Consider the following 112,113-nt stretch of genomic DNA (forward strand, 5'->3'; position numbering starts at 1 on the left):
CCGGGCCCATGCCGTAGTCTTGCAGGTAACGGTAGCCGTCTTTGTTCACCAGAATGCCACCTTCGCCGCGGCAGCCCTCGGTCATCAGGATGCCGGAACCGGGCAGGCCGGTCGGGTGATACTGCACGAACTCCATGTCGCGCAGCGGTACGCCGTGGTGGAACGCCATGCCCATGCCGTCGCCGGTGACGATGCCGCCGTTGGTGTTGTAGCGATAAACGCGCCCGGCGCCGCCGGTGGCCATCACCACCGCGTTGGCGCGGATCTGCACGCGGGTGCCTTCCATCATGTTGAGCGCCACCAGGCCGCGCGCCTGACCGTTATCCACCAGGATATCCAGCACGAAGTGCTCGTCGAAGCGTTGGATCTGCGGGTATTTCAGCGAGGTCTGGAACAGGGTGTGCAGCATGTGGAAGCCGGTCTTGTCGGCGGCGAACCAGGTGCGTTCGATCTTCATGCCGCCGAAGCGCCGCACGTTGACCGAACCGTCCGGTTTGCGGCTCCACGGGCAGCCCCACTGCTCAAGCTGGGTCATCTCGCGCGGGCACTGATGCACGAAGTGATCGACCACGTCCTGCTCGCACAGCCAGTCGCCGCCGGCGACGGTGTCGTGGAAGTGATAGTCGAAGGTATCGTGATCCTGGGTGACGGCGGCGGAGCCCCCCTCGGCGGCGACCGTGTGGCTGCGCATCGGGTAGACCTTAGAGATCAGCGCGATTTTCAGTTGGGGATTGGCTTCCGCTGCGGCTATTGCTGCACGTAAACCAGCGCCCCCGGCCCCAATAATGGCAAGATCGGCGTTAAAGGTTTGCACTGCATTCCTCCAATGTTCTTATCAAGAACGGCAAGTTAAATATCTATGCTTAAAATTTAGCGAACTCTTCGGGTGCTAACTAATTGAACCGATTAATGTTGCTTAAAGGTTAAGGATAGATATCTCCCACCAATAATGGGGAATTAACTATACCTAAAGTTAAGTAGTGGAAATTTGATGTGATCGATTGTTTTGTCGATTAACGCTCGCTCAACAGGCCTGTCTGCCTTTTCGCGTGTTCGGCGTGCTTTACCCTTTTTAACGCGCTTTTGCCGCCTATTTATCGGAAATTGGCGTTATCGCCGGTTGCGCATCGTGAAGAATTTGTTTGGCTGCAAGGATGCGAGTAGACTGCATCCCCTGTTTGATTTCGGAGTTAATTACCATGAGCGAAACGGCAAGCTGGCAGCCTAGTGCACCCATCGCCAATTTGTTGAAACGCGCAGCGATTCTGGCTGAGATCCGGCGTTTCTTCGCCGATCGTGGCGTGCTGGAAGTTGAGACGCCCACCATGAGCCAGGCGACGGTCACCGACGTTCACCTGTTCCCGTTCGAAACGCGTTTCGTCGGGCCGGGGGCGGCGGAAGGCCTGACGCTATACATGATGACCAGCCCGGAATATCACATGAAGCGCCTGCTGGCGGCGGGCAGCGGCCCGATCTACCAAATGGGGCGCAGCTTCCGCAATGAAGAAGCCGGGCGGCACCATAACCCCGAATTCACCATGCTGGAGTGGTACCGTCCGCACTACGACATGTACCGCCTGATGAATGAGGTGGACGATCTGCTGCAACAGGTGCTGGACTGCGAGAGCGCGGAGACTCTGTCCTATCAGCAGGCGTTCCTGCGCCATCTGGACATCGATCCGCTGTCGGCGGAGAAGGCGCAGCTGCGCGAAGCGGCGGCCAAACTCGATCTGAGCAACATCGCCGATACCGAAGAAGATCGCGATACGCTGCTGCAGCTGCTGTTCACCGTGGGGGTGGAGCCGCATATCGGCCGTGAAAAACCGGCGTTCGTGTACCACTTCCCGGCCAGCCAGGCGGCGTTGGCGGAGATCAGCACCGAAGACCACCGCGTGGCGGAGCGTTTCGAGGTGTACTTCAAGGGCATTGAGCTGGCGAACGGTTTCCGCGAGCTGACCGACGGCCGTGAACAACAGCAGCGCTTCGAGCAGGACAACCGCAAACGCGCGGAGCGCGGCCTGCCGCAGCAACCGATCGACTACAACCTGTTGGCGGCGTTGCAACACGGCATGCCGGAGTGTTCCGGCGTGGCGCTGGGCGTGGATCGTCTGGTGATGCTGGCGCTGGGCGCCGAGAGCCTGAGCGACGTACTGGCCTTCCCGGTTGGGATCGCCTGACGTTTCAGGCGGTAAGAAAAGCAAAAGGGTCGGCATTTGCCGGCCCTTTTTTTATCGCGAGAAACGCTTACAGCCCCCCGGCGTCGCGCTTGGTGTTCGGCGCCGGCGTGGACGGCGGCGTGCGGCCGTTGTTGGTCAGTCGCGACAGCGTCTCGGTACGTACCTGGAATGGCGGGTACGGCAGCGTGATGCCGTGCTCGCGGTAGCCCGCCAGGATCAGCTGGTGGATCTCATGGCGCAGCGGCATACGGTGGCCCATCTCGGCGGCGTAAATACGCATCTCGAAGATCTGAATGCCTTGCTGCAGATCGACCAGATAGACCTCCGGCGCCGGGTTATCCAGCACCAGCGCGCAGCGCTCGGCGGCGTTCATCAGGATCTTGGTCACTTCTTCGCTGTTGGCCTCGCCCGGCGCTGGTACGGTCAGCACCACACGGGTCAGGGTGTCGGATAGCGACCAGTTGACGAACTGCTCGGTGATGAACGCTTTGTTCGGCACGATGATCTCTTTGCGGTCCCAGTCCGAGATGGTGGTGGCGCGGGTATTGATCTTGGTGACGGTGCCGGTCAGGTTGCGGATCGTCACGGTGTCGCCGATGCGGATCGGTTTCTCGAACAGGATGATCAAGCCGGAGATGAAGTTGGAGAAGATCTCCTGCATGCCGAAGCCCAACCCCAGACTGAGCGCGGTAACCACCCACTGCAGTTTCGACCATTCGATGCCGATCCAGGCGAAGCTGAGCACCGCGCCGAACAGCAGCAGCAGGTACTTGGTGATGGTGGTGATGGCGTAGCCGGTGCCCGGCGACAGATCGAGGTGCTGCAATACCGCCAGCTCCAGCAGCGCCGGCAGGTTGCGCACCAGCTGCATGGTGATGATCAACACCAGAATGGCAATCAGAACCGCGCCGAGGGTGATCGGATGGGCGGTTTCCACGCCGTTCACCGTCGAGGTCACGTCCCACAGCGAGATGTTTTCCAGGAAGGCGAACGCGGAGTGGATCTCCGACCACAGCACGATCACCGACACCAGTGCGATCAGCGTCAGGATCGAACGCACCAGCCGCAGCGACTGGGCGCTGATGGTGTCCAGATCGAAATCCGAATCGTCCGGATCGATGGATCCTTCGGTGCTGTTCGGGGTGTGCGAAGTTTCGTCTTCGCCGCGGGCACGCTGTGCCAGGATGTCGGCACGGCGCTGTTTGGCGCGATCGAAGGCGATGCGCCGCCGTTGGATCAGCATCCAACGGCGGATGATGTGGTAGACGACCAGCAGCAGGAACCAGATCGCCACCGAGGTTTCCAGACGCGCCAACAGCGCCTGCGCGGTGGTGAGGTAACCGACGGTCGACGCCAGCGCCGCCAGCAGCGGCGCCGACAGCAGCAGCCCCCAGAAGGCGCTGTTGAGCATGTTGTCGCCGGAGCCGTTTTTATCCAGATACAGCGGAATGCCGGCGCGTTTCAGGCTGTGGGTGACCAGCGCCAGCGCCAGACACAGCAGGATGAAGCACAGCCGCCCCAGGGTGTTGGCGAACTCACGTTCTTTCAGGCTATCGAAGGTGATCAGCGCCATGATCAGCGGCACGATCAGCCAGATCGACATCTTGTAGTAGCGCATGGCGCGCGAAACCTGCTTCGCCGGCCAGCGGAAGTGCACGATGAACAGCCCCTGCGGGTGGGCGAAGGCGGCGCAGATCATACAGATCCACAGGATCGGCAGCGTGGCGGTTACCCCTTTGCCGATCGCTTCCGCCACTGGGTAGTTCCAGGCGCTTTGCAGGCCGTAGCCGAGCGCGGCCCACAGTACCGGCAGAGGCAGCGCCACCAGAATCGACCAGAACACGGTGCGCACCGTCAGGAAGAATTCATCCTGCGTCACCTTGCCGACGCGGCTGCTGGCGCGCTCGAGGAAGGCGTGATAGTGCTTGCGCGAGCTGATGCTGAAAATCACCAGCAGCAGGGCGCCGAAGATCGGGATCAGCGTTTCGCGGCTGGTCACCATCATCATGAAGGCGCCGCCGAGCTGCGACAGCGTGTCCAGCGACAGGACGCGTGTCAGATCGTGCGCCACGTTGAGCGGGTAGGAGAAGTTGATCGGATTGACGTCCGGTACCCAGAACAGGTAGCGGTGGGTGGCGTCGCGAATTTCGTTCAACGCTTCGATCAGCTGGGTGTTGGCCACCTTCAGCTTGGTCAACTCGAGGATTTGGGTGTCGCACCCGGACAACAACGAGTTGAGCAGCTCGCGCTGGGTGCGCAGCTGGGCATCGACGATGCGTTGCTCCTGGTTGGTCAGCGCGCTGCCGTCGTCGCGTTTGAATTCGCGCTGCGACAGTTTTTCCAGCTGATTTTCAAACTGCAGGCGCTGCACGCGCAGCTGAGCCATGTCGCCGTCCAGCTGTTGCGGCTTGGGCATTTCCGGCAGTGTCGCCACCTGGGCGCGCAGGGTTTCCCCCAGCGCCGACGACGAACCGAGCCACTGGGCCTGCTCGATGATGGTGCTCAGCGCCTGGCGCACTTGCAGCGTCTGCGCCGCCGCCTGCCGCTGCTGCGATGAAATCAGATCCATGCGCTGCGCCTGGCTGTTCAGCGCGGCGGACAGTTCGCGGTTGATCTGCAGCTGCTGGCTGATGCTTTTTGGCAAATCGCCGTTCTGCTCGGCCAACTGCTCGGTTTTTTCCAGCGCCAGCTCCGCTTCGCGTTGGCGTTGGGCGTTGAGGTTGTTGCGCAGCGCCTGCAGCTGAACGTCTATTTTCTCGTGGCGCTTTTTATAGACCTCGGCGCGCATGCGCGCCAGCTCCTGACGGTTGTTGGCCGACAGCTGCGCCAGTTCCAGTTCGTCCACTTTGGCTTTGCGCGCCGCGGCTTCGGCCTGCAGCAGGGCCAGGGCGGCCTGCGCATACGGCGTGGTCGGGTTGGCGGGCTGCGCCTGCAGGCGGCGCTGCACTTCCGTCAGCGCACGGCGGGCGTCGGTCTGCTGCTGCGGCAACTGGCCGAGCGAATCGCTGATCTCCCGCGTGCGATCCTGTTCTTGCTGTAGCAGTCGCGCCTGTTCCAGCAGCAGGCTGCTGGTTTGCAGGATCTGCTGTTCCAGCTCGGCGGCCGGCAAATCGTCGCCGTTAGGCAGGATCTTGTTGCTTTCCAGCACCAGCTGACGGCGCAGCTCCTGCGTCATCTTCGGAAAATCGTCGATCACCCTCTGATACTGCTCGGAGCGAGTCTGCGACTCTTTGCGCTCCGTCAGCCAGTTGAGGGCGCTTTGCAGCGCCTCGGTGGTTTCCGCCTGATTCGGCGCGTTTTTGCTGCTTTCCGCCTGCTTCAGCTCCTGTTTGAGCTGGCTCTCGGTCGGCACGGGGGCGGCCAGCGCCGGTTGCCACAGCAGGCAACCGAGCAAAAGCGTGATGAAAAGGCGCACGGCGTCGATTCCTTTAGAGCGGGGTCTGTGGCGTTTCAGCGGCGGCCGGGATTTCGGCGAAGGCTTCACCCATGCGGGTGACGGTGCCGTTATGCAGCTGCGGCGCAAACTGCACGCTGCCTGCGGTAAACAGGTTGATCACCGTGGAGCCGAGTTTGAAACGGCCCATCTCGGCGCCTTTTTCCATCGCGATGGCGCCTTCTTCACCGGCGGCTGGGTAGGTCCAGCGCTTGATGATGCCTTCGCGCGGCGGCGTGACGGTGCCGGCCCAGACGGTTTCGATGCTGCCGACGATGGTGGCGCCGACCAGGATTTGCACCATCGGCCCAATGTCGGTGTCGAATACGCAGATCACACGCTCGTTGCGCGCGAACAGATTAGGCACGTTGGCGGCGGTGAGCGGGTTGACCGAGAACAGATCGCCCGGCACATAGATCATTTCGCGCAGCACGCCGGCGCACGGCATGTGTACGCGGTGATAGTCGCGCGGCGCCAGATAGGTGGTGGCGAACAGGCCGTTGCGGAACGGCTCGGCCAACAGATAGTTGCCGGCCAGCAGCGCTTCGAGGCTGTAGTGGTGGCCTTTGGCCTGGAAGATTTGATCCTCGCGGATCGGGCCGAGCTGGCTGATGGCGCCATCGGCGGGCAGCGCCAGCCAGTTGGCGTCGGCGACGATCGGGCGCGCGCCGTCGCGCAGCGGGCGCACGAAGAAATCGTTGAAGGTGGCGTAAGACGCCAGGTCCGGATTTTGCGCTTCCTGCATGTCCACGCGGTAGTAGCGGGCGAAGGTTTTGACCACCAGTTGGGTCAGCCAGCCGGCCCGTTTGTCGGCGCCCCAGCCCGCCAGGCGGGTCAGCGCCAGCTTCGGCAGCCAATATTGCAGTTTAATCTTGATGCTATCCAGCACGTTAACCTCGTGAATCAGGGTAAAGGGCGCGCATTGTAACGAGGGCTCCGCCGTCGTCAATGCCCGCTCGTCAGTGTCAGTCTGCGGCGTCCGTGAAGTTCTTGCGAACCTTCACCTGCGCCATGCTTTCCAGAATGCGGTGGTAGTTGTCGAACCGCTCTTGCGCGATATCGCCTTTCTCCATCGCCGCGCGAATGGCGCAGCCGGGATCGGTATCGTGGCGGCAGTCGCGGAATTTGCAACCGCCTAAATAATCACGGAATTCGACAAAGCCGCGGGTGATTTGTTCCGGCTCCAGGTGCCACAGGCCAAACTCGCGCACTCCCGGGGAGTCGATCACGTCGCCGCCGTGCTGGAAATGGTACAGCCGCGCGGCGGTGGTGGTATGTTGCCCGAGGCCCGAGACGTCGGAAACCTGATTTACCAGAATTTGCTCTTCAGACGGCGGCAGCAGCGCGTTCAGCAAGCTGGACTTGCCGACCCCGGACTGACCGGCGAAGATGCTGATACGCCCGGCCAGCGCCTGTTCGAACTCCGCCATGCCTTCCCGCGTTTGGCTGGAGACTTCCAGCACCCGGTAGCCAATCTTGCGATAGATATCCATCATGCCGTCGACCAGCTTGCGCGCTTCGGCGTCCAGCAGGTCAATTTTGTTGAGCACGATCAGCGGCTCGACTTCGAGCGTTTCGCAGGCCACCAGATAACGGTCGATGATGTTCAGCGACAGCTCGGGCAGGATCGCCGACACGATGACGATCTGATTGATATTGGCGGCGATCGGCTTCACGCCGTCGTAGAAGTCCGGGCGCGTCAGCACCGAGGTGCGTTCGTGCACCGCTTCCACAATGCCTTTTACCCCTTCATGGGCACCCAGACCGGGGCGCCATACCACGCGATCGCCGGTGACCAGCGAACGCAGCGTGCGGCGGATGTTGCAGCGGTGCTGAGTGCCATCCGGCGCCTCAACGTCGGCGTGCATGCCGAAACGGCTGATGACGACGCCTTCCTGCGGCTCGCCCAGTTGGGAATCATCAGGTTCCGGTTTGTTGTCAGCGCGCTTCAGACGGCGCTGATGGTTCGCCTGCACGCGGCGTTGCTGACCTTTGGACAGTTTGTTCTTACTCACTGCGCCTCACTTGAATCGGTTTTATACCTTTACGTATACGCACAGCCGCGGCGGGGGACTTGCCCCGGGCGCAGCCTTGAACCCGTCAGGGTATATGTCGCCCATGGCGACCAAAAAGACTATGATACACGCTATTTTATATTAAATAACCGTTGTTAGCCGCCGGCTGCGGCGTGTCGCCATCGGCGGCGGCCGTCGTCTCGTCCGTACAGCGTTTTTCTCTCGGCTTTTAGGCAGGAAACATCATGACAGCAAACGAAAATAACCTGATTTGGATCGATTTGGAGATGACCGGGCTGGATCCCGAGCGTGACCGCATTATCGAGATCGCCACGCTGGTCACCGACGCCAATCTGAACATCCTGGCGGAAGGGCCGGTGATCGCCGTGCACCAATCCGACGAGCAGCTGGCCTTGATGGACGAGTGGAACGTGCGCACCCATACCGGCAGCGGGCTGGTGGAGCGGGTGAAAGCCAGTCGGCAGGACGATCGCGCCGCCGAGCTGGAAACCATCGCCTTCCTGCAGCAATGGGTGCCGGCCGGCAAATCGCCGATCTGCGGCAACAGCGTGGGCCAGGATCGCCGTTTCTTGTTCCGCTACATGCCGGAGCTGGAGGCCTACTTCCATTACCGCTACCTGGACGTCAGCACGCTGAAGGAACTGGCGCGCCGTTGGAAGCCGGAAATTCTCGGCGGCTTTAAGAAGCAGGGCACCCATCAGGCGCTGGATGACATCCGCGAATCGGTGGCCGAACTGGCTTATTACCGCGAACATTTCATTCAGCTTTAAGGCGATGGCGGCCTCTGCGGGGAAAAAACGCCGTTTTTAGGCGCTTAATTCGCCAATCTGGCGCTTTAATCGGCAATCAAACAAAAATCGCGTTTTTTTGCTTTCAGGGGCTTGCGACAAAAAGGATTTCTCGTATAATGCGCACCCCGTACCGATGAAGAATTTCGTAAAGTTCCACCATCGATACGCCGGGCGGGAATAGCTCAGTTGGTAGAGCACGACCTTGCCAAGGTCGGGGTCGCGAGTTCGAGTCTCGTTTCCCGCTCCAAATTCAACAATGTCGCGATGCGGCATGATGAATAAATAAAGCAGTATCAAGCAGTACCTATGCGACGCGGGAATAGCTCAGTTGGTAGAGCGCAACCTTGCCAAGGTTGAGGTCGCGAGTTCGAGCCTCGTTTCCCGCTCCAAAAATTCAAAGGTCACGCCAGTGTTTGGTGACCGGATGCCAAAAGCATCTCAATGCGGGAATAGCTCAGTTGGTAGAGCACGACCTTGCCAAGGTCGGGGTCGCGAGTTCGAGTCTCGTTTCCCGCTCCAATTTTCTCTTCGTTTCAAACTCAAATCCAACGCCTTATCCGGCGCGGGTTTTTGTCCTGTTTTACACACCTGCTAAAAACGTTGTGAACAGAGTTATCCACAGCCTCTGTACATAAACCCACCAGCCTGAAAAATCAACGTCATACAAATTAAATATTTATACATTTGATTTATAAGCTTATTTATTTATCCCAAAACGTTATGCCGATCACTTGCTCTTTTTGTTGCAGTTGAAAGACAACGTGTTTTTATTTTTATGCACAAATCCACAGAGTGAGATTTCGGGCGATACGCCCGCGCGGCGCACCCCGTCAGGCATCCCTTGGCAAACCTTTTTCCACAGCCCGTATCAACCGTTTTTTCTGCGCCGTTTGCACCTCGATGCCCTGCGCTTCACGGCGAGCGAGCTGTTGCGCCAGCGCCCAGTGGATATGTTCGTCCAGCATGGCGTCTTGGCCCAAGCGCGTGCGCAGCGCGAGCACGATGCTGTCCTCATAAGGTGCATTGCCCAGCGCCACGGCGATATTGCGCAGCCAGCGCAGGTGACCGATGCGGCGTATCGCCGAGCCTTCGGTGATGCGCAGGAATTTTTCTTCCGTCCAACTGAACAGATCGATCAGCTGCGGCGCATGCAACGCGGCGCGCGGGCTGAAATCGTCTTCGTCGGTGAGTTGTGAAAAGCGGTTCCACGGGCAGATCAGCTGGCAGTCGTCGCAGCCGTAGATACGGTTGCCGAGCAGCGGCCGGAATTCCTCCGGGATCGCGCCTTCCAGCTCGATGGTCAGGTAGGAAATGCAGCGCCGGGCATCGACGGTGTAGGGCGCGACGATGGCCCCGGTCGGGCAAGTGGTGATGCAGGCGACGCAGCGGCCGCACTGCTCTTCCTGCGGCTGATCCACCGGCAGCGGCAGGTCGATCAGCAGTTCGCCGAGGAAAAACCAGGATCCGGCTTCGCGGTTAAGAATTAGTGAGTGTTTACCAACCCAGCCGATGCCCGCCTTGGCGGCCAGCGCGCGCTCCATGACCGGCGCCGAGTCGACAAAGGGGCGGAAATTTAGTTCGCCGCAGTAGGCCTGGATCTGATCGCCCAACTTTTTCAGGCGCTGACGCAACAGCTTGTGATAATCGCGCCCCAGCGCATAGCGGCTGACGTAGCCCAATTGCGGGTTCTGCAGGGTGCTGGCGAATGCCGCCTTGGCCGGCAGGTAGTTCATGCGTACGCTGATCACCCGCAGCGTGCCCGGCAACAGCTCGTGGGGGCGCGCGCGCAGCATGCCGTGGCGCGCCATCCACTCCATCTCGCCGTGGTACTGTTTGTCGAGCCAGGCCTGCAACTTCGGCTCTTCCAGGCTGAGATCGGTATCGCAGATGCCAACCTGCTGGAATCCTAGCGATTGCCCCCATTGCTTGATATGTTGGGCGAGTTGATGGAGATCGAGGGGGTGCGTCATGACGGGCCACAGTGAAAAAGCATACGCCGACAGTTTATCACACTCTGTCTGGCCTGCGGATTGGATCCGTCGTTCGGAACCTGCGGCGGCGGCCTCGCTCGGTCTTTCTCTTTACGATTTAATGCTGCGCGCCGGTCAGGCGGCCTACGTACTGGCGCGCGGCACTTATCCCTGCTGCAACCACTGGCTGGTGCTCTGTGGCCACGGCAACAACGGCGGCGACGGCTATGTGGTGGCGCGTTTGGCGAAGGCGGCGGGCGTGCAGGTGACGGTGATCGCCTGTGAAGGCGCACGCCCTTTGCCGCCGGAGGCCGCAGCGGCCCGCGAGGCCTGGCTGGCCGCCGGCGGCGATATTCTGCCGGCGAACAGCCGCTGGCCGGCGTCCGTCTCTCTTATTATCGACGGTCTGTTAGGCACCGGCCTCGCCAGCGTGCCGCGCGCGCCTTTTGATGCGCTGATTGAGGCCGCCAACCGCCATTCGGCGCCGGTGGTGGCGCTCGATATCCCGTCCGGGCTGCTGGCGGAAAGCGGCGCGGCGCCGGGCGCGGTTGTACGTGCCGCGCACACCGTCACATTTATCGGCCTCAAGCCGGGGTTGCTGACCGGCCAGGCGCGCGACTGGGTCGGGCAACTTCATCAGGATACGCTAGGCTTATCGGATTGGCTGGCGAAGCAACCGGTGCAGATTCAGCGGCTTACCGCCGAGGCGTTGCCGCGCTGGCTGCATCCGCGGCGCCCCTGCGCCCATAAGGGCGAACATGGTCGTCTGCTGCTGGTGGGCGGCGACCGCGGATTCGGCGGCGCCATTCGCATGGCGGCGGAAGCGGCGCTGCGCAGCGGGGCTGGATTGGTGCGAGTGCTTACTCACATTGAGCACGTCGCGCCGCTGCTGGCGGCCAGGCCGGAGTTGATGGTGCAGGCGCTGGACGAGACGACTTTGCGGCAGGCGATGCAATGGGCGGACGTGCTGGTGATTGGCCCGGGGCTGGGGCAGGCTGAGTGGGGCAAAAACGCCTTGAACGTGCTGCAAACCAGCGATAAACCGGCCTTGTGGGATGCCGATGCGCTGAACTTGCTGGCATTAAATCCCGAGAAACGGCAGAATCGCGTGATGACTCCGCATCCCGGAGAGGCGGCGCGGCTGTTGAGCTGCAGCAGTGCCGACATCGAAAGTGATCGCTTACTTGCCGTGCGTAACCTGACGGCGCGCTACGGCGGCGTGGCGGTGCTGAAAGGCGCCGGCACGCTGATCGCCGATGAGCAGGGCCAGATGGCGATCGCCGACGTCGGCAACGCCGGCATGGCCTCCGGCGGCATGGGCGATGTGCTGTCGGGCATCATCGGCGGTTTGCTGGCGCAAAAGCTCTCGCTGTATGATGCCGCCTGTGCGGGCTGCGTCGTACACGGTGCGGCCGGCGATCGCGTAGCGGAAAGACAAGGAACAAGAGGCATGTTGGCGACCGATTTACTGCCGGACATCCTTCATTTCGTTAACCCTGAGTGGGCAAAATAGACTTTATCGAATGAAAGAACTCGTTTTACCTCTGCCGGACGAGGCAGCGACTGTCGCTTTGGGTACCACTTTGGCCAAGGCCTGCGATCGCGCCAGCGTCATCTATCTCTACGGCGACCTGGGCGCCGGTAAAACCACCTTCAGCCGTGGCTTCCTGCAGGCGTTGGGGCATCAGGGCAATGTCAAAAGCCCGACCTACACGCTGGTGGAGCCCTATGCCTTGCAGCCCTTGGCGGTATATCACTTCGATCTGTATCGCCTGGCCGATCCGGAAGAGCTTGAATTTATGGGCATTCGCGATTACTTCGCGCAAGACGCCATCTGCCTGGTCGAATGGCCGCAGCAGGGCACCGGCGTGCTGCCGGAGCCGGATCTGGCGCTGCACCTCAGCTATCAGGGCGAGGGACGAGAGGCGAAGATCGAGGCGATTTCTGCTTACGGCAGCCAGCTGTTAGACCGTATTCATGGATCACAGGGATGATGCTGCAATGACGCATGCGTTGAAAAAATTTGCGGTCATCATGCTGATCGCCGTGCTGGGGCCGCTCGGCGCGTTGAACGCGCTGGCGGCGTCCTCGCTGTCCGATATCAAAGTGTCCAACGCCCAGCGCGAAGCGACGGTGTCGGTGAGCTTCAATGGCCCGCCGGACTACGCGTTTTTCCCGCTGCACGGCCCGGAGCGCGTGGTGCTGGACGTCAACCAGAAAGGCAAGGTCGGCGGGCTGCCGCTCAATTTCAGCGGCCAAAACCTGGTGAAAAGCATTCGCTCCAGCGCGCCGAAAGACGCTCAGAGCGTGCGTCTGGTGTTTGATCTGACTCAGCGCGCCAAAACCCGCGTCTCCACCCGCCAGAACGGCGGCGTGCACACCGTGGTATTCACCCTTACGGCCGAAGGCGGCGCCAATACCGTGGCGCGTAAAGCGCCGGTCCAAACGCCTGCGCCGGTCGCCGTCAGCCAACCGCCGCGTCAGGCGCCGGTCGCGGTGCGTGAAGCGCCGGAGCCGCCGCTGCGCAAAGCGCCGACGGGATCGAATCCCTTTACCAATAAACAGAGCGTAGTCGCGGGCACCGCCACTGAGGTGACGCCGCGCAGCAGCCGTGTTTCCGCCGGTTCCGGCGATCGGGTGGTGGTGGCGATCGACGCCGGCCACGGCGGCCAGGATCCGGGCGCCATCGGCCCGAGCGGGTTGAAGGAGAAGAATGTCACTATCGCCATCGCGCGTCGCCTGCAGGCGATGCTGGACGCCGATCCGCAGTTCAAGCCGGTGCTGACGCGTAACGGCGACTATTTTATTTCGGTGATGGGGCGTTCCGACGTTGCGCGTAAACAGGGCGCCAACGTACTGGTCTCCATCCACGCCGACGCCGCGCCAAACCGCAGCGCCAGCGGGGCTTCCGTTTGGGTGCTGTCCAATCGCCGCGCCAACAGCGAAATGGCCGGCTGGCTCGAACAGCATGAGAAGCAGTCCGAGCTGCTCGGCGGTGCCGGCGACTTGCTGGCCAACAGCCAGGCCGACCCTTATCTGAGCCAGGCGGTGCTGGATCTGCAGTTCGGCCACTCGCAGCGCGTTGGCTACGATGTGGCGGTGAAGGTGCTGCAGCAGCTGCAGAGCGTCGGATCGTTGCATAAACGCCGGCCGGAACACGCCAGCCTGGGCGTGCTGCGTTCGCCGGATATTCCATCGCTGCTGGTGGAAACAGGATTTATCAGTAATAGCACGGAGGAGCGGCTGCTGGGCAGTAGCGCGTATCAGGAGAAGATTGCCAAGGCCATTCATAACGGCCTGCGCAGCTACTTCCTGGCGCATCCGCTGCAAGCCGACCCAAAGGTGGAAAACCGACCGCTGGACGTCGCAGCGGCGGTTAACACCTCAACACCAGACGTGCGCCAGCCTGAGCCTATCGTCAACTCGGCCGGCGCGAGCCGCAGCGTAAGCGGCAAGACCCAGATCCACGTGGTTAAACGGGCGGAGACGCTTTCCGGCATCGCCGACAGCTACGGCACGACCATGGCGGCGCTGCGGGATCTGAACAAACTGAAGAAAGACGGCGTGTGGGTCGGGCAACGCCTGAAGGTGCCGGCGGGGAAAACCGCCGCCGTCACCGCCGTCGCCAAAGCGAAAACGCCGGCGAAGAAGCCGTCTAAACATAAAGTGGCCCGTGGGGACACGCTGTCCTCTATCGCTTCTCGTTATGGGGTCAGCGTCGGCGATCTGAAACGGGTCAATAATCTGAAGTCGGACGTCGCGCCGTTGGATCGGACGCTGACCATTCCGCAGGCCTAGCGCCACCGCTACAGGAGTCAGAATGCCTATCCAGGTGTTACCGCCACAGCTCGCCAACCAGATCGCCGCCGGAGAGGTGGTCGAACGCCCCGCGTCGGTCGTCAAAGAGCTGGTGGAAAACAGCCTGGACGCCGGTGCGACGCGCATCGATATCGATATCGAACGCGGCGGCGCCAAGCTGATCCGCATTCGCGACAACGGCTGCGGTATCGGCAAGGACGATCTGGCGCTGGCGCTGGCGCGGCACGCCACCAGTAAAATCAGCACGCTCGACGACCTGGAGGCGATCGTCAGCCTCGGTTTTCGCGGCGAAGCGCTGGCCAGCATTAGCTCGGTTTCCCGTTTGACCCTGACGTCGCGCACCGCAGACCAGAGCGAAGCGTGGCAAGCCTATGCCGAAGGGCGCGAACAGGCGGTGACGATCAAACCCGCTGCGCACCCGGTCGGCAGCACGCTGGAAGTGCTGGATTTGTTTTACAACACGCCGGCGCGCCGCAAGTTCATGCGCACCGAGAAAACCGAATTCGGCCATATCGATGAAGTGGTGCGGCGCATCGCGCTGGCGCGCTTCGATGTGGCGATCAACCTTAGCCATAACGGCAAACTGATCCGCCAATATCGGGCGGCGAAGGAAGAAAGCCAGCACGAGCGCCGTTTGGGCAGCATCTGCGGCCCGGCGTTTTTGCAGCATGCGCTGAACATCGACTGGCAGCATGGCGATCTGAACATCCGCGGTTGGGTGGCGGATCCGGACGGGGCGCGCCAGCTGGGTGAAATGCAGTATTGCTACGTCAACAGCCGCATGATGCGCGATCGCTTGATCAACCACGCCATTCGTCAGGCCTATCAGGATCAGCTGAAAGACGATCAGCAGCCCGCTTACGTGTTGTATCTGGAGGTGGATCCGCACCAGGTGGACGTCAACGTTCATCCCGCCAAGCACGAGGTGCGTTTCCATCAGGCGCGGCTGGTGCACGATTTTATCTACCAGGCGGTGACCACGGTGCTGCAACAGGCCGGGCAGACGCCGTCGCTGCCGCTGGCGGAAACGCCTGACGAGGCGCCTGCGCCGGTCTGGCAGCAGGAAAACCGCGTCGCCGCCGGCGGCAACCATTTTTCTCAGCCTGCGCCGCGTCGCGAAACGCCGCCACCGGCCGGCGCTGCCCGCGAGCGCCCCCCCCAGCAGGGCTGGCAAACGGCGGGCGGTTACCAGAAACGCGAAGGCGAGCTGTATGGCAAACTGATGCGGCCTGCCGCCGAGCCGCAGGCTGAGGCCGCGCCGGAAGCCCCGAGTCGGCCGCCGCTGTTCCCGTCGGTGAAAGCCGCCGTGGAAACGCCGTTGGCGAGCGGGCAACACAGCTTTGGCCGGGTGCTGATGATCCATCCGCCGTGCTACGCACTGATTGAACAGCGTCAGCAGCCGGCGTTGCTCAACCTGACGGTGGCCGAGCGCTGGCTGCGCCAGGCGCAGCTCAATCCGCCGACGGAAGGGCTGCGGCCGCAGCCGCTGCTGATCCCAGTCAAGCTGACGTTGGACAAGAACGAAGCGGCGGCCATCGCGCGGCATCAGGCGCTGCTGACGATGATGGGGCTGGATTTGCAGACGGATCACGGCCGTGTGACGTTGCGCGCAGTGCCTTTACCATTACGCCAACAAAATTTACAAAAACTGATACCCGAACTGTTAGGCTATCTGGCCGAGCATCAGGAGATGTCGCCCGCGGTGTTGGCCACCTGGCTCGCTCGCCATCTCGGCAGTGAACATGAACAGTGGAACACCTCGCAAGCGATACAATTGCTGACCGACGTTGAACGACTTTGCCCGCAGCTGGTCAAATCGCCACCGAGCGGACTTTTACAACCTGTTGATTTACAGGCCGCACTGGCGGCCCTCAAGCATGACTAACACTGAAATGACATCACGTCCCCCGGCTATTTTCATTATGGGGCCGACCGCCTCGGGCAAGACCGCGCTGGCGATCGCGCTGCGCGAGCGCCTGCCGGTGGAACTGATCAGCGTCGATTCCGCGCTGATTTATCGCGGCATGGATATCGGCACCGCCAAGCCGAGCGCCGAAGAATTGGCGCAGGCGCCGCATCGGCTGATCGATATTCGCGATCCCGCTGAAGCTTACTCGGCTGCGGAGTTCCGCGCCGATGCGCTGAAAGAGATGGCCGACATCACCGCCGCCGGCCGTATTCCGCTGTTGGTGGGCGGCACCATGTTGTATTTCAAGGCGTTGCTGGAAGGATTGTCGCCGTTGCCGTCCGCCGATCCCGCGGTGCGCGAGCGCATCGAACGGCAAGCGGCGGAGCAGGGCTGGGAGGCGCTGCACCGTCAGTTACAGGCGATCGATCCGGTCGCGGCAGTGAGAATTCATCCGAATGATCCGCAGAGACTGTCCAGAGCACTGGAAGTTTTTTTTATTTCGGGTAAAACTTTAACGGAACTGACTAAAATTTCGGGTGAATCGTTACCGTATCAAGTTCACCAATTTGCGATAGCGCCGACCAGCCGTGAGTTGATCCATCAACGCATCGAGCTGCGGTACCATCAAATGTTGGCGGCGGGTTTTGAGACGGAAGCGCGTGCACTTTTCGCACGGGGTGATTTGCATACGGACTTGCCCTCCATTCGCTGTGTCGGTTACCGCCAGATGTGGTCATACTTGTCTGGTGAAATTAGTTACGATGAGATGGTTTATCGTGGTATTTGCGCAACACGTCAGTTGGCTAAACGCCAGATGACCTGGTTACGGGGTTGGGAGTCGGTCCATTGGTTGGACAGTGAAAAGCCGGGAGAGGCTTTGGACTCGGTGACACAGGTTGTTAGTGCATAGGTTGGGTGATTGTGTACAATTGCTGAGTATTCAGCGCGCAAATTTTTTACGTCGTTTATTTTAGAGCCGACAGGTTCTTAGTTACAAACAACAAGCAAATAAGGAAAAGATAGAATGGCTAAGGGGCAACCTTTGCAAGATCCGTTCCTGAACGCATTGCGTCGTGAACGTGTTCCGGTTTCTATTTATTTGGTGAATGGTATTAAGCTGCAAGGCCAGATTGAGTCTTTTGACCAGTTTGTCATCCTGTTGAAGAACACGGTTAGCCAGATGGTGTACAAGCACGCTATCTCTACCGTTGTCCCGTCACGCCCGGTCTCGCATCACAGCAACAATCCGAGCGGCGGTTCAAGCAACTATCACCATGGTAACAATCCGTCTGCGCAGCAACAGCCGCAGCAGGAAAGCGATGACGCTGAATAAAGCGCGTTGCAAGTCAACCATGACGGGGAGCATAAGCAGCCGCGTGCTGTTTATGTCCCCCAAACTCACGGTGAGTGTCCGTTTGAGAGGTTGCACGCTTGTTTGACCGTTATGAAGCCGGTGAGCAGGCCGTACTGGTTCATATCTATTTCTCGCAAGACAAAGATACGGAAGACCTCAGCGAGTTCGAATCGCTGGTCTCCTCAGCCGGTGTCGAAGCTTTGCAAGTGGTGACTGGTAGCCGCAAAGCCCCGCATCCGAAGTACTTTGTCGGCGAAGGAAAGGCCGAAGAAATTGCAGATGCGGTGAAAGCCAGCGGCGCGTCTGTTGTCCTGTTTGATCATTCCCTTTCCCCGGCGCAGGAAAGAAACCTCGAGCGCCTGTGCGAATGCCGGGTGATCGATCGCACCGGGCTGATTTTAGACATTTTCGCCCAGCGTGCCCGCACCCATGAAGGTAAGCTGCAGGTGGAGCTGGCGCAGCTGCGTCACATCGCCACGCGTCTGGTACGCGGCTGGACGCACCTGGAGCGGCAAAAAGGGGGGATAGGCCTGCGCGGGCCGGGGGAAACCCAGCTTGAGACCGACCGTCGCCTGTTACGCGATCGTATCAGCTTGATTCTGCGCCGCCTGGAGCGGGTAGAGAAGCAGCGTGAACAAGGCCGACGCGCGCGAACCCGCGCCGATGTGCCGACCGTATCGCTGGTGGGCTATACCAACGCCGGCAAATCCACCCTGTTTAACCGAATAACGTCTGCCGAGGTGTATGCGGCGGACCAGCTATTTGCCACCCTGGATCCTACGTTGCGGCGCATTGGCGTGCCGGACGTGGGGGATACCGTGTTGGCGGATACCGTAGGCTTTATCCGGCACCTGCCGCACGATCTGGTGGCCGCCTTCAAGGCGACGCTGCAGGAGACGCGCCAGGCCTCTTTGCTGCTGCACGTCATCGACGCGGCGGATCCGCGCGTCGACGAGAACATCGACGCGGTGAACACCGTGCTGGCGGAGATAGACTCGGATGAAATCCCTACACTGTTAGTGATGAACAAAATAGATATGCTGGACGATTTTGTGCCGCGTATCGACCGCAACGATGAAAACCTGCCGATCCGGGTGTGGCTGTCCGCCGCCAGCGGAGAGGGTATTCCGTTGCTGTATCAGGCGTTGACGGAGCGCTTATCGGGGGAGATCGCGCATTACGAATTGCGCTTACCGCCACGGGCAGGCCGTCTTCGCAGCCGTTTTTACCAGCTTCAGGCGATTGAAAAAGAGTGGAACGAAGAGGACGGCAGCATTGGCGTGGTGGTGCGAATGCCGATCGTCGAATGGCGTCGTCTCTGCAAGCAAGAACAGGACCTGATTGACTTTATCGTATGATCATATCCTGTTACATTTATGCTTCGCGAAAGCCTGAAGTACCCAATCACAGAATATGGAGCTAAAACATGGCGTGGAATCAGCCCGGTAATAACGGACAGGACCGCGACCCGTGGGGGAGCAGCAATAACAATGGCGGCAACTCTGGCGGTAACAACAAAGGCGGTCGTGATCAAGGGCCACCTGATTTGGATGATATCTTCCGCAAACTGAGCAAGAAATTGAGCGGTTTTGGCGGGGGCAAAGGCTCCAACAGCAATAGCGGCGGCACCGGGGCCTCCGGCCCGGGCTTCAGCGGCCGCATTATCGGTATCGCGGCGGTTGCCGTGGTGGTGATCTGGGCCGCCAGCGGCTTCTACACCATCAAGGAAGCCGAGCGCGGTGTCGTGACGCGTTTCGGTAAGTTCAGCCATCTGGTGCAGCCGGGTCTGAACTGGAAGCCGACCTTCATCGACGACGTGCGTCCGGTGAACGTAGAATCCGTGCGTGAGCTGGCGGCGTCCGGCGTGATGCTGACCTCCGATGAAAACGTGGTGCGCGTGGAAATGAACGTGCAGTACCGCGTGACCAACCCGGAAGCGTATCTGTTCAGCGTCGTCAATGCCGACGACAGCCTGAGCCAGGCGACCGACAGCGCCCTGCGCGGCGTGATCGGCAAATACTCGATGGATCGCATCCTGACCGAAGGCCGTACCGTGGTGCGTAACGATACGCAGCGCATGCTGGAAGAGACCATTCGTCCTTACAACATGGGCATCACGCTGCTGGACGTCAACTTCCAGGCGGCGCGTCCGCCGGAAGAGGTGAAGGCGTCGTTCGACGATGCGATCGCCGCGCGTGAGAACGAGCAGCAATACATCCGTGAAGCGGAAGCTTACGCCAACGAAGTTCAGCCGCGTGCGAACGGCCAGGCGCAGCGTCTGCTGGAAGACGCCAAGGCTTATAAAGACCGCACCGTCCTGGAAGCTCAGGGTGAGGTGGCGCGCTTTGCCAAGCTGTTGCCGGAATACAAGTCCGCACCGCAGATCACCCGCGAGCGTCTGTATATCGAAACCATGGAAAAAGTGCTGGGCCATACCCGTAAGGTGTTGGTGAGCGACAAAGGCAACAACCTGATGGTGCTGCCGCTGGATCAGATGCTGCGCGGCCAAGGCGCGGCGACGGAGAGCGGCAACAAGGATACCAGCCTGATTCGCCTCAATCCGAATCCAGCGCCGGCTGCCAACAGCAGCACCCCGCGCACCAGCAGCGGATCGGTTATGGATCAGCGCCGGGCGAATGCGCAGCGTGACGACACCACTCGCGTAGGGAGAGAGTAATCAATGCGTAAGTCTTTTGTAGTTATTGTCCTCGCGGTGCTGGTGGTGCTGTACGCTTCGCTGTTCGTGGTGCAGGAAGGCCAGCGCGGCATCGTGCTGCGCTTCGGCAAAGTACTGCGCGACGGCGAAAACAAGCCGCTGGTGTATGCGCCGGGTCTGCACCTCAAGATCCCGTTCATTGAGACCGTGAAGAACCTGGATGCGCGTATCCAGACCATGGACAACCAGGCCGATCGCTTCGTGACCAGCGAGAAGAAAGACCTGATCGTTGACTCCTATCTGAAGTGGCGCATCAGCGACTTCAGCCGCTACTATCTGGCGACCGGCGGCGGCGACGTCTCCCAGGCCGAAGTGCTGCTGAAGCGTAAGTTCAGCGACCGTCTGCGTTCCGAAATCGGCCGTCTGGACGTGAAAGACATCGTGACCGACTCGCGCGGCAAGCTGATGTCTGACGTGCGTGACGCGCTGAACACCGGCACCGTGGGTGACGGCGAAGAAGTGGCGACCACCGAAGCCGATGACGCTATCGCCTCTGCGGCGGCGCGCGTTGAGCGGGAAACCACCGGCAAACAGCCGCAGGTGAACCCGAACAGCATGGCGGCGTTGGGCATCGAAGTGATCGACGTGCGTATCAAGCAGATCAACCTGCCGGCCGAAGTCTCCGACGCCATCTACCAGCGTATGCGCGCCGAGCGTGAAGCGGTAGCCCGTCGCCTGCGCTCGCAGGGCCAGGAAGAAGCCGAGAAACTGCGCGCCAGCGCGGACTACGAAGTGACCCGTACCCTGGCGGAAGCCGAGCGTCAGGCGCGCATCACCCGTGGTGAAGGCGATGCTGAAGCAGCCAAGCTGTTCGCCAACGCGTTCAGCCAGGATCCGGACTTCTATGCCTTTATCCGCAGCCTGCGTGCCTATGAAGCCAGCTTCAAGGACAACCAGGACGTGCTGGTACTGAGCCCGGACAGCGATTTCTTCCGCTACATGAAGTCGCCTGATACCCTGCGCAAATAAGCGCGGCAGGCAATCTGATCGAGGGCCCGTTTTCGCGGGCCCTTTCTCGTTTTTGGGGGATGCATGAATTCAACGATTTGGCTGGCGCTCGGGCTGGTCCTGGTGCTGGAAGGACTGGGGCCGATGCTGTTTCCGCAGGCCTGGCGCAAAATGATTGTGGCGATGTCGCAGCTGCCGGACGCGACGCTGCGGCGATTTGGCGGTGGAATAGTGGTTGCGGGCTGCGTGATCTACTACATGTTGAGCGGCCGCACGGGTCTTTAAAGTCTAGCCCAAAATTTATGCAATCGTATGCTAAAAGTGCTGAAAATCGAAAATTACGGTGGTAGAATCCATTTTTAAGCAATCGGTGATTTTGAAAAATGGGTAAGAACGTCGTCGTACTGGGCACCCAATGGGGTGACGAAGGTAAAGGCAAGGTTGTAGACCTGCTGACTGAACGGGCTCAATATGTTGTGCGCTACCAAGGTGGCCATAACGCTGGCCACACTCTGGTAATCAACGGTGAAAAAACCGTTCTTCATTTAATTCCTTCAGGTATTCTGCGTGAAAACGTCACCAGCATCATCGGCAACGGTGTTGTTCTGGCGCCGGACGCATTGATGAAAGAAATGGGTGAACTCGAAGCGCGTGGCATCCCGGTACGCGAACGTCTGTTACTCTCTGAAGCTTGCCCGTTGATCCTGCCTTACCACGTTGCGTTGGATAACGCGCGTGAGAAAGCGCGCGGCGCGAAAGCGATCGGCACCACCGGTCGCGGCATCGGCCCGGCTTACGAAGATAAAGTGGCTCGTCGCGGTCTGCGCGTCGGCGATCTGTTCAACAAAGAAACCTTCGCCGTTAAGCTGAAAGAGATCGTCGATTACCACAACTTCCAACTGGTCAACTACTACAAAGTTGAAGCCGTCGATTATCAGGCGACGCTGGACTACGTGCTGTCTATCGCCGATATCCTGACCGCGATGGTGGTTGACGTTTCCGAACTGCTGGACGGCGCGCGCAAGCGTGGCGATCTGATCATGTTCGAAGGCGCTCAGGGTACCCTGCTGGATATCGACCACGGTACTTACCCGTATGTGACCTCTTCCAACACCACCGCCGGCGGCGTGGCTACCGGTTCCGGCATCGGCCCGCGTTATGTGGACTACGTGCTGGGCATCGTGAAAGCCTACTCCACTCGCGTGGGTGCAGGCCCGTTCCCAACCGAACTGTTCGATGAAACCGGCGAGTACCTGTGCAAGCAGGGTAACGAGTTCGGCGCCACCACCGGCCGTCGTCGTCGTACCGGTTGGCTGGACGCGGTAGCGGTGCGTCGCGCGGTGCAGATCAACTCCCTGTCTGGCTTCTGCCTGACCAAACTGGACGTCCTGGACGGCCTGAAAGAAGTGAAGATCTGCGTGGGTTACCGCATGCCGGACGGCCGTGAAGTGGACACCACTCCGCTGGCGGCTGAAGGCTGGGAAGGCATTGAGCCTATCTACGAAACCATGCCGGGCTGGAGCGAAACCACCTTTGGCGTGAAAGAGCACAGCAAGCTGCCTCAAGCTGCGCTGAACTACATCAAGCGCATCGAAGAAGTGACCGGCGTACCGGTAGACATCATCTCTACCGGCCCGGATCGCAGCGAAACCATGATCCTGCGCGACCCGTTCGACGCATAATCAGGCTTTGCGGCACTAAACAAACCGGGCGCGTCCCGGTTTGTTTTTATCCTGACTCCCTCCGATTGCGGTTTCACGTCAAAAAATCCTTTCATAAACCCGCCTTAGGGCGCGGGATTCGCTAAATAATTAGCGACGAACTCTCCGGCTGGTTTATTATCCAATGAGTAATCTTTTGAATAGCGCCGAAAAGCGGCGTATCAGACGGGTAAAGTCATACCCAGAGGTAAGATGTGCAGTTAACAAGTTTTACTGATTATGGTCTGCGGGCGTTGATCTACATGGCCTCGTTGCCGCAGGACAAGATGACCAGTATCTCGGAAGTGACCGAGGTGTATGGCGTGTCTCGCAACCATATGGTGAAGATCATCAATCAGTTGAGCCGGGTCGGTTTTGTCACGGCGGTGCGCGGCAAGCATGGCGGCATCCGTTTGGGCAAACCGGCCGAGAGCATTCGCCTCGGCGATGTCGTGCGGGCGCTGGAGCCGCTTGCGCTGGTTAACTGCAGCAGCGAGTTTTGCCACATCACCCCTGCCTGCCGATTGAAGCAGGTGCTCCAACAGGGCGTACAGAATTTCCTTGAAGAGCTGGATAAGCATACGTTGGCCGACATGGTCGAAGACAATCCGCCGCTCTACAAGCTATTGCTTGTCGAATAAAACGACGTTGAGAAGACAAGGCTCAACGTCATCCTGCTGATGACAACGGAGGAACCGCAATGTCACAAGATCCATTCCTGGAACGAGAAGCAGAAAAATACGAATCTCCCATCCCCAGCCGTGAATATATCCTGGCCCATTTGGCGAAACGAGAAACGCCGGCCAGCCGCGAAGAACTGGGCAACGAATTGGGCCTCAGCGGCGAAGAACAGCTGGAAGCGCTGCGCCGCCGCCTGCGCGCCATGGAGCGCGATGGCCAGTTAGTGTTTACCCGCCGCCAGTGCTACGCGCTGCCGGAGCGTTTGGACCTGCTGCGCGGCACGGTGATCGGCCATCGCGACGGCTACGGCTTCCTGCGCGTTGAAGGCAGCAAAGACGATCTCTATCTGTCCGCCGAACAGATGAAAATGGCGATCCACGGTGACGTGGTGCTGGCGCAGGCGCTGGGCGCGGATCGCAAAGGGCGTCGCGAAGCGCGCATCGTGCGCGTGCTGGTGCCGAAAACCAGCCAGATCGTCGGCCGCTTCTTCATGGATGCCGGTACCGGCTTCGTGGTGCCGGACGACAGCCGTCTGAGCTTCGATATTCTGATCCCGGCGGACAGCGTCAGCGGCGCGCGCATGGGGTACATGGTGGTGGTGGAGCTGACTCAGCGCCCAACCCGCCGCACCAAAGCGGTCGGCAAGATCGTCGAGATCCTCGGCGACAAAATGGGCACCAGCATGGCGGTGGATATCGCGCTGCGCACCCATGAGATCCCGCATACCTGGCCGCCGCAGGTGGAAAAGCAGGTGGCCGATCTCAGCGAACAGGTGCCGGAAGCGGCCAAGAAGGGCCGCGTCGATCTGCGCAAGCTGCCGTTGGTCACCATCGACGGTGAAGACGCGCGCGACTTCGATGATGCCGTGTACTGCGAGAAAAAACGCGGCGGCGGCTGGCGCCTGTGGGTAGCGATCGCCGACGTCAGCTACTACGTGCGTCCACGCACCGCGCTGGATGACGAAGCGCGCAGCCGCGGCAACTCGGTCTACTTCCCGTCGCAGGTGATCCCGATGCTGCCGGAAGTGCTGTCCAACGGGCTGTGCTCCCTGAACCCGCAAGTCGATCGCCTGTGTATGGTGTGCGAGATGACCATCTCCGCCCAGGGGCGCCTGTCCACGGCCAAGTTCTACGAGGCGGTGATGAGCTCCCACGCTCGCCTGACCTACAACAAGGTGTGGCACATTCTGCAGGGCGATCAGGAGCTGCGCGAGCATTACCACCCGCTGGTCAAGCACCTGGAAGAGCTGCACGCCATGTACAAGGTGCTGGATAAGGCGCGCGCCGAGCGCGGCGGCATCGCGTTTGAAACCGAAGAAGCCAAATTCATCTTCAACGCCGAACGCCGCATCGAGCGCGTGGAGCCGACGGTGCGCAACGACGCCCACAAGCTGATCGAAGAGTGCATGATCATGGCCAACGTGGCGGCCGCGCGCTTCGTCGAGAAACGCAACGAGCCGGCGCTGTACCGCGTGCACGATCGTCCGAGCGATGACCACATCTCCGCGCTGCGCAGCGTGCTGAGCGAGCTGGGGCTGACGCTGGGCGGCGGCAACAAACCGCAGCCGAAGGACTATGCGGTGCTGATGGATGAAGTGTCCGAGCGCCCTGACCACGAAATGCTGCAAACCATGTTGCTGCGTTCGATGAAGCAGGCGATTTACGATCCGGAAAACCGCGGCCACTTCGGCCTGGCGCTGGCGTCTTATGGCCACTTCACCTCGCCGATCCGCCGTTATCCGGATCTGGCGCTGCACCGTGCGATCAAATATCAGTTGGCCAAAGAACACGGCGAGCAGAAAGAACGCTGGACGCCGACCGGCGGCTGGCACAGCGAGTTCGAAGAGATGCTGCAGCTGGGCGAACACTGCTCGATGACCGAGCGCCGCGCGGACGAAGCGACGCGCAACGTTGCCGACTGGCTGAAGTGCGACTTCATGCAGGATCACGTCGGTGAGGTGTTCAGCGGCATCATCTCCAGCGTGACCGGCTTCGGCTTCTTCGTGCGCCTGAACGATCTGTTCATCGACGGGCTGGTGCACGTATCAACGCTGGATAATGATTACTATCGCTACGATAATATCGGCCAGCGCCTGATCGGCGAATCTTCCGGCACGGTCTATCGCCTGGGGGATACGGTGGAGATCCGCGTGGACGCGGTGCACATGGACGAGCGCAAGATCGACTTCGCGCTGGTGTCCAGCACCCGCAAAGCGCGCGGTGAAGGCAAAACCGAGCGCGATCGCGCCAAGAAGGGCGGCCAGCGCACGCTGCGCGACAGCGGCAATGCGGGGCGCGGCAAGCGCCGCGGCGGCAAACCGCCGGCCAACTTCGAGCCGGACAGCGCCTTCCGTAAGCAGGATGACGCCAAGCCCGTGGACAACGTGAAGAAGGCGAAAAAGAAAGCCAAGAAAGCGTCCGACAAAACGCGGAAAATCGCGGCGGCGACCAAAGCCAAACGCGCAGCCAAGAAGAAAGGTGCCGAGCAGGCTTAACCTGCCGCACATCGTTACCATCGGCCGGTTATCGCCGGCCGCACGACTTTAAAAGAGCATCATGAGCGAAATTATTTACGGCATCCACGCCGTCAAAGCCCTGTTAGAGCGCGATCCGCAACGCTTCCTGGAAGTGTTCATCCTGAAAGGCCGCGAAGATCGCCGCCTGCAGCCGCTGATCGCCGAGCTGGAAGCGACCGGCATCGTGATCCAGGTGGCGAACCGCCAATGGCTGGATGACAAGGTTGAAGGCGCGGTGCACCAGGGGATCATCGCCCGGGTGCGCGAAGGGCGTCAGTATCAGGAGAACGATCTGCCGGGCCTGTTGGAGAGCGTGGAAACGCCATTCCTGCTGGTGCTGGACGGCGTGACCGACCCGCATAACCTCGGCGCCTGCCTGCGCAGCGCCGATGCGGCCGGCGTGCACGCGGTGATCGTGCCGCGTGACCGTTCCGCCCAGCTGAACGCCACCGCCAAGAAAGTGGCCTGCGGCGCGGCTGAAAACGTGCCGCTGATCCGCGTGACCAACCTGGCGCGCACGCTGCGTCTGCTGCAAGAGATGAATGTCTGGGTCGTCGGCACCGCCGGCGAAGCCGACCATACGTTGTATCAGAGCAAAATGACCGGCCCGATGGCGCTGGTGATGGGCGCGGAAGGCGAAGGCATGCGCCGCCTGACCCGCGAACACTGCGATGAGCTGATCAGCATCCCGATGGCCGGTACCGTCTCTTCACTGAACGTGTCGGTCGCCACCGGCATCTGTCTGTTTGAAGCGGTGCGCCAGCGCGGCTGATTCTTCTGACGGGAGCGCCGTGCTCCCGTTAATTCCCCCTCTTGTGATCCCGCCTGCGGCAGAAATCTCTGCGCCGACCATACTTACCCCTGACGCTTTTTTCAGGGAGCACTCTCATGGTCTGGACTACGCACACCGTTTTTAACCAACCCAAGCCGCTGGGCAACAGCAACCTGTTTCTCTCCGATACGCCGCTGCGCGAAGCGTTGCAGCGCGAGCAAGGCGGTTGGGACGCCGAGGTATTGGCTTCGCTGGGCCAGCAGCTCGGCACGCAGGAGTCGCTGGAGCTGGGGCGGCTGGCCAACGCCAACCCGCCGGAGCTGCTGCGCTACGACGCCACCGGCCAGCGGCTGGACGACGTTCGCTTTCACCCTGCCTGGCATATCCTGATGCAGGGGCTGATCGCCAACCGGGTGCACAACCTGCCCTGGCAGGAGGATGCGCGCATCGGTTCCTTCGTGGCGCGCGCCGCGCGCTTTATGCTGCATGCGCAGGTCGAGGCCGGCACGCTCTGCCCGGTGACCATGACCTTCGGCGCCACGCCGCTGCTGCTGCAGGCGTTACCGGCCGAGTTTCGCGCCTGGCTGACGCCGCTGCTGTCGGATCGTTATGACGCTCATCTGCTGCCGGGCGGGCAAAAGCGCGGCCTGCTGATCGGCATGGGCATGACGGAGAAACAGGGCGGCTCCGATGTCTTGAGCAATACCACCACCGCCACGCCGCTCGGCGCGCGCGGGCCGGGCGAAGCCTACCGGCTGGTGGGGCACAAGTGGTTCTTCTCGGTGCCGCAAAGCGATGCGCACCTGGTGCTGGCGCAGGCCGAAGGCGGGCTGTCCTGCTTTTTCCTGCCGCGCATTTTGCCGGACGGCAGCCGCAACGCCATTCGCCTTGAGCGGTTGAAAGATAAGCTGGGCAACCGCTCCAACGCCAGCAGCGAGGTGGAGTTTCAGGACGCCACGGCCTGGCTGCTGGGCGATGAGGGCGACGGGGTGCGGCATATCCTGAAGATGGGCGGCCTGACCCGTTTCGACTGTTCGCTGGGCAGCCACGGCCTGATGCGCCGCGGGCTGTCGGTGGCGCTGTATCATGCGCTGCAGCGGCAGGCGTTCGGCAAGTTGTTGATAGAACAACCGCTGATGCGCCAGGTCTTGGCGCGCATGGCGCTGCGGCTGGAAGGGCATACCGCGTTGCTGTTCCGGCTGGCCCGCGCCTGGGAGAGCCGCAGCAATGAAGGCGAACTGATCTACAGCCGCCTGCTGACGCCGGCGGCCAAATACAGCATCTGCCGGCAGGGCATGCCGTTCATCGCCGAGGCGATGGAGGTGCTGGGCGGCATTGGTTACTGCGAGGAGAGCGAACTGCCGCGCCTGTACCGTGAGATGCCGGTGAACAGCATCTGGGAAGGCTCCGGCAACATCATGTGCCTGGACGTGTTGCGCAGTTTGCATAAACTGCCGGGCGCGCTCGAGATGTTGCAGTTCGAGCTGCAGCCGGTGCGCGGCCAGAATCGGTTGTTCGATCACGCCTGGCGGCAGTGGCAGCAGCGTGCCCGGCAACCGAGCGAGGAGATGGGGCGGTTGCTGACCCAGCAGCTGTTCGATCTGTGCTGCGCCGCGCAGCTGTTGCAGCACGCCAGCCCGCAGATCGCCGACGCCTGGTGTCACCTGACGCTGGATCACCGCGGTGAGAGCCTGCTGTCGGCCGAGGTGTGCGAGCTGTTGTTGAACCGCGCCATCGGCGGTTAGGGAAAAGGGTGGCGCCCGGCGGCGAAAACCTTTTTAATTCAGCCTCACTCTGACAGGAAAATGCACATGGATATTCTCAGCGCGTTGGCGGCGTTCGCCTCTTACTTCTTCAGCGGCTTCGCCATGATTTTGGTGTTTCTGTTCGTCTATACCCGCATCACCCCGCACGACGAATGGGCGCTGATCAAGGCCGATAATCAATCCGCCGCCTTTGCTTTCATCGGCGCCTGCCTGGGGTATGTGATCCCGTTGGCCAGCGCGGCGATCAACTCGATCAGCCTGCTGGATTACCTGCTGTGGGGCGTGGTGGCGCTGGTGGTGCAACTGCTGCTGTTCGCGGCCGTGAAGATCTACATGCCGCGCATCAGCGACAAGATAGAAGCGAATCACCTGGCCGCCGGGATTTTCCTGGGGGGCGTCTCCGTCAGCGGCGGCGTGTTGAATGCGGCTTGCATGAGCTACTAAAGGTATAAGATCGCCGAGGCGCGCCAGCCAGGCGGGTGCGCCTGCTCTTCCATGCGCAGGATGCGGTAATAGCTGGCGCCGTGTTGGTCGGCGGTGCGGGCGATGGCCAGTTCCGCCTCCTGCGGTGAGCCGGGCAGATCGTTGAAGGTGATCTCGGCGATTTCACTGAGCGGCGTCACGCGATCGGCGGGCGCCAGCTCGGCGGACTGTGCGCCGGTGCTGAGCAACCCCATGGAAAGCAAGAGGGAGGTGAGTGCGGTGGAGCGTTTCATGGCGTTCCCCTTCGTCAGATCCTGATTCGACACCCGCAACATGCGGCATGCTGTCCCTCAGTGTGCAACACCCTGCTTCAGCCAGTGCAAAGCCAGTGTAAATCTGCTTAAAAAATCCCCGCCTTAGCGATACAGGATCGCCTGGGAATACCATTGGCCCGGCACGACGGTCTCGCTGTTCATGATGATCACGTAATAACGGGCGCCGGCGGCGGTGGCCTTGCGCTGGATCTCCGCTTCCACGTCCATCGGGCTGCCGCGTACCACGGCGGTGACGGTGCCGATTTTCACCAGCTCGGCGGTTTGCGCGCGAACGATCTCCTGCGCCTGAGTGGTGGGGGGCGGCGGCGGTTTCGGCGTGGTGGTCATGATGCCGCAGGCGGAAAGCTGTGCGGCCAGCGTCAGGGTAATGAGTGTGCGGACAATCGTCATGGTGACCTCGGAAGCGCCGGTGCGATGGCTTCAGTGTAACGCAATATAAGCTGTAACAGATTGAGCTATCGCTGCTTCGCGCAAGTTTGTCATGATGAATGCCAACAGGTGAGTTGAGGATGAACGGATGATCGAAATTCATGACGAGCGGGCGGGCGATATTGCGGTGATCCATGCGGTGCCGGCGGGGCAGTATCATCGGCCGCTGCCGACGGTGTTCTTCTGCCATGGCTATACCTCGTCGAAAGAGGTGTACGCCTACTTCGCCTATGCGCTGGCGCGCGCCGGTTTTCGGGCGGTGCTGCCGGATGCCGATCGGCACGGCGAGCGGTTCGACGGCGATGAGGCGCGGCGCCTGGCGTCGTTCTGGGAGATCCTGCGCAGCAATATCGACGAACTGCCGCAGATCAAGGCGCATTTCGAGCGGCTCGGCCTGATCGCCGACGGCCGCATCGGCGTCGCCGGCGCCTCAATGGGCGGCATGACCGCGCTCGGTGCCTTCGCGCGCTTCCCGTGGATCCGGGCGGCCGCCAGCCTGATGGGCTCCGGCTATTACCGTGCGCTGGCGCAAACGCTGTATCCGCCGTTGGGCGAGACGGGCGAGGCGCTCTCGCCGGCCGCGTTTGCGGCGCGAACCGCCGTGCTGGCGGAGTATGAGCTGGAAGGACGTTTGGCGCAGATCGCCGGGCGGCCGCTGCTGCTGTGGCACGGCGAGACGGACGACGTGGTGCCGGCGGCGGACAGCCTGCGTTTGGCGGCTGAACTGCGGCAGCAAGGTGCGGACGGCCGTTTGACATCGCTCGTCGAGCCGGGCGTGAAGCACCGCATCACGCCGTTGGCGCTGTCCGCCACCACCGATTTCTTCCGCCGCGAATTGTAATGCGCCTCCGGGCGCGATGCGTGGAATTACAGCGCTCTGCGCAGGCTATTTCGGCCATCGTTTGGCCGCTCGAAGGGGAGAATGTCAGCGTGAATTCTTTCAGGGGCGGCAAGGAGCAGAGCATGATAAAGGGTATCAGCAAGACGGCCGAGGCCGATCGCAGTTTGATGGGAACGATAAAAGCGCGCGCCGATCTTAACTCAGCGGCCTTCAGCGAGCTGTTGGGCGCCGCCGACGGCAAGGCGCGGCAAAACAAGGCGAATCCGCTGTCGCGCATCACCGCGCAGACGGTGCAAAACATGACGGCGCTGTTCGCCTCTGCGCCGAAAGCGGCGGCCGCGCAAACCGTGAAGGCCGGCTCGCTCTCCTTCGAGCAGCGGGCGACGCTGGAGGAAAGCGCCGAACTGCTGCAGGTACGGACAAACTATCTGCGGATGGCGCTGCAATTGCACAATCCGGGCAAGGCGTTCAGCGCGCCGACGTTGCTCAAACTGTGATGGGTGAGGAAGTGGAGCGCCCGACAGGCGGCGCTCCGGTGCGGACTGAACGGGCTTTCTGATGAAGCCCTGGGGATTTCCCTGGCGTGGCGCGTCTTTTTAACGGTACAGCTCGGCGCTAACGTGCATCGTGCTGTTGTCGCTCGGTTCGTGCAGGGCGATGATGCGATAAGAGCTTGCACCGCGTTGATCGGCGATTTTACTGACCTGGCTGCTGGCGTCATCCGGCGAGACCACGTTCTGGTTCAGGGTGACGAAGCCGACGCTCTGGCGTTGATCGGCCTGGTGCGAGGAGATCTCCGTCGCGGCCATCACGTTGGCGGAGAACAGGGCGGCAAGCGCCGTCGCGAGAAGGATGCGTTTCATAGTGCCTCTCTTACTTTTTGCCGTTACGGCTTGACAGCGAGTGTCGCTGCGGCAAAAAGTCATTTATCTGCATTGAATAACCTGGGGTCTTTTTCGTCGCGCTGTCTGCGGCGGATAAGGTTAATTTTAGTCGGTTGCGGCGGATTAAAAAGCCGGGTGTTTTGATGACCTCTTTCAAAAAAAATGAAATAGATTTGTGACTCAGCGCTGATTTCATTGAAAGATTTTTGAAACTGATGGATCGGCGTACATAGGTTTCCTCGCCAGCAAATCGTGCTATTTCCCATACCCCCTCTCAATAATGCGAATAAAACCCACGCAGTCCTTGAGTTTCCCGCCCTGCGTCAGTATGATTACGCGTCATTTTTCAGCCGCACACTAAACACGTTCCTTGCTTCCATGGGCCGCGGTTGACCCTGACAGGAGGCTGAATAATCCGTAAGGAGCAATTCGATGCGTCATTACGAAATCGTTTTTATGGTCCATCCTGACCAAAGCGAACAGGTTCCGGGCATGATCGAGCGTTACAGTGCTACCATCACTAACGCGCAAGGTCAGATTCACCGTCTGGAAGACTGGGGCCGCCGTCAGCTGGCTTATCCGATCAATAAACTGCACAAAGCTCACTACGTTCTGCTGAACGTTGAAGCGCCGCAGGAAGCGATCGATGAGCTGGAAACTAACTTCCGCTTCAACGACGCCGTTATCCGCAGCATGGTTATGCGCGTTAAGCACGCGGTAACTGAAGCATCTCCGATGGTTAAAGCGAAAGACGAACGTCGTGGCGATCGCCGCGAAGACTTCGCTAACGAAACCGCAGATGATGCAGATGCTGGGGATTCTGAAGAGTAATTGCCGCCGTGACGGCTAATCGTCTGGTTTTGTCGGGCACTGTGTGCAAGGCACCGGTTCGAAAAGTGAGTCCTTCCGGGATACCGCACTGCCAATTTGTGCTAGAGCACCGTTCGCAGCAGATGGAAGCCGGATTCAGCAGACAAGCATGGTGCCGAATGCCCGTGGTTGTCAGCGGACAACAGTCACAAGCACTAACTCAAAGATTAACGGTCGGCAGTCAGATTACCGTGCAAGGCTTTGTAAGCTGCCATCAAGGGCGCAACGGGCTGAGCAAATTGGTTCTGCATGCCGAGCAGATTGAATTGATAGATTCTGGAGACTAGCCAAATGGCACGTTATTTCCGTCGTCGCAAGTTCTGCCGTTTCACCGCGGAAGGCGTTCAAGAGATTGACTATAAAGACATCGCTACGCTGAAAAACTACATCACCGAAAGTGGTAAAATTGTACCGAGCCGTATCACCGGTACTCGTGCAAAATATCAGCGCCAGCTGGCCCGTGCTATCAAGCGCGCGCGCTACCTGTCTTTGTTGCCGTACACTGATCGTCATCAGTAATCGGCCACTGTCCATTAACGACTTTGAGAGGATAAGGTAATGCAAGTTATTCTGCTTGATAAAGTAGCAAACCTGGGCAGCCTGGGTGATCAAGTTAACGTTAAAGCGGGCTACGCTCGTAACTTCCTGGTACCACAGGGCAAAGCTGTTCCTGCTACCAAGAAAAACGTTGAGTTCTTCGAAGCACGCCGCGCTGAACTGGAAGCCAAACTGGCTGACGTTCTGGCTGCTGCTGAAGCTCGCGCAACCAAGATCAACGAACTGGGTTCAGTGACCATCGCTTCCAAATCTGGCGACGAAGGTAAACTGTTCGGCTCTATCGGCACCCGCGACATCGCTGACGCAGTGACTGCGGCAGGCGTTGAAGTTGCCAAGAGCGAAGTTCGTCTGCCGAACGGCGTTCTGCGTACCACTGGTGAGCACGAAGTGCACTTCCAGGTACACAGCGACGTGTTCGCACAGCTGAATGTAGTTGTGGTTGCAGAAGCGTAATTTACGCTGCTGTTAACCCGGTTAAAACGCCAGCCTCGCGCTGGCGTTTTGCTTTTCTGCGCCCGGCAAAACGCGCTACGCTTGAAGACGGGATGAAAAGGGAGAGCGTGCGATGGCAACGATTACGCTACAGCGGGTTTACGACTTCAGCGCGCCGGCGCCGGCGCATTGCTATCTGATAGACAGGCTATGGCCGCGCGGCATCAGCAAGGAGAGGCTGGCGGGCGTGCAGTGGTTGAAACAGGTGGCGCCGGATGATGAGCTGCGCAAGTGGTTCCATCAGCATACCGACCAGTGGGAAGCCTTCGAGGCGCGTTACCGCCAACAGCTGGCGGCCAACGACGCCTGGCAGCCGCTGGTGGCGCTGTTGCGGCAGGGGGAGGCGCTGACGCTGCTGTATGGCAGCAAAGATACCGCGCACAACCAGGGCGTGGTGCTGCGCGAGTTTCTGCTGGCGCAGCTTTAGCGATTAACGTTCCCGGCGGTAGCTGCCGTCGGCCTGGCGGCGGAACAGCGCCTGGCTGTTGTCCACGGTGGTGACCGACAGCGCGTTAATCACGCCGTTGGCGTCGCGTTCGATGCGCACTTCCTGACCGGCTTTCATGTTGCTCAGCGGCTTGTCGCCGCCTTCCACCTGCGCCATGGCGAACACCTCATTCACCGGCAGATTGTTGTCGCGAAACAGCTGGGCCAGCGTCTGGCCGGGCTGGATCTGATAACGCTGCCAGTTGCCCGCCGGCGTCGGTTCGTTGGCCGGCGTGGCGGCGCCACCGCCGTTTTGCAGCTCAGCCTGCAGCGGCACGCTGGTTTCCTGCTGAGAGACCGGGAACGGCTGTCTTTCGGGCGAGTAGGGCCACAGCAACGCCAGCAGCAGAATGATGCCGAAGATCAGCACCCAGCGGCGGTGAAAGTAGGGCAGTGGTTCCATCCAATGGAAGCCGTCCGGCAGATGCCAGACTTTGGTCAGCAGCGCTTTGACCCGCTGCATCTTGTCGTTGGCCGACGACGGTTCCGATGGCGACTCCGCGTCTTCCTGCGTGGGGGCGGCGCCGGGTTTCAGGCGCTGGCTGATGTTCAGCCAGGTGCGCAGCAGCGGCTGGTAGATGCGGGTGGTTTTCCTTCTCCTGGGCGCGATTCTGCCCATGGTGACCTCTCTTCGACGGCGTAATAATAAGCGCGGCGCGGCAAGCGCGTCGCCTGCCCGATATCCTGCTTTCAGTATAGTCCGCTAACTGATTGAAGTGAAAGGCGGCTGAGCAGCAGGGCCGGGGTTTGCGGCTGCGGGCGTTAACAGAAGGTTATTGTTTCTTTTTCTACGACAAAAGTCATCATTCTCCACACAAGATTTTACCCGGCATTGACGCGCTGTTATGCTGCGCTTTCGACTTTTTACAGACTTAAGGAAAACCCCATGACAACCCCTTCTTTTGACAGCGTTGAAGCGCAAGCAAGTTACGGGATTGGTTTACAGGTCGGCCAGCAGCTGCAAGAGTCCGGGCTGGAAGGTTTGCAACCGGAAGCTTTGCTGGCGGGTCTGCGCGACGCGCTGGAAGGGAATGCCCCGGCGGTTCCGGTAGACGTGGTGCACCGTGCGCTGCGTGAAATCCACGAGCGTGCGGATGCGGTGCGCCGCGAGCGCCAGCAGGCGATGGCCGTTGAAGGCCAGAAGTTCCTGGACGACAACGCCAAGCGCGACGACGTGACGCTGACCGAGTCTGGCCTGCAGTTCTCCGTACTGGAGCAGGGCAATGGCCCAATCCCGTCCCGTCAGGATCGCGTGCGTGTGCACTACACCGGCCGTCTGATCAACGGCGACGTGTTCGACAGCTCGGTTGAACGCGGCCAGCCGGCAGAATTCCCGGTCAGCGGCGTGATCCCAGGCTGGATCGAAGCGCTGACCCTGATGCCGGTCGGTTCCAAATGGCAGCTGTATATCCCGCACAACCTGGCCTACGGCGAGCGTGGCGCAGGCGCGTCCATCCCGCCGTTCAGCGCGCTGGTGTTCGACGTCGAGCTGCTGGAAATCCTGTAATCCCACAGAGGATTACTCTGGGCGCCTTCGTGGCGCCCTTATTTTATGCGCCGCGCAGACGGGCGATGAATGGCCGGGCGAGCCGGCCATAAACCGTGTTACTTACCGCTTAAATCGATGCGATAAACCGCGAAGCCGATGCTGTCGCTGCCTGCGGCGCTCATCGGGTATTGGGCGTGCTCTTTGATAAACTTCGTCGCTTTGTCCGAAGGCGAGGTCTCGAAGCGGATATCCAGCGGCTGCGTGCTGCTGAAGTTAGCCAAACGCCAATTGTTGTCCGCCTGCGGGCGCACCGCGCCATGCCGCTGGGTTTCGGCGCTGATGTAGGCCGCCAGCACCGAGCGGTTTTCATCCGGCGAAGCGAAGGCGATATGTTTGTCGCCGGTGCCGGCAAACTTGCCGCCGTAGGCGCGATAGTTGTTGGTGGCGACCAGGAAGGTGGCGTTCGGATCGATCGGCTTGCCGTTGAAGGTCAGCTGCTTGATGCGCTCCGCCTTAGCGTTGATCAGCTGGCATTCGCCGTCGTAGCGCGCCGGCTGACTGACGTCGATCTGGTAGTTGACGCCGTCGATCACGTCGAAGTTGTAGGTGCGGAAGCCGTCCCAGTTGATCAAGCCCTGCGGCTTGGCGCTGTTGACGTCGATTTGGTTGAACTGGCCGGCGGAGCACTCCAGCCACTCTTTCACCTCTTTGCCGCTGGCCTTCACCACCACCAGCGTATTGGGATAGAGATAGAGATCGGCGGCGTTGCGGAAGGTGAGCTGGCCTTTTTCCACTTCGACGAAGCTGGCGGGGTCGTTCTTGCGGCCGCCGACCTTGAACGGGGCCGCCGCCGACAGCACCGGCAGATCGGCCAGGTCCGGGTCGCCCTGGATGTAATGTTCGACGTAGGCCTTCTGCGCATTGTTGACGATCTGCACCGTCGGATCGTCCTGCACCAGCGCCAGGTAGCTGTACATGTTGCCGTCGGATTTACCGATCGGCTGGCTGACGAACTCGCGCGTGCCTTTGTGATCGTCCGCCAACACCTTCACCAGCGCGGCATCTTCCGCCGCCAGCGATTTCTTGTTCTCTTTGTCGTAGATCGGCCGCGCTTCCGCTTTGGCGGCGGTCACTTTCCAACTGCCGCCATCGTTGTTGAGCTGCAGATCGACCACGCCGAGATGATCGCCCCATTGGCCCGGCATCACCGCCGGCACGCCGTTCAGCAGGCCTTTGTCTATATCCGCGCCTTTGATGTTGGCAAAGTCCTTGCTCGGGAACACCGCATGGGCGTGGCCGAACATGATGGCGTCGATGCCCGGCACCTGGCTGAGGTAATAGACCGAGTTTTCCGCCATCGCCTTGTAAGGCTCGCTGGACAGCCCGGAATGCGGGATCGCCACCACCAGATCGGCGCCCTCTTTACGCATCTGCGGCACGTAGCGCTTGGCGGTGGCGGTGATGTCGTCCACCGTCACTTTGCCCTGCAGGTTGGCCTTGTCCCACACCAGGATCTGTGGCGGCACGAAGCCGATGTAGCCGATGCGCAGCGTATGCGCCTTGCCGTCGCGATCTTTCACCGGCGTATCGACGATGATGTACGGCGTGAACAGCGGTTTTTGCGTTTTGGCGTCGATGACGTTGGCGTTGATATACGGGAATTTGGCGCCCGCGATAGCGTTCTTCAGGTAGTCCAGCCCATAGTTGAACTCGTGGTTGCCGATGTTGCCGACGACGTAGTCCAGCGTGTTCATCGCCTTATAGACCGGGTGCACGTCGCCCGGTTTCAGCCCCTTGGCCGCCATGTAATCGCCGAGCGGGCTGCCCTGAATGATGTCGCCGTTATCCACCAACACCGCGTTGGCGGCCTGCTGGCGCGCCTGTTGGATCAGGCTGGCGGTGCGCACCAGGCCGAACTTGTCGGTCGGCGTGTCCTTGTAGTAATCGAAGTCCATCATGTTGCTGTGCAGATCGGTGGTTTCCAGCACGCGCAGATCGACGGTGGCCGCCTGCGCCGAGGCGCATACCAGCAGCGCAAGCGCGGACAGCGTCAGTGGATGCTTCATCATTTGGGGTTCTCTCCATTCCATTATTCGAGTGTTATCGCAGAGGGAAATGTAATTAACACTGCTTGCCACAGTAAACTGTGAAGTGTGGCAGAAAACGGCGGCGGGTAACGCGGGGAAGTTCACAGTTGTGCCCAACAGGATCTGAGGAATTCCCGTGGCTTAGCCGGTTGAGATGGATATTCGGCGTAAAAAAAACTAGTCTGCTAGCAGAGACAGAGGGAAATTTCCCACGGAGATGCAGAGTTGAGGTGCATGATGTTAGAGCGAATTTGCCAACTGTCCCGCGAGGCGGGGGCGGCGATCATGGCGGTGTACGACGGTGAACAACCGCTTGATGTCGCACAGAAAAAAGATGACTCACCGGTGACGGCGGCCGATCTGGCGGCGCATCACATCATCAAGCGCGGCCTGGCGGCCCTGACGCCGGAGGTGCCGCTGCTGTCGGAAGAGGATCCGCCGGCGTGGGAAGAGCGCCGCAGCTGGACGCGCTACTGGCTGGTCGATCCGCTGGACGGCACCAAAGAGTTCTTGCATCGCAATGGCGAGTTCACGGTCAATATCGCCCTGATTGAAGACGGGCAGGCGGTGATGGGCGTGGTGTACGCCCCGGCGATCGACGTGTTGTATCTGGCGGAGCGCGGCAAGGCCTGGAAAGAAGAGAAGGGCGTGCGGCAGGCGATCGGCGTCAGCAACGCGCATCCGCCGCTGGTGGTGGTGAGCCGCTCGCATATCGACGACGAATTGAAAGACTATTTGCAGCAGCTGGGCGAGCACCAGACCGTGTCCGTCGGTTCCTCGCTGAAGTTCTGCCTGGTGGCGGAAGGCAAGGCGCAGCTCTATCCGCGCTTCGGGCCAACCAATATTTGGGATACCGCCGCAGGACATGCGGTGGCGGTGGCCGCCGGGGCGCAAATTCACGATTGGCAGGGCAAGCCGTTGCTTTACACCCCGCGTGAATCTTTCCTCAACCCCGGCTTCCGGGTTTCGCTGTTCTGAATCAGTTCGCCAACAGCTGGTGCAGCTTGGACATCACCTGCTGCACCTCTTCCGGCGTCAGCGCGCCGTCTTTGGCGAACTGAATGCGCCCTTGCTTATCCAGCACCACGATAGCGGAACCTTTCGGCTGCAGATCCCAGGCTTTGCGTACGTTGCCGTCGCTGTCGACGATAAACTGCGACCACGGGAACTCTTTCTTGCTGTCTTCGATGCTGCTGCGCACGAACATGGCGGTGCCCATCAGGGCATCGTCGGTGTTGACGATTGTCGTCGTTTGGTAACGATCGTGTGGTAGCTTCGCCTTCTTAATCGCTTCAATCAGTGGGTCGTTCATGTCTTTGGAGGAGCTGCGGCCGGCAATGTGCTGTATCACCCGCACTTTTCCACTGAGCTGCGCGCTGTTCCAATTCTGGTAGCTAAAATTACCGTCAGCGTAATTGAGCTCTCCTTTATCGCTGACGCCAACCGGCGCCACGCGCTGCTGGAGCTGGAAGTTGTGCGCGGAAGCGAAAAGCGGGGCGAGCAGCAGGGATACCATCAGCATGCGACTTGTTTTCATGCTTTCTCCTTGTAAATGGGGGAATTTGTGCGACAGCACTTCGACAGCCTAAAGCATAGGATGTGATAAGAGGTCTGTCCTGTTAACCGGATCGCAGTTTTTCCCTTGGTTCGCTAATCATCAGATTTTGAAGGGATATCCTGAAAACGTTATAAATCATCATATACAATTCTGTCAAAAAGTGTAAATCCAGTGCAGATCACCGGGCGGAAGTGAACGATCTGGTCTTTACTGGGTCTACTACATGCAATCAAGTTGCGTTCTGAATTTCGAGGCTGCCACCTTTGGCGGCTCGCTGAGCGCATGGATCAACGGGAGGAGCGTAAAAGAATGAGAATCTTCCAGCGTTATAACCCTTTGAAAGTGGCGAAGTACGTTAAGACCCTGTTTCGCGGAAGGCTGTATATCAAGGACGTGGGCGCATTTGAATTCGACGAGGGGAAAATCCTGCCGCCGAAGATTCGCGATAAGCGCCATTTCAGCGTGATGTCCGAAGTGAACCGCCAGGTGCTGCTGCTGCAGGCCGAGGTCGGCTGAACACGGCGCTGACAGCGGTAAAAAAATGCGGCCCCGATGGGGCCGCTGATGTTTTTGTCCTTCGCGCCGTCAGGCCGCAGGCGTGTCGTCCGGCGCTTTCGGCAGCACCGCCGCCGGTTTGTCGCTCAGCCGGGTGACCAGCAGCTGATCTATCTTGTAGCTGTCGATATCCACCACTTCGAACTTGTAGCCGGCGTATTTGACGAAGTCGGTGCGTTTCGGGATCTTGCGCAGCATGTACATCATAAAGCCGCCAATGGTTTCGTAGTTGCCCGCCTGCGGGAACTCGTCGATATCCAGCACGCGCATCACGTCGTCGATCGGCGTGCCGCCTTCAATCAGCCATGAGCTTTCGTCGCGCGCCACGATCTGCTCTTCCTGGCCCTGGCCGACCAGATCGCCCATCAGCGTGGTCATCACGTCGTTAAGGGTGATGATGCCCACCACCAACGCATATTCATTGAGGATCACCGCGAAGTCTTCGCCGGCGGTTTTGAAGCTTTCCAGCGCTTCGGACAGCGTCAACGTGTCCGGCACGATCAGCGCCGAGCGGATCTGCACGCCGCTGCTCAGCACCAGGCTTTGGTTGCCCAGCACGCGGTTCAGCAGGTCTTTGGAATCGACATAACCCACCACCTGATCGATATGGCCGTCGCATACCAGGAACTTGGAGTGCGGATGGGTCGAGACCTTCTCCTTGATGCTCTCTTCACTTTCGCGCAGATCGAAGTACACCACGCTTTCGCGCGAGGTCATCGAAGACGGCACGGTGCGCGATTCCAGTTCGAACACGTTTTCAATCAGCTCGTGCTCCTGCTTGCGCAGCACGCCCGCCAGGGCACCGGCTTCCACCACCGCGTAGATGTCATCGGAGGTGATGTCGTCTTTACGCACCATCGGCAGCTTGAACATGCGGAAGATCAGGTTGGCCATGCCGTTGAAGAACCACACCAGCGGGCGGAAGATCATGATGGAGAAACGCATCGGGTTGATGATCCGGACGGCGACCGTCTCTGGTGCAATCATACCGATGCGCTTCGGGGTCAAATCGGCGAACAGGATAAACAGGCTGGTCACCAGCACGAAGGAGCAGATGAAGCTGACCTGTTCCGCCAGCTCGGGCGAGAGGAAACGGTCGAATAACACTTTGAAGTAAGGCGAGAAAGCCGCGTCGCCGACGATACCGCCGAGGATGGCCACGGCGTTCAGGCCGATCTGCACCACGGTGAAGAAGATGCCCGGGGTTTCTTGCAGTTTAAGCACTCTGGCGGCGTTGACGTTGCCTTCGTCCGCCATCAGTTTCAGTTTGATCTTGCGCGAGGCGGCCAGAGAGATTTCCGACAGTGAGAAAAACGCACTCACCGCGATCAGAAAAAGAATCAGTAAAATACTGTTTAACATAATCTATCCATACGTGCCGACGGGATGCCGGCGCTCTTGAGGAAGGGTAGTACATAGTAAAAAAAGCAGCGATAACAACCAGAAGGGAAGCTATCGGGCCGCAGAAGCGGCCCGCACAGTATAGCAGTTGCCCCACAGGGGCCGCCAGCGGTTAAAAAAGTGCCGCCGGCCGGCATCGGATCAGCCCTGCGGCGGCAGGCAAACGCCGATGCCGCCCAGCCCGCAGTAGCCCTCCGGGTTTTTGAACAGGTACTGCTGGTGATCGTCTTCCGCATAATAGAACGGCAGCGCCGGCGCGATCTCGGTGGTGATGACGCGCTTGTCGCCCGCCGCCGCCATCGCCTGCTGGAAGCGTTGCAGGCTGCTTTCCGCCTCGGCCTGCTGCTCTGGGCTCAGCGTGTAAATCGCCGAGCGGTACTGCGTGCCGACGTCGCCGCCCTGGCGCATGCCCTGCGCCGGATCGTGATTTTCCCAGAACACCTGCAGCAGCTGCTTGTAGCTGACGACCTGCGGATCGAACACCACGCGCACCACTTCGGCGTGGCCGGTCTGGCCGCTGCACACTTCGCGGTAGGTCGGGTTCGGCGTGTAGCCGCCGCTGTAGCCGGCGGCGGTGCTGTAGACGCCCGGCTGTTGCCAGAACAGACGCTCAACGCCCCAGAAACAGCCCATGGCGAAGATCGCCACTTCCATGCCGGCCGGCACCTGAGTCATCGAGTGTTCGGTGACGACGTTGAGCGTTGCGACAGGCATTGGCGTGGTGCGGCCAGGCAGCGCGCTTGCCTTATCGACGGTTTGTGATTTATCAAAAAATGGCACCACGGTTGACTCCTGTTGTCACAGTAAGAATTGACCCTACATGGCGGCGGTTCGGTTGTATCTCACCGCGTCTTTGCCCACAATAAGCGGCAAGTGGGATTTTGTATAAGCTTAACGCAGTATTTTGAGCGCCAAAAGTGAAGAATTCGCCTGTTGCGCGGCGGCAAAGCGCGGCGGGCGGCGTCCGGAAGAAGGTTGAAGAGGGCTGCCGTCATGATAGCGCGGAGTCTGCCCTGGCCCCGGAGCGAACACCATAACAGGAAAGTAAAATCAATAAGGAGAACACGTGCCAAAGTACCCGGTCATGTGCTTGATATCTGTGTTGCTTGCGGCACCTGCAGCCTATGCGGCCAACGTGCGGCTGCAGGTGGAGGGGTTAAGCGGAGAGTTGGAAAAAAACGTCCGGGTGCGGCTGTCGTCGATCACGCCTGAAGAGGTCGGCACCGACGGTCGCTTCCGCGCACGGGTGGATGAGGCGGTGCGCCAGGGGCTGCGCGCGCTCGGCTATTACCAGCCGACCATCGAGTTTACGCTGGACGATCGGCCGGGGATGTCGCGTCCGGTGCTGCATGCCAAGGTCAATCCGGGCGAACCGGTGCGCATCGCCGGCGCCAACATCGTGCTGGAAGGCGGCGCGAAGACCGATGAGGACTACCTGGCGCTGGTAAAGAAGGATCGGCCGACCATCGGCGAGATCCTCAACCACGGCAAGTATGACAGTTTCAAAGGCTCGCTGACCGGCCTGGCGCTGCGCAAAGGCTACTTCGACGCCGACATGACCAAAAGCCAACTCGGCGTAGCCGAAGATCTGCACAAGGCGTTTTGGGATATCGATTTCAACAGCGGCGAACGTTACCGCTTCGGCAAGGTGAAATTCACCGGTTCGCAAATCCGCGAAGACTATCTGCAAAATCTGGTGCCCTTTCATCAGGGGGATTACTACAGTTCGGAGGATTTGGCCGAGCTGAACCGCCGTTTGTCCGCCACCAACTGGTTCAACTCGGTGGTGGTGTCCCCTGATTTCAACGATGCCAAAGAGAACAAGATTTTGCCGTTGGACGCGCTGGTAACGCCGCGTACGCGCAATACCATCGAAACCGGTATCGGTTACTCCACCGACGTCGGCCCGCGGGTGAAAGGCACCTGGAAAAAGCCCTGGCTCAACGATCGCGGCCACAGCCTGGAAACCAGCGCCAGCGTGTCGGCGCCGGAGCAGCAGCTGGATCTGACCTATAAGATCCCGCTGCTGAAGAATCCGCTGGAGCAGTATTACCTGCTGCAGGGCGGGCTCAAGAACGTCGACCTTAACGACACTAAATCCGTGACCTCCAAAGTGGTGGCTTCGCGCAACTGGGATCTCTCCAGCGGCTGGCAGCGGGCGATCAACCTGACCTGGCGCTGGGATAACTTTACCCAGGGCAACGTCAGCAACACCACCATGCTGCTGTACCCCGGCGTCAGCTTCAACCGCACCCGCTCGCGCGGCGGCCTGATGCCGACCTGGGGCGACAGCCAGCGCTACTCCATCGACGTGTCCGACACCACCTGGGGCTCGGGCGTGGACTTTGCGCTGATGCAGGCGCAGAACGTCTGGATCCGCACGCTGGCCGACAAGCATCGTTTCGTGGCGCGCGGGCAGGTGGGATGGATCGAAACCAACGACTTCGACAAGGTGCCGCCGGATTTGCGCTTCTTCGCCGGCGGTGACCGCAGCATTCGTGGCTACAAGTACAAAGACATTTCGCCGCGCGGCGACGACGGCAAGCTGACCGGCGCCTCCAAGATGCTGACCGGCTCGCTGGAGTATCAATACAACGTGACCGGCAAATGGTGGGGGGCGATGTTCGTCGATTCCGGTGAAGCGGTGAACGATATCAAGCAGAGCAACTTCAAGACCGGCGCCGGCGTAGGCGTGCGCTGGCAGTCGCCGGTGGGGCCGGTGAAGCTGGATATCGCCGCGCCCGTGGGAGACAAGGACACTCACGGGATGCAGTTCTACATCGGTTTGGGGCCTGAACTATGAGCCTGGTTAAAAAGATTTGTCTCGGATTTCTGGTCGTTCTGCTGCTGCTGATCGGCGGGCTGGCCTTTCTGGTGGGGACCACCACCGGTTTGCATATGGTCATCAACGGCGCGGCGCGCTGGGTGCCGGGGCTGGAGATCGCCGGCGTCAGCGGCGGCTGGCGCGATCTGACGCTGAAGGGCGTGAAGTATCAGATGCCGGGCGTGACGGTCAACGCCGGGCAATTCCATCTGTCCCTCGATCTCTCCTGCTTTAAACGCAGCTCGCTGTGCGTCAACGCCTTGACCGCTCAGGACGTGGACGTGGCGGTGAACACCAAAGAGATGGCGCCTTCCGCGCCGGTGGAGGAGAGCAGTGAGCCGACCACCAATCTCAGTACGCCTTATCCGATCACCCTGCGCCTGCTGGCGCTGAACAACGTCAAGGTCACCGTCGACGACACCGCCATCTCTCTGGCCGAGTTCCGCACCGGCGCGCAGTGGCAAGAGCGCGCGCTGACGCTGATGCCGACCAAGATCGGCTCGTTGCTGATCGCCTTGCCGAAAACGCCGCAAAATCCGTTGCCGGAAGCGGTGCAACCGGCGGTCGAGGTGGCGAAAAAGGTCGGTGAGCAGGTTACCGACGCGGCGAAACCGGCGCCGCAGCCGGAGGAGAAGCCGCTCGGCGAAACGCTGAAGGAACTGTTCGCCAAACCGCTGTTGCCGGATCTGCCGGACATCCGCCTGCCGCTGGATATCACCGTCAAAGAGATCAGCGGCGAACAGCTGCGCTTGACCGGCGATACCGACGTGCTGATCACGAGTCTGTTGCTGCAGGCCAGCACGCAGGATCAGCATATCCAACTGGACAACTTCGACGTGAAGTCGCCGCAGGGCACGCTGTCGGTGCAGGGACAGGCGACCCTGACCGGCGATTGGCCGGTGGCCCTGACCGCCAACAGCGCGTTGAACATCGACCCGCTGAAGGGTGAGAAAGTGAAGCTGAACATCGGCGGTGGGTTGCGTGATGAGCTGAAGGTCGCGCTGAACCTGTCCGGCCCGGTCGGCGCCCAGCTCGATGTGCAAACCCGGCTGGCCGAAGCCGGCCTGCCGCTGGCGCTGACGCTGCAGAGCAAACAGCTCAAATGGCCGCTGAGCGGCGAGGCGCAGTACCAGGTTAACGATTTCCGCCTGCGCTTTAACGGCAAGGCGACCGACTACGCGCTGTCGACGCGCGCCAATCTGAAAGGCCAGGATCTGCCGCCAGCGGTGTTGACGCTGGACGGCAAAGGCAACGTCGAGCAGTTCAAGCTGGAGCGCCTGCGCCTGGCGGCGCTGCAGGGCAATACCGATCTCACTGCGCTGGTGGACTGGAGCAAGGCCATCAGCTGGAACTCGCAATTGACGCTGAGCGGCATCAATACCGCCAAGCAGTGGCCGGAATGGCCAGCGAAACTCGACGGCAAGATAGCTACGCGCGGCAGCCTGCACGGCGGCAGCTGGCAGCTGCAGGTGCCGGTGCTGCAGCTTGACGGCAACGTGAAGCAGAACAAGGTCACGGCGCGCGGCACGCTGAGCGGCAACGCCGCCGGGCAGTGGAAAATCCCCGGCATCGATCTGACGTTGGGGCGCAACCAGCTGAACGTTAAAGGACAGCTGGACGAGAAGAGCTGGAACCTGGACGCCAACATCGACGCGCCGCGTCTGGACGGCGCGCTGCCGGGCCTGGGCGGCACCGCCAAAGGGCTGCTGAAGCTGCGCGGCAATCTGCAGGCGCCTCAGCTGCTGGCGGATTTGACCGCTTCCGGTTTGCAGTGGCAGGCGCTGCGCATCAACCGCGTGAAAATCGACGGCGACGTGCGCTCCACGGATCAGATCCAGGGGCAGTTGGCGGTACGCGTCGAGCAGCTGAAGCAGGACGCGCTGGAAGTCAGCTTGCTGACCCTCGACGCCAAAGGCAGCGAGAAGCAGCATCAGCTGCAGCTGAAGATCGACGGTAAGCCGGTCTCCGGCCAGCTGGCGCTGCAGGGCAGCTTCGATCGTCAGCAGCAGCGCTGGCGCGGCAATCTGAACAATACCCGCTTCGATACGCCGGTGGGGGAGTGGCGCCTGACGCGCGCCATCGCGCTGGACTACCTGAACACCGCACAGAAAATCAGCATCGGGCCGCACTGTTGGCAGAACCCGAACGCCGAGCTTTGCGTGCCGAAGACCATCGAAGCCGGCCAGAGCGGCCAGGCCAGCGTGGTGCTCAACCGCTTCGATCTGGCGATGATCAAGCCGTTCCTCGGCCCGGAAACCGCCCTGAGCGGCGTGTTCACCGGCCGGGCCGACGTCAGCTGGAAACCGGGCGGCGCGCTGCCGGAGGCGAAGGTCACGTTGGCCGGCAACGGCGTCAAGGTGGTACAGCAGGTGCAGGGCAACGCGCTGCCGATCGCCTTCGATACGCTGACCCTCAACGCCGGTCTGAACAACGGCCGCGCGCAGGCTGACTGGCGGATCAAACTGACCAACAACGGCCAGTTCGACGGCAACATCCAGGTGGTGGATCCGCAGGTGCGGCGCACCATCAGCGGCAACGTCAATATCACCAACATCTCGCTGGCGCTGATCAACCCGGCGCTGATGAAGGGCGAAAGCGCGGCGGGCATGCTGAACGCCAACCTGCGCCTGGGCGGCAGCGCGCAGAAGCCGCTGGTGTTCGGCCGCCTGGCGTTGGATCGGGCGAAGGTGCAGGGGCACTGGATGCCGTTCGATATGACCGACGCGCGGCTGGCGGTGAATTTCAACGGCATGACCTCGACGCTGGAAGGGCTGCTCAGCACCACGCGCGGCCAGCTGAATCTGGCGGGCGATGCCGACTGGCGTGACATCAACGCCTGGCGCGCACGCATCGCCGCCAAGGGCGACAAGCTGCGGGTGACGGTGCCACCGATGATCCGCATCGACGTGTCGCCGGATCTGGTGTTCGAAGCCACGCCGCAGCTGTTCTCGCTCAACGGCAAGGTCGATATTCCCTGGGCGCGCATCACGGTGCAGGAGCTGCCGGAAAGCGCGGTAGGCGTCTCTTCCGACGAGGTGATGCTGGACGATCAGCTGAAGCCGATTCAACCGAAGACGGCGTCGATCCCCATTAACAGCAACCTGATGATCCACGTCGGCAACGACGTGCGGCTGGACGCCTTCGGCCTCAAAGCCCGCTTGAAGGGCGATTTGAAAGTGGTGCAGGACAAGAAAGGGCTGGGCCTCAATGGCCAGATTGACATCCCTTCCGGTCGCTTCCATGCTTATGGTCAGGATTTGATCGTGCGTAAAGGGCAGCTGATGTTCTCCGGCCCGCCGGATCAGCCGCTGCTCAATATCGAAGCAATCCGCAACCCGGAATCCACCGAGGACGACGTGACCGCCGGCGTGCGCGTGACCGGCCTGGCGGATGCGCCGAAGCTGGAAGTGTTCTCCGATCCGGCCAAATCGCAACAGGAAGCCCTGTCTTATCTGCTGCGTGGCCAGGGCTTGAACAGCTCAGGCGCCGACGGCAACGCCATGACGTCGATGTTAATCGGCATGGGGGTTGCACAAAGTGGTCAACTTGTGGGTAAAATCGGCGAGGCATTCGGCGTGAGTAATTTGGCTCTGGACACTCAGGGGGTTGGCGACAATTCTCAGGTTGTCGTGAGCGGCTATGTCCTCCCAGGCTTACAAGTAAAATATGGGGTGGGCATTTTCGACTCACTGGCCACGCTGACGTTGCGTTATCGCCTGATGCCTAAGTTGTATCTTGAAGCGGTGTCTGGTCTCGACCAGGCATTAGATTTGCTCTATCAGTTTGAGTTTTAGCGATGCGAATAATTGTCTACGGCAGTTTACGGCGCAAACAGGGAAACAGCCATTGGATGACCAACGCCCAATGGCTCGGCGAGCACGAGCTCGAAGGCTATCAGATTTATAATCTGGGCCATTACCCGGCGGCGATCCCTGGAGAGGGCACGATACATTGCGAGGTGTATCGTATTAACTCATCGATTCTGGCAGAGCTGGACGAACTGAAAAGCAACACCAAGGACTATAAGCGCGAGCTGATTCAGACGCCTTATGGGAGTGCGTGGATCTACCTGTACAAACACAGCGTGGACGGTTACCCGCGAATTACCAGCGGTGACTGGCTGAAGCGTCTCGAAGAACAGTAAGAAAAAAAACACCGCTCAATGAGCGGTGTTTTTTCATCGGACGGCGGCTGGAATTACTTCTTGGCAGCGCGTTCGAAGGAGGCGATGATTTCCGCTTTAGCTGCGGCAGCGTCTGCCCAGCCTTCCACTTTCACCCATTTGCCTTTTTCCAGATCTTTGTAGTGCTCGAAGAAGTGAGCGATCTGGGCTTTCAGCAGTTCCGGCAGGTCGTTCACGTCTTTCACGTGATCGTACTCTTTGGTCAGCTTGCTGTGCGGCACCGCAACCAGCTTGGCGTCTTCACCGGCTTCGTCGGTCATTTTCAGCACGCCAACCGGACGGCAGCGGATCACGGAGCCCGGCTGCAGCGGGTATGGGGTTGGAACCAGCACGTCAACCGGGTCACCGTCCAGAGACAGGGTGTGGTTGATGTAGCCGTAGTTGCACGGGTAGAACATCGCGGTGGACATGAAACGGTCAACGAACAGTGCGCCGGTTTCTTTGTCGATTTCGTATTTGATTGGATCGGCGTTGGCCGGGATTTCGATTACTACGTAGATGTCTTCCGGCAGGTCTTTGCCAGCTGGGACCAGATTCAAGCTCATGTCGGTTTCCTTTAATCATCAAACCAGAAATGGAGTGGCGGCTATTATAGCGGACTCTTTTGCGATTTCCTGCCCTTTTCATCGTCGAAAACCCTGTGTCTCTGCGCGCGGAGAATTTCCAGATTAATCCCGCCGCGGCATGAAGTTTTGCCTCCGCCTGCCGATAACTTCAACAAACAATAATGAGCCAGCAAAGCTGGCTCCGCGTTTTGCCACCCCTACTACGTCTGATCTCACTATTCTGAAGCCGGGAAGAACTCATGCTAAAAAAGATTACGGTGAAGGCTGGGCTGATCGCCCTGCTGAGCCTGATGACCATGCTGCTGATCATGGTCAGCGTTATTGGCGTCAACGCGATTAACGAAGGATCGCGCTCGATCCATACCTTAAATCAGATCCTCGGCGAAGAGCTGGGCTCGCTGGCCAACAGCTCCAACCTGACGCTGCGCGCCCGAACCGCCGCCTCGCTGGCGGTGCGCCAACGGGAGATCGGCCAGACTGATGTCGCCGATGCCACCGTGGGCCGCATCTACGGCTACCTCGAGCAGTCGAACCAGGAAATGGCGCGCTTTGTCGGCGTCGGCACCGTGACCGATCGCGGCCGCGAACTCTCCAGCCGCCTGCAAAACAGCTATCGCGCCTATCTGGAACAGGGCGTGAAGCCGATGGCCGCCGCCATCAAGGCCGGCAAGATCGATGAGTATTACCATATCCAGGAGACGCGCATCTCCGCATTGAGCATCGCGTTTGAAAAGGATCTCACCGATTTCCGCAGCTTCGCCATGAAGCTCGGCGCCCAACAGGTGCATGACGCGGAAAGCAACGCCAGCACCAAGATCTCGCTGATCGTGGTGGCGGGCATGCTGAGTGTGCTGCTGGCGGTGCTGGCCTGGTTCGCGCTGCGAGTGATCATTCTGCGCCCGCTGGACGAGTCCATCGCGCAGCTGGAACACATCGCCGGCGGCGATCTGACCCACGAGATCCGCGGCGAGGGCGATACCGAAATGGGGCGCCTGATACGCGCGATGCAGCGCATGCAGCAGGCGTTGGCCAGTTCGGTCAGCAAAGTGCGCGACGCCAGCAGCCAGATCGACACCGGTTCACGCGAACTGGCGGCCGGCAACCTGCATTTGGCGCAGCGCACCGAAGAATCGGCCGCCTCGCTGGAAGAGACCGCCGCCAGCATGGAGCAACTGACCTCGACGGTGAAAATGAACGCCGAGAACTGTGAACAGGCCAACCAGCTGGCGCTGAGCGTGTCCGATATCGCCAACCAGGGCAGCGAGGTGGTCAGCCAGGTGATGAGCAAGATGCAGGCGATCACCGACAGTTCACGCCGCATCGCCGATATCATCAGCGTGATGGACGGTATCGCCTTCCAGACTAATATTCTGGCGCTGAACGCGGCGGTGGAAGCGGCGCGCGCCGGTGAACAGGGCCGCGGTTTCGCGGTGGTGGCCGGTGAAGTGCGCAACCTGGCGCAGCGCAGCGCCCAGTCGGCGAAAGAGATCAAAGGGCTGATCGAAGCGTCGCAAAACCGGGTGCAGGAAGGCGAACAGATGGTGGAGTCGGCGGCGCAGACCATGAGCGGCATCACCGGTGAAGTGGGCCGGGTGACGGCGTTGATGCGTGAGATCTCGGCGGCGACGCGCGAACAAAGCAGCGGTATCGAACAGGTGAACCTGGCGGTGGCGCAGATGGATCAGGTGGCGCAACAGAATGCGGCGCTGGTGGAGGAGTCTGCGGCGGCGACGCGCTCGCTGGAAGATCAGGCTCAGCTGCTGGCGCAGAGCATGGCGGCCTTCAAGCTGTAAGGCAATAAGGGTTCGGCAAGGCGCCGAACCCTGGCAAAGAACGCGTTACTCGTCCGGGTTTTCGGCGATGAAGCGTTCTGCGTCTTCCACCATCGACTTGGTGCCGACGAAGAATGGCGCGCGCTGGTGCAGTTTCACCGGCGTGATGTCCAGAATGCGGTTTTTGCCGTCGCTGGCCTTGCCGCCGGCCTGTTCGGCCAGGAACGCCATCGGGTTGCATTCGTACAGCAGGCGCAGCTTGCCTTGTGGGTGGCTGGCGGTGCTTGGGTAGATGTAGATGCCGCCTTTCAGCAGGTTGCGGTGGAAGTCCGCCACCAGAGAACCGATGTAGCGCGAGGTATAAGGGCGCTGCGTCGCTTCGTCCTGCTCCTGGCAGTACTTGATGTATTTCTTCACGCCGAGAGGGAACTTGATGTAGTTGCCTTCGTTGATGGAATACATGTTGCCGCTCGCCGGGAAGCGCACTTTCTCGTGAGAGAGACAGAACACGCCCAGAGACGGATCGTACGTGAAGGCGTGGACGCCGTAACCGGTGGTGTACACCAGCATGGTGGACGACCCGTAAACCACGTAACCCGCTGCGACCTGGGCGCTGCCCGGCTGCAGGAAGTCTTCTTCGGTCACCGGCGTGCCGACCGGCGTGATGCGACGATAGATAGAGAAAATCGTACCGACCGAGACGTTGACATCGATGTTGGACGAACCGTCCAACGGATCCATCAATACGACATACTTGGCATTTTCAGCACGCTCGCCGTCGAATATCACGATTTCATCTTCTTCTTCGGAAGCGATACCCGCAACTTCACCGCGCGCTTTCAACGCCGCTTTCAGTTTTTCGTTCGCGTACAGGTCCAGTTTCATCTGAACTTCGCCCTGTACGTTGGACACCCCGCTGGTCCCCAGAATATCAACCAGGCCGGCCTTGTTGATGTCGCGGTGGATGATTTTGGCGCCCAGTTTAATGGCAGAAAGTAACGCGGTCAGCTCGCCGGTGGCGTGCGAGAAGTCGTGCTGTTTCTCGACGATAAATTCGCCTAACGTTTTCATGACACAATCCCTGAATCTACGGATGGATAGCGGCCTGTTAACAAACCGCCAACGTTTTCGCGAGCAGTGTAGCCCAAAGATGCGCGCCATTCATAGGCAAATCCATTTCTTCTGGACGATTCTGAGCGTTAGAATATGCCGACATTCGATGCACTCACATGAGAAACCTATGCGCATTCACATTCTTGGGATCTGTGGCACCTTTATGGGCGGGCTGGCGATGCTGGCGCGCTCACTGGGGCATGACGTCACCGGTTCGGACGCCAACGTCTATCCGCCGATGAGCACGCTGCTGGAGAACCAGGGGATCGATCTTATTCAGGGTTATGATCCAGCCCAGCTGGATCCGGCACCGGATCTGGTGATCATCGGCAACGCCATGACGCGCGGCAACCCGTGCGTGGAGGCGGTGCTGGAGCGTGGCATCCCTTACGTTTCCGGTCCGCAGTGGCTGCACGACGCCGTGTTGCGCGATCGCTGGGTATTGGCGGTCGCCGGCACCCACGGTAAAACCACCACCGCCGGCATGGCGACCTGGATCCTCGAGGCCTGCGGCTACCAGCCCGGCTTCGTCATCGGCGGCGTGCCGGGCAACTTCGACGTCTCGGCTCGCCTCGGCGGCAGCCCGTTCTTCGTGATCGAGGCCGACGAGTATGACTGCGCGTTCTTCGACAAGCGCTCCAAGTTCGTGCACTACAGCCCGCGCACGCTGATCATGAACAACCTGGAGTTCGACCACGCCGATATCTTCGACGATCTGAAAGCCATTCAGAAACAATTCCACCACCTGGTGCGTCTGGTGCCGGGCAAAGGCAAGATCATCCTGCCGGACAACGACAGCCACCTGAAGCAGGTGATGGCGATGGGCTGCTGGAGCGAGCAGGAGCTGGTGGGCGAAGAGGGCACCTGGCGCGCGCAGAAGCTGACGCCGGACGCTAGCCATTACGCGGTGTTCCTCGACGGCGAGCAGGTTGGCGAAGTGAACTGGGCGCTGGTGGGCGAGCACAACATGCATAACGGCCTGATGGCCATCGCGGCGACCCGTCACGTCGGCGTGCAGCCGGCGGACGCCTGCCGCGCATTGGGCGATTTCATCAATGCCCGCCGCCGCCTGGAGCTGCGCGGCGAAGCCAACGGCGTCACTGTTTACGACGACTTCGCACACCACCCGACGGCGATCCTGGCCACCCTGGCCGCGCTGCGCGGCAAGGTAGGCGGCACGGCGCGCATTCTGGCGGTGCTGGAGCCGCGATCCAACACCATGAAAATGGGCATCAGCAAAAACGATCTGGCGCCTTCGCTCGGCCGCGCCGATGAAGTGTTCCTGTTCCAGCCGCATCACATTCCGTGGCAGGTTGCGGAAGTGGCGGATGCCTGCGTGCAGCCGGCGCACTGGAGCGCGGATCTCGACACGCTGGTGGAGATGGTGGTGAAAACCGCACAGCCGGGCGACCACATTCTGGTGATGAGCAACGGCGGTTTCGGCGGCATTCACGATCGCCTGTTGAACGCGTTGGCGAAAAAGCAGGAACCGAAGGTGACCTACTGATCGTTCAGCCGCATAAGCCAACCTAAGGGCCGCATTCGCGGCCTTTTTTACGCCCATAAAAAAGCCCTCGCGAGCGAGGGCAACGGGGTTCGTCGGATAGGACGACGAGAGGGTCTCTGGGAAATCGGCGTTTGCGTCAGAACTCGGCAGTGGCAGTGACGAGGGTAATCAGCTCTGCAAAACCGTTCCCAGAGTTGTTATTTGTAAATCTCGGCGGTGGCGTGATAGTTGCCTTCGTTACGCGCTTCGATCACGCGGTAGGCGGTCGCGCCTTTCGCGTCGGCTTTCTCCGACAGCGCCTGGCGTATGTCGGTCGGTGCGCCGTCGATGCCGCTGACGGTAATGGTGCCGATAGATTGCAGATTGGCGGTCTGATCGTTAGTCACCAACTGGGCGGCAGACGCGCCGAAGGAGATGACGGACAGCAAACCGAGTGCAGCGAGAGTAGTTTTCATGTTCATGATAGCGATCCTTGGTCATAACAGCCTGGAAGGGCTTGGCAGCGATTTTTATTCTTGAAGGCCGTTATGACAGCGTTTGATTCCAGAGATGTATTGCCCGTTGCCGGGTAATGCCGGTACTTATTTGTAGATTTCAGCGGTCGCGTGGAAGTTGCCGTCGTTGCGCGCTTCGATCACGCGGTAAGCGGTCGCCCCTTTGGCGTCGGCTTTATCGGACAGCGCCTGACGAATGTCGGAAGGTGCCGCGGCGACGCCGCTCACAGTGATCACGCCGGCGGGCTGCAGTTTTGCGGCCTGGGTTGCATCAACAGATTGTGCTGCGAATGCGCCGAAGGAAAGCATGGACAGAACGCTCAGGGTTGCAACGGTAGCTTTAATTTTCATCATCTCACCTCATCGTATTCTTTTATCAGTTCCAACGAACTGTGACTTAGTTCACGGAAATGAGTATACAGCTAGTAACTCGAAAAATTAATAGTTCGCTAACAGTTGCTAGTGAAACTTTAAACCGATGAACCTTATTTTTTATAACTACAAGGAATAAAAAACGCTCATAAAACGATCTTTTGATGTTAAATTTATGTAATTTCAATAAGGTAAGTGCTTTTGACCAAAAGTGCGGAAGATCACAGTGGGTACTGCTGGTTACATGGATATGTCATGGAAATGTGTTGTTGCGGGATAAAAAAGCAGTGTTAAACGCGGTTGAAGGCCGGAAAGGTAACGCGAGGGTTAAAGAAGCGCTAACAAAATGCGGGCGGTAGCCGCACTTTGTTAGCGCCAGGTTTCACAGCTCTTGCTCGAACACGCCCAGGATCGCTTCATGCAGCTTCTGAGCGGTAAAGCCGCTGGACGGGGTGACGAAAATCGTGTCGTCGCCGGCGATAGTGCCGAGGATGCCTTGGGATTTGCCCAAGGAGTCAAGCAGGCGGGCGATCAGCTGTGCGGCGCCCGGACTGGTGTGGATCACCACGACGGCGTCGTTATGGTCGACGTCCAGCACCAGGTTCTTCAGCGGGCTGGTGGTGGTCGGCACGCCGAGTTCGGCAGGAAGGCAATACACCATTTCCATTTTGGCATTGCGCGTACGTACCGCACCGAACTTGGTCAGCATGCGCGATACTTTGGATTGGTTAATGTTTTCGAAGCCTTCTTCTTGCAGCGCCAAAACGATCTCGCCTTGAGAACTGAATTTTTCTTCTTTCAATAACGCTTTGAACGTCTTGATCAGATCTTCCTGTTTTGCGGGATTACGCATTTTGCACCGTGGAATGTTGATAATGGAAGTCATGATTATGCATATAGATGAATTTTTATGCAACAAGGGCCGACCCAAAGAAAATAAACATGACCGGGCGGCGAGGAAAGGGCGGCATTTTAACAAAATCCGGCCGTGATGAATATGCCCTTTTGACGTCGGAAAATCGGCCTGCGCTGGTAAATAAAATGTTATTAAAATGATGTTGTTCTGATGTTGCGTAAGGGTGTAATGTAACGGCCGGTTAACTTGCTCGTGAATAACCTCGCACTATTTTTGATTAGTGTGCGCTATGCCCTTCATGCGTAAGCGATTTAATCTAAAATGGGCGCGACAGCGGTCATTTTATTGCACCTGCAGGCAACAATTAGCTAATTTATTGTTTTTAAAGGTGTAATAATTTAAGGTCCGTCACCAACACATTCACGGCGCTTTATATATTTAAGACAATAAAGGAGTATAGGATGAAAGTTGCAGTTCTCGGTGCTGCTGGCGGTATCGGCCAGGCCCTCGCCCTTCTACTCAAAACCCAGCTTCCTTCAGGTTCTGAACTCTCTCTCTACGACATTGCCCCCGTTACCCCAGGCGTTGCCGTCGACTTAAGCCACATCCCAACCGCAGTTAAAATCAAAGGCTTCAGCGGCGAAGACGCGACCCCGGCTCTGCAGGGTGCGGACGTGGTGCTGATTTCCGCCGGCGTGGCTCGTAAGCCAGGCATGGATCGCTCTGACCTGTTCAACGTTAACGCCGGCATCGTGCGCAACCTGATTGAGCAAGTGGCGAAAACCTGCCCGAAAGCCTGCATCGGCATCATCACCAACCCGGTTAACACCACGGTCGCCATCGCGGCGGAAGTGCTGAAAAAAGCCGGCGTTTACGACAAGAACAAACTGTTCGGCGTGACTTCGCTGGATATCATCCGTTCCAACACCTTCGTGGCCGAGCTGAAAGGCAAGCAGCCGGAAGAGCTGAACGTGCCGGTGATCGGCGGCCACTCTGGCGTGACTATCCTGCCTCTGCTGTCGCAGATCCCTGGCGTGAGCTTCACCGATCAGGAAGTGGCGGATCTGACCAAACGCATTCAGAACGCCGGCACCGAAGTGGTGGAAGCCAAAGCCGGTGGCGGGTCTGCTACGCTGTCCATGGGCCAGGCGGCCGCGCGTTTCGGTCTGTCTCTGGTGCGCGCACTGCAGGGCGAGAAAGGCGTTGTGGAATGCGCTTACGTTGAAGGCGACGGCAAATACGCCCGCTTCTTCGCACAGCCGTTGGTGCTGGGTAAAAACGGCGTTGAAGAGCGCAAGGATATCGGCACGCTGAGCGCCTTCGAACAGAAAGCGCTGAATGAGATGCTGGACGTGCTGCACAAAGATATCGAACTGGGCGAGAAGTTCATCAATAACTGATCGTCGCCGATAGTCAGCCGATAAACGCCGCCGGACGCTGTTCCGGCGGTTTTTTTTGCCCCGCGTTCACGATTTGATGCGGGCTTTTCGATCCAGCAGGCAATCGCTATGCGGATCATAATAGCGGCTTGGCCAGATCTCCGATGGGTGGATGCCGATTGCTTCGGCGATCAGCCATTCCCCCTTCGGCCAGGGACGCGACAGCGCGTTGGCCAGCGTTGATGAGCTTAATCCGGCCTTGCGCGACACCGCCGCCAGCGTGGTGCCCTGTTTGCGTAACGCCGCGATGATATCTGCCGGATGCCAATCTGGGTTCCTTGAATTCATGTTTACATTCCTTTTCTGATTAGCCAAAGTTGCGTTAGTGGTATAACTAACGGATCAGGGTTAGGCGTTTGAACAACGTGAAACGCTTATTCGGAAACAAGAATACCATTAAATTTCCTAAAAAATACCCAAGTAATTTCCAAAAATGACTTTGCCCACTATTGCCCAGAGATGATGGCTATGAAAAACGAGTGGTTTGCCGCCAAGGAACTGACAGGCATCGCAGGATTACCTTCCTCACCACAGGGAATCAATCTGATGGCCCGGCGCGAAGGCTGGATAAGCCGCAGGCGTAAAGGCGTGCAGGGAAAAGCGTTGGAGTATCATATCGACAGCCTGCCGCCTGGCGCGCGCAACCTGCTGATGCTGAAAGAAGATGGGGCGGCGTATGACGTAGAACGCCAGGATCCGTTAGCGGTATGGATCGAGTATTACTACCATTTGACGGAGAGCGAGCGCGATAAAATGGTGGCTTTCCTGATGCGGGAAGGGATAGGCGGCCTGCTGGCGCGCATTGACGAAGAGAACAATACCTAGACAGGCCCGCATCAGCGGGCCTGATAAGAACGTTAAGAAACTTTTGTTTCTTAAAAGTCGCGTTGCACTGCCAGATGCGCCAGGCCTTCCAGCGCCGTGCGGTGCTCCGAGGCCGGCAAGATCTGCAGCGCGGCGATCGCCTTGTCGGCCTCTTCCTCGGCGCGTTGGCGAGTGTATTCCAGCGAACCGCATTGTTGCATCGCCTGCAATACCGGCTCCAGCAGGTGACGACCGTTGCCTTGCTCAATCGCGCCGCGGATCATCTCACGCTGTGCGTCGTCGCCGTTGTGCATCGCGTGCAGCAGCGGCAGGGTCGGTTTCCCTTCATTCAGATCGTCACCGGTGTTTTTGCCCAGGGTGCTGCCGTCGGCGCTGTAGTCGAGCAGATCGTCGATCAGCTGGAAAGCGGTGCCGAGGTAGCGGCCATAATCTTGCAGCGCCTTCTCTTGCTCGGCGTTGGCGCCGGACAGGATCGCCGACGATTGCGCCGCCGCCTCAAACAGACGGGCGGTTTTGCTGTAGATCACCCGCATGTAGCTTTCTTCGCTGATGTCAGGATCGTGCACGTTCATCAACTGCAGCACTTCGCCTTCGGCGATGACGTTGACCGCCTCCGACATCAGCGCCAGCACGCGCAGCGATTCCAGGCTGGTCATCATCTGGAAGGCGCGGGTATAGATAAAGTCGCCGACCAGCACGCTGGCGGCGTTGCCGAACGCGGCGTTGGCGGTGGCTTTGCCGCGGCGCATGTCCGATTCGTCGACGACGTCGTCATGCAGCAGCGTGGCGGTATGGATGAATTCGATCAGGGCGGCGACGGTGACGTGCTTGTTGCCTTCATAGCCCAACGCTCGCGCCGCCAGAACGGCGATCATCGGCCGGATGCGTTTACCGCCACCGCTGATAATGTAATAGCCAAGCTGATTGATGAGCGTGACATCGGAATTCAGCTGTTCGAGAATTGTTGCGTTCACGGCCGCCATATCTTGCGCGGTTAACTCGGTAATTTGCTCTAGGTTCATTGTGTTTTTTTCAGCTGTGTTTCTCTTCACCGCGTTGAGATCGCTGCTCACATCGGTACATGGCGGTAACTGTCCCTATGATTGTACTTGAAAAACGGTTCAGATAAACGCCACGAAAGAAACTGTGTTTTTTTTCTTCTTTTTTGTACATCTGGTCTTATTCTGCTCTTGTCATGCGCCGCTTTTTTGCGTAGAATTCGCGCCCTATTGTGAATATTTATAGCGCGCTCTGAACTAACACAGTCGGGCACGCGGAAAGCGGAGTTTTATATGTACGCGGTTTTCCAAAGTGGTGGTAAACAACACCGAGTAAGCGAAGGTCAGACCGTTCGCTTGGAAAAGCTGGACATCGCAACTGGTGAAGCGGTTGAGTTTGACCAGATTCTGATGATCGCTAATGGCGAAGATATCAAAATCGGCGTTCCTTTCGTCGATGGCGGCAAGATCAAAGCTGAAGTCGTTGCTCACGGTCGTGGCGAGAAAATTAAGATTGTTAAGTTTCGTCGTCGTAAACACCACCGTAAGCAGCAGGGCCACCGTCAGTGGTTCACTGACGTTAAAATCACCGGCATCAGCGCTTAAGTTAGGAGAGCGGATTAATGGCACACAAAAAGGCTGGCGGCTCGACTCGTAACGGTCGCGATTCAGAAGCTAAACGTCTGGGCGTAAAACGCTTTGGCGGCGAAGCAGTACTGGCAGGCAGCATCATCGTTCGTCAGCGCGGCACCAAATTCCACGCTGGTACCAACGTGGGTTGCGGCAAAGACCACACTCTGTTTGCTTTGAAAGACGGTAAAGTCAAATTCGAAGTTAAAGGCCCGAGCAATCGTAAATTCATCAGCATCGAAGCTGAATAATTTTTCGAGCCTTACGAAATAGATGTAAGCCCCGCAATTCGTTGCGGGGCTTTTTACATTTATGGGTTGCCTGCGGGCAGCCCCGTCAGCGTTGGCGAAGGTAATATGGATACGAAGCAGCAGGTCGGCGTGGGTATTTCCCTGGCGTTAACCACGGCGGTTTGCTGGGGCGCGTTGCCGATCGCAATGAAAGAAGTGTTGGCGGTGATGGAGCCGTTTACCGTCGTTTGGTATCGCTTTACCATGGCCGCCATCGGTTTGGGCGTGATCCTCGCGGTACGCGGCAAGCTGCCGCCGCTGAAGATGTTCCGTCAACCGCGTTGGCTGCTGCTGTTGGCGATCGCCACGGCGGGGCTGTTGGGCAACTTTGTGTTCTTCAGTTCCTCGCTGCAATACCTGAGCCCGACGGCGTCGCAGGTGATTGGCCAGCTGTCGCCGGTGGGCATGATGTTCGCCAGCGTGCTGATTTTAAAAGAGCGCATGCGCATCACCCAGGTCATTGGCGCCTTGATGCTGATTTGTGGACTGATGTTGTTTTTCAACGTCAGTCTGATAGAGATCTTTACCCGGCTGACGGACTACACGCTGGGCGTCATGCTGGGCGTGTGTGCGGCGATGGTCTGGGTGAGCTACGGCGTGGCGCAGAAGGTATTGCTGCGACGGCTGGCTTCGCCGCAGATCCTGGTTATGTTGTACACTTTATGTGCGATAGCGTTGTTCCCTCTGGCCAAACCCGAGGTGATTTTCCAGCTTAGTGGCTGGCAATTGGCGTGTCTGCTGTTTTGCGGCGCCAACACGTTGATCGGCTATGGCGCGCTGGCGGAAGCGATGGCGCGCTGGCAGGCGGCGCAGGTGAGTGCGTTAGTGACGCTGACCCCGCTGTTTACCCTGCTGTTTTCAGATTTATTGGCGCTGGCCTGGCCTCAGGCGTTCGCCGCGCCGACGTTGAACCTCGTCGGCTATGTTGGCGCGTTTGTGGTAGTGGCGGGCGCTATGTTTTCCGCAATTGGTCACCGGTGGTGGCCGCGACGGGCAGAACCCCCCCAGGTTGCTCCTTTGAAGCAGCCCGGTGAATGATTTACGGAGACGGTAAATGAAGTTTGTAGATGAAGCAGCGATTCTGGTCGTTGCAGGCGATGGCGGCAACGGATGCGTCAGCTTCCGCCGCGAAAAATATATCCCTAACGGCGGGCCTGACGGCGGCGACGGCGGCGACGGCGGCGACGTCTACCTGCTGGCGGACGAGAACCTCAATACTCTGATCGACTACCGCTTTGAGAAGTCTTTCCGCGCCGAGCGCGGTCAGAATGGCCAGAGCCGCGACTGTACCGGTAAACGCGGTAAAGACGTCATCATCAAGGTGCCGGTCGGCACGCGCGTGAAGGATCAGGGCACCGGCGAGATCCTCGGCGACATGACCCGTCACGAGCAGAAACTGATGGTCGCCAAGGGCGGCTGGCACGGTCTGGGCAACACCCGTTTCAAATCATCGGTCAACCGTGCGCCGCGTCAGAAGACGCTGGGCACCGCCGGCGAAGCGCGCGATCTGTTGCTGGAGCTGTTGCTGCTGGCCGATGTGGGCATGCTGGGGCTGCCGAACGCCGGCAAATCGACCTTCATCCGCGCGGTGTCCGCCGCCAAGCCGAAGGTGGCCGATTATCCGTTTACCACGCTGGTGCCAAGCCTGGGCGTAGTGCGCATGGACCACGAGCAGAGCTTTGTGGTCGCCGACATTCCGGGGCTGATCGAGGGCGCCTCCGAAGGCGCGGGCCTCGGCATTCGCTTCCTGAAACACCTGGAGCGTTGCCGCGTGCTGCTGCACCTGGTGGACATTGCGCCGATCGACGAATCCGATCCGGTGGAAAACGCCAAAGTCATCATCAACGAGTTGAACCAATACAGCGAAAATCTGGCGCAGAAGCCACGCTGGCTGGTGTTCAACAAAATTGATGTGATTGGTGAGGAAGAAGCCGCCGAACGCGCCAAGGCGATTGTGGAAGGCATGGGCTGGGAAGGAAAGTACTACATGATCTCCGCCGCCAACCGCGAAGGCGTCAACGCGCTGTGCTGGGACGTGATGAACTTCATCAACACCCAGCCGAAAGCGATGGCGATCGAAGAAAGCGCGCCGGAAAAAGTCGAATTCATGTGGGACGACTATCACCGCGAACAGCTGGCGGAGATGGAATCGGAAGCGGATGACGACTGGGATGACGACTGGGACGAAGACGACGACGAAGGCGTCGAAATCATTTACCAGAAGTAATTCGGTGAAAGGGCTCAGCAACGCTGGGCCCTTATTATTTGAGCGCCTTTTCCGGCAGCCAACACTGGGCATTCAGGCCGCGCGCATCGCGGCGGTTTTCCAGCGTCAAGCGCCCCTGGTGCAGCTGCACGATGCGGATCACGATATTCAAGCCCAGTCCGCTGCCGCCATAGCGTTGATCCATGCGGCGAAACGCCTGCGTCAGCTCCCCGACCATCTCTTCCTTGATCCCCGGGCCATCGTCGATGACCTGCAGCAGATAACCGCGGTCCTGCGGCGTTAACTGCACCTGTATCGCGCCGCCTTCCGGGCCGTATCGGTGGGCGTTTTCGACCAGGTTGCGCAGCAGCAGCCGCAGCAGCACCGGATCGCCGTTCACCGCGGCGGCGGCCGGCAATTGCCAGGCCAGCGTTTGCCCGCGTTGGGCGGTCATTTCGTCGAGCTCTTCACGCAGCGGCTGGATCACATCGGCTACCCAATCGAAATGCTGGTAATGGCCGCTGGCAAAGTCTTGCCCGGCGCGCGACAGCATCAGCAACTGCTCGACGGTGTGCATCAGCTGATCGATGCGGGCGATCAGCGCCTGACTGCCCTTGACGCCCTGTTTTTCCATCAGTTCCAGATGCAGGCGGATGCCGGCCAGCGGCGTGCGCAGCTCGTGGGCGGCGTCGGCGGTGAACAGACGTTCCTGCTGAATGGTGTTGTCCAGCCGCGAGAATAGCTGATTAAGCGCATTGGTGACCGCCACCATTTCCTGGCTGTCGCTGGTGATCGGCAGCGGCGTCAGGTTATCGGCAGAGCGCTTTTCCAGCCGCTGCTGCAATTGGTTGAGCGGGCGGGTGATCCAGCTGATGGCCCAGAAAGACGCCAGCAGGGTCACGATCATCATGATCAGCGAAGGCGCCAACAGCGAGGCGATGGCTTCGGCGATCTCGGTATCGACGCGCTCGCTGCGCACTTTGGCGGACAGGGTTTCGTCCACCAGGAAGCTGATCTGTTCCTGGCTTTCGTGCCACAGCCAGAAGGCGCTGATGAGCTGCGTGACCAACAGGATCAGCGCCAACATCAGCAGTAGGCGGCGGCGCATGCTGATCATGAGGAAGGTTCCAGGCGGTAGCCGATGCCGCGCACGGTGCGGATGCGATCCTTGCCCAGTTTGCGACGCAGGTTGTGGATGTGCACTTCCAGCGTGTTAGAGCCCAGATCGTCTTGCCAGGTGTAGAGATCTTGTTGCAGGAGCTCACGGTTGACCGTCTGCCCGGCGCGCATGATCAGGCGCGACAGAATGGCGAACTCTTTTGGCGTGACTTCCACCGGCTGTTGCTGCAGGTAGACCTGCTGGCTGGAGAGGTTCAACTGCAGGTCATCCACCTGCATTAGATTGTCGCTGTGACCCTGGTAGCGCCGCAGGAGGGCGCGCACGCGCGCCTGCAGCTCAACCAGCGCGAAGGGTTTGATCAGGTAGTCGTCGGCGCCGGCGTCCAGCCCGTCGACGCGATCTTCCAGGGCGTCGCGGGCGGTCAGGATCAGCACCGGCAGATCGATCTGCTGGCGGCGCCACTGCCGCAGCAGCGCCGCGCCGTCCATGTCCGGCAGGCCGAGATCCAGGATCACCATGCTGTATTGGCTGGTGATGAGCAGGCTGTTGGCCTCCGCCGCCGTGGCGGCGCAGTCGCAGACGTAACCCTCGCCGGTCAGCGCCAACGCCAGCCCCTGTTGCAGCAGTTCATCATCTTCAACGACCAGCAGCTTCATGACGACCCTCAGTTGTTTTGGTAAATATCCCGATACAGGCGGCTTTCGAAGCGCACCAGCGGCGCGCGGCGCTGTTTCTGATCTTCCGGCGGCACGGCGTAGCCGGAGAGATATTGCACGAAGGCCATGCGCTGGCCGCTGGCGGTCGTGATGAAGCCAGCCAGGTTGTAGACGCCCTGCAGCGCGCCGGTCTTGGCCGACACCTTGCCGTCGACGCCGGCTTCATGCAGGCCGCCGCGGTAGCGCAGGGTGCCGTCATAGCCGGACAGCGGCAGCATCGAGATAAAGTTCAGCTCGTTGTCGTGCTGCGCGATGTACTGCAGCGCTTGCATCATGGTCGCCGGGGCCAGCAGGTTGTGGCGCGACAGGCCGGAACCGTCGGCGATGATGGTATTGCCCAGATCGATGCCGGCCTTTTGGCGCAGCACCTGGCGCACCGCATCGGAGCCCGCTCGCCAGGTGCCCGGCACGCCGAAGCGCTCATGACCGATGGTGCGGAAGACGGTATCGGCAATCATGTTGTCCGACTTCTTCAGCATGATCTTCAACAGATCGTGCAGCGGTGCCGACTGGGTTTGCGCGATCACCGTGCCGGTAATGCCGGGACGCGTCTGGCGTTTCAAATGCCCGTCGATCTGGATGCCGGCCTGCGTCAGCTCGTCTTTCAAGATGGCGCCCGCATAGCTGGCGCCGTCCTGGATGGCGAAGGCCAGCGGCAACGGCTCGCTGCGCTGCGTCAGGCAGCCGGTCAGGGTAAAGCGGTTCAGCTCGCCCGGCACCACGTCCAGCTCGCAGTACTGCGCGTCTGCCGAGCCGCGCGCCAGGGTGCGTACCTGGCTAAACATATTAACCGGATAATAGGAGGCGACGCGGATAAACGCCATGTCGCCCGGGTTCGGCGCGCTGTACAGCGAGACCGAGAAACAGTTGCGATCGACGATGGCGGCGGCCGGCGGCGCGCTGAAGCACTGCGTCAGATCGTTCCACGGCCAACCGGGCGCTTTGTCATGGCTGGCGAAGACCGAGGTATCGACCAGCACGTCGCCGCTGATTTGGCGCACGCCCTGCTTTTTCAGGACGGCCACCATATTGCGCAGGCTCTGGCGTTTGAAGGTCGGATCGCCGCTGAAACGAGCGATCAGGTTGCCGCGCAGCACGCCGTCGCGGATATCGCCCTGGCTCTCCAGCGTGGTGGTGAAACGGTAATCGGGCCCGAGTTGCAGCAATGCCGCCAGCGCCGTCAGCACTTTTTGGGTACTGGCCGGCAGCGCCATTTGCTGAGAGTGGTAATCGATCGTCGGCGAGCCGGCGCCGATCTTCTGAACGACCAGGGCAAGGTTGGCCCCATCAGGCAGATATTGTGTGTACTCTTCAACCGGGGCCGCATTCGCATTCAGAACAAATGCGCAAGCCAATGCACTGACAATTCGTGAAAAACGCATAATCTCGGGATAACAGCTGGATAACGTGCCGTCATACTACGGTGCAATCAGGGAAAAAGTAAACGATGACCCTCAAGGAACTCTAGGCTAAAATGCGTATCAAAATGCAAAACCGATCTTGGCTTGGGCTCCGTTCCGAGTCAGGTTTCTTTTGTTTGTCGCCTGGAGGCGGGGGGCGGTATGCCAACCGTGTTTTCATACGAATACGTCAGGATGACGGTTATTTGAACAGGAAAGATTTAGAGGTATTTATACGATGAACCAAATTCCGATGACCTTGTTTGGCGCTGAAAAACTGCGCGAAGAGCTCGAATATCTGAAAAGCGTGCGCCGCCCGAAAATCATTGCGGATATCGCTGAAGCGCGTGAACACGGCGACTTGAAAGAAAATGCCGAGTACCATGCCGCCCGCGAACAGCAGGGTTTCTGTGAAGGCCGCATTCAGGAAATCGAAGCCAAGCTGTCCAATGCTCAGGTGATCGACATCACCAAGATGCCGAACACCGGTCGGGTGATCTTCGGCGCCACCGTATCGGTGATGAATCTGGATAGCGAAGAAGAAGTGACTTACCGCATCGTTGGCGACGATGAGGCCGATTTCAAGAAAAATCTGATTTCGGTAAACTCGCCGATGGCGCGCGGCCTGATCGGCAAAGAGCAAGACGATGTGGTGGTGATCAAAACCCCAGGCGGCGACGTGGAATACGAGATCCTGAAGGTCGAGTATCTCTGATCGGGACCGTTGGTCATTAATGCGCCAACGTTTTGTAAAGATAGGAAAAAGGCCGCAAGCGGCCTTTTATCTTGGTCAGGCGCATGGCACCTTTTCGTTAACCTGATGGTTATTAACGCGGTAGACTGATCTTGCGCTCTTTCGACGGGCGGTAAAGAATAAGCGTACTGCCGATAACTTGCACATTGCAGGCGCCCGTTTCACGCACGATAGCGTCGGCGATCAGGGTCTTGGTTTCGCGATCTTCAGCGGCGATTTTTACCTTGATCAGCTCATGATGCTCCAGAGCCTGTTCAATTTCAGCCAGCACCCCTTCGGTAAGACCGTTATTGCCCAGCATCACCACCGGTTTTAACGGATGCGCCAGGCCTTTCAGGTGCTGTTTTTGTTTATTATTCAGATTCATTGTCTTTTTTGCTTAAGTTGGGATTGAAAACGGTACATTCTACCGCCATCTCATGTATATCACCAAATCGGTCTTCACCGGTGTGAGTCTACGTGAGCAGCGACCCTGACATAAGACTCTTTTTATGATAGTTGGAAAACGAGATGGCTAATAAAAAGCGTTCGGCTAGCTCCAGTCGCTGGTTACAAGAACACTTTAGCGATAAATATGTACAGCAGGCGCAGAAAAAGGGACTGCGTTCCCGTGCCTGGTTTAAACTTGATGAAATACAGCAGAGCGACAAACTGTTCAAACCGGGCATGACCGTGGTTGACCTGGGCGCCGCACCGGGCGGCTGGTCGCAGTATGTGGTCACCCAAATCGGCGGTACCGGGCGCATCATCGCCTGTGATATTTTGCCAATGGATCCTATCGTTGGCGTCGATTTCCTTCAGGGCGATTTTCGTGATGAACTGGTGCTGAAGGCACTGTTGGAACGAGTAGGCGAGAGTAAGGTTCAGGTGGTCATGTCCGATATGGCCCCGAATATGAGTGGCACCCCGGCGGTCGATATTCCAAGGTCGATGTATCTGGTGGAGTTGGCGCTGGATATGTGTCGTGATGTCCTCGCACCAGGCGGAAGTTTCCTGGTGAAGGTGTTCCAGGGAGATGGCTTTGACGAGTACCTACGGGAAATTCGCTCCCTGTTTACGAAGGTTAAGATTCGTAAGCCAGACGCTTCCCGCGCCCGTTCGCGCGAAGTGTACATTGTAGCGACAGGGCGCAAACTGTAGTACCCTAACGCTGTTTGTTAACACAGTTGTAAGATGAGGTTAATCCCTTGAGTGACATGGCGAAAAACCTAATTCTCTGGTTAGTCATCGCGGTAGTGTTGATGTCTGTATTCCAGAGCTTTGGGCCCAGCGAGTCGAATGGCCGTAGGGTGGATTACTCTACCTTCATGTCCGAACTGACCCAGGACCAGGTTCGCGAAGCGCGAATCAACGGACGTGAAATTAACGTTACCAAGAAAGACAGTAACAAATACACGACCTACATCCCTGTCAACGATCCTAAGTTGCTGGATACGTTGTTAACGAAGAATGTGAAAGTTGTCGGCGAGCCGCCTGAAGAGCCGAGCCTGCTGGCTTCTATCTTTATCTCTTGGTTCCCGATGCTGTTGCTGATCGGGGTCTGGATCTTCTTTATGCGGCAAATGCAGGGCGGCGGCGGCAAGGGCGCGATGTCCTTCGGCAAGAGCAAGGCCCGCATGCTGACGGAAGACCAGATCAAGACCACTTTCGCCGATGTTGCCGGGTGTGACGAAGCGAAAGAAGAGGTGAGCGAACTGGTGGAATACCTGCGCGAACCGAGCCGTTTCCAGAAGCTGGGCGGCAAGATCCCGAAAGGCGTGCTGATGGTTGGCCCGCCGGGGACCGGTAAAACGCTGTTGGCGAAAGCGATCGCCGGCGAAGCGAAGGTACCGTTCTTCACCATTTCCGGTTCCGACTTCGTCGAAATGTTCGTCGGCGTGGGTGCATCCCGCGTGCGCGACATGTTCGAACAAGCGAAGAAAGCCGCGCCGTGCATCATCTTCATCGATGAAATCGACGCCGTCGGTCGCCAGCGTGGCGCCGGCCTGGGTGGCGGTCACGATGAGCGTGAGCAGACCCTGAACCAGATGCTGGTTGAGATGGACGGTTTCGAAGGCAACGAGGGCATCATCGTCATCGCGGCGACCAACCGTCCGGACGTGCTTGACCCCGCGCTGCTGCGCCCAGGCCGTTTCGACCGTCAGGTCGTGGTCGGGCTGCCGGACGTGCGTGGCCGCGAGCAGATCCTGAAGGTGCACATGCGCCGCGTGCCGTTGGCGGCCGACATCGACGCCTCCGTCATTGCGCGCGGTACGCCGGGCTTCTCCGGTGCCGATCTGGCCAACCTGGTCAACGAAGCGGCGCTGTTCGCCGCCCGCGGCAACAAGCGCGTGGTGTCGATGGTGGAGTTCGAGAAAGCCAAAGACAAGATCATGATGGGTGCGGAACGCCGCTCCATGGTGATGACTGAAGCGCAGAAAGAGTCGACCGCGTACCACGAAGCGGGCCACGCCATCATTGGCCGCCTGGTTCCTGAACACGATCCGGTGCACAAGGTCACCATCATTCCTCGTGGTCGGGCGCTCGGCGTGACCTTCTTCCTGCCGGAAGGGGATGCGATCAGCGCCAGTCGTCAGAAGCTGGAGAGCCAAATCTCCACCCTGTACGGCGGTCGTCTGGCGGAAGAGATCATCTACGGGCCGGAAAAAGTCTCTACCGGTGCGTCGAACGATATCAAAGTGGCGACCTCCATCGCCCGCAACATGGTGACCCAATGGGGCTTCTCCGAGAAGCTGGGGCCGCTGTTGTATGCGGAAGAAGAGGGCGAGGTGTTCCTGGGCCGTTCCGTGGCCAAGGCGAAGCACATGTCGGATGAAACCGCGCGTATCATCGACCAGGAAGTGAAGTCGCTGATCGAACGCAACTACACGCGTGCTCGCTCGCTGCTGATGGAAAACATGGACATCCTGCACTCGATGAAGGATGCGTTGATGAAGTATGAAACCATCGATGCGCCGCAGATCGACGATCTGATGAACCGCAAAGACGTGCGTCCGCCGGCGGGCTGGGACGATGCGAACAAAGGCAACAGCTCCGACAACGGCGGCACCCCAAAAGCCCCGACGCCGGTAGATGAGCCGCGCACCCCAACGCCGGGCAACACCATGTCCGAACAGCTCGACAAGTAACAGCGGCTGTGTAATAACATCAAACCCCGGCATGCCGGGGTTTTTTTTGCCCGGCGGGCAGTGAACCAGGCAACAGTAAGGTGGACCAACCATGCAGTTAACCGTGCGCGACATGACGCTCAATCTCTCCCATCCGCAGGTGATGGGCATCCTCAACGTGACGCCGGATTCGTTTTCCGACGGCGGCCGCCACAACACCCTGAATCAGGCGCTGGTGCATGCGCATGCGCTGATTTCGGCCGGCGCCACGATGATTGATATCGGCGGCGAATCGACAAGGCCGGGGGCGGCGGAAGTGAGCGAAGAAGAGGAGCTTGAGCGGGTCGTGCCGGTGGTGGAAGCGCTGGCGCAGCGCTTTGAAGTCTTTATCTCGGTCGATACCTCGAAAGCGGGCGTGATCCGCGAATCGGCGCACGCCGGCGCACACTTGATCAACGACATCCGCTCGCTGCAGGAGCCGGGCGCTCTGGCGGCGGCGGCGGAAAGCGGTTTGCCGGTCTGCCTGATGCACATGCAGGGGCAGCCGCGCACCATGCAGCAGGCGCCGCACTACGACGATCTGATCGCCGACGTTCAGACGTTTTTCGAGCACCATATCCGGCGCTGTAACGAGGCGGGGATAACAAATCAGAAATTGCTGCTCGACCCAGGCTTCGGTTTCGGTAAAAATTTGGCGCACAACTATCAGCTTCTGGCCCGGTTGTCGGAATTTCATCGTTTCGGTTTGCCGCTGTTGGTCGGCATGTCGCGCAAATCGATGATTGGACAACTGCTGAACGTGCCGCCGGATCAACGGGTTATCGGCAGCGTGGCCTGCGCGGTGATCGCGGCGATGCAGGGTGCGCAGATTGTCAGAGTGCATGACGTTAAAGAAACCGTCGAGGCGATGCGTGTCGTCGAGGCAACACTTTCAGCTAAGGGACAGTAGAGACATGAGCGAGCGCAAATATTTTGGCACCGACGGCATCCGTGGCAAGGTCGGGGACAGCCCCATCACGCCTGACTTCGTGCTGAAGCTGGGCTGGGCGGCCGGTAAAGTGCTGGCGCGTCACGGTTCCCGCAAGATCATCATCGGTAAGGATACGCGCATCTCCGGATATATGCTGGAGTCTGCGCTGGAAGCCGGCCTGGCGGCCGCCGGATTGTCCGCCTCCTTCACCGGGCCGATGCCCACGCCGGCGGTGGCCTACCTGACGCGCACCTTCCGCGCGGAAGCGGGCATTGTCATCTCCGCTTCGCACAACCCGTTCTATGACAACGGCATCAAGTTCTTCTCGATCGACGGCGCCAAATTGCCGGACAACGTCGAAGAGGCGATCGAAGCCGAAATGGAAAAACCGCTGACCTGCGTGGAGTCCGCGGAGCTGGGTAAAGCCAGCCGTATCATCGACGCCGCCGGCCGCTATATCGAATTCTGCAAAGGCACCTTCCCGAGCGAGCTGAGCCTGAAGGGGCTGAAAATCGTGGTTGACTGCGCCAACGGTGCGACTTACCACATCGCGCCGAGCGTGCTGCGCGAGCTGGGCGCTACGGTGATCGCCATCGGCGTTGAGCCGGACGGGATGAACATCAACGAAAAATGCGGCGCTACCGATGTGCGTCAGCTGCAGGAGCGCGTGTTGCAGGAAAAAGCGCACGTCGGCCTGGCGTTCGACGGCGACGGCGACCGCGTGATGATGGTGGATCACCTGGGCAACAAGGTGGACGGCGACCAGATCCTGTACATCATCGCCCGTGAAGGCCTGCGTCAGGGCCAGCTGCGCGGCGGCGCGGTCGGCACCCTGATGAGCAATATGGGGTTGGAGCTGGCGCTGAAACAGCTGGGCATTCCGTTCGCTCGCGCCAAAGTGGGCGACCGCTACGTGCTGGAGAAGCTGCAGGAGTTGGGCTGGCGCATCGGCGCGGAAAACTCCGGCCATGTGATCCTGCTGGACAAAACCACTACCGGCGACGGTATCGTGGCCGGGCTGCAGGTGCTGACCGCCATGGTGCGCAACCACATGAGCCTGCATGACCTGTGCAGCGGCATGAAGCTGCTGCCGCAGATCCTGGTCAACGTGCGCTTCGCCGGCGAGCACAACCCGCTGGAGTCCGACGCGGTGCGCAAAATCACCGAGCAGGTGGAGGCCGAGCTGGCCGGCCGCGGCCGGGTGCTGCTGCGCAAATCGGGCACCGAGCCGCTGATCCGCGTGATGGTGGAAGGCGAAGACGAGCAGCAGGTGACCGCGCTGGCGCATCGCATCGCCGACGCGGTGAAATCCGCAGGTTAAAACAGACAGTTAGCCGCCGGGCTTGGCATCGCTGAGCCCGAACAGGCGATTGTTGGCGTTTTTTTCCGCAAACGCGCCGGCGGCTGCAAATTGCCCTTGCGCGGGTTGGCGGCTTTGGTTAGTATTCACACCCGCTTCAGTAGGCAGTTTATAAAAACGCCTGCTTGATGAGTGTGAAGCATTTGGCATGCGGTAAGGCCGCAAGGATACGGGTACTACTATGTACGAAGCTCTTCTGGTAATTTTCCTGCTGATCTCAATCGGGCTGGTTGCTCTGATTATGTTGCAGCAAGGTAAAGGCGCTGATATGGGAGCCTCTTTCGGAGCAGGTGCATCAGGCACATTGTTCGGTTCGAGTGGTTCCGGTAACTTTATGACCCGCATGACTGCTGTGCTGGCGACGCTGTTCTTCGTCATCAGCCTGATTCTGGGCAACCTCAGCAGCAACCAGAGCAAGAAAGGCAGCGAGTGGGAAAACCTGGGTCAGCCAGTGAAAACTGAGCAGACGACCGCGCCGGCGGCACCAGCCAAGCCGAGCAGCGATATCCCACAGTAAGCCGCAACAAATTTTGAAAACGGTGGTTGTGAACTCGAAAGAACAACGGCCGTTAGCAGTAAGAATCAGTACCGAGGTGGTGGAATTGGTAGACACGCTACCTTGAGGTGGTAGTGCCCTAACGGGCTTGTGGGTTCGAGTCCCATCCTCGGTACCAAATCCCAGAGATAACTTGCAATTTTGCGATTATCGGCGTAGTATTTGCCACGTTTTCGGACGCGGGGTGGAGCAGCCTGGTAGCTCGTCGGGCTCATAACCCGAAGGTCGTCGGTTCAAATCCGGCCCCCGCAACCACTTTCCTTTAAGTGTTTATTTTCAAATACACTTTTCGATTGAAACCCGCTTTTCTCGATCAACATTTGAAAATGACACTTGCTCGAAAGTTGTACCGAGGCCGCCTAGCGGCAAACAGGGTCCAGTTGCATAAAGCCCCGATTTTTCGGGGTTTTTTGTTATTTGGCAACAGAATCACTGGGCTATTTAGCCCTTTTTTTATGTCTTGGGGGTGGGCTTGTCCACATTAGAGCAAAAGTTAACAGAGATGCTTTCGGCACCGGTAGAAGCGTTGGGCTTTGAGCTTGTAGGCATCGAATTCATTCGTGCGCGCCAATCGACGCTCCGCATCTATATTGATAGTGATAACGGCATCAATGTTGATGATTGCGCTGATGTCAGCCACCAGGTCAGCGCTGTATTGGACGTCGAAGATCCAATCACGGTCGCTTACAACTTGGAAGTCTCCTCTCCTGGCCTTGATCGCCCGATGTTCACCGCAGAACACTATACGCGTTACCTCGGTGAAGAAGTCAGCCTGGTCCTGCGCATGGCGGTACAGAACCGTCGCAAGTGGCAGGGTATTATCAAGTCTGTCGAAGGCGAGATGATCACGGTTACTGTGGAAGGGAAAGATGAAGTGTTCGCGCTGAGCAACATCCAGAAAGCGAACCTGGTACCCCACTTTTAAAGTTTGGAAGAGGCAACTAGGATGAACAAAGAGATTCTGGCTGTTGTTGAAGCAGTTTCCAATGAAAAATCCCTTCCGCGCGAGAAGATTTTCGAAGCGCTGGAAACTGCATTAGCCACCGCAACCAAGAAAAAATACGAGCAGGAAATCGACGTGCGCGTCAGCATTGACCGCAGAACCGGCGATTTCGATACCTTCCGCCGTTGGGTCGCCGTAGACGAAGTGACTCAGCCGACGCGTGAAATCACGCTGGAAGCCGCTCAGTTTGAAGATCCGAGCATCGAGCTCGGCGGATACGTCGAAGATCAGATCGAATCCGTGACCTTCGACCGCATCACCACCCAAACCGCCAAGCAGGTTATCGTGCAGAAAGTGCGCGAGGCGGAGCGCGCGATGGTGGTCGACGCTTTCCGTGAACACGAAGGTGAGATCGTCACCGGCGTGGTGAAGAAAGTGAACCGTGACAGCATCGCGCTGGATCTGGGCAACAACGCCGAAGCGGTCATTGGCCGTGAAGACATGCTGCCGCGCGAAAACTTCCGTCCGGGCGACCGCATTCGCGGCGTGCTGTATGCCGTACGTCCCGAAGCTCGCGGCGCGCAGCTGTTCGTCAGCCGTTCCAGCCCGGAAATGCTGAAAGAGCTGTTCCGCATCGAAGTGCCGGAAATCGGCGAAGAAGTGATCGAGATTAAAGCGGCAGCCCGCGATCCAGGCTCCCGTGCGAAAATTGCAGTGAAAACCAACGACAAGCGCATCGATCCGGTCGGCGCCTGCGTAGGTATGCGCGGTGCGCGCGTTCAGGCTGTGTCGAGCGAGCTCGGCGGCGAACGCATCGATATCATCCTGTGGGATGATAACCCAGCGCAATTCGTCATCAACGCCATGGCGCCGGCCGACGTCGCGTCGATCGTGGTAGACGAAGATAACTGCACCATGGATATCGCCGTTGAAGCCAGCAACCTGGCGCAGGCGATCGGCCGTAACGGCCAAAACGTGCGTTTGGCTTCCCAGCTGCTGAAACAACACCGCGGCGACGATCGTTGGGAACTGAACGTGATGACGGCGGACGACCTGCAGGCCAAGCACCAGGCCGAGGCTCATGCCGCTATTGATACCTTCACCAAGTATCTTGATATCGACGAAGATTTCGCCACCGTACTGGTTGAAGAAGGCTTCTCCACGCTGGAAGAGCTGGCCTACGTGCCGATCAAAGAGCTGTTGGAAATCGACGGTCTGGATGAAGATACGGTTGAAGCATTGCGCGAACGCGCCAAAGCTGCATTGACCACGCTGGCCCTGGCACAAGAAGAAAGCCTGGGCGACAACAAACCGGCCGACGATTTGCTCAACCTGCCGGGTCTTGAGCGCAGCATGGCCTTTAAACTGGCCGCGCGTGGGGTTTGTACGCTGGAAGATCTTGCCGAGCAGGGTGTTGACGATCTGGCTGATATTGAAGGGCTTAGCGATGAGCAAGCCGGCGAGCTGATCATGGCTGCACGCAATATCTGTTGGTTTGGCGACAACGCGTAATAACTGTAGCAGGAAGGAACAGCATGACGACAGATGTAACCGTAAAATCGCTGGCAGCAGAGATTCAGACTCCGGTTGATCGCCTGGTACAGCAGTTTGCTGATGCAGGGATCAACAAGTCCGAGTCGGACTCTGTTACCCAGCAAGAAAAAGAAACATTACTGGCGCACCTGAACCGTGAACACGGCAGCGCGCCGGGTAAACTCACTTTGCAGCGCAAAACGCGCAGCACCTTGAATATCCCGAGCACCGGCGGTAAAAGTAAATCGGTGCAAATTGAGGTCCGCAAGAAACGCACTTATGTAAATCGCGATACGCAAGAAGCCCAGTTGGCTGAAGCGGCAGAGCAGGCACAGCGTGAAGCGGAAGAGCAGGCACGGCGCGAAGCGGAAGAGCTCGCAAAACGCGAAGCGGAAGCGAAGCGCGCAGCCGAAGAGCAAGCCAAACGTGAGGCCGCGGAGATTGCTAAGCGTAATTCAGCGGAAAAAGAAAAAGTGACCAATCAACATACCGACGAAATGACCAAGCCAGCTCAGGCGGAAAAAGCACGCCGTGAAGCCGAAGCCGCTGAACTGAAACGTAAAGCGGAAGAGGAAGTGCGCCGCAAGGTTGAAGAGGAAGCCAAGCGCGTGGCGGAAGAAGCCCGTCGCATGGCCGAAGAGAACGGCGAGAAGTGGGCTCAGGCCGACGCGGCTAGCGCTGCGGTTGAAAGCGCCGACTATCACGTGACCACCTCTCAGCACGCCCGTGCCGCTGAAGATGAAAACGACGCCAAAGTTGAAGGCGATCGTCGCAGCCGCACCCGCGGCGGCAAAGCCACCAAGCAGAAGAAAGGCAACAAGCTGTCCGAATCCAAAGCGGATCGCGAAGAAGCGCGTGCCGTTACCCGTGGCGGCAAAGGCGGCAAACGCAAGCCTAGCGCTCTGCAGCAGGGCTTCAACAAGCCGGCGCAGGTGGTTAACCGCGACGTGGTGATCGGTGAAACCATCACCGTGGCCGAGCTGGCCAACAAGATGGCGGTTAAAGGTTCTCAGGTCATCAAAGTGATGATGAAACTGGGCGCTATGGCCACCATCAACCAGGTTATCGACCAGGAAACCGCACAGCTGGTTGCCGAAGAGATGGGCCACAAAGTTATCCTGCGTCGTGAAAACGAGCTGGAAGAAGCGCTGATGAGCGACCGTGATACGGGCGCTGCGGCCGAGCCGCGCGCGCCGGTCGTGACCATCATGGGCCACGTTGACCACGGTAAAACCTCTCTGCTGGACTACATCCGCTCCACCAAAGTGGCGGCGGGCGAAGCCGGCGGCATTACCCAGCATATCGGTGCCTACCACGTAGAAACCGAGAACGGCATGATCACCTTCCTGGATACCCCGGGCCACGCCGCGTTTACCTCGATGCGTGCTCGCGGTGCTCAGGCGACTGACATCGTGGTTCTGGTGGTGGCGGCCGACGACGGCGTGATGCCACAAACCATCGAAGCTATCCAGCACGCGAAAGCGGCGCAGGTGCCATTGGTGGTTGCGGTGAACAAAATCGACAAACCGGAAGCCGATCCGGACCGCGTTAAGCAGGAACTGTCCCAGTACGGCGTTATGCCGGAAGAGTGGGGCGGCGAAGCACAGTTCGTACACGTGTCCGCGAAAGCCGGTACCGGTATCGACGAACTGCTGCAGGCTATCCTGCTGCAGGCCGAAGTTCTGGAACTGAAAGCGGTACGCAGCGGCATGGCGAGCGGCGTAGTGATCGAGTCCTTCCTGGATAAAGGCCGTGGCCCGGTTGCCACCGTGCTGGTTCAGGAAGGTACGCTGAACAAGGGCGACATCGTCCTGTGCGGCTTCGAATACGGCCGCGTGCGTGCGATGCGCGACGAATTGGGCCGTGAAGTGACCTCCGCCGGTCCGTCTATCCCTGTGGAAATCCTGGGTCTGTCCAGCGTGCCTGCAGCGGGTGACGAAGCGACCGTGGTGCGTGACGAGAAGAAAGCGCGTGAAGTGGCGCTGTACCGTCAGGGCAAGTTCCGCGAAGTCAAACTGGCGCGTCAGCAGAAGTCCAAGCTGGAAAACATGTTCGCCAACATGACCGACGGCGAAGTGTCCGAGCTGAACATCGTACTGAAATCCGACGTTCAGGGTTCTTGCGAAGCGATCAGCGACTCGCTGCTGAAACTCTCCACCGACGAAGTGAAGGTGAAGATTGTCGGCTCCGGCGTAGGCGGTATCACCGAAACCGACGCGACGCTGGCTGCGGCTTCCAACGCCATCATCCTGGGCTTCAACGTGCGTGCCGACGCTTCTGCGCGCCGCGTGATCGAAGCGGAAAGCCTGGATCTGCGTTACTACTCCGTGATCTATAACCTGATCGACGAAGTGAAGCAGGCGATGAGCGGCATGCTGGCGCCGGAATACAAGCAGCAGATCATCGGCCTGGCCGAAGTGCGCGACGTGTTCAAATCGCCTAAGTTCGGCGCTATCGCCGGCTGTATGGTGACCGAAGGAACCATCAAGCGTCATAACCCAATCCGCGTACTGCGCGACAACGTGGTTATCTATGAAGGCGAGCTGGAATCCCTGCGTCGCTTCAAAGATGACGTTAACGAAGTCCGTAACGGCATGGAATGTGGTATCGGCGTTAAGAACTATAACGACGTGCGCGTCGGCGACATGATCGAAGTGTTCGAAGTCATTGAGATCCAACGCACCATCGCTTAACGATTGCACATCTGCTTATATCTGTTTACGGGGGGCCTTTGTGCCCCCCGATTTGTCTGGAGAATCCAAAATGGCAAAAGAATTCAGCCGCGGTCAACGCGTGGCGCAAGAGATGCAGAAAGAGATTGCGATCATTCTGCAGCGTGAAGTGAAAGATCCGCGCGTCGGCATGGCGACCGTTTCCGGCGTGGAAGTGTCCCGCGACCTGGCGTATGCCAAGGTTTACGTCACCTTCCTGAACGTGCTGACCGAGAACCACGATCCGGATCTGGTCACCAACGGCATCAAAGCGTTGCAGGACGCTTCCGGCTATATCCGCACCCTGCTGGGCAAAGCGATGCGCCTGCGCGTGGTGCCGGAGCTGACCTTCGCCTACGACAACTCCCTGGTGGAAGGCATGCGCATGTCCAACCTGGTGACCAACGTGGTGAAGAACGACGCCGAGCGCCGTTCCGCCTCAGGCGATGACAAGGAGGATTAATGAGTCGCCCTCGTCGCCGCGGCCGTGACATCCACGGCGTGCTGTTGCTGGACAAGCCACAGGGGTTGTCGTCCAACGATGCGCTGCAAAAAGTAAAACGTCTGTACAACGCCAACCGAGCGGGCCATACCGGCGCGCTCGATCCGTTGGCGACCGGCATGCTGCCTATCTGCCTGGGCGAAGCGACCAAGTTTTCGCAATACCTGCTCGATTCCGACAAGCGCTATCGGGTGATCGCCAAGCTGGGGCAGCGTACCGATACCTCCGACGCCGACGGTCAGATCGTGCAGGAGCGCCCGGTGAACTTCACCCAGACGCAGCTCGACGCGGCGCTGGACACCTTCCGCGGCGACATCCAGCAGGTGCCGTCGATGTATTCGGCGCTGAAGTACCAGGGCAAGAAACTCTACGAGTATGCGCGCCAGGGGATTGAAGTGCCGCGCGAAGCGCGCAGCATCACGGTGTACGAGCTGCAGTTTATCCGCTGGGAAGGGGATGAGCTGGAACTGGAGATCCACTGCTCGAAAGGCACCTACATCCGCACCATCACCGACGATCTCGGCGAGCTGCTGGGCTGCGGCGCGCACGTGATCTATCTGCGTCGCCTGCAGGTGGCGACTTACCCGATCGCGCGCATGGTGACGCTGGAACAGCTGAACGCCTTGGTGGCGCAGGCGCAGGAACAAGCGATTGCCCCCGGCGAGCTGCTCGATCCGCTGCTGATGCCGATGGACAGCCCGGTTGAGAACTATCCGGAAGTGAATTTGCTGCCGGTGGTGGCGGGTTACGTCAAGCAGGGGCAACCGGTGCAGGTGGCCGGCGCGCCGGCCTCCGGCATGGTGCGTATCACCGAGGGTGAAGAGCGGAAATTCATCGGCGTTGGCGACATCGCCGAGGATGGTCGCGTGGCGCCGCGCCGCCTGGTGGTCGAGCATTTCGACTGACGGCGGGGCACTGCGTCGCCTTGCGATCGCACTGCGCTAAGAGTAGAATGGCGCAGCTTATGCATTGGGTTGCTGAATTAGAGATCGGCGCCTGTTTTTATTATCTATAATCTGGAGTATTACAATGTCTCTAAGTGTTGAAGCTAAAGCTCAAATCGTAGCTGATTTCGGTCGTGGTACTAACGACAGCGGTTCTACCGAAGTTCAGGTTGCCCTGCTGACTGCGCAGATCAACCATCTGCAAGGCCACTTCTCCGAGCACAAAAAAGATCACCACAGCCGTCGTGGTCTGCTGCGTATGGTTTCTCAGCGTCGTAAGCTGCTGGACTACCTGAAGCGTAAAGATGTAGCACGTTACACCAGCCTGATCGAGCGTCTGGGTCTGCGTCGCTAATCTAGCAAGTTTCAGTGGAAAGGGGCCTATTTTGGCCCCTTTCTTCTAGGAAGCATAAGCAAATCAGGTTAATGTATTACTGATGTTTCCAAACAGGTTCTTCCGTTACAGAGGTTCGCGCGGCTAATGAGAGGCTTTATCTCCCGCCTGAGATAAGGATTGTCATTAGTCGCGAGGATGTAGTGAGAAGGCAAATCGAGTCACAGGCGTGTCGAGTCGTCAATGCGATTGCGCGCCGTTAATCAAGGATATAATTTTGCTGACACCGATCATTCGCAAATTCCAGTATGGCCAGCATACCGTCACTATCGAAACCGGTATGATGGCGCGTCAGGCCACCGCCGCCGTTATGGTGAGCATGGATGACACCGCCGTATTCGTTACCGTCGTTGGCCAGAAAAAAGCCAAGCCGGGCCAGAGCTTCTTCCCGTTGACGGTGAACTACCAAGAGCGTACCTACGCCGCCGGCCGCATCCCGGGCAGCTTCTTCCGTCGCGAAGGCCGTCCGAGCGAAGGCGAGACCCTGACTTCCCGTCTGATTGACCGTCCGATCCGTCCACTGTTCCCGGACAACTTCCTGAACGAAGTTCAGGTGATCGCGACCGTGGTTTCCGTTAACCCGCAGGTGAACCCGGACATCGTTGCGATGATCGGTGCCTCTGCCGCCCTGAGCCTGTCCGGTATTCCGTTCAACGGCCCAATCGGCGCCGCGCGCGTTGGTTACATCAACGATCAGTACGTGCTGAACCCGACGACCGACGAGCTGAAAGAAAGCCGTCTGGACCTGGTGGTTGCCGGTACTGCCGGTGCGGTGCTGATGGTTGAATCCGAAGCGGACGTGCTGAGCGAAGATCAGATGCTGGGCGCCGTGGTGTTCGGCCACGACCAGCAGCAAGTGGTTATCGAGAACATCAACGCGCTGGTTGCCGAAGCCGGCAAACCGAAGTGGGATTGGCAGGCGCCTGCGGTCAACGAAGCGCTGCACGCGCGCGTGGCTGAACTGGCCGAAGCTCGCCTGGGCGACGCTTACCACATTACCGAAAAACAAGAGCGTTACGCTCAGGTTGACGCAATCAAAGACAGCGTGGTTGAAGCCCTGCTGGCGCAGGACGAAACGCTGGACGCCGGCGAAATCCAGGACATCTTGGGCACCGTCGAGAAGAACGTGGTGCGCAGCCGCGTACTGCGTGGCGAGCCGCGTATCGACGGCCGTGAAAAAGACATGATCCGTGGCCTGGACGTGCGCACCGGCGTACTGCCGCGCACCCACGGTTCCGCGCTGTTCACCCGTGGCGAAACTCAGGCGCTGGTTACCGCGACCCTGGGCACCGCGCGGGACGCACAGAACCTGGACGAGCTGATGGGCGAGAAGACCGACAGCTTCCTGTTCCACTACAACTTCCCTCCGTACTCCGTAGGCGAAACCGGCATGGTCGGTTCTCCTAAGCGTCGTGAAATCGGTCACGGTCGCCTGGCGAAACGCGGCGTATTGGCTATGATGCCTAAACCGGAAGATTTCCCGTATACCGTTCGCGTGGTGTCTGAAATCACCGAATCCAACGGTTCTTCTTCCATGGCTTCCGTGTGCGGCGCGTCTCTGGCGCTGATGGACGCCGGCGTGCCAATCAAGGCTGCCGTTGCGGGTATCGCGATGGGCCTGGTGAAAGAAGCCGACAACTACGTGGTTCTGTCCGACATTCTGGGTGACGAAGATCACCTGGGCGACATGGACTTCAAAGTGGCCGGTAGCCGCGACGGTATCACCGCGCTGCAGATGGACATCAAAATCGAAGGCATCACCCGCGAAATCATGCAGGTGGCTCTGAACCAGGCCAAGGGCGCGCGTCTGCACATCCTGGGCGTAATGGAACAGGCTATCAGCACCCCGCGCGGCGATATCTCCGAATTCGCACCGCGTATTCATACTATCCGCATCAACCCGGATAAAATCAAAGACGTGATCGGTAAGGGCGGTTCCGTTATCCGCGCGCTGACCGAAGAGACTGGCACTACCATCGAAATTGAAGATGATGGTACAGTTAAAATCGCTGCGACCGACGGTGAGAAAGCGAAATTCGCTATCCGTCGCATCGAAGAGATCACGGCAGAGATCGAAGTGGGCCGTATCTACCAGGGTAAAGTGACCCGTATCGTTGATTTCGGCGCATTCGTCGCTATCGGCGGTGGTAAAGAAGGCCTGGTGCACATTTCTCAGATCGCCGACAAGCGCGTTGAGAAAGTGACCGACTATCTGCAGATGGGTCAGGAAGTGCCGGTTAAGGTACTGGAAGTTGACCGTCAGGGCCGCGTGCGTCTGAGCATCAAAGAAGCGATGGCGCCGGAAGCAGGTTCACCTGCGCCTGAAGCAGAATAACTGTATAGATAGTTTTACAGCTCCCCGCCACGGGGTTGGGAGCTGTTCGTATCGCGCGGGTAGGATGCCCGCGTTTTAGCAAACGGAGGACAGGACGTTCATCCAATGTTTGTCTTCGGGAGTGGGAAATGAAGCCTTTCTTGCGCTGGTGTTACGTTGCGACAGCACTCATGCTGGCAGGATGCAGCAACCATGATTGGCGTAAAGACGAAGTTTTGGCAATCCCGTTGCAGCCAACGTTGCAGCAGGAAGTGATCCTGGCGCGCATGGAACAAATTCTTGCCAGCCGGGCACTGACGGATGACGAACGCGCACAGCTTTTATATGAGCGCGGTGTGCTGTATGATAGCCTCGGGTTACGTGCGTTAGCGCGCAATGATTTCTCGCAGGCGCTGGCGATACGTCCCGACATGCCGGAAGTTTTCAACTACCTGGGCATTTACTTAACGCAGGCAGGCAATTTTGATGCTGCCTATGAAGCGTTTGATTCTGTACTAGAGCTTGATCCAACTTACAATTACGCGCGTTTAAACCGGGGCATCGCACTGTACTATGGCGGCCGCTTCCCGTTGGCGCAGGATGATCTGCAGGCGTTTTATCAAGACGACCCAAACGATCCCTTCCGTTCGTTATGGCTGTATCTGGTGGAGCGAGAAATCGATCCCAAGAAGGCCGAGGTAGCGCTTCAGCAGCGCTATGACAAAGCGGACAGAGGGCAATGGGGATGGAATATTGTCGAATTCTACCTGGGCAAGATCAGCGAAAAAACGCTGATGGAACGCCTCAAGGCAGATGCAACGGATAACACTTCGCTCGCTGAGCATCTCAGTGAAACTGACTTCTATTTGGGTAAACACTACCTGAGTCTGGGGGACAAGGACACCGCTTCGGCGCTGTTCAAACTGACGGTGTCTAACAACGTTCACAACTTCGTTGAGCACCGCTATGCATTGTTGGAATTGGCGCTTTTGGGCCAAGAGCAAGACGACCTATCGGAATCGGACCAGCAATAGCTGACGAACACCTATCAGCCTGATGGACATTGGTTTTTAACCAAAGTTATCGCCTTCACGGGCGAGGGCTTTTTTGTTCGTTTTATAATCTAATTTGAGCCGGTTCACACTTTTCAATGAAAATGACTGAAAATTTTCTCGACGAGTTATGTAGACTGGCTGCCATTATTAATGAGGCACGTGTACATGACGACTGAGTTTGAAACCTCTTTTGCCGATCTGGGGCTGTCTGCTCCAATCATTTCCGCCCTGAACGATCTGGGCTATGAAAAACCATCTCCGATCCAGGCTGAGTGTATTCCTCACCTGTTGAACGGCCGCGACGTGCTGGGCATGGCGCAGACCGGTAGTGGTAAAACTGCAGCGTTCTCGCTGCCGCTGCTGCACAACCTGCAGGCAGACCTGAAAGCACCTCAGATCCTGGTGCTGGCACCGACCCGCGAACTGGCGGTTCAGGTTGCCGAAGCGATGACCGATTTCTCCAAACATATGAACGGCGTTAACGTGGTAGCCCTGTACGGCGGCCAGCGTTACGACGTGCAGCTGCGCGCTCTGCGCCAGGGCCCGCAAATCGTTGTGGGTACCCCAGGTCGTCTGCTGGATCACCTGAAGCGCGGCACCCTGAACCTCTCCAACCTGAGCGGTCTGGTGCTGGATGAAGCCGACGAAATGCTGCGCATGGGCTTTATCGAAGACGTAGAAACCATCATGGCTGAGATCCCGGCTGAACATCAGACCGCGCTGTTCTCCGCCACCATGCCGGAAGCGATCCGTCGCATCACCCGCCGCTTCATGAAAGAGCCGCAGGAAGTGCGCATCCAGTCCAGCGTGACTACCCGTCCGGACATCAGCCAGAGCTACTGGTCGGTATACGGCATGCGTAAAAACGAAGCGCTGGTGCGTTTCCTGGAAGCCGAAGACTTTGACGCGGCGATCATCTTCGTTCGTACCAAGAACGCGACCCTGGAAGTGGCCGAAGCGCTGGAGCGCAGCGGTTACAGCAGCGCCGCGCTGAACGGCGACATGAACCAGGCGCTGCGTGAGCAGACCCTGGAGCGCTTGAAAGACGGTCGTCTGGATATCCTGATCGCCACCGACGTTGCGGCCCGTGGCCTGGACGTTGAGCGCATCAGCCTGGTTGTCAACTACGACATTCCGATGGACTCCGAGTCTTACGTTCACCGTATCGGCCGTACCGGTCGTGCGGGCCGCGCCGGCCGCGCGCTGCTGTTCGTGGAAAACCGCGAACGCCGCCTGCTGCGCAACATCGAACGCACCATGAAGCTGACTATCCCGGAAGTGGAGCTGCCGAACGCAGAACTGCTGGGCGAGCGTCGTCTGGCCAAGTTCGCCGCGAAAGTTCAGCAGCAGCTGGAAAGCAGCGATCTGGATCTGTACCGCGCACTGCTGACCAAACTGCAGCCGGAAGAAGAGCTGGATATGGAAACCCTGGCCGCAGCGCTGCTGAAAATGGCTCAGGGCGAGCGTCCGCTGATCCTGCCGCCGGATCCAGTCTTCAAGCCGCGTCAGCGTCGTGAGTTCAACGACCGTGACGATCGCCGCGGCGACCGTCGTGACAGCCGCGACAGCCGTGACGGCGATCGTCCGCGTCGCGAACGTCGTGACGTTGGCGAAATGCAGCTGTACCGCATCGAAGTGGGCCGTGACGATGGCGTTGAAGTTCGTCACATCGTTGGCGCCATCGCTAACGAAGGCGACATCAGCAGCCGTTACATCGGTAACATCAAGCTGTTCGCTTCCCACTCCACCATCGAGCTGCCAAAAGGCATGCCGGGCGAGATCCTGAATCACTTCACTCGCACTCGCATCCTGAACAAGCCGATGAACATGCAGCTGCTGGGCGATGCACAGCCGTTCGAACGTCGCGAGCGTCGTGACGGTGGCAACGGTGGCGAGCGTCGCGGCAACGGTCGTCCGTTCAACGGCGAACGTCGCGAAGGCGGCCCACGTCGTTCCTTCGGCGAACGTCGTGAAGGCGGTAACGGCGGCGAGCGTCGTGGCGGTAACTACAACCGTGACGGCAAGCCGGCGCCACGCCGTGATGACGGCGCTCCGGCGGCACCACGTCGTCGTTTCGGCGACGCGTAATCGCTGATTCACCGTTCGCGGTGAGCGCTCTGAAAAACCAGCCTGCGGGCTGGTTTTTTTATGCCTGAAAATTGCCGTCAAACGCCCCTGAATGGCGTATCATTCATAAGGTTTTTTCTTACGGATGATATGCACGGGAGATGCCATGAGTTGGCAGCAGTTCAAATCTCAATACCTGGTGCGCTTTTGGGCGCCGCTGCCGGCGGTGATCGCCGCCGGGATCCTCTCTACCTACTACTTCGGCATGACCGGCACCTTCTGGGCGGTGACCGGCGAATTCACGCGCTGGGGCGGGCATGTGCTGCAGTGGTTCGGTCTGCACCCTGAGCAGTGGGGCTATTTCAAGGTGATCGGTTTGCATGGCACGCCGCTGGAGCGCATCGACGGGCGCATGATCATCGGCATGTTCGCCGGCTGCATCGCCGCCGCGTTGTGGGCCAACAACATCAAGCTGCGTCAACCGCAGCACCGCATTCGCATCGTGCAGGCGCTGCTGGGCGGCATCATCGCCGGTTTCGGCGCGCGGCTGGCGATGGGGTGCAACCTGGCGGCATTCTTCACCGGCATCCCTCAGTTCTCGTTGCACGCCTGGTTTTTCGCGCTGGCGACCGCCGCCGGCTCTTACTTCGGCGCCAAATTCACGCTGCTGCCGATGTTCCGCATCCCGGTCAAATTGCAAAAGGTGAAGGCCGCCGCGCCGCTGACGCAGAAGCCTGAGCAGGCGCGCCGCCGCTTCCGGCTGGGCATGGCCGTCTTCGGCCTGGCGGTGGCCTGGTCGCTGTGGACACTGTTCGATGCGCCGAAGCTCGGCATCGCCATGCTGTTCGGCATCGGTTTCGGTTTGCTGATCGAACGCGCGCAGATCTGCTTCACCTCGGCGTTCCGCGATCTGTGGATCACCGGCCGCACCCATATGGCGAAAGCCATCATCATCGGCATGGCGGTGAGCGCCATCGGCATCTTCAGCTACGTGCAGCTCGGCGTGGCGCCGAAGATCATGTGGGCCGGCCCGAATGCGGTGCTGGGCGGTTTGCTGTTCGGCTTCGGCATCGTGCTGGCCGGCGGCTGCGAGACCGGCTGGATGTACCGCGCCGTGGAAGGGCAGGTGCACTACTGGTGGGTGGGGCTGGGCAACATCATCGGCGCCACGCTGCTGGCCTATTACTGGGACGACCTGGCGCCGGCGTTGGCGACTGACTACGACAAGATCAACCTGCTCGATACCTTCGGCCCGATCGGCGGCCTGCTGGTGACTTACCTGCTGCTGGCGCTGGCCTTCGCCGCCATGCTGTGGTGGGAGAAACGCTTTTTCCGCGCCCGGCCTGAGGCGCAGGTGGTGAATTTGAGGAGCATGCCATGAAAGCGACGACGATAGTGCCGGACTACCGGCTGGACATGCTGGGCGAGCCTTGCCCGTACCCGGCGGTGGCGACGCTGGAGGCGATGCCGCAGCTGAAGCCGGGGGAAATCCTGGAGGTGATCAGCGATTGCCCGCAGTCGATCAACAACATCCCGCTCGATGCGCGCAACCACGGCTACAAGGTGCTGGATATCCAGCAGGACGGGCCGACCATCCGCTATCTGATCCAGCGTTAACGCCAAGGCGGTGGTTCCCACCGCCTTTTCGCTTTTTAGCCCTTCACGATGTCGCCCTTCACGCTGGCGACGATCTCGAACGAACGCAGCCGCGCCTGATGATCGAAAATCTGGCCGTTGACCATGATCTCGTCGGCATCGGTTTCACGCAGCAGCGTTTGCAGCCCGTGGCGCACCGTTTTTTCATCGCCGACGATCGACATCCGCAGCGCCTGCTCGACGCCGTATTGCTCGCCGGCGGTCCACAACGCGTGAATGTTATCCACCGGCGGCGGCAGCGGGCCGGGCGAACCGCGGCGCAGATTGATGAACTGCTGCTGCATCGAGCTGAACAGGAAGCGCGCATCGCGGTCGCTGTCGGCGGCGATCACGTTGACGCAGACCATGGCGTGCGGCTGCGCCAGCTGTTTGGACGGTTTGAAGTTCTCGCGGTACAGCTGCAGCGCCTGGAACAGCATATCCGGGGCGAAGTGCGAAGCGAAGGCGAACGGCAGGCCGAGCTGCGCCGCCAGCTGTGCGCTGTAGACGCTGGAACCGAGCAGCCAGAGCGGCACATGCAGCCCCTGGCCCGGCACCGCCTGCACCGGCTGGCCGGGCTGCGCATCGCAGAAGTAGTTTTGCAGTTCCTGCACGTCGCGCGGGAAGGTATCCACGTCGCCGGACAGGTGGCGGCGCAGCGCCATCATGGTGCGCTGATCGGTGCCGGGCGCGCGGCCCAATCCCAAATCGATGCGGCCGGGGTAGAGCGACTCCAGCGTGCCGAACTGCTCGGCGATCACCAGCGGCGCATGGTTCGGCAGCATCACGCCGCCGGAGCCGAGGCGAATGCTCTGGGTGCCGGCGGCCAGATAGCCCAGCAGCACCGAGGTGGCGGCGCTGCCGATGCCGGTCATGTTGTGGTGTTCGGCCAGCCAGTAGCGCTGGTAGCCCCAGCGTTCGGCGTGCTGCGCCAAATCCAGCGAACAGTGGAAAGCATCGCGCGCCTTGGCCCCTTGCGGGATTGGCGATAAATCCAGTACCGAAAGCGGTACGGCAGTGTGTTCAGTCATGACATCGTCCATCAGAGAGTGGATCGCTTAAAGGGCGATTGCAGGATTCTGCATACTAAAAGGCCGAAAAAAGATGCTTTTTAGTGTTAAAAGCATAATCCAATTTATAGTTATAAAAGAGGAGATATGTGCTTGTGATATCCTCATGAGTGCAATGGTGTTTTTTGGAGCAATTTGAGACATGGAAATGATTATCCCCGCCCGCCGCTTACCGTTCCGGGAGCTGACATAATGAAAAAAAAGACGCTGTTTACCCTGTTGCTGATGTTGGCGGCGATCGCATTGGCGATCCTGTTCCGCGCGCACAATCAGGATCTGTTGCTGCAGGGTGAAGTGGATGCCCCCGAAGTGATCGTTGCATCCAAGGCGAAAGGTCGGGTCGTTGAACGCCTGATTGAACGCGGCGACGACGTGAAAAGCGGCCAACTGATCATTCAACTTGATAGCCCCGAACTGATGGCGCAGCTGCGTTCCGCACAGGCGACGCGCGACGAGGCCAAGGCGCAGCTTGAGCTGTCGCTGCACGGCACCCGTGAAGAGAGCATCCGCAACCTGCGCGCCAACCTGGCGCAGGCCGAGGCGCAGTACCGCAATGCGCAAAACGACTACAACCGTAACCTGAGCGTGGCCGGCAAGGGCTATATCTCGAAGTCCGAACTGGACGCTTCGCGCCGGTCGCGCGACACCGCCTTCCAACAGGTGCAGGCCGCCAAGGCCAATCTGGATGAAGGCATCAACGGCGATCGCGTCGAGCAGCGGCAGCAATATGCGGCGGCGCTGCGGGCGGCGGAAGAGAACCTGCTGCAGATCCAGGCGCAGAGTGACGATCTGCAGGTAAAAGCGCCGGTAGACGGCGAAGTGGGGCCGATCCCGGCCGAAGTGGGCGAATTGCTGAACGCCGGCAGCCCGCTGGTGACGTTGATCCGGGTGCCGGACGCCTACTTCGTGTTTAACCTGCGTGAAGACATCCTGGCCCACGTGCGCAAAGGCGACAAGGTCAAGCTGCGGGTGCCGGCGCTGAAGGACAAAATGATCGACACCGAGGTGCGTTACATCGCGCCGCTGGGGGATTACGCCACCAAACGCGCCACCCGCGCCACCGGCGACTTCGACCTGAAAACCTTCGAAGTGCGCCTGTATCCGTCACAGCCGGTGGACGGCCTGCGTCCGGGGATGAGCACCTTATGGCAATGGAAAGAGTAAGGGCCGGCTGGCGCTGCTTCAGTCACGCGTTCGACAAAGAGTGTCGCGTCGCCTTTCGCAGCCCGGTGGTGCACTGGCTGAGCTGGATCTTTCCGCTGATCCTGTTTGCGCTGATCAGCAGCAACTTCTCCGAAGGCACGCTGCTCGATCTGCCGGTCTCGGTGGTGGACAGCGATCACAGCCCGCTGTCCAAATCGCTGACGCGGCGGCTGGACGCCGGTTCGCACGCCCACGTCGAGGCTTACGGCGGCGGGTTGCCGGAGTCGCTGAGCCGCCTGCGCAGCGCGCAGGATTACGCGTTGCTGTATATCCCGCCGGATCTTGAGGCCAACGCGCTGTCGGGCAAACAGCCGAGCGTGGTGATGTACTACAATGCGTTGTTCTACGGCGCCGGGCTGTACTCCACCCAGGACTTTGGCGGCCTGATGAACGAAATCAACGCCAGCACCCGCAGCATCATCGCCACCGAGATGGGCAAGACGCTGCCGCCGTTGGCGGACGTGACGCTCTCCTACGGCAGCCTGTTCAACGCCAGCGGCAGCTATATCTATTACCAGCAGTTCGCCGCCACCATCCATCTGCTGCAGCTGTTCGCGGTGACCTGCATGATCTACGTGCTGGCGCGCAGCAAGTCGCTGCTGCAGGCCAAGCCGTTCAGCCTGGCGCTGCTCGGCAAGCTGGCGCCGTACACGCTGTGTTTCACCACCCTGCTGATGGTCGAGATCGCGGCGCTGGTGGGCATCTTTGACGCCCGCGTCAGCGGCAATCCCCTGTTTATGCTGATGATCGGCCTGTTCTACGTGATGGCGGCGCAGAGCATCGGCCTGCTGCTGTACACCTTTACTGGCAGCACCATCACCGCGTACAGCCTGATCGGTATTTTGGTCAGTATCGCGATGACCTTCTCTGGCATGGCGGTGCCTGAGCTGTCGATGCCGCTGCCGGCGCGCATCATTTCCAACATCGAACCGCTGACCCACGCGCTGTACGCGATGTTTGACGTGTTCCTGCGCCAGGTGCACGCCAGCGCCATCTTCAGCGTGTGCGCGCTGCTGGCGGTCTATCCGCTGGTGGCCGCGCTGCTGGTGCGCAATCGCCTGCCGGCGCGGCTGGCAAAAGAGGGGAACGCCGGATGAAGCTCTATTGGCAAACCTTCGTTAAAGTGTTGCTTGGCATGCTGGAGCGGCCGGTGTGGCTGATGCTGATCCTGTCGCTGTGCATCATGAGCCTGGTGTATGCCAACCGCACGGTCTGGGATCTGCCGGTGGGGGTGGTCGATCAGGATCACAGCACCGCCAGCCGGCAGCTGATCCGCCAGCTGGACGCCACCTCCAAGATAGCGATTGAAACCTACGACAGCCTGGAACAGGCGCAGCGCGATCTCAGCTGGCGCAAGCTGTTTGCGGTGATCATCATGCCGGTGGATCTGGAGAAGAAGATCCTCAGCGGGCAGAACATCGTGGTGCCGGTCTACGGCGACGCCACCAACCGCCTGGCCAACGGCCAGATCCAACAAGACGTGGTGGCGGCCTATCAGCAACTGCTGACGGAGTACAACAACGGGCTGCTGCTGCGCAGCGGCTTCAGCGAACGGCAGGCGCAGATACTGCTGACGCCGATACTGGGACAAACGCTGGACGTGTTCAACCCCGGCATCAGCTTTGCGGCGATCATCTTCCCCGGCCTGCTGGTGATGCTGTTGCAGCACTCGCTGCTGATCGCCTGTATCCGCGTCAATATCGCCATGAAGAGCATGCCCGGCGGCAAAGCGCCGCTGGCGGCGCACCTCGGCGGGCTGACGGCGCTGCTGCCGATCTGGCTGTTCCTGTCGATCGTGCTGTTCGTGCTGTGGCCGTGGGTATTGGGTTATCGGCAGACGGCGAACATCGCCGAACTGCTGCTGCTGACCTTCCCGTTCCTGCTGGCGGTATTGGGGCTGGGCAAGCTGGTGACCGAGTGCCTGCGCAGCGTCGAGATGATCTACCTGACGCTGGCGTTCATCACTACGCCGGTCTTCTACCTGTCCGGCACCATCTGGCCGCTGCAGTCGATGCCGGCCTGGGTGCGCGCCATCTCGTACAGCATTCCCTCCACCTGGGGCACCAAGGCGATCGCCGGCGTCAACCAGATGGGGCTGTCGCTGAATGAAGTGTGGGGCGACGTGGTGATGATGCTGATACTCGGCGTGGTCTACACCCTGCTGGGCTTCGGCGTGGCCTTCTTGCGCAACAGCGTGGCGCTGCGCGGGATGTTCAGGAAGCGGCGGGCGTAAGGGGGAGGCATTGATGCCTTTCCCGGTGACGTCAAAAGATAATTAATCCAATGGGTTATTGCGTTATCCCTGCGGCCGGCGGGGATAACGCAAAGCGACCACAACCCGGCAATCTGGTTTCGGCCGCGCATAAACTCTACTCGCTAACGGCACGCAGCAACCCCTTCTTGATATTCGGTCTGGCCCGCCACAATCACGCACACCTTCAATCACGCCTGTTTGTGTTGCAGTGTTATGTGCTCTTTTTGATAAGGCTATTCCTAATTCTTTCAAACTTATCATCCCTAAAAAATAACCATTCGACTATTTAGCCAAAAGTGATATTTGCCGGGATATAACATTGCTTATCCAATTTTAATTGTTATATTTCTATTTCGCCCGAAATGATTAGGTTTTCTTAATTGTTTTTGTGTGTGATGAACTCCTCGGGATTTACGATCTTAGCGTGCGGAAATCATTAATTGCAGGATAATTAAATGGATTGATCGCGCATGGTCATGAGATTGGTCTGTAAACGGGATGTTTCAGATAGGTACCGTTATGTAGTAAATATGAAGGAGCATGATGTATGACGGGTAAATTAAGCGTTCAAACGGTTCTGTTTGAATATCATGGACAAAAATATAAGGTCTTCCTGGCATGCGATAAACGGCATGTTGGGTGCAACGAATTAAATCCGTTGTATTTTTTAGATGCCAACAGACACTTTGAGACCCTCATTAAGGCGGGTTGTCACGGTGATGATGTATCCCCTGTGCTTTATATTGGCATCGGTTATCAGGAGGGGATAGATATTAAGGCGGCTCGCACATTTGACTATACGGTGAGCGATGGCAGCGAGCGCTTTAAAGACGGGGGCGGAGCGGAGCAATTTTATCGATTTATTCAGGATGTCGTCAAACCGTGGGTCGAATGTCGTTTTAAGGTCAATAAGCAAATGCAAACGCTGGCGGGACATTCGTTTGGCGGACATTTCACCCTGTATGTGGCATTTAATCATCATACGGCTTTTCAGCGTTATGTTGCCGCCAGCCCTTCGCTCTGGTGGGCGAATGGCGCGGTGCTGCCCGAAGGCGACGTCAGGCTCGCCAACGGTATTGATTGGTTGTCGCTGCTATTAGGCAGCCGCGAGGAGCGGGCAGAGCCAGACAGTACCGATCTTGAGAAAGAGATCTTCCAGCGCATAGAGGATAACCCAAGGTTGAATGTCAGGAATCTGGCGTCGCAGTTAGTGAAAGACGGCGAGCGCTGCAGCTTCGAGTTTCTTCCCGGGCGCAAACATCCGGCGGTGGCAAAAGATTATGCACGCATAGCGAATTTCGTTGCGAGCCAAAAACCACTGCCAACCGGGCTGTGACAGGAGAGATTAAATGGATTTTAAAGTGACGAGAGGGTTGCTGCTTTTGGCTGGATTATTTTTATCTATCACGGCGGTGGCAAAGCCTATTCAAACCGAGGAGACCGCCTCATTGATTAACCAGCGATTGTCTTACATGAAAGACGTTGCCGGGTATAAGGCAAACAACCATCTGGCCATTGAGGACTTGCCTCAGGAGGCCAACGTATTGGCCAACTCAGTCCGCGAGGCGGAAGCATTGGGATTGGATGGCAAGTCGGTGGCTCCTTTTATACAGGCGCAAATGGATGCGGCCAAAGCGATTCAGTATCGCTACCGGGCAGACTGGCTGGCGGCACCGGAAAACGGCTGGCAGCCTGAATCGCTGGTCAGTGTGAGGGCGAAAATCAGCCGGTTGAATACCCAGATTTTGACCAGCGTCAGCAATAAATTGAAGAAAGGCGAGCGCTTTAACGACAGGTTTGTTTTTATGAAATCCCTGGAACAAACCCAGCTGAAAGTTGGCGATAAAGAACGCCTGTGGCAGTCATTACAGCGAATTGCGTTGAAAGGGTAATCGCCTGCCGTTGTTCTGGCTGAATGCGCCCGATGTGTGGTTTCGGGCGCATTCTCCTCGCGGGAGGCCAGCTGAATAATGGCGCGAAAGGCCCCTCAGGCGAGGGAAAGCCCGGCGGCGGCCTCCATCATCCCACCAATTCCAACCCCGCCACGCGGCGCCAGTAGCCGTTGCAGTCGGCATGGTCGGTCAAGGCCAGCGGCTGTTCGCCGCGCTCGTTGGCGCGGAAGGCATCGATCTGCGCCAGCGTCTCGGCGCCCTGCGGCGACAGCCGCACGATGTCCACCAGCCCCTGCATGTTCGGCAGCTCGTTGCCGAGGTTATAGCAGTAACCGCTCATCGTCTGGATGCCGTTGAGTACGAACACCTGCTGTTGTTCCTGCGAACGCATCATGCGGCCCTGCGGATACTTGATGCAGCAGGTTTCGCACTCGTCCTTGCCGCGGTTCTCCGAGCGGGCGGTGAAGCAGCGCGCCGAATAGGCCAGCGGCAGATGGCCGTAGCTCAGCACCTCCACCTCGAAGTCGTGGCGGAAGCCCAGCTCGTCGCACTGCGTCAGCAGATTGGCCAGCCAGTCGCGCGACAGCTCGACCGGCATGCACCAGCGGATCATGCCCTGACGGCGCAGCAGGCGCAGGGTATAGGCGTTGTAACAGTTCAGCGCATGGCCGGCGACGAACGGCAGGCCGCGCTCCGCCGCCATGTTGACCGCGCCCAGATCGTTGGCTTCAAACAGGAACTCGCCGTTTTCCACATAGCGTTTCAGCTCATTCAGTTCGGACGGCGCCTGCAGCAGCGCCAGCGTGGAGATCACCACCTGTTTGCCGCTGCGGGCGATTTCGCGCGCCAGCGCCAGCCAATCGCCGACCTTCATCTCGCGGCGCTTGGCGCAGACGCTCTCGCCGAGATAAATGATGTCGGCGCTGCTGTCCGCCGCCTGTTGATAGAACGTTGCGATGTCGTTTTTCGGCCAGTAGTAGAGTACCGGCCCGAGTGCGTATTTCATGTTTCCTCCGGCTACTGCCATTTGCGGTGATAGGCGCCCAGCGTGGTTTGGGTGCCTTCGGACATCGCGCCCAGCGTCTCCATCCAGGCGGCGTCGGCGCGGTAGGCGGCCGGATCGGCCTGGCAACGGTCGATCGCCTGGCGCCAGACGCGCGCCACCTGGCTGACGTAAGCCGGGCTGCGCTGGCGGCCTTCGATCTTCACCGAAGCGATGTTGGCGGCCAGCAGCGCCGGCAGCAGCTCCAGGGTATTGAGGCTGGTGGGTTCTTCCAGCGCGTGGTAGCGCACGTCGTCCACCAGATAGCGGCCCTTGCACAGCGTCGGGTAACCGGCGTTTTCGTGGTCCTGATAGCGGTCGATCAGCACGTCGTTCAGGCGCGACTCCATGCCCTGTGCGGTTTGCTGCCAGCGCACGAAACGCGCCGGCGAACAGGCGCCGACGGTGTTCGGCGACTCGCCGGTCAGGTAGGAGGAGAGGTAGCAGCGTCCCTCGGCCATGATACACAGGCTGCCGAAGGCGAACACTTCCAGCGGCACCGGGCTGGTGCGCGCCAGCTGTTTCACCTGGTGCATCGACAGCACCCGCGGCAGCACCACCCGGCCGACCTCGAAGTTGCGCTGGTAGAAACGGATCGCCTCCTCATTGGTGGCGGAAGCCTGCACCGAAACGTGGCGCTCCAGCTGCGGGTAGCGCTGGGCGGCGTATTCCAACATCGCCAGATCCGCCAGAATCAACGCGTCGGCGCCCAGTTGGGCGGCCATATCCACCGCGCGCTGCCAGCGGGCGTAGCCGTCGGGATGGGCGAAGGTGTTGATGGCGATATGCAGTTTGCGGCCGTGGCGATGCACGTAATCGACCGCTTCCTGCAGCTTTTTCTCGGTGAAGTTGAGGCCGGCGAAGTGGCGCGCGTTGGTATCGTCTTTCAGCCCGATGTAAACGGCATCGGCGCCGTTATCCACCGCGGCCTTCAGGGCCGGCAGGTTGCCGGCGGGACAAAGCAGCTCCATAGATTTATCCTGGCTTAGCCGTACGCCCGGCCGGGCGCACGCTGTCTTTAAAGGTTGCCGACGGCGGTGTTCCGCCGGCAAACGCGATTTGGGGAGGCCATTTTAGGCAAAGGGGCGCGCACGGGTTTTGATTTGAGGCAGCTTATGGCGTATTGATAAACATGGCGGTGAAATGCACTATTTGTTGATATAGACCGCTGAAGCCGCGCGTCAGTGTGGCAAAATAGCGGTAGTCCGTATTGAAAGGAGTGGATGACCGTGTTGGAACAACTACGAGCACGTCTTGTGCGCCAGGGGCCGTCGCTGCTGCGCATCCCGCTGAAATTCACGCCGTTCGCTCTGCAGCGTCAACTGCTGCAACAGGTGCTGAGCTGGCAGTTCCGCCAGGCATTGGCGGATGGCGATCTGGAATTTCTCGAATCGCGCTGGTTAAAGATCGAAGTTCGCGATCTGGCGCTACAATGGTTTATGACGGTAGAAAACGACAAACTGGTGGTCAGCCAGCACGCCGAAGCGGACGTCAGCTTCAGCGGCGACGCCAACGATCTGATCCTGATCGCGGCGCGTAAGCAAGATCCGGATACGCTGTTCTTTCAGCGTCGGCTGCAGATTGAAGGGGATACCGAATTGGGCCTGTATGTGAAAAATTTGATGGACGCCATTGAGCTGGAAAGCATGCCTGCGCCGCTGCGCATGGGGCTGTTGCAGTTGGCTGATTTTGTCGAAGCAGGGCTGCAGGAGGGCACGGCGTCGGCTTCCCGTGTGGCGGCATCATGCTGATCCGCGTAGAGATCCCGGTAGACGCGGCGGGCATCGATGCCTTGCTGCGCCGCGCCTTTGGCCGCGACGACGAAGCCGACCTGGTGCAGCAGCTGCGCGAAGACGGCCTGCTGACGCTGGGCGTGGTCGCCACTGACGACGAAGGCGGCGTAGTGGGTTATGCCGCGTTCAGCCCGGTGGATGTGGCCGGCGAAGATCGCCAATGGGTGGCGCTGGCGCCGCTGGCGGTAGATGAAAGCCTGCGCCGTCAGGGGCTGGCTGAAAAGCTGGTGTACGAGGGGTTGGATTCGCTGAACGAATTCAGCTACGCCGCGGTGGTGGTGCTGGGCGATCCGGCCTATTACGGCCGCTTCGGTTTCAAACCGGCCGCCGCCTATGGCCTGAATTGTCGCTGGCCTGACACGGAAAGCGCATTCCAGGTGTATCCGCTGGCGCAAGACGCTCTGAATGGCGTCAGCGGCGAAGTGGCTTTTTCGGCGCCGTTTAATCGCTTTTAACCACCGGCAATAGATACGCCAACGACAGCGGCGGGTGATTCACCAGCCGCTCTTTTTGTATTTTGCTCAGCTGTTTGACGCGGTATTCCAGCTTCAGCGCCGTTGAGCGATCCCCCACCTGGCAGTGAAACGCCAGCGTCAGCTCCCCTTTGCCGCGCAGCGCCTTGGCGCCTTTGCCGGCTTGATGTTGCGCCAGGCGGCGCGCCACGTCGGTGGTGATGCCGGTATACAGCATGCCGCTCGGTAAACGCAGCATGTAGAGGTGCCAGGGAGTGGGGGTAGTGTCGGTCATCGTACGCCGTTTCGGTGGCCAGGGTCGGCGTATGATGGCATGTTCGCCGTCACAATCCCATCCCCGGCCGCCGGAGCCTTACCGCTTTACCCCTTTTTTCCCGCCAGCTCGAAGCGCGGCGAGACGATGCCGTACAGCGTCCAGCCGAGGAAGGTGGCGATGGCGCCCCACATCATCGCTTCCTCACCGGAGCTGTAAAGCGCATAGAAGCTGTACAGCGCGCCGATGCCGGCGATGATATTGGCGATGCGCGCCTTGTTGTCCGGCACCTTCGCCACTTTTTGAATAATGACCAGCGCCGCCATCGACAGGATGTAAGGGATGATGTTGGTCACCACCGCCAGGTTCACCAGCACGTTGAACTGCTTGTTCAGCGACGGGCTGATGGTCATCAGAGACAAACCGCTCTGGATGACGACGATGGTCAGCATGCCTTTAACCGGCGCGTCGGCCTTGCTCAGCCTGGAGAAGATTTTCGGGAAGAAGCCGCTGTCGGCGGAGGATTTGAACACCTGGGCGATGGTGAACTGCCAACCGAGCAGCGAGCCGACGCAGGACATCACCATCAACGCCATGATGATCTTGCCGACCGTCGGATTGAACATGTGGGAGAACGCCAGCCCGAACGGGGCGGTGGAGTTGGCCAGATCCATGTTCGGCACGATGCCGGCGATCACGTTGGTCGAAACGATATAGATCACCGCCGCGCTGAGGGTGCCGCCCAGTACGGCGATCGGCACGTTGCGCTCCGGATTTTCCACCACGTCGGTGTTGGCGCAGGCGGATTCCAGCCCCAGGAATGCCCACAAGGTCATCGAGATCGAGGCGCCGATGGCTTCGAAGGTCGGCACCTGATGCGGGTTCCAGGCGGCGACGTAGGCGCTGCCGCTGAACCAGTACCAGCCGATGACCGAGATGCCCACCACCGGAATGATCACGCCCCAGACGGTGATGCCGCTGATTTTGCCGGTGATGCGCGCGCCGCCGAAGTTAGCGACGGTCGCCAGCCACAGCACGCCGATGGTGGCGATACAGATACCGAGCGGGCTGAGCGTGGTGTCGAACAGCTCGGTGCCGTAGCCGACGGCGGAAATGGCGATGGCGATGTTGGCGATCAGCAGCGAAACGCCATAGGTGTAGTTCGCCATGAAGTTGCCTGATTTACCGAAGGCGTATTCGGCGTAGCCGCCCATGCCGCCGGATTTACGGCTGAACATGCCGCATTTGGCGAAGGCGTAGGCCAGCGCCATCGAGCCGACGGCGGTCACCAGCCAGGAAACGATCGAAATCGTGCCCACTTCGGCCAGCTTGGTCGGCAGCATAATTATGCCGGAACCCATCATATTCACGGCGGTCAGGATCGTTAATTGCACGACCCCCATTTTATTGTTGGACTTACTCATGATCATTTTCTCTTTTAGGATGCGATCCGGGCGGCGAGAATAATCGCCGCCCCGTAAGGTGATTAATTTTTCATGACGTAGCCGTAAGCGCGGTTCCAGCCGTCCTCATCCTGTTGGATATAAACGCCCTGCAATTCCGGCGCGAATCCCGGCAATAAGTTGATGCCTTCTTCCAATGCCAGGAAATAACGCTGCGCGGCGCCGCCCCAAATTTCACCGGGCACGACGCACAGCACGCCAGGAGGGTAAGGCAGGGCGCCTTCGGCGGCGATGCGGCCCTCGGCCTTGGCCAGCGAGACCAATTCCACGTTGCCGCGCACGAACTCGGTATTGGCGTCCTGTGGATTCATCACCACGCGCGGGAAATAACTTTTGCGGAACATCTCTTTTTGCAGTTCTTTAACGTCGTAGCTGACGTAAAGGTCGTGCATTTCCTGGCACAGCTGGCGGATGGTGTAGTTTTTGTAGCGCTGCTGGTGGTTTTTATAGACCGCAGGCAGCACCTCGCTGAGCAGGGAGTTTTGATCGATGTGCTTCTCGAAGCGGGCGATCAGGGCCACCAGGTGTTGCATCTTGGCGATGTCTTCCGCCGGCGTCAGCAGGAACAGGATCGAGTTGAGATCGCATTTTTCCGGCACGATGCCGTTTTCGCGCAGGTAGTTGGCCAGAATGGTCGCCGGGATGCCGAACTCGCTGTAGCTACCGGTCGCGGTATCGATGCCCGGCGTGGTGAGCAGCAGTTTGCACGGATCGACGAAATACTGCGATTCGGCATAACCTTCAAAGGCATGCCATTTCTCGCCGGGCACGAAGTTGAAGAAGCGCAGATCGTTGGCCATCGCCGCGGTGTCATAGGCTTGCCACGGCTTGCCGTCGATCTGATCCGGCACGAACGGTTTGATCATCGTGCAGGTATCCAGCAGCATTTTGCGCGCTTCGATGCCCACGCGTACACATTCTTGCCACAGGCGCTGGCCGCTCTTGCCCTCGTGCATCTTGGCGTTGACGTCCAGCGCGGCGAACAGCGGATAGAACGGGCTGGTGGAGGCGTGCAGCATAAAGGCGTTGTTGAAGCGCTTGTGGTTGCAGTAGCGGCTCTGGCCCTTGATATGCTTGTCTTTTTTGTGGATCTGCGAGGTCTGCGAGAAACCGGCCTGCTGCTTGTGCACCGACTGGGTGACGATGATGCCGGGATCGTTCTCGTTCAGCTCCAGCAGCAGCGGCGAGCAGTCTTTCATCATCGGAATGAACTGCTCATAGCCCACCCAGGCGGAGTCGAACAGGATGTAATCGCACAGGTGGCCAATCTTGTCGACCACCTGACGGGCGTTGTAGATAGTGCCGTCGTAGGTGCCGAGCTGGATGATCGCCAGGCGGAACGGGCGGGCTTCGTTGGCGCGTTCCGGCGCCACTTCGCGGATCTGCTGGCGCAGGTAGCGCTCGTCGAAGCAGTGCGCGTCGATGCCGCCGATAAAGCCGAACGGGTTGCGCGCGGTTTCCAGATACACCGGCGTGGCGCCGGCCTGGATCAATGCGCCGTGGTGGTTGGATTTATGGTTGTTGCGGTCAAACAGCACCAGATCGCCGCGCGTCAGCAGGGCGTTGGTCGCCACCTTGTTCGAGGCCGAGGTGCCGTTGAGCACGAAGTAGGTCTTGTCGGCGTTGAACACCTTGGCGGCGTGCTGCTGCGCCGCGCAAGGCGCGCCTTCGTGGATCAACAGATCGCCCAGTTTGACGTCGGCGTTGCACATGTCGGAGCGGAAAAGCGTTTCGCCGTAGAAGTCGAAGAACTGGCGGCCCGCCGGATGTTTGCGGAAGAACTCGCCGCCCTGGTGGCCGGGGCAGGCGAAAGTGGCGTTGCCCATTTCCACGTACTGCGTCAGCGTGTTGAAGAACGGCGGCAGCAGCTCGCTCTCATATTTGGCGGCGGCGGCCTCCAGCTGTTTGCCGTAGAACTGGGTATTCTTGCCGCACAGTTCAAACACGCCGTGCAGCGCCGGCAAGACGGCGTTATCCAGCTCTTCTTCGCAGCAGACGGCGACGAACAGCGGAATGTTCAGGCCGTGCTCTTCGATGCGCGCCACCATGCCTTGCGCGACGTCTTCTACCGACAGCACGATGGCGGCGACGTCATTGAAATCGCTGTGGTGCACATCGACGATGTCGCGTTCAGTTTCAAAGCAGCCGAGGGTTTGGGTGTTGGCGGCAATTTTTAATTTTTTCATTTTTCTCATTCTTCAGGCAAAGGCGCGCCGTCGGCAAATAATTCCATTTGCCGCTAACGCCCTCACGAAAATAAAGGTGTACGAGAACCCAGCGATGCCCTAAGACATTAACTGTGTTCTTTGTTTTATTTTTCTTGGAGGCTCTTTGACGGTATTAAAAATGTATTGCGCGCCCTTCCCGGTTTGCGAGGGAAAGACATTATCACCGGAGTGCGGAGAATAAAGTGAAACGCAAAGACACTCTTAACAACGGCGTAAGAGCGAGGGGTGAGGGTTATCTGTAGTTGAAGAATGCGAAGCTAAAGCAGCTGCGATGAGCCATCATCATAATATGGGTTGTGCGCCTGATGTGCGCCATTTTTCGGTTATTGTTTTCCATTTTCTAATCCACCTTGCTGAGTGAAAAGATGGCGCTATTTTAACGCAAGATGCGCCAAAAATTGTGATGATAGTCACATAAATGCCGGTTTTGATAAATAACTATTCACCGGTTATGCAATATGTTGCATAACTATCATCCTGGCGCAGAGATTGGCATGTAAATGAATTGCTAATGCTCGCGGGCCTTAATCGCTTAATTTCAATGCCGCTCTGAAAGGAATAAAAAAAGCGGCCAAATAACCGGCTACATAACGATCAAATAAATCCGTCTTGTATTTTTTATGTTATCAATCTGATTTATGTGAAAAATAAATAAAAATTCACAATTGATGTATTTGTATTCATGCGTGGTTTTTGATGATTATCGTTATTTGTGACTCGCTTCAACAACGCAGGGTAAGATGAAGTGAGTGAACCGGGAGGCGAGTAACCTTGAATACCCCAGAACAACGGCAACAGATTGCGGATTTCATCGGCAAGCAACATGTCTTGACGCTGTGCGCCGGCGACGGCCTCGACATGTGGTGCGCCAACTGTTTTTACGTGTTCGACGCCGCGACGATGGCGCTGTGGCTGATGACCGAACCGCACACCCGCCACGGCGGGCTGATGCTGAACAACGGCCGGGTGGTCGGCACCATCGCGCCGAAACCGAAAAGCATCGCGCTGATCCGCGGCGTGCAGTACCGCGCCGAGGCGGTGCTGCTGAGCGGCGAAGAGGCCGAGGCGGCGCGCGCGCGTTACTGCAAGCGCTTCCCGATCGCCAGGGCGCTGAAGGCCTCGGTATGGCGGCTGGATCTGCACGAGGTGAAGATGACCGACAACACCCTCGGCTTCGGCAAGAAGCTGCATTGGGCGCGGTCTATACTTTAAGTCGACGTATTGATTACAACGGGAGATTGCATGGCGCGAGCACTGTTAGTCGGCGCAACCGGGCTGGTGGGGCGCGAGTTGCTGCAGCTGTTGCAAAGCGATCCGCAGGTAACGGCCATCGTGGCGCCGACGCGCACGCCGCTGCCGCCGCACGGCAAGCTGACCAACCCGGTCGGCGATGCGCTGTTCGAGCTGCTGAGCGGCCTGCAGCAGCCGGTCGATCTGGTGTTCTGCTGCCTGGGCACCACCCGCCAGGCGGCGGGCAGCGCCGATGCCTTCCGCTACGTCGATTACCAACTGGTGGTGGAGAGCGCGCTGACCGGCCGCCGGTTGGGGGCACAGCACTGTCTGGTGGTGAGTGCGTTGGGCGCCAATGCGCATTCCACCTTCCTGTATAACCGCACCAAAGGCGAGATGGAGCAGGCGCTGCGCGAACAGCGCTGGCCGCGCCTGACGCTGGTGCGGCCTTCCATGCTGGTGGGGGATCGCCCTGCGCCGCGCCTGATGGAGCGCCTCACGCTGCCGCTGTTCAGGCTGCTGCCCGGCAAATGGCGCGCCGTCGCCGCCAAAGACGTGGCGCAGACGCTGCTGCAGCAGGCGTTCACGCCGGGCGAAGGGGTCAGGGTGCTGGAATCGGATCGGCTGCACTGCTACCGAGACTGACGCTGAGGTGATCGAACGCCAGCTCCAGCCCGGCGGGCAGTTCGTTGTCCAGCAGCCACCGATCGAGATGATGGCTGATGTGCGTCAGCAGCGTGCGTTTGGGCTGCAGCAAGCGCTGCGTCTCCTGCGCGCGGGTCAGATCGTTGTGGTTGCGCGGCGTCTGCGGCTGAGGCGGCAGGCTGCAGTCGAGCACCAGCAGATCCAGCGGCACGTTCTGCAGATAGTCGGCGGTGGCCGGCGGCAGGCCGACGGTGTCGGTCAGGTAGGCCAGCGCAGCGCCCGCCGCCTGGATCAGATAGCCGTGGGTCAGTTTGGAGTGTTGCAGCGGCAGCGGGGTGATGCGCATGCCGCCCAGCTCGACGGTGGCGAAGGGCGCCAGCGGCGGCTGAAACGCCAGAATGCCGGGGTGTTTGAACAGGTCGTCGCAGCCCTGTTCATCCGGCGGGCCATATACCGGAATGGAATTTCCGCACCCCCAACGCAAAGGAAATAACCCCTGAACGTGATCCATGTGGTAATGTGTCAGTAAAAAACGTTGAATTTGCCCCGCCGAAAATCGCCGCTCCAAAGCCGGTAATCCCGCATCCAATAAGGTCGTTTCCCCCTGATAGTTGAGCATGGCGCTACACGCTCGCCGCCGAAATGCCGGCTCGCGCCGCGCCCGTTGGCAGATCAAACAGTCGCAGCCGAACACCGGCACCTGCTGCGCGCCGCCGGTGCCGAGAAAGGTCAGTTGCATCGCTCCCCTCCGTTAAAGGTACTTCTGCGCAAAGCGGTTGATGTCGCGAAAATCCGCCAGCCGCGCCTGCAGCGTAGCGTGATCCCAGTGCCACCACTGGCTGCGTTCGATACGCTCTATCAGCGCATCGTCGAAGCGCATGCCGATCTTTTTGGCCGCCACGCCGGCGACGATGCTGTAAGGCTCCACGTCCTTGGTGACCACCGCCGCGCTGCCGATCACCGCGCCGTTGCCGACGCTGACGCCCGGCATCAGGATGGCGTTATGGCCGATCCACACGTCGTGGCCGACGGTGACGTGGTGCTCGCGCCGCCAGTCGAAGAACGCCGCGTCGTCTTCCCCCAGCCCGTATTCGGAAGCGCGGTAGGTGAAGTGGTGCTGCGCGATGCGCTGGTAGGTCGGGTGGTTGCCGGGATTGATGCGCGCATAGGAGGCGATGGAGACGAACTTGCCGATGGTGGCGTAAAAGATCTGGTTGTGCCCGGCGGTGTAGGAGTAGTCCCCCATCTCCACCTCTTCCAGGATCGCATCGTCGGCCAGGTGCACATACTGGCCGAGCCGGGTGCGGTTAAGAGTCACGTTGTCGCCGATTTTCGGCTGGGCGAAGTCGTTCATGGCGTCGCGTCCTGAGTTTGTCGGGTAGAAGTCGGCAGCAGCGCCAGCAGCGCCGCCAGGGTGTCGTCGAGTGGGCCGTCGTTGTGCAGCACCCGGCAGCCGGCGGGCAGGCTCTGCTGATATTCCGCCGCCCGCGCCAGCCGCTGCTCGATCTGCTCGGCGCCTTCTCGCCCGCGATCCTGCAGGCGTTGGCGCAGGATTGCGGCGCTGACCTGCAGGCACACCGGCAGCAGCTGCGCACCGTAGCGCTGCTGCGCCTGCGGCAGGTGGGCGCGTGAACCGTTGACCGCCACGTCGATCCCCTGCAGCAGCCAAAGATCCACCTCGATCCCAAACGCGTAGCGCTGCTGGTGCGCCTGCCAGTCGAGCGCGAACAGCCCCTTGGCGCGGCGACGCAGAAATTCGGGTTCGCTCAGCGCGATGTGATTCTCGCAGCCGGCGTCCGCCGGCCGGGTGATATAGCGGTGCGCCACCAGCGGCGCGCGGTCGGCGTCGGCCCGCAGCGCGGCCAGCAGGCTGTCCTTGCCTGCGCCGGAAGGCCCCATCAGATAGATGAGCCGCGCCATCAGAACACCTGCCTGCCCTGGCGCCACACGTTCTGCACGTAAACGTGCTCGCCGTGCGGCCGTGCCAGCACCAGATCCGCCCGCAATCCTTCGGCGAGGGTGCCGCGATCCTGCAGATCCAGCGCCCGCGCCGGGTTACGGGTGATCATGCGCACCGCCTGGGGCAGATCGTAGGCGTTGCGCTCGTCCGCCGCGAGGCGAAACGCCGCATCCAGCAGGCTGGCCGGGTAATAATCGGAAGAGAGGATATCCAGCACCCCCAGCGCCGCCAGGTGGTGCGCCGCCACGTTGCCGGAGTGAGAACCGCCGCGCACGATGTTCGGCGCGCCCATCAGCACCTGCAGGCCCTGCTGGTGCGAAGCGCGGGCAGCCGCCTCGGTGGTGGGGAACTCGGCGATGGCGCTGCCCAGCGCGCAGGATTCGGCCACGTGCGCGGCGGTGGCGTCGTCATGGCTGGCCAGCGAGATGCGGCGCGCGCGGCAGTGGGCGGCGATCGCCTCGCGGTTCGGCGCGGCCCAGCGGGCGGACAGGGCGACCTGCTCTTCCTCGTACTCGCTCATCTGCTGATCGTTGAGGTGGTATTTGCCCTGATAATATTCGCGGTACTTTTCGCGCGAGGCGAACTGGCGCTGGCCCGGCGAGTGGTCCATCAGCGACACCAGCGACACGCCCGGCTTGTCCATCAGCTGTTCGAACAGCGGCAGCGTGCTCTCGTGTGGCAGCTCGCAGCGCAGGTGCAGCCGGTGCTCGGCGCGGTTCACTCCGGCGCGCTGGCTGTGGATCACCGCGTCGATCATCTTCTGCAGGTTTTCCAGCCGGTGGCCGCCGTCGCGCACGTCGCCGATCGCCACTGCGTCCAGCACCGTGGTGATGCCGTTGGCCACCATCAGCGCGTCGTGGCTGCTCATCGCCGAATGGGCCGGCCAGTCGACGTTCGGGCGCGGGGTGAAAAACTTGTCCAGGTTGTCGGTATGCAGCTCGATCAGCCCCGGCAGCAGCCAGCCGCCGTCGCCGTCCAGCGCCTGCGGCAGCCGGCTCGGGCCGTCGGCGAAGCTGCGGATCACGCCGTCCTGCATCTCCAGCGAGCCTTGCACCACCTGGTCATCCAGCACCAGCTTAACGTTATTGACGATCATCAGAGGGCCTCCAGCGCCTGCGGCGCCTGCATATCATAAAGCCGGTCGGCGACCTGTTGGCGGACGCCTTCATCATGGAAAATGCCGACGATCGCCGCGCCGCGCGCCTTGGCGCGTTCGATAAGCTGCACCACCGCCGCGCTGTTGCGGCTGTCGAGCGAGGCGGTCGGTTCATCCAGCAACAGGATCGGGTAATCGACGATAAAGCCGCGCGCGATGTTCACCCGCTGCTGTTCGCCGCCGGAGAAGGTGGACGGCGCCAGCGGCCACAGGCGCTGCGGCACGTTGAGCGCGGCGAGCAGCGCTTCGGCGCGTTCGCGGCATTCGGGGCGCTCGACGCCCTGTTCCAGCAGCGGCTGCATCACCACCTCCAGCGCGCTGATGCGCGGGATCACCCGCAGGAACTGGCTGACCCAGCCCAGCGTATGGCGGCGCACCGCCAGAATCTGGCGCGCGTCGGCGCTGACCATGTCCAGCCAGTCGCCCTGGTGGTTGATCCAGATATGGCCGCTGTCCGGCAGGTAGTTGGCGTACAGCGAGCGCAGCAGGGTGGATTTGCCGCTGCCGGAGTGGCCGTGCAGCACCACGCATTCGCCGGCGTGGACCGTCAGGTTGGCGTCGTGCAGCACCGGCAGGCGGGTGCCGTACTGCTGGTGCAGCACAAAGGTTTTACTGAGATGTTCAACTCGAATTTGCATAGTCATCTGTTATCGCCTTGGGTTACGACAGCACCGAAGAAACCAGCAGCTGGGTGTAAGGATGGTGAGGATCGTCCAGCACCCGATCGGTCAGGCCGCTCTCCACCACTTCGCCCTGTTTCATCACCAGCAGGCGGTGGGCCAGCAGCCGCGCCACGCCGAGATCGTGAGTGACGATCACTGCCGCCAGCTGCATCTCCACCACCAGGTTGCGCAGCAGATCGAGCAGGCGCGCCTGCACCGACACGTCCAGCCCGCCGGTCGGCTCGTCCATAAACACCAGCTTGGGGTGAGTGACCAGATTGCGGGCGATCTGCAGCCGCTGCTGCATGCCGCCGGAGAAGGTGGTCGGCAGATCGTCGAGGCGCGACAGCGGGATTTCGACGTCTTCCAGCCACTGGCCGGCCTGACGGCGAATGTCGCCATAGTGGCGCTGGCCGATGGCCATCAGCCGCTCGCCGATGTTGCCGCCGGCGGAGACCTGCGGCCGCAGCCCGTCGAGCGGGTGCTGGTGCACCACGCCCCAGTCGGTGCGCAGCAGGCGGCGGCGATCGCTCTCCGCCATGGCGTACAGGTCGTGTTCCTGGTCCGCCTGCGGGCGGTAAAGGATCTGCCCGCGCTGCGGCGCCAGCCGCGCCGAGATCGACTTTAGCAGCGTGGTTTTGCCGGAGCCGGATTCGCCGACGATGCCCAGCACTTCACCGGGGTAGATATCGAACGACACGTCGCTGAAGCCCTTGCCGGGGGCGTACAGGTGGGTGAGCCGGTTCACCGACAGCAGCGGGGTGGTGCTCAAAGGGGTGGAAGTCATCAGTGCTGCGCCTCTTGCGAAGATTGCGCCAGCTGCTGCCGGCAGTAGTCGGTGTCCGAACAGACGAACATGCGGTTGCCCCGATCGTCGAGCACCACCTCGTCGAGATAGCTGTGGCGCGAGCCGCACAGCGCGCAGGGTTCGTCCCACTGCTGCACGCTGAACGGATGGTCGTCGAAGTCCAGGCTCTCCACCTTGGTGAACGGCGGCAGGGCGTAGATGCGTTTCTCGCGCCCGGCGCCGAACAGCTGCAGCGCCGGCATCATGTGCATTTTCGGGTTGTCGAATTTCGGGATCGGCGACGGATCCATCACATAGCGATCGTTGACCTTCACCGGATAGGCGTAGGTGGTGGCGATATGGCCGTAGCGCGCGATGTCCTCATACAGCTTCACCTGCATCACGCCGTACTCCTCCAGCGCGTGCATCTTGCGGGTCTCGGTTTCGCGCGGTTCGATAAAGCGCAGCGGCTCCGGGATCGGCACCTGATAGATCAGGATCTGGTCTTCGCGCAGCGCGGTTTCCGGAATGCGGTGACGGGTTTGGATCAGCGTGGCCTCCGGCGTGCGTTCGGTGGTTTCCACCCCGGCGACGCGCTGGAAGAAGCGGCGGATCGACACCGCGTTGGTGGTGTCGTCGGCGCCCTGGTCGATCACCTTCAGCACGTCGGCGCGGCCGATGACGCTGGCGGTGAGCTGAATGCCGCCGGTGCCCCAGCCGTAGGGCATCGGCATCTCGCGGCCGCCAAACGGCACCTGATAGCCGGGGATCGCCACCGCCTTCAGGATGGCGCGGCGGATCATGCGCTTGGTCTGTTCGTCCAGATAACCGAGGTTATAGCCGGTCAATACTTCACTCATCGCGGGCCTCCTGACGCTCGCTGTATTCCTGTCGCAGCCGCTTGAGCAGCTCCAGTTCGGCCTGGAAGTCGACGTAGTGCGGCAGCTTGAGATGGGAGACGAAGCCGGCGGCCTCGACGTTGTCGGCGTGGGCCAGCACGAACTCTTCGTCCTGCGCCGGGCCGGCGACGCCTTCGCCGTAGTCCGGGCTCTGCAATGCGCGATCCACCAACGCCATCGCCATCGCCTTGCGTTCGGCGCGGCCGAACACCAGCCCGTAACCGCGGGTGAAGTGCGGCGGGTGGTCCTTGGGATCGACGAAGCCGTTGACCATTTCGCACTCGGTCAGCAGGATTTCGCCGATATCGATGGCGAAACCGAGCTCTTCAGGCACGATCTCCACCGAAACGTGGCCGGTGCGGATCTCGCCGGCGAACGGGTGGTTGCGGCCGTAGCCGCGCTGGGTGGCGTAGCCGAGCGCCAGCAGAAAACCTTCGTCACCGCGCACCAGCTGCTGCAGGCGCGCCGAGCGCGAGCAGGGGTAAACCGGCGGGTTGCGGGTGATGTCGTCCGGTGCGCTGCCGTCGTCCTGCTCTTCGCGCGCCAGCTGCTGGCGACACAACAGATCGAACACGTGGCCGCAGTTGTCCGGTAGCGGTTCGTCGGCCTGCGGCGCACGCGGCGCTTCGCCTTCCGCCAGCAGCGCGAAGTCCAGCAGCCGGTGGGTGTAGTCGTAGGTCGGCCCCAGCACCTGCCCGCCGGGCAAGTCCTTGTAAACCGCCGAGATGCGCCGCTCCAGCCGCATGTTTTCGCTGGCCAGCGGCTCGCTGACCGCCAGGCGCGGCAGGGTGGTGCGATAGGCGCGCAGCAGGAAGATCGCCTCCACCAGATCGCCGCTGGCCTGTTTGATGGCCAGCGCCGCCAGCTCGCGATCGTAGATGCCGCCTTCGGTCATCACCCGATCCACCGCCAGCCCCAGCTGCTGTTCGATTTGTTCCGCGCCGATCGCCGGCAGCGCCTCGTCGCCGCGCCGCAGCTGTTCCTGCAGCTGATGGGCGGCCTCAATGGCTTTTTCGCCCCCTTTTACCGCTACGTACATCAGCACACCTCCACGCGGGTGGTCCGCGGGATCGCCAGCAGGCGATCGCCGCAGGTCAGCAAAATATCCAGCCCCAGCGGGAAGCGCTGCGGGCGGTTGACCAGGTAATCCAGCAGCGCCGGCGGCAGGCGCGGCGCTATCAGGCGTTGGCTCTCGATGCCGGGGCCGGTCAGGCGCAGCGCGGCGCCGTTCTCCAGCTCAGCGAGCTGCACGATGACCGTAGCGCCATATTCCGGCGAGATTTCCGTGCCGTGCGGCAACGCCTGCAGATCGGCGGCCTGCACGTGCTCATCGAACAGGGCAAAACAGACCTCCTGCGCCGTGGCGGCCAGCGGCGCGCCGCTGTGAAAACGAATGTTTGTTAGCACTTGCTCACTTTTAAGCGCAGCGCACAGCTGCAGCGGCGTTTCCTGATCGGCCAGCGTCAGCAGCGCGGCGGTGCTGGCGGCGTTCAGCGGCGCCCAGGCCGGGCCGGCCGGCAGCGTCACCCGGTGGCCCGGTTCGCTCAAGGCTTTAAGAATCAAACGGAAAGCGTGCTGCGATTGGTCTATCGGTTGCTCAAAACCGGTTAATAAACTCATGGCTTAATCTCCTCGCACCAGCGTAAAGAAGTCCACCCGGCTGGCGGCGATCGCCCGGGCGCGCAGCTGGCGCTGCTCGTGCTGCAGCGCGGCCAGCGGCGCGATCAGCTGTTGTTGCAGGCGTTCGCCGTGTTCCGGCTGTTGCAGCAGCGCATCGGCCAGCGCGCACAGCTCGGCGTGCGCCTTGTCGCGCCCGGCGATATAGCTGTAGCCGTAGCCGCCGTTGTCCAGCTGCACCACCGCGCGGGTGACCGTCATGTCCCCCAGCACGAAGCGGCGGCCGGTGGCGCCCATGCGCCCCTGCAGCTGGGCCAGGCCGATCTCCGGCGCGCGGATGCTGCGGTAACCCGGGCTGAGGTTCAGCGCCTGCCAGTGGCTGCGCAGCTGCTCGGGCCGGCTGTGCGCCAGCACCGACATCCAGCGTTGTCTCGACTCTAAGGCTTGCATTCAGTGCTCCATCGTCAGTTCAATCATGTCGGCGCGGGCCAGGCTGACGGAGTATTCCGCCACGTCTTCGCCGCCGCTGCGGACGTTAAGGGTGCGCACGCACAGCAGCGGCGCGTGGGTGGCGATCTCCAGCAGCCGGCTCTCTTTGGCCTGCGCGCGGCGCGCGCTGATGCGCGTCTGGCGGCGGGTCAGCGGCTGCTGCAGGTGCTGTTCGATAAACTGGTGCAGCGAACCGCTGTGGAACTGCTGCAGCGCCGGCCACCACTCCAGATCGGGCAGATAGTGGTCGATCACGCTCATCGGCACGCCGTTGACGCGGCGCAGGGTGCGCAGGTGGATCACCATTTCGCCTTCTTCACGCGAGAGCGCGCTGGCAACATGCCCATTACACGGGCGCAAGACAGCGAGTAAGCGCTCACTGGTGGGGTGGCTGCCCTGCTCGAACAGGTTCTGGCTGAAGCGGGTGTTGGCGTGCAGCGGGTAATCGTAAGGCCGCATCAGCACCAGGATGCCGACGCCGTGGCGGCGCTGCAGCCAGCCGCGCTCTACCAGCTGATCCACCGCGCGGCGCAGGGTGTGGCGATTGACCTGGTAACGTTCGGCCAGCTGCTGTTCCGAAGGCAGGTAGTCGCCGCAGCGGTATTGCGTGCGCAGCTCCTGTTCCAGCTGTGCGGCGATCTGCTGATAGCGGGTGGGGTAAGTGGTCGGATGTCTAGATAACTCCATCATAATAAAAACCTCGTCATGCCGATGGCGGTGCGATGAAGGCCGAAGCGGTGCGTTTCATCGTGCGTCTACCCTGTGGTTTTCACGTTGGCATCATGGTGCCGGGCGCAGATGACAATCGCGTTACGCGTCGGTGGCGAACAGATGAACTATTTAGGACAGCCCAGGCGTGCACGGGCGGCGGCGGCGCGCTATGCTGGCGCCACTGTTGACTGACTCTGGCCGCTACCATGCCGCAATCTCTGAATGCCCCTGAACCCGCCCCACGCGCCTGGCCGCTGTGGAAACCGATCCTGTTTCTGCTGGTGGTGGCCGTCGGCCTCTACTACGTGAAATGGCAGCCTTACTACGGCAAGGCCTTCGTGGCGGCGGACAGCCACTCGATCGGCAAATCGATCCTGGCCGACGGCGCCGCGAGCCCCTGGCTGGCGGCCTGGCAATATGCGCTGGTCTACTTCACCGCGGTGTGGAAGGCGGCGCTGCTCGGGGTGTTGTTAGGCTCGCTGGTACAGGTGCTGATCCCGCGCGACTGGCTGGCGCGCACGCTTGGCCACCGGCGTTTTTCCGGCACCGTGCTGGGGGCGCTGATCGCGCTGCCGGGCATGATGTGCACCTGCTGCGCCGCACCGGTTGCCGCCGGCATGCGCCGCCAGTCGGTGTCCAGCGGCGCCGCGCTGGCCTTTTGGCTCGCCAACCCGGTACTGAACCCGGCGACGCTGGTGTTTATGGGGTTTGTGCTCGGTTGGCCGTTCGCCGCCATCCGCCTGGTGGCGGGCGTGGTGATGGTGCTGGGTATCGCCTGGCTGGTGCAGCGCGTGACCGCCAACGATCCGCAACCCGCCGCGCCGCAGCCGCCGCTGATGATGGCGCAGAGCGATGAGCAGCCGTTCCTCGCCCGCTGGGGCAAAGCGCTGTGGGCGCTGTTTTGGTCGACCATCCCGATCTACGTGTTGGCGGTGCTGGCGCTGGGCGCGGCGCGAGTCTGGCTGTTCCCGCACGCCGACGGCGCCGTCGACAATAGCCTGCTGTGGATCATCGCGCTGGCGATCGTCGGCTGCCTGTTCGTTATCCCCACCGCAGCAGAAATCCCGATCGTGCAGACCATGATGCTGGCGGGCATGGGCGCCGGCCCGGCGTTGGCGCTGCTGATGACCCTGCCGGCGGTCAGCCTGCCTTCACTGCTGATGCTCAACAAGGCCTTCTCCGCCCGTGCGCTGTGCCTGACGGCGGCGCTGGTGGCGCTGTGCGGCGCGGTGACCGGCGTGGTGGGGATGGGGTTGGTGTAACTGATTTGTGACCCGATGCTGTCTCAATGGAGGAGATGGCAATGGAACAGCGGAATAAACCTGAAATGGACGTAGAGGCGATGTTGCTGGAGCAAGCGTTGCGTGAAAGGGTGGATGCCGCCCTTGATCGCTTAAGAAACGGCACCGCGGTTTATATAAGCCATTCGGAGGTAGAAAAACGAATGGCTATATTTAAGGCGAAAATCCGGGGGCGCTATCGGCGGGGGTATTGAGTTGTACTAGAACACCCAGAAATCCTTGTCGGGTTTGTGAAGGGTTGAGCAAGCCTACCAACTCGATAGCGTTCTTCATTCTGGTCAGCAATGGCCCTCCTGAGAGGCCATTTACCCCTGACTATTCCACATCAATGGCTAACCGATACATAGCTTCCAGTGCAGCAGGAGATTTGAGCACCATTCTCCGTTGATCGTAAGCCAGCTGACCAAGTTCTAGGTATCTGGACTCATACATAGCCTGCCAGAAGTACGTACCGTGTAAACGGTATTGCTCACGAGCATGAGCTGTAGCCATTACGAGTTCATTCAAGGTGATTGCTGTTTTCATAAAATGTTTCCTAAGGTGACGTGGGAGAGTCCCCCGTCTTCCTGAAAAATCTTGTGATCACGACGTTTTTGATACCAACAAAATAATCTGGCTCAGCCATGCCAAATCTGTACCCACAATATGTAGGGTAAGTGGCCGAAGACCAGAACGTCTGGGCGTATTTTTGCAGAACAGCTACATCAGTAAACGTGGACTTATCCGTTCTCTGGCCAACGTCGGTCTGGGGGGCGTTTCGGCAATGGTTGCCAGTTGGCCTGGAGAAAAATATGCTAACTATCCGGACAGGCAGGAAGATCGCTATTGCCAGTGGTTTCTGACATAAGGAAGGTTTTCTGATGAGTTATTCTGATATTTCGCATGCAGCTCGTAAAGCTCTTAAAGCCATTGATGAAAGTGAACTAGAAAAATGTATCGATAAATGCCTGTATGAAGAACAGTCTTATTATCTTCAGGGTCTTAGACTCTATGATTGTGGACCCTATGTCACGCAGCAATTATTTTGCTTTGAAAAAGCAGTTACTGCACTTCGGATATCCAAGTCATCCAAAAAACGCGAAGAAGCAAGATACGCAGCCCTGAAAGCTGGCCGTGATCTGACAGCTGCATTTTCGCAAATGAGGGCAGGGGTTTCTGAGGTTGAGGCAGAAGAAGTTACATTTAGTGTCGATGAGCAAAATTTTCCGCCAACAACGTTCAGTGAACGCCTTTTTGTTCGGATAAGCTACAGCTGGCGAATCGATCAGAATGCAGACTGGCAGTTCGGAAACATTACATTCTCTTACCTTGCAGAAGAACAGCCAAGCTATTTTTCAGTCGAGCCGGCACGCAAGGTTAGCGCTGCCAGACAAAAGCAGGCAAAACAAGAAGATCTGTACCGGACTTGGGAGCACCTAAAAGCAATATGTAAGGAATCTGTCCATAACTATCTGAAGGATGGGCGAGATGGCTCGCAGATCCCAAAGACTTTCACGGTTAAAAGTCTGAATAATTTCGGGGCGAATTTTTGGGATAGTACCGATACTTAGATGCTCCAGTTGCAGGAACTATTCCAGTTATACAACCAAGTCTGCGGAAAGCGTCTTGATATGGGTAATATTTAAAGAACATTGTCCGGATAAGATCTGACTAACCAGAGACTTTGAACCGATCTCTTCTTTAAGATCAGAGTAGGTTAGCTTGTAGTGGTCCGTCAGGAGGCGTCGTAGCGTAGCGGTGAGCGGCATTTCATCGATCGCGGTGTTAGGCTCAGCGAAATAATCGCTGTTGCACTCATAGGTAGCAATTTTGTTCGATAGAAAGTCGATTAGCG

The 112,113-nt window shown here is 59.7% G+C and carries 113 protein-coding genes, 5 tRNA genes and 1 pseudogene (2 of these 119 running past the window's edge); 74 read left to right on the forward strand and 45 right to left on the reverse strand.

What is annotated here, in order from left to right; translation table 11 throughout:
• Positions 1-814, reverse strand: the beginning of a protein-coding gene (gene frdA / locus J9788_RS14550; protein WP_046897956.1) for a fumarate reductase (quinol) flavoprotein subunit. It extends 983 nt beyond the left edge of the window; 814 of the gene's 1,797 nt are visible here — the first part of the coding sequence; it begins with the start codon at positions 812-814; the stop codon falls past the left edge of the window.
• Between the two features lie 385 nt (positions 815-1,199).
• Between frdA and epmA the strand changes: the two genes are divergently transcribed.
• Positions 1,200-2,177, forward strand: a complete 978-nt coding sequence (epmA, locus tag J9788_RS14555; RefSeq protein WP_004929681.1) for an elongation factor P--(R)-beta-lysine ligase — start codon at positions 1,200-1,202, stop codon at positions 2,175-2,177.
• Between the two features lie 67 nt (positions 2,178-2,244).
• Here epmA and mscM read toward each other — a convergent pair whose 3' ends face one another.
• The 3 genes from mscM to rsgA form a co-directional block, all read right to left on the reverse strand.
• On the reverse strand, positions 2,245-5,592 hold the full coding sequence (gene mscM, locus J9788_RS14560) for a miniconductance mechanosensitive channel MscM (RefSeq protein ID WP_046897957.1): 3,348 nt from the start codon (positions 5,590-5,592) through the stop codon (positions 2,245-2,247).
• A 13-nt stretch (positions 5,593-5,605) separates the two neighbouring features.
• A complete protein-coding gene (asd, locus tag J9788_RS14565) occupies positions 5,606-6,499 on the reverse strand; it encodes an archaetidylserine decarboxylase (protein WP_182265152.1) in 894 nt (297 codons plus the stop codon).
• A 76-nt stretch (positions 6,500-6,575) separates the two neighbouring features.
• Positions 6,576-7,625 carry a small ribosomal subunit biogenesis GTPase RsgA gene (gene rsgA, locus J9788_RS14570; RefSeq protein ID WP_033641617.1) on the reverse strand — a complete coding sequence of 350 codons (1,050 nt, stop codon included), beginning with the start codon at positions 7,623-7,625 and terminating at the stop codon, positions 6,576-6,578.
• A gap of 245 nt (positions 7,626-7,870) precedes the next feature.
• On the opposite strand from rsgA, the gene orn reads away from it, so the two are divergent.
• From orn to J9788_RS14590, 4 genes are all read left to right on the forward strand, one after another.
• On the forward strand, positions 7,871-8,416 hold the full coding sequence (gene orn, locus J9788_RS14575; RefSeq protein WP_033641618.1) for an oligoribonuclease: 546 nt from the start codon (positions 7,871-7,873) through the stop codon (positions 8,414-8,416).
• A gap of 192 nt (positions 8,417-8,608) precedes the next feature.
• Positions 8,609-8,684: transfer RNA gene (locus tag J9788_RS14580), tRNA-Gly, on the forward strand.
• A 66-nt stretch (positions 8,685-8,750) separates the two neighbouring features.
• A tRNA-Gly gene (locus J9788_RS14585) sits at positions 8,751-8,826 on the forward strand.
• 54 nt (positions 8,827-8,880) lie between these two features.
• A tRNA-Gly gene (locus J9788_RS14590) sits at positions 8,881-8,956 on the forward strand.
• A 311-nt stretch (positions 8,957-9,267) separates the two neighbouring features.
• Here the strand turns inward: J9788_RS14590 and queG are convergent.
• Entirely contained in the window at positions 9,268-10,407 is a 1,140-nt protein-coding gene (queG, locus tag J9788_RS14595; RefSeq protein WP_046688096.1) for a tRNA epoxyqueuosine(34) reductase QueG, read from the reverse strand.
• Here queG and nnr point away from each other — a divergent pair.
• The 16 genes from nnr (at position 10,406) to J9788_RS14675 (ending at position 29,031) form a co-directional block, all read left to right on the forward strand.
• On the forward strand, positions 10,406-11,920 hold the full coding sequence (nnr, locus tag J9788_RS14600; RefSeq protein ID WP_182265153.1) for a bifunctional ADP-dependent NAD(P)H-hydrate dehydratase/NAD(P)H-hydrate epimerase: 1,515 nt from the start codon (positions 10,406-10,408) through the stop codon (positions 11,918-11,920). The two genes, queG and nnr, sit on opposite strands and share 2 nt — an antisense overlap.
• A gap of 10 nt (positions 11,921-11,930) precedes the next feature.
• Entirely contained in the window at positions 11,931-12,401 is a 471-nt protein-coding gene (gene tsaE, locus J9788_RS14605; RefSeq protein ID WP_025305017.1) for a tRNA (adenosine(37)-N6)-threonylcarbamoyltransferase complex ATPase subunit type 1 TsaE, read from the forward strand.
• A gap of 7 nt (positions 12,402-12,408) precedes the next feature.
• Positions 12,409-14,205, forward strand: coding sequence for an N-acetylmuramoyl-L-alanine amidase AmiB (gene amiB, locus J9788_RS14610; protein WP_046897961.1), 1,797 nt, complete (start codon positions 12,409-12,411; stop codon positions 14,203-14,205).
• Between the two features lie 22 nt (positions 14,206-14,227).
• Positions 14,228-16,111: a DNA mismatch repair endonuclease MutL gene (gene mutL / locus J9788_RS14615; RefSeq protein WP_182265154.1), complete on the forward strand. Its 1,884-nt coding sequence runs from the start codon at positions 14,228-14,230 to the stop codon at positions 16,109-16,111.
• A complete protein-coding gene (gene miaA / locus J9788_RS14620; RefSeq protein WP_046897963.1) occupies positions 16,104-17,045 on the forward strand; it encodes a tRNA (adenosine(37)-N6)-dimethylallyltransferase MiaA in 942 nt (313 codons plus the stop codon). Before mutL ends, miaA begins: the two co-directional genes overlap by 8 nt.
• A gap of 114 nt (positions 17,046-17,159) precedes the next feature.
• The gene (gene hfq, locus J9788_RS14625; protein ID WP_209333060.1) at positions 17,160-17,468 is read left to right on the forward strand and encodes an RNA chaperone Hfq; all 309 of its coding nucleotides are present in this window, start codon (positions 17,160-17,162) and stop codon (positions 17,466-17,468) included.
• A gap of 98 nt (positions 17,469-17,566) precedes the next feature.
• Positions 17,567-18,847 carry a ribosome rescue GTPase HflX gene (hflX, locus tag J9788_RS14630; protein ID WP_182265155.1) on the forward strand — a complete coding sequence of 427 codons (1,281 nt, stop codon included), beginning with the start codon at positions 17,567-17,569 and terminating at the stop codon, positions 18,845-18,847.
• 68 nt (positions 18,848-18,915) lie between these two features.
• A complete protein-coding gene (gene hflK, locus J9788_RS14635; protein ID WP_182265156.1) occupies positions 18,916-20,166 on the forward strand; it encodes an FtsH protease activity modulator HflK in 1,251 nt (416 codons plus the stop codon).
• Positions 20,167-20,169: 3 nt separating this feature from the next.
• Positions 20,170-21,174: a protease modulator HflC gene (hflC, locus tag J9788_RS14640; RefSeq protein WP_004933669.1), complete on the forward strand. Its 1,005-nt coding sequence runs from the start codon at positions 20,170-20,172 to the stop codon at positions 21,172-21,174.
• A gap of 63 nt (positions 21,175-21,237) precedes the next feature.
• Positions 21,238-21,438, forward strand: coding sequence for a DUF2065 domain-containing protein (locus J9788_RS14645; protein WP_004933666.1), 201 nt, complete (start codon positions 21,238-21,240; stop codon positions 21,436-21,438).
• Positions 21,439-21,536: 98 nt separating this feature from the next.
• Complete coding sequence (locus J9788_RS14650; RefSeq protein ID WP_025159583.1) at positions 21,537-22,835, forward strand: adenylosuccinate synthase; 1,299 nt, start codon at positions 21,537-21,539, stop codon at positions 22,833-22,835.
• A gap of 233 nt (positions 22,836-23,068) precedes the next feature.
• Positions 23,069-23,494 carry a nitric oxide-sensing transcriptional repressor NsrR gene (gene nsrR / locus J9788_RS14655; RefSeq protein WP_015376391.1) on the forward strand — a complete coding sequence of 142 codons (426 nt, stop codon included), beginning with the start codon at positions 23,069-23,071 and terminating at the stop codon, positions 23,492-23,494.
• Between the two features lie 59 nt (positions 23,495-23,553).
• Positions 23,554-26,028: a ribonuclease R gene (gene rnr, locus J9788_RS14660; RefSeq protein WP_182265157.1), complete on the forward strand. Its 2,475-nt coding sequence runs from the start codon at positions 23,554-23,556 to the stop codon at positions 26,026-26,028.
• 61 nt (positions 26,029-26,089) lie between these two features.
• Positions 26,090-26,821 (forward strand): 23S rRNA (guanosine(2251)-2'-O)-methyltransferase RlmB, encoded by a 732-nt coding sequence (gene rlmB, locus J9788_RS14665; protein WP_004933653.1) that lies wholly within the window; start codon positions 26,090-26,092, stop codon positions 26,819-26,821.
• Positions 26,822-26,937: 116 nt separating this feature from the next.
• Positions 26,938-28,566, forward strand: a complete 1,629-nt coding sequence (locus J9788_RS14670; protein WP_182265158.1) for an isovaleryl-CoA dehydrogenase — start codon at positions 26,938-26,940, stop codon at positions 28,564-28,566.
• Between the two features lie 66 nt (positions 28,567-28,632).
• Positions 28,633-29,031: a DUF350 domain-containing protein gene (locus J9788_RS14675; protein ID WP_015376394.1), complete on the forward strand. Its 399-nt coding sequence runs from the start codon at positions 28,633-28,635 to the stop codon at positions 29,029-29,031.
• Here the strand turns inward: J9788_RS14675 and J9788_RS14680 are convergent.
• Complete coding sequence (locus J9788_RS14680; RefSeq protein WP_025159584.1) at positions 29,028-29,303, reverse strand: DUF1471 domain-containing protein; 276 nt, start codon at positions 29,301-29,303, stop codon at positions 29,028-29,030. The genes J9788_RS14675 and J9788_RS14680 overlap by 4 nt on opposite strands.
• Positions 29,304-29,426: 123 nt before the next feature.
• Positions 29,427-29,735 (reverse strand): biofilm peroxide resistance protein BsmA, encoded by a 309-nt coding sequence (gene bsmA, locus J9788_RS14685; protein ID WP_046897968.1) that lies wholly within the window; start codon positions 29,733-29,735, stop codon positions 29,427-29,429.
• 127 nt (positions 29,736-29,862) lie between these two features.
• Between bsmA and yjfP the strand changes: the two genes are divergently transcribed.
• Both yjfP and J9788_RS14695 read left to right on the forward strand, forming a co-directional pair.
• On the forward strand, positions 29,863-30,615 hold the full coding sequence (yjfP, locus tag J9788_RS14690; protein WP_182265159.1) for an esterase: 753 nt from the start codon (positions 29,863-29,865) through the stop codon (positions 30,613-30,615).
• A 122-nt stretch (positions 30,616-30,737) separates the two neighbouring features.
• Complete coding sequence (locus J9788_RS14695; protein ID WP_046897970.1) at positions 30,738-31,112, forward strand: hypothetical protein; 375 nt, start codon at positions 30,738-30,740, stop codon at positions 31,110-31,112.
• 99 nt (positions 31,113-31,211) lie between these two features.
• Here J9788_RS14695 and J9788_RS14700 read toward each other — a convergent pair whose 3' ends face one another.
• The gene (locus tag J9788_RS14700) at positions 31,212-31,478 is read right to left on the reverse strand and encodes a DUF1471 domain-containing protein (protein WP_046897971.1); all 267 of its coding nucleotides are present in this window, start codon (positions 31,476-31,478) and stop codon (positions 31,212-31,214) included.
• Positions 31,479-31,488: 10 nt separating this feature from the next.
• Positions 31,489-31,695, reverse strand: coding sequence for a hypothetical protein (locus tag J9788_RS14705; RefSeq protein WP_182265160.1), 207 nt, complete (start codon positions 31,693-31,695; stop codon positions 31,489-31,491).
• Positions 31,696-31,931: 236 nt separating this feature from the next.
• Here J9788_RS14705 and rpsF point away from each other — a divergent pair, with 236 nt between their 5' ends.
• The 5 genes from rpsF to J9788_RS14730 all read left to right on the forward strand — a co-directional run bounded on the left by rpsF (position 31,932) and on the right by J9788_RS14730 (position 33,846).
• Positions 31,932-32,330, forward strand: a complete 399-nt coding sequence (rpsF, locus tag J9788_RS14710) for a 30S ribosomal protein S6 (RefSeq protein WP_004933634.1) — start codon at positions 31,932-31,934, stop codon at positions 32,328-32,330.
• An 8-nt stretch (positions 32,331-32,338) separates the two neighbouring features.
• Positions 32,339-32,656: a primosomal replication protein N gene (gene priB / locus J9788_RS14715; RefSeq protein WP_049233092.1), complete on the forward strand. Its 318-nt coding sequence runs from the start codon at positions 32,339-32,341 to the stop codon at positions 32,654-32,656.
• Between the two features lie 4 nt (positions 32,657-32,660).
• Positions 32,661-32,888: a 30S ribosomal protein S18 gene (rpsR, locus tag J9788_RS14720; RefSeq protein WP_000135199.1), complete on the forward strand. Its 228-nt coding sequence runs from the start codon at positions 32,661-32,663 to the stop codon at positions 32,886-32,888.
• A 39-nt stretch (positions 32,889-32,927) separates the two neighbouring features.
• Positions 32,928-33,380, forward strand: a complete 453-nt coding sequence (rplI, locus tag J9788_RS14725; protein WP_004933629.1) for a 50S ribosomal protein L9 — start codon at positions 32,928-32,930, stop codon at positions 33,378-33,380.
• A gap of 112 nt (positions 33,381-33,492) precedes the next feature.
• Complete coding sequence (locus tag J9788_RS14730) at positions 33,493-33,846, forward strand: DUF488 domain-containing protein (RefSeq protein ID WP_033641634.1); 354 nt, start codon at positions 33,493-33,495, stop codon at positions 33,844-33,846.
• 3 nt (positions 33,847-33,849) lie between these two features.
• On the opposite strand, the gene J9788_RS14735 is transcribed toward J9788_RS14730, so the two are convergent.
• Complete coding sequence (locus J9788_RS14735) at positions 33,850-34,524, reverse strand: OapA family protein (protein WP_182265161.1); 675 nt, start codon at positions 34,522-34,524, stop codon at positions 33,850-33,852.
• A gap of 267 nt (positions 34,525-34,791) precedes the next feature.
• Between J9788_RS14735 and fklB the strand changes: the two genes are divergently transcribed.
• The gene (fklB, locus tag J9788_RS14740) at positions 34,792-35,412 is read left to right on the forward strand and encodes an FKBP-type peptidyl-prolyl cis-trans isomerase (RefSeq protein WP_004933618.1); all 621 of its coding nucleotides are present in this window, start codon (positions 34,792-34,794) and stop codon (positions 35,410-35,412) included.
• 98 nt (positions 35,413-35,510) lie between these two features.
• Here the strand turns inward: fklB and J9788_RS14745 are convergent, their stop codons facing one another.
• Positions 35,511-37,463 (reverse strand): bifunctional 2',3'-cyclic-nucleotide 2'-phosphodiesterase/3'-nucleotidase, encoded by a 1,953-nt coding sequence (locus tag J9788_RS14745; protein ID WP_182265162.1) that lies wholly within the window; start codon positions 37,461-37,463, stop codon positions 35,511-35,513.
• Between the two features lie 255 nt (positions 37,464-37,718).
• Here J9788_RS14745 and cysQ point away from each other — a divergent pair, with 255 nt between their 5' ends.
• The gene (gene cysQ, locus J9788_RS14750; RefSeq protein ID WP_004933611.1) at positions 37,719-38,459 is read left to right on the forward strand and encodes a 3'(2'),5'-bisphosphate nucleotidase CysQ; all 741 of its coding nucleotides are present in this window, start codon (positions 37,719-37,721) and stop codon (positions 38,457-38,459) included.
• Between the two features lies 1 nt (position 38,460).
• Here the strand turns inward: cysQ and J9788_RS14755 are convergent, their stop codons facing one another.
• Positions 38,461-39,018: a YtfJ family protein gene (locus J9788_RS14755; RefSeq protein WP_046688106.1), complete on the reverse strand. Its 558-nt coding sequence runs from the start codon at positions 39,016-39,018 to the stop codon at positions 38,461-38,463.
• Between the two features lie 330 nt (positions 39,019-39,348).
• Between J9788_RS14755 and J9788_RS14760 the strand changes: the two genes are divergently transcribed.
• Positions 39,349-39,555 carry a DUF1107 domain-containing protein gene (locus tag J9788_RS14760; RefSeq protein ID WP_033641639.1) on the forward strand — a complete coding sequence of 69 codons (207 nt, stop codon included), beginning with the start codon at positions 39,349-39,351 and terminating at the stop codon, positions 39,553-39,555.
• 69 nt (positions 39,556-39,624) lie between these two features.
• Here the strand turns inward: J9788_RS14760 and J9788_RS14765 are convergent, their stop codons facing one another.
• Together J9788_RS14765 and msrA are read right to left on the reverse strand one after the other, a co-directional pair.
• Entirely contained in the window at positions 39,625-40,956 is a 1,332-nt protein-coding gene (locus J9788_RS14765) for a hemolysin family protein (protein ID WP_046897974.1), read from the reverse strand.
• Positions 40,957-41,136: 180 nt separating this feature from the next.
• Positions 41,137-41,775, reverse strand: a complete 639-nt coding sequence (gene msrA, locus J9788_RS14770) for a peptide-methionine (S)-S-oxide reductase MsrA (RefSeq protein ID WP_089195519.1) — start codon at positions 41,773-41,775, stop codon at positions 41,137-41,139.
• Positions 41,776-42,079: 304 nt separating this feature from the next.
• On the opposite strand from msrA, the gene J9788_RS14775 reads away from it, so the two are divergent.
• From J9788_RS14775 to J9788_RS14785, 3 genes are read left to right on the forward strand one after another with little or no spacing between them, the layout of a single operon-like run.
• Positions 42,080-43,798 carry an autotransporter assembly complex family protein gene (locus J9788_RS14775; RefSeq protein ID WP_169539905.1) on the forward strand — a complete coding sequence of 573 codons (1,719 nt, stop codon included), beginning with the start codon at positions 42,080-42,082 and terminating at the stop codon, positions 43,796-43,798.
• Positions 43,795-47,613: a translocation/assembly module TamB domain-containing protein gene (locus J9788_RS14780; protein ID WP_046897975.1), complete on the forward strand. Its 3,819-nt coding sequence runs from the start codon at positions 43,795-43,797 to the stop codon at positions 47,611-47,613. Before J9788_RS14775 ends, J9788_RS14780 begins: the two co-directional genes overlap by 4 nt.
• A gap of 2 nt (positions 47,614-47,615) precedes the next feature.
• On the forward strand, positions 47,616-47,963 hold the full coding sequence (locus J9788_RS14785) for a gamma-glutamylcyclotransferase (RefSeq protein WP_025159589.1): 348 nt from the start codon (positions 47,616-47,618) through the stop codon (positions 47,961-47,963).
• Between the two features lie 53 nt (positions 47,964-48,016).
• Here J9788_RS14785 and ppa read toward each other — a convergent pair whose 3' ends face one another.
• Positions 48,017-48,547 carry an inorganic diphosphatase gene (ppa, locus tag J9788_RS14790; RefSeq protein WP_004933594.1) on the reverse strand — a complete coding sequence of 177 codons (531 nt, stop codon included), beginning with the start codon at positions 48,545-48,547 and terminating at the stop codon, positions 48,017-48,019.
• Between the two features lie 260 nt (positions 48,548-48,807).
• Here ppa and J9788_RS14795 point away from each other — a divergent pair, with 260 nt between their 5' ends.
• Positions 48,808-50,361 (forward strand): methyl-accepting chemotaxis protein, encoded by a 1,554-nt coding sequence (locus J9788_RS14795; RefSeq protein ID WP_046897976.1) that lies wholly within the window; start codon positions 48,808-48,810, stop codon positions 50,359-50,361.
• A 45-nt stretch (positions 50,362-50,406) separates the two neighbouring features.
• On the opposite strand, the gene fbp is transcribed toward J9788_RS14795, so the two are convergent.
• Positions 50,407-51,411: a class 1 fructose-bisphosphatase gene (fbp, locus tag J9788_RS14800; RefSeq protein ID WP_004933587.1), complete on the reverse strand. Its 1,005-nt coding sequence runs from the start codon at positions 51,409-51,411 to the stop codon at positions 50,407-50,409.
• Positions 51,412-51,580: 169 nt separating this feature from the next.
• Here fbp and mpl point away from each other — a divergent pair, with 169 nt between their 5' ends.
• Entirely contained in the window at positions 51,581-52,960 is a 1,380-nt protein-coding gene (mpl, locus tag J9788_RS14805; RefSeq protein WP_046897977.1) for a UDP-N-acetylmuramate:L-alanyl-gamma-D-glutamyl-meso-diaminopimelate ligase, read from the forward strand.
• 197 nt (positions 52,961-53,157) lie between these two features.
• On the opposite strand, the gene yhcN (J9788_RS14810) is transcribed toward mpl, so the two are convergent.
• From yhcN (J9788_RS14810) to argR, 3 genes are all read right to left on the reverse strand, one after another.
• A complete protein-coding gene (gene yhcN, locus J9788_RS14810) occupies positions 53,158-53,421 on the reverse strand; it encodes a peroxide/acid stress response protein YhcN (protein WP_025305042.1) in 264 nt (87 codons plus the stop codon).
• Positions 53,422-53,541: 120 nt separating this feature from the next.
• On the reverse strand, positions 53,542-53,805 hold the full coding sequence (yhcN, locus tag J9788_RS14815) for a peroxide/acid stress response protein YhcN (protein WP_004933574.1): 264 nt from the start codon (positions 53,803-53,805) through the stop codon (positions 53,542-53,544).
• Positions 53,806-54,208: 403 nt separating this feature from the next.
• Positions 54,209-54,679: a transcriptional regulator ArgR gene (gene argR / locus J9788_RS14820; RefSeq protein ID WP_016929335.1), complete on the reverse strand. Its 471-nt coding sequence runs from the start codon at positions 54,677-54,679 to the stop codon at positions 54,209-54,211.
• Between the two features lie 464 nt (positions 54,680-55,143).
• Here argR and mdh point away from each other — a divergent pair, with 464 nt between their 5' ends.
• On the forward strand, positions 55,144-56,082 hold the full coding sequence (gene mdh / locus J9788_RS14825) for a malate dehydrogenase (RefSeq protein WP_033636811.1): 939 nt from the start codon (positions 55,144-55,146) through the stop codon (positions 56,080-56,082).
• 66 nt (positions 56,083-56,148) lie between these two features.
• On the opposite strand, the gene J9788_RS14830 is transcribed toward mdh, so the two are convergent.
• Positions 56,149-56,409 (reverse strand): helix-turn-helix transcriptional regulator, encoded by a 261-nt coding sequence (locus J9788_RS14830; protein WP_004933567.1) that lies wholly within the window; start codon positions 56,407-56,409, stop codon positions 56,149-56,151.
• Between the two features lie 180 nt (positions 56,410-56,589).
• Here J9788_RS14830 and J9788_RS14835 point away from each other — a divergent pair, with 180 nt between their 5' ends.
• A complete protein-coding gene (locus J9788_RS14835; protein WP_046897979.1) occupies positions 56,590-56,946 on the forward strand; it encodes a DNA-binding protein in 357 nt (118 codons plus the stop codon).
• A 50-nt stretch (positions 56,947-56,996) separates the two neighbouring features.
• On the opposite strand, the gene ispB is transcribed toward J9788_RS14835, so the two are convergent.
• Complete coding sequence (gene ispB / locus J9788_RS14840; RefSeq protein WP_046897980.1) at positions 56,997-57,968, reverse strand: octaprenyl diphosphate synthase; 972 nt, start codon at positions 57,966-57,968, stop codon at positions 56,997-56,999.
• A 270-nt stretch (positions 57,969-58,238) separates the two neighbouring features.
• Between ispB and rplU the strand changes: the two genes are divergently transcribed.
• The 4 genes from rplU (at position 58,239) to cgtA (ending at position 61,091) form a co-directional block, all read left to right on the forward strand.
• Positions 58,239-58,550, forward strand: a complete 312-nt coding sequence (gene rplU, locus J9788_RS14845) for a 50S ribosomal protein L21 (protein WP_004933561.1) — start codon at positions 58,239-58,241, stop codon at positions 58,548-58,550.
• Positions 58,551-58,567: 17 nt separating this feature from the next.
• Entirely contained in the window at positions 58,568-58,825 is a 258-nt protein-coding gene (gene rpmA, locus J9788_RS14850; protein WP_004933559.1) for a 50S ribosomal protein L27, read from the forward strand.
• Positions 58,826-58,930: 105 nt separating this feature from the next.
• Positions 58,931-59,902, forward strand: coding sequence for a DMT family transporter (locus tag J9788_RS14855; RefSeq protein WP_033651479.1), 972 nt, complete (start codon positions 58,931-58,933; stop codon positions 59,900-59,902).
• Between the two features lie 16 nt (positions 59,903-59,918).
• Entirely contained in the window at positions 59,919-61,091 is a 1,173-nt protein-coding gene (cgtA, locus tag J9788_RS14860; RefSeq protein WP_033641651.1) for an Obg family GTPase CgtA, read from the forward strand.
• A 34-nt stretch (positions 61,092-61,125) separates the two neighbouring features.
• Here the strand turns inward: cgtA and pmrB are convergent, their stop codons facing one another.
• From pmrB to dacB, 3 genes are read right to left on the reverse strand one after another with little or no spacing between them, the layout of a single operon-like run.
• Entirely contained in the window at positions 61,126-62,187 is a 1,062-nt protein-coding gene (gene pmrB, locus J9788_RS14865) for a two-component system sensor histidine kinase PmrB (RefSeq protein ID WP_046897981.1), read from the reverse strand.
• A complete protein-coding gene (gene pmrA / locus J9788_RS14870; RefSeq protein WP_046897982.1) occupies positions 62,184-62,846 on the reverse strand; it encodes a two-component system response regulator PmrA in 663 nt (220 codons plus the stop codon). Before pmrA ends, pmrB begins: the two co-directional genes overlap by 4 nt.
• 8 nt (positions 62,847-62,854) lie before the next feature.
• Positions 62,855-64,288, reverse strand: coding sequence for a serine-type D-Ala-D-Ala carboxypeptidase (gene dacB, locus J9788_RS14875; RefSeq protein WP_025159591.1), 1,434 nt, complete (start codon positions 64,286-64,288; stop codon positions 62,855-62,857).
• A gap of 256 nt (positions 64,289-64,544) precedes the next feature.
• Between dacB and greA the strand changes: the two genes are divergently transcribed.
• Positions 64,545-65,021: a transcription elongation factor GreA gene (greA, locus tag J9788_RS14880; RefSeq protein ID WP_004933539.1), complete on the forward strand. Its 477-nt coding sequence runs from the start codon at positions 64,545-64,547 to the stop codon at positions 65,019-65,021.
• Positions 65,022-65,133: 112 nt separating this feature from the next.
• Here greA and yhbY read toward each other — a convergent pair whose 3' ends face one another.
• A complete protein-coding gene (yhbY, locus tag J9788_RS14885; RefSeq protein WP_004933536.1) occupies positions 65,134-65,427 on the reverse strand; it encodes a ribosome assembly RNA-binding protein YhbY in 294 nt (97 codons plus the stop codon).
• Positions 65,428-65,570: 143 nt separating this feature from the next.
• On the opposite strand from yhbY, the gene rlmE reads away from it, so the two are divergent.
• The 19 genes from rlmE (at position 65,571) to yedF (ending at position 85,133) form a co-directional block, all read left to right on the forward strand.
• Positions 65,571-66,200, forward strand: coding sequence for a 23S rRNA (uridine(2552)-2'-O)-methyltransferase RlmE (gene rlmE, locus J9788_RS14890; protein ID WP_004933533.1), 630 nt, complete (start codon positions 65,571-65,573; stop codon positions 66,198-66,200).
• Between the two features lie 56 nt (positions 66,201-66,256).
• On the forward strand, positions 66,257-68,188 hold the full coding sequence (ftsH, locus tag J9788_RS14895) for an ATP-dependent zinc metalloprotease FtsH (RefSeq protein ID WP_004933529.1): 1,932 nt from the start codon (positions 66,257-66,259) through the stop codon (positions 68,186-68,188).
• A gap of 91 nt (positions 68,189-68,279) precedes the next feature.
• Positions 68,280-69,116 carry a dihydropteroate synthase gene (gene folP / locus J9788_RS14900; protein WP_042783532.1) on the forward strand — a complete coding sequence of 279 codons (837 nt, stop codon included), beginning with the start codon at positions 68,280-68,282 and terminating at the stop codon, positions 69,114-69,116.
• Between the two features lie 4 nt (positions 69,117-69,120).
• The gene (gene glmM / locus J9788_RS14905; RefSeq protein WP_182265163.1) at positions 69,121-70,458 is read left to right on the forward strand and encodes a phosphoglucosamine mutase; all 1,338 of its coding nucleotides are present in this window, start codon (positions 69,121-69,123) and stop codon (positions 70,456-70,458) included.
• 220 nt (positions 70,459-70,678) lie between these two features.
• Positions 70,679-71,014, forward strand: a complete 336-nt coding sequence (gene secG / locus J9788_RS14910) for a preprotein translocase subunit SecG (RefSeq protein WP_004933519.1) — start codon at positions 70,679-70,681, stop codon at positions 71,012-71,014.
• Positions 71,015-71,084: 70 nt separating this feature from the next.
• Positions 71,085-71,171 (forward strand) — tRNA-Leu (locus tag J9788_RS14915).
• A 60-nt stretch (positions 71,172-71,231) separates the two neighbouring features.
• A tRNA-Met gene (locus J9788_RS14920) sits at positions 71,232-71,308 on the forward strand.
• Positions 71,309-71,525: 217 nt separating this feature from the next.
• On the forward strand, positions 71,526-71,978 hold the full coding sequence (gene rimP / locus J9788_RS14925) for a ribosome maturation factor RimP (protein WP_033644179.1): 453 nt from the start codon (positions 71,526-71,528) through the stop codon (positions 71,976-71,978).
• A gap of 21 nt (positions 71,979-71,999) precedes the next feature.
• Entirely contained in the window at positions 72,000-73,508 is a 1,509-nt protein-coding gene (gene nusA / locus J9788_RS14930) for a transcription termination factor NusA (RefSeq protein ID WP_004933514.1), read from the forward strand.
• A gap of 23 nt (positions 73,509-73,531) precedes the next feature.
• Positions 73,532-76,222: a translation initiation factor IF-2 gene (infB, locus tag J9788_RS14935; RefSeq protein ID WP_182265164.1), complete on the forward strand. Its 2,691-nt coding sequence runs from the start codon at positions 73,532-73,534 to the stop codon at positions 76,220-76,222.
• 70 nt (positions 76,223-76,292) lie between these two features.
• A complete protein-coding gene (rbfA, locus tag J9788_RS14940; protein WP_004933508.1) occupies positions 76,293-76,703 on the forward strand; it encodes a 30S ribosome-binding factor RbfA in 411 nt (136 codons plus the stop codon).
• On the forward strand, positions 76,703-77,647 hold the full coding sequence (gene truB, locus J9788_RS14945) for a tRNA pseudouridine(55) synthase TruB (RefSeq protein WP_182265165.1): 945 nt from the start codon (positions 76,703-76,705) through the stop codon (positions 77,645-77,647). The genes rbfA and truB overlap by 1 nt, the downstream gene beginning before the upstream one ends.
• Positions 77,648-77,771: 124 nt before the next feature.
• Entirely contained in the window at positions 77,772-78,041 is a 270-nt protein-coding gene (gene rpsO / locus J9788_RS14950; RefSeq protein ID WP_004933502.1) for a 30S ribosomal protein S15, read from the forward strand.
• A gap of 256 nt (positions 78,042-78,297) precedes the next feature.
• Positions 78,298-80,415 carry a polyribonucleotide nucleotidyltransferase gene (pnp, locus tag J9788_RS14955; RefSeq protein ID WP_182265166.1) on the forward strand — a complete coding sequence of 706 codons (2,118 nt, stop codon included), beginning with the start codon at positions 78,298-78,300 and terminating at the stop codon, positions 80,413-80,415.
• Between the two features lie 128 nt (positions 80,416-80,543).
• Positions 80,544-81,428 (forward strand): lipoprotein NlpI, encoded by an 885-nt coding sequence (gene nlpI / locus J9788_RS14960; RefSeq protein ID WP_004933495.1) that lies wholly within the window; start codon positions 80,544-80,546, stop codon positions 81,426-81,428.
• Positions 81,429-81,550: 122 nt separating this feature from the next.
• On the forward strand, positions 81,551-81,625 hold the full coding sequence (yrbN, locus tag J9788_RS25265; protein WP_223182019.1) for a protein YrbN: 75 nt from the start codon (positions 81,551-81,553) through the stop codon (positions 81,623-81,625).
• Positions 81,615-83,537, forward strand: a complete 1,923-nt coding sequence (locus J9788_RS14970) for a DEAD/DEAH family ATP-dependent RNA helicase (protein WP_033641661.1) — start codon at positions 81,615-81,617, stop codon at positions 83,535-83,537. The genes yrbN and J9788_RS14970 overlap by 11 nt, the downstream gene beginning before the upstream one ends.
• Positions 83,538-83,682: 145 nt before the next feature.
• On the forward strand, positions 83,683-84,897 hold the full coding sequence (gene yedE, locus J9788_RS14975) for a selenium metabolism membrane protein YedE/FdhT (protein WP_046897983.1): 1,215 nt from the start codon (positions 83,683-83,685) through the stop codon (positions 84,895-84,897).
• Entirely contained in the window at positions 84,894-85,133 is a 240-nt protein-coding gene (gene yedF, locus J9788_RS14980) for a sulfurtransferase-like selenium metabolism protein YedF (RefSeq protein WP_033641662.1), read from the forward strand. Before yedE ends, yedF begins: the two co-directional genes overlap by 4 nt.
• 35 nt (positions 85,134-85,168) lie before the next feature.
• On the opposite strand, the gene J9788_RS14985 is transcribed toward yedF, so the two are convergent.
• A complete protein-coding gene (locus tag J9788_RS14985; protein ID WP_182265167.1) occupies positions 85,169-86,182 on the reverse strand; it encodes a luciferase-like monooxygenase in 1,014 nt (337 codons plus the stop codon).
• A gap of 231 nt (positions 86,183-86,413) precedes the next feature.
• Here J9788_RS14985 and J9788_RS14990 point away from each other — a divergent pair, with 231 nt between their 5' ends.
• The 5 genes from J9788_RS14990 (at position 86,414) to J9788_RS15010 (ending at position 91,570) form a co-directional block, all read left to right on the forward strand.
• Positions 86,414-87,385, forward strand: coding sequence for an HlyD family secretion protein (locus tag J9788_RS14990; RefSeq protein ID WP_033638900.1), 972 nt, complete (start codon positions 86,414-86,416; stop codon positions 87,383-87,385).
• Positions 87,367-88,521: an ABC transporter permease gene (locus tag J9788_RS14995; protein ID WP_028127576.1), complete on the forward strand. Its 1,155-nt coding sequence runs from the start codon at positions 87,367-87,369 to the stop codon at positions 88,519-88,521. The genes J9788_RS14990 and J9788_RS14995 overlap by 19 nt, the downstream gene beginning before the upstream one ends.
• Entirely contained in the window at positions 88,518-89,657 is a 1,140-nt protein-coding gene (locus J9788_RS15000; protein ID WP_016929316.1) for an ABC transporter permease, read from the forward strand. The genes J9788_RS14995 and J9788_RS15000 overlap by 4 nt, the downstream gene beginning before the upstream one ends.
• Before the next feature lie 568 nt (positions 89,658-90,225).
• Positions 90,226-91,014, forward strand: coding sequence for an alpha/beta hydrolase (locus J9788_RS15005; RefSeq protein ID WP_182265168.1), 789 nt, complete (start codon positions 90,226-90,228; stop codon positions 91,012-91,014).
• Positions 91,015-91,027: 13 nt separating this feature from the next.
• Positions 91,028-91,570 carry a chorismate mutase gene (locus J9788_RS15010; RefSeq protein ID WP_182265169.1) on the forward strand — a complete coding sequence of 181 codons (543 nt, stop codon included), beginning with the start codon at positions 91,028-91,030 and terminating at the stop codon, positions 91,568-91,570.
• 127 nt (positions 91,571-91,697) lie between these two features.
• On the opposite strand, the gene J9788_RS15015 is transcribed toward J9788_RS15010, so the two are convergent.
• A complete protein-coding gene (locus J9788_RS15015; RefSeq protein WP_046897988.1) occupies positions 91,698-92,576 on the reverse strand; it encodes a U32 family peptidase in 879 nt (292 codons plus the stop codon).
• Between the two features lie 11 nt (positions 92,577-92,587).
• Positions 92,588-93,583 carry a peptidase U32 family protein gene (locus J9788_RS15020; RefSeq protein WP_016929314.1) on the reverse strand — a complete coding sequence of 332 codons (996 nt, stop codon included), beginning with the start codon at positions 93,581-93,583 and terminating at the stop codon, positions 92,588-92,590.
• Between the two features lie 252 nt (positions 93,584-93,835).
• Between J9788_RS15020 and J9788_RS15025 the strand changes: the two genes are divergently transcribed.
• Positions 93,836-94,363, forward strand: a complete 528-nt coding sequence (locus tag J9788_RS15025; protein ID WP_169539846.1) for an SCP2 domain-containing protein — start codon at positions 93,836-93,838, stop codon at positions 94,361-94,363.
• Positions 94,357-94,860, forward strand: coding sequence for a GNAT family N-acetyltransferase (locus J9788_RS15030; RefSeq protein WP_021504238.1), 504 nt, complete (start codon positions 94,357-94,359; stop codon positions 94,858-94,860). Before J9788_RS15025 ends, J9788_RS15030 begins: the two co-directional genes overlap by 7 nt.
• On the opposite strand, the gene J9788_RS15035 is transcribed toward J9788_RS15030, so the two are convergent.
• The 4 genes from J9788_RS15035 to speFL form a co-directional block, all read right to left on the reverse strand.
• Positions 94,847-95,152, reverse strand: a complete 306-nt coding sequence (locus tag J9788_RS15035) for a GIY-YIG nuclease family protein (protein ID WP_025305084.1) — start codon at positions 95,150-95,152, stop codon at positions 94,847-94,849. The two genes, J9788_RS15030 and J9788_RS15035, sit on opposite strands and share 14 nt — an antisense overlap.
• A gap of 86 nt (positions 95,153-95,238) precedes the next feature.
• On the reverse strand, positions 95,239-96,555 hold the full coding sequence (gene potE, locus J9788_RS15040) for a putrescine-ornithine antiporter (protein ID WP_015376426.1): 1,317 nt from the start codon (positions 96,553-96,555) through the stop codon (positions 95,239-95,241).
• Positions 96,556-96,617: 62 nt separating this feature from the next.
• The gene (gene speF / locus J9788_RS15045) at positions 96,618-98,780 is read right to left on the reverse strand and encodes an ornithine decarboxylase SpeF (protein WP_182265170.1); all 2,163 of its coding nucleotides are present in this window, start codon (positions 98,778-98,780) and stop codon (positions 96,618-96,620) included.
• Between the two features lie 274 nt (positions 98,781-99,054).
• The gene (gene speFL / locus J9788_RS15050; RefSeq protein ID WP_004933443.1) at positions 99,055-99,159 is read right to left on the reverse strand and encodes a leader peptide SpeFL; all 105 of its coding nucleotides are present in this window, start codon (positions 99,157-99,159) and stop codon (positions 99,055-99,057) included.
• Positions 99,160-99,593: 434 nt separating this feature from the next.
• Between speFL and J9788_RS15055 the strand changes: the two genes are divergently transcribed.
• Together J9788_RS15055 and J9788_RS15060 are read left to right on the forward strand one after the other, a co-directional pair.
• Complete coding sequence (locus J9788_RS15055; RefSeq protein WP_182265171.1) at positions 99,594-100,034, forward strand: YhbP family protein; 441 nt, start codon at positions 99,594-99,596, stop codon at positions 100,032-100,034.
• 30 nt (positions 100,035-100,064) lie between these two features.
• A complete protein-coding gene (locus J9788_RS15060) occupies positions 100,065-100,697 on the forward strand; it encodes an NAD(P)H-binding protein (RefSeq protein WP_182265172.1) in 633 nt (210 codons plus the stop codon).
• Here J9788_RS15060 and phnP read toward each other — a convergent pair.
• Genes phnP through phnF form a run of 11 tightly spaced genes read right to left on the reverse strand, consistent with a single transcriptional unit; the run spans position 100,654 to position 108,957 of the window.
• A complete protein-coding gene (gene phnP / locus J9788_RS15065) occupies positions 100,654-101,436 on the reverse strand; it encodes a phosphonate metabolism protein PhnP (RefSeq protein WP_182265173.1) in 783 nt (260 codons plus the stop codon). The two genes, J9788_RS15060 and phnP, sit on opposite strands and share 44 nt — an antisense overlap.
• A gap of 12 nt (positions 101,437-101,448) precedes the next feature.
• Complete coding sequence (locus tag J9788_RS15070) at positions 101,449-102,051, reverse strand: DapH/DapD/GlmU-related protein (RefSeq protein ID WP_015376431.1); 603 nt, start codon at positions 102,049-102,051, stop codon at positions 101,449-101,451.
• A complete protein-coding gene (gene phnN / locus J9788_RS15075) occupies positions 102,048-102,617 on the reverse strand; it encodes a ribose 1,5-bisphosphokinase (RefSeq protein WP_154870199.1) in 570 nt (189 codons plus the stop codon). Before phnN ends, J9788_RS15070 begins: the two co-directional genes overlap by 4 nt.
• On the reverse strand, positions 102,617-103,753 hold the full coding sequence (gene phnM / locus J9788_RS15080) for an alpha-D-ribose 1-methylphosphonate 5-triphosphate diphosphatase (protein WP_102985544.1): 1,137 nt from the start codon (positions 103,751-103,753) through the stop codon (positions 102,617-102,619). The genes phnN and phnM overlap by 1 nt, the downstream gene beginning before the upstream one ends.
• On the reverse strand, positions 103,753-104,457 hold the full coding sequence (gene phnL / locus J9788_RS15085) for a phosphonate C-P lyase system protein PhnL (protein ID WP_182265174.1): 705 nt from the start codon (positions 104,455-104,457) through the stop codon (positions 103,753-103,755). Before phnL ends, phnM begins: the two co-directional genes overlap by 1 nt.
• Positions 104,458-104,473: 16 nt before the next feature.
• Positions 104,474-105,262, reverse strand: coding sequence for a phosphonate C-P lyase system protein PhnK (gene phnK, locus J9788_RS15090; protein ID WP_016929302.1), 789 nt, complete (start codon positions 105,260-105,262; stop codon positions 104,474-104,476).
• Complete coding sequence (locus J9788_RS15095; RefSeq protein WP_004933420.1) at positions 105,262-106,122, reverse strand: alpha-D-ribose 1-methylphosphonate 5-phosphate C-P-lyase PhnJ; 861 nt, start codon at positions 106,120-106,122, stop codon at positions 105,262-105,264. Before J9788_RS15095 ends, phnK begins: the two co-directional genes overlap by 1 nt.
• Positions 106,115-107,200 (reverse strand): carbon-phosphorus lyase complex subunit PhnI, encoded by a 1,086-nt coding sequence (locus J9788_RS15100; RefSeq protein WP_047572955.1) that lies wholly within the window; start codon positions 107,198-107,200, stop codon positions 106,115-106,117. Before J9788_RS15100 ends, J9788_RS15095 begins: the two co-directional genes overlap by 8 nt.
• Positions 107,200-107,781, reverse strand: a complete 582-nt coding sequence (gene phnH, locus J9788_RS15105) for a phosphonate C-P lyase system protein PhnH (RefSeq protein ID WP_182265175.1) — start codon at positions 107,779-107,781, stop codon at positions 107,200-107,202. Before phnH ends, J9788_RS15100 begins: the two co-directional genes overlap by 1 nt.
• Positions 107,782-107,784: 3 nt before the next feature.
• Positions 107,785-108,228, reverse strand: coding sequence for a phosphonate C-P lyase system protein PhnG (gene phnG, locus J9788_RS15110; protein WP_019453314.1), 444 nt, complete (start codon positions 108,226-108,228; stop codon positions 107,785-107,787).
• A complete protein-coding gene (gene phnF / locus J9788_RS15115) occupies positions 108,229-108,957 on the reverse strand; it encodes a phosphonate metabolism transcriptional regulator PhnF (protein WP_047025109.1) in 729 nt (242 codons plus the stop codon).
• A gap of 227 nt (positions 108,958-109,184) precedes the next feature.
• Here phnF and J9788_RS15120 point away from each other — a divergent pair, with 227 nt between their 5' ends.
• Both J9788_RS15120 and J9788_RS15125 read left to right on the forward strand, forming a co-directional pair.
• Positions 109,185-110,240 carry a permease gene (locus J9788_RS15120; RefSeq protein ID WP_182265176.1) on the forward strand — a complete coding sequence of 352 codons (1,056 nt, stop codon included), beginning with the start codon at positions 109,185-109,187 and terminating at the stop codon, positions 110,238-110,240.
• Between the two features lie 41 nt (positions 110,241-110,281).
• Complete coding sequence (locus tag J9788_RS15125; RefSeq protein WP_182265177.1) at positions 110,282-110,473, forward strand: hypothetical protein; 192 nt, start codon at positions 110,282-110,284, stop codon at positions 110,471-110,473.
• 121 nt (positions 110,474-110,594) lie between these two features.
• Here the strand turns inward: J9788_RS15125 and J9788_RS15130 are convergent, their stop codons facing one another.
• Complete coding sequence (locus J9788_RS15130; RefSeq protein WP_182265178.1) at positions 110,595-110,804, reverse strand: hypothetical protein; 210 nt, start codon at positions 110,802-110,804, stop codon at positions 110,595-110,597.
• A gap of 335 nt (positions 110,805-111,139) precedes the next feature.
• On the opposite strand from J9788_RS15130, the gene J9788_RS15135 reads away from it, so the two are divergent.
• Positions 111,140-111,829, forward strand: coding sequence for a hypothetical protein (locus J9788_RS15135; RefSeq protein WP_182265179.1), 690 nt, complete (start codon positions 111,140-111,142; stop codon positions 111,827-111,829).
• A 27-nt stretch (positions 111,830-111,856) separates the two neighbouring features.
• Here J9788_RS15135 and J9788_RS25110 read toward each other — a convergent pair.
• A pseudogene (locus tag J9788_RS25110) lies at positions 111,857-112,113 on the reverse strand (type II toxin-antitoxin system HigA family antitoxin); its annotated part runs 93 nt beyond the window's last position; the annotation flags it as partial.

Origin of the sequence: Serratia sp. X10 (assembly GCF_017811775.1) — a bacterium.
In the GTDB taxonomy this organism is placed as follows: Bacteria; Pseudomonadota; Gammaproteobacteria; order Enterobacterales; family Enterobacteriaceae; genus Serratia; species Serratia ureilytica.

Bases quoted from the DNA above. Each gene is read 5' to 3' on its own strand.
- J9788_RS15135 (WP_182265179.1), top strand. From the start codon at position 111,140: ATGAGTTATTCTGATATTTCGCATGCAGCTCGTAAAGCTCTTAAAGCC.
- folP (WP_042783532.1), top strand. From the start codon at position 68,280: ATGCAGTTAACCGTGCGCGACATGACGCTCAATCTCTCCCATCCGCAG.
- hflC (WP_004933669.1), top strand. From the start codon at position 20,170: ATGCGTAAGTCTTTTGTAGTTATTGTCCTCGCGGTGCTGGTGGTGCTG.
- J9788_RS14755 (WP_046688106.1), bottom strand. From the start codon at position 39,018: ATGAAAACAAGTCGCATGCTGATGGTATCCCTGCTGCTCGCCCCGCTT.
- infB (WP_182265164.1), top strand. From the start codon at position 73,532: ATGACGACAGATGTAACCGTAAAATCGCTGGCAGCAGAGATTCAGACT.
- tsaE (WP_025305017.1), top strand. From the start codon at position 11,931: ATGAAAGAACTCGTTTTACCTCTGCCGGACGAGGCAGCGACTGTCGCT.
- J9788_RS14700 (WP_046897971.1), bottom strand. From the start codon at position 31,478: ATGAAACGCATCCTTCTCGCGACGGCGCTTGCCGCCCTGTTCTCCGCC.
- rplU (WP_004933561.1), top strand. From the start codon at position 58,239: ATGTACGCGGTTTTCCAAAGTGGTGGTAAACAACACCGAGTAAGCGAA.
- yedF (WP_033641662.1), top strand. From the start codon at position 84,894: ATGAAAGCGACGACGATAGTGCCGGACTACCGGCTGGACATGCTGGGC.
- J9788_RS14735 (WP_182265161.1), bottom strand. From the start codon at position 34,524: ATGGGCAGAATCGCGCCCAGGAGAAGGAAAACCACCCGCATCTACCAG.
- J9788_RS14705 (WP_182265160.1), bottom strand. From the start codon at position 31,695: ATGAAATCAGCGCTGAGTCACAAATCTATTTCATTTTTTTTGAAAGAG.
- potE (WP_015376426.1), bottom strand. From the start codon at position 96,555: ATGAGTAAGTCCAACAATAAAATGGGGGTCGTGCAATTAACGATCCTG.
- speF (WP_182265170.1), bottom strand. From the start codon at position 98,780: ATGAAAAAATTAAAAATTGCCGCCAACACCCAAACCCTCGGCTGCTTT.
- J9788_RS14775 (WP_169539905.1), top strand. From the start codon at position 42,080: ATGTGCTTGATATCTGTGTTGCTTGCGGCACCTGCAGCCTATGCGGCC.
- J9788_RS14745 (WP_182265162.1), bottom strand. From the start codon at position 37,463: ATGATGAAGCATCCACTGACGCTGTCCGCGCTTGCGCTGCTGGTATGC.
- J9788_RS14785 (WP_025159589.1), top strand. From the start codon at position 47,616: ATGCGAATAATTGTCTACGGCAGTTTACGGCGCAAACAGGGAAACAGC.
- J9788_RS15015 (WP_046897988.1), bottom strand. From the start codon at position 92,576: ATGAAATACGCACTCGGGCCGGTACTCTACTACTGGCCGAAAAACGAC.
- pmrA (WP_046897982.1), bottom strand. From the start codon at position 62,846: ATGAAGCTGCTGGTCGTTGAAGATGATGAACTGCTGCAACAGGGGCTG.
- J9788_RS15010 (WP_182265169.1), top strand. From the start codon at position 91,028: ATGGATTTTAAAGTGACGAGAGGGTTGCTGCTTTTGGCTGGATTATTT.
- yhbY (WP_004933536.1), bottom strand. From the start codon at position 65,427: ATGAATCTGAATAATAAACAAAAACAGCACCTGAAAGGCCTGGCGCAT.
- fbp (WP_004933587.1), bottom strand. From the start codon at position 51,411: ATGAAAACGTTAGGCGAATTTATCGTCGAGAAACAGCACGACTTCTCG.
- J9788_RS14760 (WP_033641639.1), top strand. From the start codon at position 39,349: ATGAGAATCTTCCAGCGTTATAACCCTTTGAAAGTGGCGAAGTACGTT.
- J9788_RS14670 (WP_182265158.1), top strand. From the start codon at position 26,938: ATGGTCTGGACTACGCACACCGTTTTTAACCAACCCAAGCCGCTGGGC.
- mpl (WP_046897977.1), top strand. From the start codon at position 51,581: ATGCGCATTCACATTCTTGGGATCTGTGGCACCTTTATGGGCGGGCTG.
- argR (WP_016929335.1), bottom strand. From the start codon at position 54,679: ATGCGTAATCCCGCAAAACAGGAAGATCTGATCAAGACGTTCAAAGCG.
- J9788_RS14650 (WP_025159583.1), top strand. From the start codon at position 21,537: ATGGGTAAGAACGTCGTCGTACTGGGCACCCAATGGGGTGACGAAGGT.
- J9788_RS14780 (WP_046897975.1), top strand. From the start codon at position 43,795: ATGAGCCTGGTTAAAAAGATTTGTCTCGGATTTCTGGTCGTTCTGCTG.
- rnr (WP_182265157.1), top strand. From the start codon at position 23,554: ATGTCACAAGATCCATTCCTGGAACGAGAAGCAGAAAAATACGAATCT.
- J9788_RS15060 (WP_182265172.1), top strand. From the start codon at position 100,065: ATGGCGCGAGCACTGTTAGTCGGCGCAACCGGGCTGGTGGGGCGCGAG.
- J9788_RS14730 (WP_033641634.1), top strand. From the start codon at position 33,493: ATGGCAACGATTACGCTACAGCGGGTTTACGACTTCAGCGCGCCGGCG.
- fklB (WP_004933618.1), top strand. From the start codon at position 34,792: ATGACAACCCCTTCTTTTGACAGCGTTGAAGCGCAAGCAAGTTACGGG.
- J9788_RS14985 (WP_182265167.1), bottom strand. From the start codon at position 86,182: ATGACTGAACACACTGCCGTACCGCTTTCGGTACTGGATTTATCGCCA.
- J9788_RS15100 (WP_047572955.1), bottom strand. From the start codon at position 107,200: ATGTACGTAGCGGTAAAAGGGGGCGAAAAAGCCATTGAGGCCGCCCAT.
- phnP (WP_182265173.1), bottom strand. From the start codon at position 101,436: ATGCAACTGACCTTTCTCGGCACCGGCGGCGCGCAGCAGGTGCCGGTG.
- J9788_RS15070 (WP_015376431.1), bottom strand. From the start codon at position 102,051: ATGAACGACTTCGCCCAGCCGAAAATCGGCGACAACGTGACTCTTAAC.
- hflK (WP_182265156.1), top strand. From the start codon at position 18,916: ATGGCGTGGAATCAGCCCGGTAATAACGGACAGGACCGCGACCCGTGG.
- J9788_RS15030 (WP_021504238.1), top strand. From the start codon at position 94,357: ATGCTGATCCGCGTAGAGATCCCGGTAGACGCGGCGGGCATCGATGCC.
- cysQ (WP_004933611.1), top strand. From the start codon at position 37,719: ATGTTAGAGCGAATTTGCCAACTGTCCCGCGAGGCGGGGGCGGCGATC.
- hfq (WP_209333060.1), top strand. From the start codon at position 17,160: ATGGCTAAGGGGCAACCTTTGCAAGATCCGTTCCTGAACGCATTGCGT.
- J9788_RS14970 (WP_033641661.1), top strand. From the start codon at position 81,615: ATGACGACTGAGTTTGAAACCTCTTTTGCCGATCTGGGGCTGTCTGCT.
- yedE (WP_046897983.1), top strand. From the start codon at position 83,683: ATGAGTTGGCAGCAGTTCAAATCTCAATACCTGGTGCGCTTTTGGGCG.
- phnN (WP_154870199.1), bottom strand. From the start codon at position 102,617: ATGGCGCGGCTCATCTATCTGATGGGGCCTTCCGGCGCAGGCAAGGAC.
- J9788_RS14835 (WP_046897979.1), top strand. From the start codon at position 56,590: ATGAAAAACGAGTGGTTTGCCGCCAAGGAACTGACAGGCATCGCAGGA.
- J9788_RS14680 (WP_025159584.1), bottom strand. From the start codon at position 29,303: ATGAAACGCTCCACCGCACTCACCTCCCTCTTGCTTTCCATGGGGTTG.
- J9788_RS14855 (WP_033651479.1), top strand. From the start codon at position 58,931: ATGGATACGAAGCAGCAGGTCGGCGTGGGTATTTCCCTGGCGTTAACC.
- rpmA (WP_004933559.1), top strand. From the start codon at position 58,568: ATGGCACACAAAAAGGCTGGCGGCTCGACTCGTAACGGTCGCGATTCA.
- secG (WP_004933519.1), top strand. From the start codon at position 70,679: ATGTACGAAGCTCTTCTGGTAATTTTCCTGCTGATCTCAATCGGGCTG.
- J9788_RS15020 (WP_016929314.1), bottom strand. From the start codon at position 93,583: ATGGAGCTGCTTTGTCCCGCCGGCAACCTGCCGGCCCTGAAGGCCGCG.
- cgtA (WP_033641651.1), top strand. From the start codon at position 59,919: ATGAAGTTTGTAGATGAAGCAGCGATTCTGGTCGTTGCAGGCGATGGC.
- J9788_RS14675 (WP_015376394.1), top strand. From the start codon at position 28,633: ATGGATATTCTCAGCGCGTTGGCGGCGTTCGCCTCTTACTTCTTCAGC.
- ispB (WP_046897980.1), bottom strand. From the start codon at position 57,968: ATGAACCTAGAGCAAATTACCGAGTTAACCGCGCAAGATATGGCGGCC.
- J9788_RS15130 (WP_182265178.1), bottom strand. From the start codon at position 110,804: ATGAAAACAGCAATCACCTTGAATGAACTCGTAATGGCTACAGCTCAT.
- miaA (WP_046897963.1), top strand. From the start codon at position 16,104: ATGACTAACACTGAAATGACATCACGTCCCCCGGCTATTTTCATTATG.
- pmrB (WP_046897981.1), bottom strand. From the start codon at position 62,187: ATGATCAGCATGCGCCGCCGCCTACTGCTGATGTTGGCGCTGATCCTG.
- phnH (WP_182265175.1), bottom strand. From the start codon at position 107,781: ATGAGTTTATTAACCGGTTTTGAGCAACCGATAGACCAATCGCAGCAC.
- J9788_RS15005 (WP_182265168.1), top strand. From the start codon at position 90,226: ATGACGGGTAAATTAAGCGTTCAAACGGTTCTGTTTGAATATCATGGA.
- rbfA (WP_004933508.1), top strand. From the start codon at position 76,293: ATGGCAAAAGAATTCAGCCGCGGTCAACGCGTGGCGCAAGAGATGCAG.
- yhcN (WP_025305042.1), bottom strand. From the start codon at position 53,421: ATGAACATGAAAACTACTCTCGCTGCACTCGGTTTGCTGTCCGTCATC.
- rpsF (WP_004933634.1), top strand. From the start codon at position 31,932: ATGCGTCATTACGAAATCGTTTTTATGGTCCATCCTGACCAAAGCGAA.
- mutL (WP_182265154.1), top strand. From the start codon at position 14,228: ATGCCTATCCAGGTGTTACCGCCACAGCTCGCCAACCAGATCGCCGCC.
- rlmE (WP_004933533.1), top strand. From the start codon at position 65,571: ATGGCTAATAAAAAGCGTTCGGCTAGCTCCAGTCGCTGGTTACAAGAA.
- J9788_RS15125 (WP_182265177.1), top strand. From the start codon at position 110,282: ATGGAACAGCGGAATAAACCTGAAATGGACGTAGAGGCGATGTTGCTG.
- phnK (WP_016929302.1), bottom strand. From the start codon at position 105,262: ATGACTTCCACCCCTTTGAGCACCACCCCGCTGCTGTCGGTGAACCGG.
- rlmB (WP_004933653.1), top strand. From the start codon at position 26,090: ATGAGCGAAATTATTTACGGCATCCACGCCGTCAAAGCCCTGTTAGAG.
- phnM (WP_102985544.1), bottom strand. From the start codon at position 103,753: ATGATCGTCAATAACGTTAAGCTGGTGCTGGATGACCAGGTGGTGCAA.
- rplI (WP_004933629.1), top strand. From the start codon at position 32,928: ATGCAAGTTATTCTGCTTGATAAAGTAGCAAACCTGGGCAGCCTGGGT.
- J9788_RS14830 (WP_004933567.1), bottom strand. From the start codon at position 56,409: ATGAATTCAAGGAACCCAGATTGGCATCCGGCAGATATCATCGCGGCG.
- J9788_RS15025 (WP_169539846.1), top strand. From the start codon at position 93,836: ATGACCGTGTTGGAACAACTACGAGCACGTCTTGTGCGCCAGGGGCCG.
- amiB (WP_046897961.1), top strand. From the start codon at position 12,409: ATGACGCATGCGTTGAAAAAATTTGCGGTCATCATGCTGATCGCCGTG.
- J9788_RS14795 (WP_046897976.1), top strand. From the start codon at position 48,808: ATGCTAAAAAAGATTACGGTGAAGGCTGGGCTGATCGCCCTGCTGAGC.
- J9788_RS15035 (WP_025305084.1), bottom strand. From the start codon at position 95,152: ATGACCGACACTACCCCCACTCCCTGGCACCTCTACATGCTGCGTTTA.
- phnG (WP_019453314.1), bottom strand. From the start codon at position 108,228: ATGCAAGCCTTAGAGTCGAGACAACGCTGGATGTCGGTGCTGGCGCAC.
- greA (WP_004933539.1), top strand. From the start codon at position 64,545: ATGAACCAAATTCCGATGACCTTGTTTGGCGCTGAAAAACTGCGCGAA.
- ftsH (WP_004933529.1), top strand. From the start codon at position 66,257: ATGGCGAAAAACCTAATTCTCTGGTTAGTCATCGCGGTAGTGTTGATG.
- J9788_RS14765 (WP_046897974.1), bottom strand. From the start codon at position 40,956: ATGTTAAACAGTATTTTACTGATTCTTTTTCTGATCGCGGTGAGTGCG.
- epmA (WP_004929681.1), top strand. From the start codon at position 1,200: ATGAGCGAAACGGCAAGCTGGCAGCCTAGTGCACCCATCGCCAATTTG.
- speFL (WP_004933443.1), bottom strand. From the start codon at position 99,159: ATGGAAAACAATAACCGAAAAATGGCGCACATCAGGCGCACAACCCAT.
- J9788_RS14990 (WP_033638900.1), top strand. From the start codon at position 86,414: ATGAAAAAAAAGACGCTGTTTACCCTGTTGCTGATGTTGGCGGCGATC.
- queG (WP_046688096.1), bottom strand. From the start codon at position 10,407: ATGACGCACCCCCTCGATCTCCATCAACTCGCCCAACATATCAAGCAA.
- rpsR (WP_000135199.1), top strand. From the start codon at position 32,661: ATGGCACGTTATTTCCGTCGTCGCAAGTTCTGCCGTTTCACCGCGGAA.
- truB (WP_182265165.1), top strand. From the start codon at position 76,703: ATGAGTCGCCCTCGTCGCCGCGGCCGTGACATCCACGGCGTGCTGTTG.
- yjfP (WP_182265159.1), top strand. From the start codon at position 29,863: ATGATCGAAATTCATGACGAGCGGGCGGGCGATATTGCGGTGATCCAT.
- orn (WP_033641618.1), top strand. From the start codon at position 7,871: ATGACAGCAAACGAAAATAACCTGATTTGGATCGATTTGGAGATGACC.
- J9788_RS14995 (WP_028127576.1), top strand. From the start codon at position 87,367: ATGGCAATGGAAAGAGTAAGGGCCGGCTGGCGCTGCTTCAGTCACGCG.
- J9788_RS15120 (WP_182265176.1), top strand. From the start codon at position 109,185: ATGCCGCAATCTCTGAATGCCCCTGAACCCGCCCCACGCGCCTGGCCG.
- yhcN (WP_004933574.1), bottom strand. From the start codon at position 53,805: ATGAAAATTAAAGCTACCGTTGCAACCCTGAGCGTTCTGTCCATGCTT.
- ppa (WP_004933594.1), bottom strand. From the start codon at position 48,547: ATGAGCTTGAATCTGGTCCCAGCTGGCAAAGACCTGCCGGAAGACATC.
- nusA (WP_004933514.1), top strand. From the start codon at position 72,000: ATGAACAAAGAGATTCTGGCTGTTGTTGAAGCAGTTTCCAATGAAAAA.
- nlpI (WP_004933495.1), top strand. From the start codon at position 80,544: ATGAAGCCTTTCTTGCGCTGGTGTTACGTTGCGACAGCACTCATGCTG.
- J9788_RS14695 (WP_046897970.1), top strand. From the start codon at position 30,738: ATGATAAAGGGTATCAGCAAGACGGCCGAGGCCGATCGCAGTTTGATG.
- J9788_RS14645 (WP_004933666.1), top strand. From the start codon at position 21,238: ATGAATTCAACGATTTGGCTGGCGCTCGGGCTGGTCCTGGTGCTGGAA.
- J9788_RS15095 (WP_004933420.1), bottom strand. From the start codon at position 106,122: ATGAGTGAAGTATTGACCGGCTATAACCTCGGTTATCTGGACGAACAG.
- rpsO (WP_004933502.1), top strand. From the start codon at position 77,772: ATGTCTCTAAGTGTTGAAGCTAAAGCTCAAATCGTAGCTGATTTCGGT.
- J9788_RS15000 (WP_016929316.1), top strand. From the start codon at position 88,518: ATGAAGCTCTATTGGCAAACCTTCGTTAAAGTGTTGCTTGGCATGCTG.
- mdh (WP_033636811.1), top strand. From the start codon at position 55,144: ATGAAAGTTGCAGTTCTCGGTGCTGCTGGCGGTATCGGCCAGGCCCTC.
- nnr (WP_182265153.1), top strand. From the start codon at position 10,406: ATGACGGGCCACAGTGAAAAAGCATACGCCGACAGTTTATCACACTCT.
- phnF (WP_047025109.1), bottom strand. From the start codon at position 108,957: ATGATGGAGTTATCTAGACATCCGACCACTTACCCCACCCGCTATCAG.
- phnL (WP_182265174.1), bottom strand. From the start codon at position 104,457: ATGACTATGCAAATTCGAGTTGAACATCTCAGTAAAACCTTTGTGCTG.
- bsmA (WP_046897968.1), bottom strand. From the start codon at position 29,735: ATGACGATTGTCCGCACACTCATTACCCTGACGCTGGCCGCACAGCTT.
- dacB (WP_025159591.1), bottom strand. From the start codon at position 64,288: ATGCGTTTTTCACGAATTGTCAGTGCATTGGCTTGCGCATTTGTTCTG.
- glmM (WP_182265163.1), top strand. From the start codon at position 69,121: ATGAGCGAGCGCAAATATTTTGGCACCGACGGCATCCGTGGCAAGGTC.